Below are 92,571 nucleotides of genomic sequence, written 5' to 3' on the forward strand. Positions count from 1 at the left end.
TGTGCACCACTATTTTCCGAAACTGTGCATTGTTATTTGCCGAAGTTGTGCACTGCTGTTTGCCGAAATTGAGTATTGCTATTTTCCGAAACTGTGTACGCGTAGTTGCCGATTTCTGTGTATTGTTAATTGCCAATCACATTTATTGCTTTATAATAACTTTCCTCAAAGGTTTTTTCAAAATTTTGAAGAATATAGTTATTCGTCTGCTGATTTCTCAGAAACATCGAAGTTATCCATGCAATAATCCTATACCGATCAAAGTAGTTGATATTGCTCACTTTGTCCTGTACAAGCGCTTTGTAAATAACAGGATATTCTCTGTCGAAAGTTTTTGCAAATAAATGTTCAACCGCAGGGTTGTTTTTTTCGCCAGGCCTGGCAATTGAATATATTTCGTTTGTCAGACATATATTAGATAACCCCACTATTTTAATGGCACTAAAAAAATTACTCTTAGCTAGCATATGAATTTTATAAGTCCCTCTGTCAGAAAAGCCAAACTTTCTCAAATAAGCTCGGGGTACGAAATGCATCCTTCTGAAATCCCTCATACAGTATTTTATCTTAAAAATACTGAAGTTTCAGATGAAGAAAATGGCCAAGTCTGGCCGAAAGAGAATTTATCTTGAGTAGCCAAAAAATCAGCATGAAAAGTAGTTATAAGCATGAAAGATCTTGTGATAAACAAAATGGAATTGATGCGAGTAGCAAGACTGAACGAACGAACAAAGCTTAGTGTATTCTGTATCAGATTATTGCCGGTGACATGAAAAGCAGTTCACCTTTTTGTTCACGGGTAAATGATGAGCTGCGTAAGTAAATTTATTGAGTGCAAATTAGTCCTTTTTAAGATTTTGCATTACTCAGTTGTCATGTTTTTGCCCGAAAAAAATAAACACAAAAATTAAATTTAAACGTATCAGGAAATTATGGCCACTTCCCGCACACATACTTTAAGTTTATTTTCGAAATATATTTCTAGGGTAGTGTAGGGACTAAAAAAGGAAATTTCTTCGCGATAAAAAATATTTTGAGGCTGGCTTACAGGTTGAATTTCTTTTAAAATAAGCAATTCAAGCCGTAAAATCTTTGGGTCGAACTGTTCTTTTAGTTTGGCCAGAAACGCACGGGAAGTGTTATTTGTATTCACTTTTGTTGTGACATAGAAAGTCGAATTAACTTTTCCATTTAGTCGGTTGAGCTTGATCCAGGCAAAACATTTGGTTATTGAAATCTGCTCCATACCTGTTTTTGTTGAACAAATATGGTGATTTGCATTTGCCGCTACGATACCAAATAGTTTGTATTTATTCTTGACATAGTGCTATTAAAGCGCGGATACCGGGCATAAAAAAATATGCCCCTCCCTTTACTTTTACAAATTGCGGTAGACTGGAAGTCTTTTTGCGGTAAGGTTTATCCTGTACTGTAAACGTTCTTAGCTGGTATTTACTTTCCAGGAATGGAAACCCTACAAGAGGGTCAACATCATTTTCCAGTCCATCAAATTTCTTATTATTACACCAAGTGTTTTGAATAAATTCAAATTGACGGTTGATTTGGGCATTCAGGCAAATAAAGTAAAGTCCTCTCCTACTATCATTATTAACCTTGGGTAGATCAATACTTTCAGCATTGACAAACAAGTATTCTCCAAAGCTTCTGGCTCGTCGAAGTATCATATGCTTTTTAGTCATTTCCAGCGAAAGTGCCGGATCATCATCAATACTATCTCGGGGATTACTTCGCCTGATATGTGCACCGATTGGACATTTAAATCCATCCTTATCATCCTGAGCATAGAGAAAATTGGCTTTGGGATCGATGGCAGCGTCTGGATCGAGCGTCTTTGTTAGTGGCTTTCCATTTCGCCATCGTCCCACCATTTTTGATGCCATTAACTCAAGTGACATATTGCTAAAATAAACATTGGTTTGTTTTAATTCATTCATGTAGTTCCAGAAACCATGGACATCCTGTTGGAGTTCCCTGAAAACCATGTAGGTGCCGTTTTTGCCAATGTCTATCTCCGAACTATCTTTCATGAGTAGCCGGGGACTATCTGGCAGTTTGTTATATTCATTTTCGTATCCTAAAATAAATTCACCAGGCATGATGACATCGTGCTGATCAGAGGTGGAAGCGATATTTTTTCTTTCGGATTTCATGCCTTTTATTAAAGGATTTGTCAGACCATCTTCAAATCCAAAATGTTCTTTTGTTCCTGTATTGCCGGTGTCAAGTCTTATTACTTTTGTGACACCGGTGGCCGCCATCCTTTGCAGGAGAGCCTGGTATTTTGTTTCTAGAACATTGTCGGTGCTTGCAAATAACATTATAACGGCATCGACAAGCTTTTTTGTTGGTCCTCCCCAGTTCCAATCCGAAGGGTCATTGGTGTCAATATCGCCCAAGATGCGGCTACGGTTTTCATCACAAAGCCCTTCTGAAAATTCGCTGGAAAAAGGTTCCTTAATGTCTAAGTCTTCCGTTAATTTTTTTATTCCCAGATTGGTGAATGCTAATTGAACCGCTAGTTCAGTTGGCTTGCTGCTAGCGACAGTAATTTCTATTGTCAATTGTTTGAAAAATAATTTTGCCTCAGAAATATTAGTAAATTGAATCATTACATAACAAGCTTTTTCCAGGTTGTTGTAGGATCTTACAATAAATCCCTGTATGTCCTCAAGTTCTAATGTCATAAAATAGAAGTTTATAAAAGTTTAAACCAATTTGCGACAGCCTTTTCGTCCATTTTTTGAAATAATCCAACCGCAATGTGATAATTCCGCCAGATGTTTTTTACTGTTTGTTGCTCGTGAGCGCTATACCAAACCTGCGTTTTTATTTGATATTTCCTGACCCATTTTTTAAATTTCTCTTCATCGTTGGCACCATCGATAGCGAGGAAACGGGTAGGTGGGAAATTGACTGTGTTGCTCCAGACAGCCGTGAGGCCAGTGGCAGCTCTATCAACAAAATCACTCAGATAGTTTTCCCAACTACCATCAAAATTGCTCAGAAACAAAAGGCGATTACCCCGATCAATAATAGTCCAGCCAGCAAAATGAATCGAACTTATTCCGCCTAAATAACCCATCGTATAACTATACTTTGCTAAAGTCTGAACGTAAAACAGCACGCTATTGAGCAGGAAGGCTCTAAACGAACCTGGCGAAATTTCAACCAGGTGTGAAAGCTGGTTTTGAGGAAAGAGATCTTCCTGTACTGCTAATTGTTCAACATGGGTTCTGCTTACTTGATGAACAAAGGCCGATGCGGCTGGAAATGATTGATCCTGATCGTGAATCTCCAGGTAACGCAATCTGAACACTAATCCGATTAGCAACAATATTATGCCAATCAACAACAGCCAACTAATAAAACCCGCTACAATAAGTAATACTATGAAGGGTAATGCTAGTATTATCCGTATGATTTGCACATTGATTTGCGGTAGTTTGACGGCCACTATCTCTTCGCAGGGAATACTGTTTTTGACATGTGTCATTATCTTATCCTTTAATTCCAGCAGATCAATATCGTAACTAAAGTTGTCATTTAAGTACTGTTGAATACAATCGTATATTTTCTGCCCTATTATGATACTGGCAGCCGACTGTACCTGGTGTCCCCGGTAAAAGGCGTTGGTTTTTTTAGCATGATCCATTATGAAGTTTCTAACGGCTTCTTTTTTACCGATCGTTTTGTCAAAATCAGTGCAGCAGGAAAATATGTCAACAAACCATTGAAGAATTGGCGGATAGGTAATTTTCAACAAGTGATCTTCAAGTGATTCATCATGACTGCATGAATATAATAACTGATTCGGTATTGTTTTTTTTCCTGAAAATTCACGGCCAGGCAGGATAAGAAAACGTAAAAAATGTACACCCTTAACCAGCCTTAAGGGAGAATTAATCATCGTTATATTTTGCAATTGTTCAAGTAAACCTTCTAGCCTCTTGTATTCAATATCCAAAATTGCGGCAATAACGACTAAGCCATTTTGTTCAATTGGTTTTTCCATAATATTTTAAAGATTATGTTCAATGGCAAATTTTACTAGGGCCGCTGTTTTTTTAACTTCCAGTTTGGCCATAATATTTTTTCTGTGTGTTTCAACTGTATATATGCTTAAAAATAATTTATCGGCAATTTGTTGATTGGTTAAGTTTTGTTTGATGCAGCGAATAACTTCGAGTTCTCGTTTTGAAATTTTGTATCGTTGCAAAAACGCATCCTGTATATCCAAAGAAACCGGTTTTTTGTCTTGCTCTTCAATAAATACAGTGCCACCTCCATGAACAATTTTAATGGCGTTCAGCAAATCATCTTTACTACATGTTTTATGGAGATAACCCTTTGCCCCCAGGGATTTAACTTCATTAACCAAATGACCCTGGTCGTGGGAAGAAAGAACAATTATTTTGAAATTTCTATTCAACTGATAAATAAATTTCAATGTCTCAATGCCATTTATTTTAGGCATGTCAAGATCCATGAGGATAATATCGGGCGATTTTTTAGGGAGAATTTCGAGCAGTTCCTTTCCATTTTCAGCAGTTTCGACAATTCGAACCAACGGTTCCTCTTTCAATAAACTAACCAGGGAATTTAAAAAAATAACATGATCGTCGACAATGATGAGTTGAATGGGTTCCATACTATTCAGATTTAATAAACGGCAATGTAATGACGATTGAAGTGCCATATTGACCAGAATCGATGTTTATTGTCCCCTGCATAAAATTTACGCGCGATTGAATACTTCTTAATCCAAACCCACCTAAAGTGCCTGGGTCAAAGCCCTTGCCATCGTCTTCTGCAATAATTTGCAGATTGAATTCCGAATAAATAAGCTGGATGGTGGCTTCCTTTGCTTCGGCATGGCGGATGATATTATTGGTTATTTCCATGATAATTCGGTAAATAACTAACTCATCGTGCTTATTGAAGTACTCGCTTTTCCCGGAGACATAAAAATTAAATTTTAAATTGTTTTGACTATTCAAATGATCATAAAAGGAAGAGAGCAGCTGGGTAAGTTTCGTTGATTCAAATTCAGGAGGCATCAAATTATGTGCAATATTCCTCGTGCTAAGGGAAAGCCGGTCCATCATTTGCAATACTACTGGTCGTTTATCAGCTGTTAGCGGCAAAGTTCCTAGTGTTATTTTAATTGCCGCGATCATGCTGCCCACTTCATCGTGCAAGTCATGCGCGATTCTTTTTTGTTCGGATTCCTGAACGGAAAGAAGTTGATTGCTGAAGTCTCGCTGTTGTGTTGCGATTCTAAGCGTAAGTTCCTGATGTTTATTTTTGTAAAAATTACTGCTATATATCAATGCAAATGCCAGAATAACAATTTCCAATGCAAACCCAATCGGAACATAGAGATAGGATGGTATTAATGAACTGCCGACACCTAATGCATGGATAATATACAAAATGGCTGAAGCAAAAACGCTCAGCAACGCAATACCATATAAATATGCGGGGCGATACCCATCTGAGATACGGCGCAGTATTCCGGTAATCTGTAGCAACCAGGAACCGAGTACTGTTATCAATCCAAAATAATAGACAAATGTGCGGAGGCTGATATTGTCAGAATAATTAAAACCTACAATAATTAATGCTAATTCGATTAAAATAATTCCTAGCCAAATCTTCGATATCATGAAAATACGCGGATGACTTTTTTTGAGAAAGAGGAAATTTCCCATAAAAAGTAGCATGAAAAAATTAATCATTAAGCCATATACAATAGGGGTAATCGTTGCCAACGCAGGCCAGTGTGGATAAAACCATTCAAAATCCAGGTCTCCATCTGCAATAAAAAAAAGGCAATAGCTCAATACGTAGAGACTATACCATAAGTAAACACGTTCCCTGGTTAATACTAAAGTCAGTAAACCGAATAACACGACGAAAGAAAGCCAACCAGAAAAAAAAGCATAAAACAGGTAGATATTTTTTTCCTCTTGCCTGCTTATTGCTTCATCTGCCAGTCTAAAAGGAATGTAAAAACCTGTTCCTTTCATGTCTATACGGTAGAGAACGACTACTTTTTGAAAAGCTTTGAGATGAAGTGGTGCATAAAAATATCGGTGATGCATGGGTCTGCTGTAAAAATCAAAATGATCACCTGTTATAAAATGTTGCAAAGTTTTTCCGGTTGCAATATCAATGAACCAGCAAGAAAGAGTAAATATGCCACCATTGTTTATTCCAATTTCCAGTTTTCGTAACGAATCACGGGTGTTTTGTATCGGTAATGCCAACCAGTATACATCCCTGACTTGTCCGAGATTTACTTCATTGTTTGGACTAGTTATCGATTGAAACTCATTGGACAGAAATTTTTCATAGGCTTTTTCGGCAGACAATTGCATACTGTCTTCCTTCAAAATTTTCACATTGCCATCTACGGAGTATGTTGCTGCCCTGTTGATCATGACTTGAGCAAGGAGTTCTCCATGGATGCCTAGGCATATCACTAAAAGCAATGGCGCACATTTCATATGAAGTTACTCCCGAGATTAAATGGAAATACAAATTAGTTGGTATTGTTTTCACTAAGGGGATCTCCTCAACTTTAGTTAAGATGAAGGTATAAAGTCAAAAAATAAAGATGTTTCTCTTTCTAAATTAAACAATTCATGAGAATAATTAAAATTGATTAGATGAAACAAGGACGTTTGTAGGATGTTGAGTCTAAGGGGAAACTATTCTATAAGATTGCGAACAGGTCGGGCACCATCTTCTTTATAGCTGATGGAGCACTGAATTTGTCGGGTATATATCAGCGATGATGACACTAAAGAATGAATGAAACATTCCTATTAATTTATCTAAAGCTAATTGCGCGTAAGTCATGCAGATTCGCCCATTCTACTCTATATCGTCACAGCCACCACGCCTTTCCTGAATTTCCATTTGCATTTCTTTAAATGCCAGATTCCCAAAGGCTGTCGTGCTGCGATCGTATTGCTTCCCGTGTTGGAAAGCAGTAGTTAAAACACCCACTTCAATTTTGGAAATAATATCCGCGAAATGGCATGCCAAATATTTGCTTTAGATTTACATAACAAACATCTATCCATTTAAAAGCTATGGAACTAACTGAAAAGGAGACACGTTATGTTCGTCTTATAATAGAGGAATTTAAGGCGATGCTGGTTAAAAAGTATGGAGGAAAGAAAATGTTGCGTCCGCTACATCCCAAGATGCATGGATGTGTCAGCGCAAAGTTTATAGTTAATAATGATATAGACGAATCACTAAGATCCGGCATTTTCAACACTGCACGAACCTTTGAGGCCGTCATTAGGTTTTCAAATTCGAGCACATCAATCCAATCTGACAAAAAAAAAGATGTTCGTGGGATGGCCATTAAATTACTAGATGAGGAACACAACGAGAACTTTCAGGATTTTATTTTAATCAACCACAGCCGTTTCATTACAGCAGAACTTTGTCAATATTATAAAATTGTAAAAGCTATCGCGCGTGGAGGTTTATATTTTTTATTATTTGTCTTAAACCCGTTCAATTTTCGTGCATTATTGAGATTGATAAATTCAAGTATCAAATGCGAGAATGTTTTAGGCATTCCATATTTTAGTGCTTCACCATATATGCTCGGTGAAGAACACATTGCAAAGTATGCTGTTCGTCCAACAACCGTTTTCAAAAACGATGATAACAAATCACTGTCTGATTCTTATTTGAAGGAACGTCTTGCAAAACATCTAATGCAATATGATGCCAGCTATGATTTTCTTGTCCAGGTTTACACAAATAGTAAATTAACACCGGTAGAAGATGTCACTGTGGAGTGGGACGCTCCATTTGTCAAACTAGCTACTATTCTCATACCAAAACAGGATCTAAACATTCCGGAGGAGTCATCATGTGAACAGCTTTACACGTTTGCTCCCTGGCATTGCCTGCCTGAACATCAACCTCTTGGAAAAATTAACTTCGTCAGGAAAGTTATTTATGATGAATTGGCAAAATTCAGGCTTCGCTCCTGATAAGTTCACAATATGAATAGCCGTTTTAGTATTTTACCCCATCATTTAGTCATGCATTTATTTAATGTAAATCAACTGAATCAAATTAAAAACGGTTAAGTTGATTTTACGTATTGATGACATTTTATTCGCATGAAAAATATCAACGCGGATTAGTAATATTCTACACTTTATTTCAATGACAAGCACCCCAAGCGTATAGATTTATCAGCTTCAAAATCTTCGAATTTCAATGATCAGCAGCCGCTTTTAATATTGCGTCTAATGCGCCGTCAAAACGAATGATTGAGCGTATTCGGCGACAAGCGCCTTAAGTAATTACATGATGTACAAGATGGAAATTGATTTTCACCGATACCGGTCTGCAATCTTTACAAATACTCAATTTCTTATTTCTTAAAGGCTAAATACAAACAAATTGGTATTGGAAAAGTATGCGTATTCATAGCAAATTTGGTTATACAAGTAATTAAGAAAAAAGAAACCTACTTGACATCAACATTTTTTAACGCTTAAACTCAATTGACATGAACAGCAAACGTTCTACATTGATTCTCTCCCTTATTATTTGCTTGACTTCCTGTGTAAAAACTGACCCGGGTGCAAAAAAAAATACAGACAAAGGTGTCTATGAAGTCTGCATTGATTATGGTTGTGCCGATCCAAAAAAGACAACTAATTGCGAAGACGCAATTGGCTTCATTATGGACAACCCAGGTGTGGGTGCCAAGCAAATTCATGTGCAGGGAAAGTTTCCCGATAATTCTGCAATCAGTCTTGATCTTCTTTGGGACGGAAATCCATCTCAAACTACTTTTTCACTGAATGAAGATAAGGTTGGCATTGGTAATTGGGGAGCGGGAGCTTACTTTCCTGTTTTTGGCTCAGTACAACAATACAATACAGCTGATGGTGGCACGGGAACTGCTACAGTAACGTCATATGATGATGCCAATCAACGTATCAGTGGAACTTTTTCATTCAAGGGCAAATATTTTGATGGAACAAGCTTTCAGAATACGTACAAAGAATTCTCAGGTTCATTTATTAATATACCTATAATCGATCCAAACAATCCACAATCTCTCCCATGCGCAGGTGGCACTGGTATAGGAACCGGAACAGGCACTGGTACTGGCACCGGTACCGGCGGTGGTACTGGCGGTGGCGTAACAACAACATCGGTGATCTACAAGAATACGACATTCACTGATATCAATATTACGGTAGCTGGTACGCAAAAATTAATAACCCCGGGTAATAGTGCCAGTTTCTCCGGCAATGCCAATTTAAATTTCACAGGCAGTGCCAGCACCTCCGGTAAAACATCTAATGGCGCACAAGTCGGCGGTCTATTTACATGGAATCTTGATGGAAATTTTCCGGCAACCGGAAGCAAAAGCATCGACCTGAATATAGCAAAGGAATATTTCTTTTTAAAAATAATTAACCAGTCTAATAAGACCTTCAATAAAATATATACGAATTATGGGTTAACAGCACAGACAGCAGAAAATTTAAACATTCCCAGTGACGGAAAATTGTACAATTTGGGATATTATAAAGCATTCACCAACTCCAACGTCAGGGCTGAAAGTGGCACTAATTCCTGGTCATGGAATTCTCTTGCACTTCAATTTGTAGTTAACCAGGCAGTTACCGTGACAGCTAATCCCTAATTTTTACTAATCAGACATTGCTCATGCCTGAGATCGTCTTGAGTTTTAATGAATAGGATAAACTCTTTTTACAAAACCATCATTTTATGCACCCCAATTTTCTATAAAATCGGTAATTCTTCCGCCCGATAATTTGAATAGAAATATCTGGAAAGCAGAGCGAAATATGTCCCTTGAAACTTTTTTGAAGGAATTAATAACTAGTTCTAAAAATCCGTAGAAATGCTTGAATTTATTAGGAGTTTGTACGGCTGTGGAGTTGTTCCTATTACTCGATTATTATTCTAGAAATCAACGAAAGCATTTTTTCGCTATCCACTCCTTTTTCATTTGAGAATTCATCATAGCTATCGAACAATACAAACGAGAAATTCTGTAACCCCTTGATCAACTTAGAGCCCTACCGTTTCCTTCTCTTCATTTTTCTAATTTCTACAATTTTAATCGTACTCTTTCGGTACCAATCGAACTAGATACTAAATTCAATTTGCATTGTTGCTGAAAAGACTTTGGGTAGCCTTTATTAATCAATATTACTGTTAGGCCAATGATGGTCGTCAAAGTGTTGATAATGACAACTGCAAATAAAATTTATGCCTCTAATATTGCTCCTGACAAATTGCCGCCAGGGGCAAAGCATCTGCCTTTATTTTTTAACTCCCTAAACCTTTTTATCATGAGTTATTTAATAGATCAGCGTTTGTCATGTTGGATTTAACACTAACCAGCCAACAACCTTGCAACTTCTACTTAAACTTCCTCGGACAAAAATGATGTTCTGCCGATAATTCCAGATAGAACTTATTAGAGATTAATCTATGAACTAATAAATATTATATGTTTAATAATGTAGCGCTTGACGTTTTTATAGGGCTGGTTTTCGTTTTCTTACTATACAGCCTTCTTGCAACAATTATCCAAGAAATGATTGCTACACGACTTGCCTTAAGGGCAAAGGTTTTGGAAAAGGCAATCATACGAATGTTGGAAGATATCCAAACTGATAACCGGAGACCTTTTGGCGATCGGATAGATGGATCCCTCCATCTTCTCGGTTTAAAAAATCTACTTAAAAAAGGAAAAATAGCACCCTGGTTTTATGCGCACCCACTAATAAAATATTTTGGGGAAGATAATTATTATAGCAAGCCTGCCTACCTGGATGCCAGCAATTTTTCTAAAGTGATTATTGATTTGCTAAAAGATTTCAATTTGCCGGAGTCGCAGACAGTTCAATCTATCCATAATTCCATTATGAATGGCATTATCCATAAGCTTCCTATAAATATTTCAAATGTCAAATCAGACAAATTGAACCCGGCCATTAAAGTATTGCGTGATCAGAACGCAAGCCTACCTGGTCCAAATGTGTTGGCTACGGAAACAGTTTTATTAAATGCAAATACAGCCCTTTTTATAAGATCGCTTTGGCAGGATTCGGGGGCAGATCTAAATGTCTTCAGATCGAAACTCGAGAATTGGTTTAATGATACCATGGATCGTGCCACTGGATGGTATAAAAAGTATACACGGATGGTGCTCTTGATTATAGGAGTTATTGTGGCTTATGTCTTTAATGTGGATAGCATTGCTATTCACAGAATTTTGTCGACTAATAAAGTTGCGAGAGAACAATTGGTTCAGATGGCTATTGCCAATAAAGACAACCTGAATCCCGATAAGTTCAAAAGTAGTAATGATTCTATTTTGAACGTTACTTATAAAATGGTAGCTAAAGATGCCAGCGATGCCAATGATATTTTGGGGCTAGGCACCTCCTGGAAGGATTCCTGTAAAATATGTAAGATTAAACTGGGTTGTCAAGAGAAAAAAACGGCTGCAAAAATAAAATTGGATTCTTTAATAAAAGTAAAAACCCACCTGGGCGCCTTACTGCTGGAGGCGGATATCATCATTAAAGAAAAACAGTTTATTGATTCGTTGTTGATGGCAAATCATTTTGCAGATACTTCCCTGCCTGTGAAGTTACGCCTTAATATGTTGACTATAAAGTCACGGGTAAATGATAGTCTGATGAAATTATATCCCACACAAGGTTTAAGCGAAATAGACCCATTAAATACTCTTTTGACACGTTGCCCTTTGATACAAGACTCAAAAGTCTTTCAATACAGTCCCAATCAAAAAGGTGGTATGGAAACGCTCTTGGGATGGCTCATCACCGCACTCGCCATTACATTAGGTGCTCCATTCTGGTTTGACCTTTTAAGTAAAGTAATAAAGCTGAGAGGCACGGGCCCCGTTGCAACTCCTGGAGACGATAATACGCAGAAGACAAAATACACCACTACCTCACCCGCCTCTGCGATAAATGTTACTGTTAACCCTAATCCAGGCGAGGAGGCTGTAGGATGAATATGGCACAACTAAAAGTAATCGTAAACAAGCTAAACCGCCGTGGTGCTCCTATAGCAGACTTCGTTGATAAGTCCAATTTAAAAGGTACGGTGGCAAAGGGATACACTTTTGTCAGCGAAAAACAAATTATAAATAAGCTTGGCTCCTGGTATATGGACAGAGATGGATATTACTATTGGGGCGGCGGATTAATTGTGCTTGATCCTTCAATATTTGTAACTGAAAGTACTTCTTCCACAATAGTCACCCCTGGAAAAGCCACCATCCCTCTGCCTTCAAGTGCTCTCCAAGAGTTACCGCTAAGCCAGGTAAAGTGTAAACTCACAGCGGACTGGTTGGATAATCATTTTGGCGATAAATGCGAGGCAATAGTAGAAGGTTCGCCATTTACAAAAGAACTTTTATATGCGATAGCCTGCCAAGAAACAGCTATTTATTTTTATGATTGGACCAAAGACCATACCCCGGCGGAGGTATTAGCCCGCTGTGTTTTTGATGCATCAGGAGATGTAAATGGCACACGAAAAGCATTCCCAAAAAACACAGCTGCTTTTGTTGAAAAATACGGGCAGCAACTTGCAGACATGCTGATTGATGAAGCCAATAAAACAAGGGCTATGAGAGGCTTCGGGCCTAAAAGATGGGTATATGCGGGCTATGGAATTTTTCAATATGATATCCAGGCGATCAACAGAGATGAAGCATTTTTCACACAAAAACAGTGGTACAATATCGATGACTGCCTGACCAAAGTAATGCAAGAACTAAATACTAAATGGAAAGCACATCCTAATGATCTTTTCCAGACAATAAGGGCCTATAATGGTAGTGGTCCCAGGGCAGAAAACTATGCCAATAATGTTCTTCAGTTTCTCGCTTGGATAAACAACAAAACATAAAATCATAATTAAATTTCTTGAAATGGAACAATTAAAAGTAATAGCAAACAAGCTAAATATCCGGACAAGTCCTGTTTTGAATTTTACTGATAAGCATAATATAATAGGCGTATTACACAAGGATTCAGTATTTGAGAGCGTAAGTGAGATTACGAATGAATTGGGAATATGGCATGTGGATAGAGATGGGAATTGGGCCTCGGAGAAGTGGTTGGATAATTTGTCAAAAGCAGACATCTCGATTCCTGAGTGGATGACAACTCTAAAAATTCCTCAACTATGGGAATATGCCACAGGGAAAAATGTAGGCGTTGCCGTAATTGACACTGGAATTGATTTTGAAAACGCAGAACTGCCTTATGACAAGAGCAAAACCTTTGTCTTTAGCAATGTTGTATCCCTTCAAGACACACAAGGTCACGGCACCCACTGTTCAGGATTAATAGGTGCTAGAAATAGAAATAAAAAGATAATTGGTACAGCTCCTAGCTGTAATCTTTTCATATGTAAAATCGCTGGAGGCTCGAATTTAGAAGAATCCGAAACAATACGGTATGCTGATGCGATTAATTGGTGTGCAGATCAAGAGGAAATTCATGTTATATCTATCAGCTGGGGTTCCTTTATAAACCGGAAAGATATTCTCGAAAAAATTCAGCAAGCTATTGACAACGCCGTAAATAAAAAGAAAATAGTTGTTTGCGCTATTGGAGATGCTACTCAATTTAATGATCCAGGTCCCTTATATCCAGCTGCTTTACTAAATACTATAAGTATAGGGTCAGTTCCAATCAAAAATATCCTATATCCTTATATAAATTCAAGTTTACTAACAATTGTTGATGGACTAAATATACCCTCATATAGTATAAACGGAGAAATCCTGCAATTGACAGGTACTAGTCAATCAAATGCGATCGTTGCAGGTATTGTTGCCTTAATAATTGAAAAGAAAAATTTTAGTTATGACATAGGTGATATAAGAAGAATATTATTAGGCGCATCAGCATTACGACCCTTTGAAAATCTCCAGCTGCCTGTGCTAAACGGTGATTTATTATTAACCTATTTTAAAAACCCTTCTATATGAAAAATATATTTGTCATAGCGCTATGTCTATCATGTTTCGCGACCAAAATCGTTGGACAACGTATTGCATATTATGATGCTATTTATTTAAAATTTCTTGCCGATAGTAATCAAGGCAAGTTTAAAATATCAGCCGTAAACAGGAATATTTTTAATTATTACTTTGGGCCTAATCACAACGACTCTGAACTTACAGCCCTGATAAAAGCAAATCCTTTCCTCAAGGCTTACTTCGAGGGCCCTGGAATACAATCCATTCCTAAGGGATTTTCTGTTCCCAGTCTAGCACAATCTATTGGCGGTCTCGATGTTACCAATATTGCTGATGGTCTTGCAAAATTCCTAATCAAACGGGGCAAAGAAGAATTAAACATTGCCTTCTTTCAGCGCATGAAAGATTTTTTGAAAAAAAATGATGAAGCCAAAACCTTATTCCCGTCCACGGCTGCATTTCTCGACAAAATTGAATCTTATCGATATTCAGAATTGCTCCATTCGCTGCGAGAAGTTTTTTATAAGGATATCAGCAACCTAATCATCAATCTGAATTTATTAATCGATTTGCCCAAATACCAAAAACTATTAAAAGCCTTGCCCGAGATAAGAGTAGCCATTCGATCAGCTAAAATTATCAGCGAGCTTTCTCAAAGTGAGTCAACATCAACACACCCTGCTAACTTAATTTCCCGGTTTGCGGAACTTAAAGAATGGGGTGAAATGAATATCAATCTTCAAAGCTCCTGGGAGGTTTTAAATCGAATTTCGGAAAGTGTACGTGAAAAAGCGCCTGAAATATACGATACTACAGTGATAAAAATTTCAAGAGTTGTGAGCACGATTAGTCCGGGAGATTTCATCACAGATACAGTGAAATTGACGGCGGGATATTATAGTATAAAACGAGTAAATGTTGGTTCAGATACTGCTTTAAAATTTGAAACGATTGACTCATTAATAATAAAATCCAGGACTGATAAATTGGCTACTAAAAAGAAGGCATGGATAAAGTTTAGTGATTTCCACGATAATATTTTAGGTGACACTATTACTCTGCAGATTTTTCTTGGATTGCTTTACCAAAGAATGGATAGTGTCACTTTCAGAAATGCGAAAGGACAATATACCTCTGTTCAGGACTTCATGAGAGAAAATAAGGATGATATTTTAAAGATCGCTGATCTTGTAGAGAATTTTTTGGTTCTGGCAAACGATGTTGAGCAATCAATTAAAGAGATCAGGGAAAAAAAAGGAAGTCTTACAAACGATGATTACTACAGATACATACAAAAAGCGATTGATGTAACTGAGTATGGATTTAAGGTAGCAAATGTAATCAAGCCGGGTATTGCAGATGATCGGTATATATCTATGGCAAAAAATGCCAATGATCTGTATAAAAACATTTATACAAAAAGCTATAACGCTGCGGTGATGAATGCCTACCTAATTCTGGAAGAAGTATTGGTTAAAACCGATCAGGCCAGAAAAGATAAAAAGAAATTCTATGACTCTTTAAGAGTTGATTCCTTGTTCATCAAGTATACATCAACTCAAACAACAAAAATTATAGATAGCACCGCATTTCGGGCTAATGATAGCAATTTAACAAACACCAAATTACTAGAGCAGGATTCGTTGGAAGACCGCTCAACAACTGTTGAACGCATCCTGAGATATGGTAATATGATAGCAAGTATAGTTAAATCCGAAACTTCAGAAGAGGCCGAAGCTGCTATAGAAGCGGCAGTACTCCCGGCAGGAAGTTCTTCCATTAAGAAAAATAGTTGCTTTAATATTTCATTAAATGCTTACATAGGCGGCTATATCAATAATAACGCAAATAACACTGATAAAATTGATGGCAATAATTCAACGGTTGGAGTAACGTCACCGATAGGAATTGCCTTTAGTTGGGGACTAGGGCACTATCGCAATGGAAATAACATAGGGTCTTTGAGCATTTATGGGACCCTAATCGATGTTGGCGCAATTGTAGGATACCGGTTAAGTAACGACAGTACAGCATTAGAACAAAAAATAACTATTGATGACATATTCACGCCAGGTGGGTACTTGGTTTATGGACTTGGGTTACCATTTAGAGGACTTTCATACATACCATTGTCAGTAGGATATGGATTTCAATATGGTTCTAAATTATATCAAAAAAAGGACGACGGAAAACTCGCAGAATCAGAACACTCAAGATGGAGGAGCAATTGGTTTGTTGCCATTGATATTCCATTGGTTAACTTTTGGACAAAAAATTATAGAAAGAAAAAATAGAATATGTACCAACATAGAAGTGCAAAGTTGTAACTGCGATTATTGATCTCCGTTACTAATCCTAAAAGCGATCATTTTAATCCACCTGGACTTAAACAGCTGATACCAGCTACCAATGTAATTGATTGTATGCAGGTATCAATCCCTTAACACTCGAAAAAACTTCGAACAATGAATGCCATCAAAGATTTAACAGCCCGGGCAATTTCATTTATTACTGCGATTCAAACCACCCTATTAAAGGGAGCCATCGCCGATGGCAAAAAAGACCAATCTATTAGCATTTTGACGCTTTCACGGGAAGATCTAGAAGCAACACTGGTTTTGTACGCAACAAAAGAAGAAGCTGCACAAGCGATAGACCCCGATAAATCTCCAGGAAATAGCAGTTCCAAAAATCGGGAAAAAATTTACGCTATCCCTTTAAATAAAAGGGAGGAAGATGGATTTGCTGTAAAAGCCATTGAACTCATCTGGATGAGCAAGAAAAAAGTTGACCAGAAATACATGGTGAAATGGTCCGTTACCTATGCGATTTTTTTGGCTGGGAACCTGGTGAAATGGATAAATGACAACCGGAAATATTGGATTGCCAATATGCAGGAAATTAATGGCAATTATCCTTCGCCTTTTATGTGGCGGGAAGCCATTAGTAAAATATTATATGCTGATGCTGATCAACGCGTAGAATTGGCCAAGGCATTAGAATACTTACCGATGCAGGTAGTATTGGCGCTCGGTGCAGGAAGGTACACTGCATACCGTGAAAGAATTCTGCAATCATGGGATATGAAACCGGAAGTGCAAGCTACCCTGCTGGATCAAGAGGAAATGAAATGGATCAATCAATTTAAAGAAACATTTACACATGATGTAAATCCTGAAACGTTGCTCCGCAATACCAACGCATTGTACAACCAACTTATCCAAGCATTAGTACCTCTATCATTTGAACAGATTTTTGATATGGAGCTTAAAGAGATTCAGTTAAACCGTGAACGACGAATGAAGGAAGAGATAGTAGCAAAGCGCGATACCGAAGCACCAGGAAATGCGATTAAAGAGGTGAGCGCATATGATCCGTTTGAAAGAGCAGAACAAATGAGCGGCCTCACTGCACTGGCTTTTTCTGGGGGGGGCATTCGCTCTGCAACCTTTAATCTCGGGATACTACAAGGATTGGCTAGCAAGAACCTTATCAAGAAATTCGACTACCTGTCAACGGTATCCGGTGGAGGATACATAGGCAGCTGGCTCGCTGCTTGGATTAAAAGAGATGGCTCGTTGGTAAAAGTTACCAATCGGTTGTGTACAGACTTGTCACCAGATCCATCTGGTGAAGAATTGCGGCCTATAAAATGGTTGCGTATGTTCAGCAATTACTTTTCTCCCAATACCAGCATTATGTCCGCCGACGCCTGGACTGTAGGCGTAACCTGGCTAAGAAATACTTTACTCAACCAAACCATTATCTTCCTATCGCTACTGTCACTATTATTTTTAGGAAACCTGCTTTTTATAGGATGGTCTGACATCGCTCGTCAAACTATTTCTTCAAACACGTGGCAGGTCTTTTTTTATAGTTTGATAACACTAGCGCCTGTTTCATTACTGGCAGGCTTGGGTATGCAAGCCTACCACAGCCAGGGCATAAGATGGCTGAAAATAAGAAAACAGGATACCATAAGGATCAATAAAATACTCCTGTTAATTGCCTTTGTGAGTGCCTATGTTATCGCTGCATGGCTGTCCTCCGATTGGGCACATGATGATATCAAATGCTTAACCTTTAGGAGTAAAGTTTTAGCCTTATGGCCGGCAGCTCTTGTCAACTTCGGTTCATTAATGATAGTAGCGGTACTCGGAAAATATGCAGTTTTTATTCAGGACTTATTAAGGAAACTTAAGTTTAGCAAAATCCTGGCCTGGACGATGCTGATCATCACTGCTGCGATAACAGCGGCGGTGAGTTGGATATGTCTGGCTGCTGCCTGGGCATTGATGCAAAAGATTGACAACATAACTGTGACGTATTTCACCCGTTATCATATGGAATTAAAATTTATTTTGGGATTCCCCCTGGTGCTGGAAGTATTCAGCATTACCCTGGTTGCCAGGATGGGACTGCTGGGAAGGTATTTCCCGGATGAAAGAAGGGAGTGGTGGGGCAGAATGGGCGCTTATATACACCGTACATCTTTTTTGTGGTTATTGATTGCATCTGCGGCGCTGCTGGGAAAGGACTTTATCTTGTATGTATTTATGAAAAGTCCCTTTGCAAGTACTGCTGTGACTGGAGGATGGGCAGCTATGATCTTTTCTGCTGTAAAAGCTGCATTCAGCAGTAAAGTATCAGGAGAGAAGAAGTCAGCCTCCACCCTATCGTCATTGGTAAATGTTTTGGCATTGATTGGCCCATATCTTTTTGCACTCGGGTTGCTGATCTTTTTACCAGGACTAATCACACCTATCTATAACTTGGTATACTACAAAGTTTTTCATAACACTGTGATGTACGATAATTTCAATGAATTCTATATTATTTGCATCATTGCATTTTGTTTTGTAATAGCCCTGTTATTATCCATGCAGGTAGGTGTCAATGAATTCTCCATGCATCATTTTTACCGCAATCGGCTGGTACGTGCCTACCTGGGCGCAACAAGAAGGGCGACTGACCGTCAAAAGTCTTCCAATCCATTTACTGGTTTTGATCTGCGAGATGATGAGAAACTGGCGAACATGAAAAACAAGTATGGGTATTATGGTCCCTTCCCTATTCTAAATGCGACACTCAATGCCTCACAGGTGACTGACCTCGATCGTCAGGACCGTAAAGCAGAATCATTCGTTTTCACGCCGTACCATTGCGGCTTCGATTTTAGTATGTTGAAAGCGGGAGGCGATTTAAAGGTAAAGTCATATGATTATGCATACCGGCAAACAAAAGACTATGCTTTTAGCGATCGTGGACCAACCATTGGGACAGCCATGGCAATATCTGGGGCTTCTGTCAACCCTAACCAAGGCTATCATTCCTCGGCAGCAACGGCATTCTTACTGACTGTGTTTAATGTGCAAATGGGTTGGTGGATGGGAAATCCCCGCAAAAGTACTTGGCAAAGATCGGAACCGAGGTTTGGGCTGGGCTATATTTTCAACAACTTGGTCGGAAAGACCAATACCAGGAGCGATTATGTTGCACTCTCAGACGGGGGACATTTTGATAATATGGGTTTGTATGAATTAATAAGGCGCAAATGCAGGTACATTATTTTATGTGATGGAGAACAAGATGGTGAATTCACTTGTGAGGGATTTGCCAATGCGATCAGGAAATGCAGGATTGATTTTGGAGTTGATATCAGCATTGACATATCAAAGATAGTCACCCGGAAAGATGGTAAATTTTCTGAGTGCCACTACGCTCTGGGTGATATCAAGTATACCGGGAATGTCCAACCCGGAAAATTATTGTATATCAAATCTTCGATCGTAGAAAAGGATTTTCCTGTGGACGTAATGGAATATGCGAAAAAAAATAGTTCTTTTCCGCATCAGACAACTGCTGACCAATTCTTTAATGAAGAACAATTTGAGAGTTACAGAAAGTTGGGTTTGTGGATAGCCGATAAAGCCTTTAATGATAAGATACTTGCTCAGTTAAAATTATAATGATTGCTTACAATACACTAAATGTTGTTAGTTAAAGAACTCTGTAATAGAGTGAAGAAAAATGATATCATTTAATAAAGCCAGCTAAATAAATATTTCAATATCATGTATTGAAACATTTTGACAGTTGGAGTAAAGACATAAAATAACACCAAAATTCGGTACCCTTCAGACTAATAATGGACTTCAATCGGAAAAGTTGTCCTCTTTCTATTTATCATGGCTAAAAAATTAATAAAATGTGTAAAGCAACTTTGGATTACTTGGAAACGGCACTTAAAATTGTTGCGCTTGTTTCAGCTGCTGGTTTTTTTGGCTGGAAAATAATCGCAGGCTGGCTAATTGTAAACTTAGAAATTTCTATCGAAACAACCCGACAAGCCATAGACGATACAAACGACTTGTTAGCAATTAAGTTATTATTAAAAAAAGGAAATACAGATGCACTATGGTTAAAGGATATTGCCATAAAAGTTCAAGATACCGAGGGTAATATGGAAGTTAAACATATTATCAGATTTGATGAATACAAAAGCTTGTCCATTAATAAAGCATCGCAAATCGTTTGGGGTTCAAATATTAAAAGTAGAAAATTTACGATTGCGCCAGGTGAAGTATTTCATTTTGCAAAAATAGAGAAGGTGTCATTTGACAAGCCCCTTATTATTGAAGCCGCAGTTTTTGGTAAACGAGCCTTCTGGTGGAAGGGTTTTCAATGGCGTGCATCTGTTGCATCATTGCTTATAGAAAAAAGGTCAGTTCCCGAAAATACTCAAGGAAAATAACGTGTACATAGCTCAGATATTAGTGCATACAAAGTAATATGCAATGGTCATCAGCGATGGTATGGATAGCGGTGAAACGCAAAAACTATTTTTGGCGAGCTGTGATAGCGCTACATGAACATTAGAGGGATTGTCACACTGATATTTTACGCTGGTATGATAAAAAAGCGCCACCCGGAGATGACGCCGAACACACATATATTCTTATCTCGAAATCGAATTCGTAGCCTATTGGTTAATTAAATAAACATGTTATAAATACTTGCAGTTTCGAATATGATAATTAAATTAGTAATTAAACCTTATAATATGCAACCCATAAAAAACGAAAAGCTAATCAAGGATCTGACTTATAAAGCAGATTGCTGGTTAAGGATGAGCAACCGTTATGCAGCCATTCATTGGAGTGTTGGTTGTCTTGGAATTTTATCTTCGGCATTGGCAGCCAGCACCATTTTTCATCCAACGGTTACTACGGTATTCTCTATTATTTCTACAATATGTATTGGCATTATCGGTTTTGTAAATGCCCAGCAAAAAGGTGATCACTTCCTACGGGGTTTCCGAATCTTGGAGCCCGCGGTTAAAAAATATGAATTTTCCGACATGACAGAAGCGCAATTACTTGACATCAATGAAAAACTGGAAGGCAGTTTGAATGAAGCAACTTTCGATTCACCGAGAACCACTTCACCCAAACCCTCAACAGCTCCATAATATATCCTCATCGAAATTAAATACACATCTCGGAAACGTTCATAAACTTCCAAGAACTAAATAAAGCACCACCTGAAGATGACGCCGAACACACATGTATATTATTGGCCTAATGTAAAGATGGGTCGACCGTGCGATGATGCCGTGAGGTAAAAACGGTTAGGACCTGGTGTTTTTCTCATTGTTGATTATAGAATGTTATCCATGAACTTTTGCTGCTTATAACTTTTTGCGAGATACAAAAGAAAGTTGCGTTCTTTGTTGCCATTTGTTGTGTACAGCTTGTTGCCAAAAGTTCTGCACTCCTGCTTGCCAAAAACTCTGCGCTGTTGCTTACCGACTACACAAGACCTTCTTGAGCTAGCTTCAAATTGAAATAAACGATCCCGTAGCGGGATACAGCTGCCCTTTTTTATGGAATCAATCGCTTTAGTAACATAGAAAAGAGTCGGTTGGTCCTGCTTTAGGAGGACCCTTGATAATTTAATTTAGCGATGGAATCCGGCAACATGAGATTTTTGTAGATCCAGTTTAGACACGAATTTAAGTGGCAATTTTTATCAATTCGTACTCCAATAATCCGCCAACAATTCCGCCTGACTCAAAACCTTATTTACCGATACAGTGTACTCCCCGGTCACTGGATCGTCTGGGGGATATTTATACTTTCGCAGGATACGTTTGATCATCGACCGTATTTTCGCCTGTACACTTTCCTTCAATTGCCAATCAATGGATGTGTTTTTTCTTACGCTCTCAACAAGTTCATGAGCGATGGCTTTCAGGGTGGCATCTCCTAAAATGATTTCCGCAGTCGGATTTTCGGCTAATGCATCGTAGAAGGCTAATTCGTCTTCGCGTAGGTTCATTTTTTCGCCACGATTTGCAGCCTCACGAATGTCTTGTGCCATTTTGATGAGTTCATCGATTATCTGTGCTGCTTCTATCAGTCCGTTTTGATAACGCTTTACTGCCTCCTCGAGCATAATCGAGAACTTTTTGCTTTGGGAGATGTTGCTTCGTTCTTTACTTCTTACTTCATCTTCTAACAGACGTTTTAACAATTCCAAAGCCAGATTTTTTTGAGGCATATTTTTTACTTCTGCCAGAAACTTGTCGTCAAGAATGGAAATATCAGGCTTTTTGATTCCGGCGGCATAGAAGATATCAATCACCTCGTCAGATATAATGGCATCGTTGACTATCTGCCTTAACGCAGTCTCTATTTCCTGGTTGGTTCGCTTGCGCCTGTTTTCATCGAATTTGGCAATACGGGCTTTGATAGCCTGGAAAAAGGCAAGGTCATCACGGATCAGCATAGAATCAGGATGCGTTACTGATAGCGCAAATGCCTGAGACAAACGGGTAATTGTATCTTTGAATCTTTGTTTTCCGTTTCTTACTAGACTTCCTTTTTCATCTACTTCAGCGAGACCTAAAATATAATTGGCAGCGTCGAGAACAAATTGCATCTTTTGTCTCGGTGTTTGATTGAAATATGCCTTGTAATCAAATCCAGCAAACATATCTACTACCAATTCATATAACTCCAACATTTTCGCTGCAGCTTCGTCGATATTATGAGTAAGTTGTCCTTTGCCTTTACTTTCGGTATAGATCGCCAGTGCCTTTTTTAAGTCCTGCGCAATTCCGATATAGTCTACTACCAGGCCGCCCTGTTTATCACCAAACACACGATTGATCCGGGCAATGGCTTGCATTAAGTTGTGCCCGCTCATAGGCTTGTCTATGTATAAGGTATGAAGTACTGGTGCATCGAAGCCGGTTAGCCACATATCCCGAACAATGACAATTTTCAATTCGTCCTCAGGATCTTTCAAACGATCACCGATCTCTGTACGTTTCTTTTTATTACGGATATGTTCAGCCCATTCCGGACCGTCACTGCTGCTGCCAGTCATAATCACTTTAATCACACCTTTATCATCATCCTTGCTATACCACTCCGGACGAAGTTTTACAATTTCATTATGCAAGTCAACAGCTATCCGCCGACTCATGGAAACAAACATCGCTTTTCCTCTACTGGCCTTTATGCGCACTTCGAAATGGGTAACCATGTCTTTAGCTATTTGCCGCAAACGTTGGTCGCTGCCTACCACTGCTTCTTTACTGGCCCATTTGGCAAAGCGTCTTTGTTTATCAGTCAATTCCTCATCTTCTGTTATTTCTTCTACCTGCTGATCCATAACGGCTGCATCGGCCTCGCTTAATTTTACTTTAGCCAAACGGCTTTCGTAGTAAATGCGAACTGTCGCTCCATCTTTAACAGCCTGCTCTATATCATACACATCTATATAATCGCCAAACACAGCTTGTGTACTGGCATCCTGCTTTTCAATGGGAGTACCGGTAAAGCCTATAAAGGAGGCATTTGGCAATGCGTCTCTCATGTGACGGGCAAAGCCATCGATAAAATCATATTGACTGCGGTGCGCTTCATCGGCCACAACAACTACATTACGTCTGTCCGTAAGCTTGGGAAAACTGTCGCCCTTTTCTTCAGGTAAAAATTTTTGAATGGTGGTAAATACAATCCCACCGGATGCGACTGATAAAAGAGTCCTCAACGCTTTGCGATCAGTGGCTTGTTTAGGTTCCTGTCTGAGTAGTTGTGAGCAATTGCAGAAGGTGTCAAATAGCTGATCATCAAGATCGTTTCTATCAGTAAGCACAACAATTGTTGGATTGTTCATCGCTTCTGTCACCACCATTTTTCCGGTATAAAAAACCATACTTAAACTCTTGCCGCTTCCCTGCGTATGCCAGATAACCCCAGCTCGTTTATCTCCTTCTGTTGCTGAGGCGTTAACTGTTGTAGCGATAGCCTTGTTGACTGCATAGTATTGATGATAGGCTGCTATCTTTTTTATCGTTTTGTCTTTGCTCTTTTCGAACACAATAAAGTAGCGAATGATGTCTAGTACAGTCTTTTTATTCAGCATGCCCTTCAGCATAGGCTCCATTTCCGATTCGGTATCTGTATCGATAATGTTTTCGCCATCTGCCGTTTTCCACTCCATAAACCGGCTGTAGTCTGAACTGAGTGTACCGGCTTTTGAAAACCAGCCGTCCGAGGCAATCATAAAACAGTTGTATTGGAAAAGCGATGGAATGGCCTGTTTATACGTTTGCAATTGCTGGTATGCTGAATACATATCTGAGTTTTCATCTGTGGCATTCTTCAATTCAAGAACAACAATTGGAAGACCATTGATGAAAAGCACAACATCTGCCCTTTTATTAATGTTGTTTTCAATTACGGTGAACTGGTTAACGGCGAGAAAACAATTTTTCTCGGGATTGTTATAATCTACAAGCCACACTTTGTCGCTTCGGTTACCATTTTCGGTCCGAAACTTTACATCGATTCCATCCGTAAGCATCAGATGGAATGCTTCATTGTTTATCAGCATGTCAGGAGAAGATGCACGCATGGCTTTTTTAAATGCTTCATCTCTTGCTTCAGTCGGAATACCCGGATTTATTCGATCGATGGAATCTTTTAAACGACTGGTAAAAATTACGTCTGCATAGGTACGTTCAGGGAAGTCACTTTCTGCAATATCAGGCCCGAAAAGAATTTGATAACCAAGGTCATTGCTTAAAATTTCCAAAGCAATCTTTTCGATCTGATCCTCGGTAATGAAGTTTTTCATATAGCAGCGGTGCTTCGTTTTTCTCTTTGCGGCATCGAAACTTCTCCCGTCATCAATTTAGGTAACAAAGTATCACGAAGGTTGGCTAATGTTTCATTCTCATTTGCATTCAGTTCCTTCTTTTGATTCAAACTGTTAACAATTATAAAATATTTGTCCAGGATTTCGTTGGTTGGCAATACAATTTCGATACTTGTTAATTGTTTGGCATTAGCATTTGGTTGAGCAGAACCACTTAATATCGAACTTATAAAATTGAAATATTCACTGCCTCTGAGGAACTTGCCTACATAGCAGGCCAATGCTGGATTCTCAAACTGAACTCGTATTAAGTATGATGCAAATACAGCTGTTGGTGGGTTAACAACGTAGATGTTTTCCCCAGTTGACGCTCCAGTTCGTGCAATAAAGATATCATGTGCATTAATTTTATATTTTTTAAAATCCTTTTCCGTTGCAATGCAATTAGGCACCTTACTCCAGTTGACAATTCCTCCTTGAATATCCGTAATCCTTAAAAATTTAGGTCCAACGTTTTCAAGAGTAGAACTCTGAGTTAATCCATATTGTATATTACTAGAAATATCGCTGATTAAGATTTTTTTCCAGCCCTGAGGTAGGCCGTTTATTACCGTACCATCAAAGTCAGGAAAATTGAAATCAACAAACCATTCTTTAAAAAGTCCTTGGGCAATAGCTTCGAGGGTTTGGTTCATTTGGCGGTTGAGTTCTATTTTGTCATCTATGGACGAGAGAAGAAAAGCGATTTGGCGTTGAATGACAATCGGCGGAAGAGTTATTCTAAAATCCTCAATCATAACTTTAGTTAAGGCATTTCGAGTTCCTCCGACTGAAGATAGTGCTAACATATAATTTTTAAAAGAAGGATTCAGTAGATAATATTTTAAGTAATTATTGTCTAGTATATCTTTTTGCGGTCGAATTATAGCAACATGCTGGTTTACTCTAGCCTTTGAAATTTCTTTCGGAACTTGGCACACGCGTGCCACGCTGTCTCCGGTTATATTTAAAAGGATATCATCCCTCTCAACTATTACGTTATTTAATTTCGAAGCTTGCAATTGGTCTATAAACGCCAATCCATCATAGGAAAAGGAAAAGTCTAATACGTTTTGACTTCTTATCAAAGCAAATTCTCCTGTACCGGAATAGGATTCCTTCCCGCCCCTAGGAGTTGCACCCGAACCTATTTTTAGACATATGTCCCCTAATCTGAATTGTCCCCAATCTTTAGAACTCATAGCCAATACCTTTTAGATTCGCTCTAATTTCTGTTTCCAAAGAATGGCCTCTGCTTAATTGTTCTGCGAGTCTAGTTGTCAATGCAGATATTTTATCGCCGAATAAAACACCATCATCCTCGGCATCCTCAGTTCCAACATATCGCCCTGGCATCAGGACATGGTTATTACTTCTGACTTCTTCAATGGTTGCTGCTTTGCAAAAGCCGGCTACATCTTCATATTTCCCTTTTAGATTTCTCCATTTATGATATGTATCGGTAATCTTTCTGATCTCCCCCTCCTTCAATTCTTTATTCCGCCGGTTAATCATTACACCAAGCTTTCGTGCATCGATAAATAATATCTCATTGCTGCGGTCGCGGAATTTTCCATTTTTTTTATTCCTCGCGAGAAACCAAAGACAGGCCGGAATCATTGTGTTATAAAAAAGCTGTGCTGGCAAAGCGACCATGCAGTCGATCAATCCCGCTTCAATCATCGCCTTTCTAATTTCTCCTTCACTGCCGGTATTGCTGTTCATGCTTCCATTTGCAAGTACAATTCCAGCGGTTCCATTCGGGCTTAGCTTATGTGCAAAATGCTGCAGCCAGGCATAATTTGCATTACCAACCGGTGGGGTTCCGAATTTCCAACGCATATCGTCACGCAATTGCTCTCCACTCCAGTCGGAGATGTTGAAAGGGGGATTGGCTAGAATGAAATCGGCTTTGAGGTCTTTATGCCTGTCGTGTAAAAAACTGTCTCCCAGTTCTATTTTTGCATCAATTCCACGAATAGCGAGATTCATTTTTGCAAGACGCAAAGTGGTGGGATTACTTTCCTGTCCAAAGATAGAAAGATCCCCCAGGCGGCCACCATGCTCCTCTATAAACTTCTCACTTTGCACAAACATACCGCCACTACCACAGCACCCGTCGTATACACGACCTTTATAAGGTTCGAGCATTCCTACCAACAGTTTTACAATAGATGATGGTGTATAGAATTGTCCGCCACTCTTGCCTTCTGCATCGGCGAACTGCCCGAGAAAATATTCGTAAACCTGTCCCAGTAAATCTTTTGATTTGTGACCGGGTTGGTTAAAACCAATAGTACCAATCAGGTCAATGAGTTCACCCAATCGCTGCTTGTTCAAATCTGGATCAGCATAAATTTTCGGTAACACCCCTCTTAATACAGGGTTCACTTTTTCTATTTCATCCATTGCATCGTCGATCAACTTACCAATTTCGGGGAGCTTTGCTTTTGATTGCAGGTAAGTCCAACGTGCTTTTTCGGGAACATAAAAGATGTTATGGCTGGTGTATTCGTCTTTATCATTCAACGTTGCGTAACGAGCCTCTTCTTCCTGTACATACCAGTCACTCTTAGAATCTTCCAGTTCTTGTTTCAGCGCCTCATGCCTTTCACCAAAAGCATCAGATATATATTTGAGAAAGATCAGACCGAGAACTACGTGTTTGTATTCGGCAGCATCCATATTACTACGCATTTTATCTGCGGCTGCCCATAGGGTTTTTTCGAGATTCTTGATGTCGCTCATGATTTGGAAGGTATTTTTATTAGGATGGGGCAAAGTACAAAATTTTGAGGAGGCGGCAGCACATGATTCTAACACATCTGTGTAAACTCACGCTAAGCCATTTTTAGTTGGTTTAGCTAAAGTCAAAATACCTTTTTGAGACGCTAACATCCGCAATTGTTGACAGCAGTTAGGTTGAAGGATGACATTGCCAAAACAATACAGATTTGATAAGTAAGGCCCCTATATGATCTGCTTATCCTCATTGACTTTGGACTGGCAGCCTTAGATAACATTGAACGAATATTTTTACTGGAAATAATTGAAGCTGGCATGGTAGAAAGTCGACAATTACTAGTTCACAATTACCTGTGCCAAAATGGTATGAGTTCATTGGCGAAAGCACCATTGCGGAACCCATCCTCGACCGTATGGTACATACTGCTGCACCGGAATGAATTAAAAGGCGACTCTTTGAGAAAGAAAATAAATACGTTATTTTGTGATATCCAGCTATTTAAATTATTGCCTAACACTTCCCTGACGGACATCCTTCTTCAAAAAGGGGGTCGACATCACCGGAACAGTGGTCAACATCACAGGATTAAACACCAGTAAATATCATTGAAATGGAATTCGAAAGCTTTAAGAATTCAATTAAGAAATTTGTCCAGTTTGCCGATCTAGATTTAGAAAAGCTAACAGCTATTGCGGAAGAAAAAGTAGCGCAAGAAATTGAAGAATCACGAATGAATGGTATTTACATAGCACCTCCTCCGACAACCGACCCACACGGCAAAGGATATGAACCGGTCGAAATAATTGAAACACGTTGCACAATTCCCATATCGATGGTTTGTTTCTCTGTAATAGATTTTATAGGTTCATTATTAACGCGTGATAAAACTGATAATGAAAAGGACAGTTTCCTTTTACACTCTCGATTATTCTTTCAACAAGTTTTGGAAAGAAATGATTTAGACAACCCAGACTCTTTAAAGGAATTCCAAAATTTTTATCGTCATTCAATTATGCATAGCTACCTGCCCAAATCCAATATGGGTATTGGCTTTGCGGTTTCTTACACTTACTACCTACTTAGCGAAGCCTTATTTGAAAGAAGTTACCAAGGATTGACTATCTTAAATATAAGATATTTAGCAAAGTGCACTCGGCAAGGCCTTTCCATAATAAAATCAAGTATTGAAAACCGTAATGAGTTGGCCCAAAAACTCTTTGAACAATATGCAAAGATGATAGAGGACACTTAGAATTAGTAGACAGTCATCGCAAAGTAACCCTCCAAACATACTATCCACTTTTCGTTGAAACGCTAGAAACACTTAACCCTACCCTTCAATAGCCCACATTTTAATATTTCGACTTCTTCACATTAGGGCTGATCTTCCCTGAAGCGATTTCGCAACGCCTAGATGCATGTTGATTTTGCATAACTTGAGCAATGAGCCCAGATTTTTGACCACATAGACACTTATGCTCCAGAAAAAGGAATATACGGGCAGCTGGAAACTTTCCGGCACGGAATTATGGTATGCCGGGATTCTTCGGCATGACCCATACTCCGAAACAATTCTTGCGCTAATCGGCGACGAGAGCGTCAAGTTTGACCATGCTGTCCAACACTTGATAGTGGGCAAAACCATGACGGGCTTTTTAACTCTCTATGGCTGCTGGCTCAACAATTCCAGAACGAATTTCGATGTCAAGACAATTGATTTTTCTGTGGAGATCTTTTTTGTCGGCGCACAATACCAGGCTGAGGCAGACATTGTATTTAATAAAATTTACTTTGGTGTTCACAACTTAGCCTCCTGGGTAAAATTATACAGCCCTAACTTCCCTACTATTAAAGGGAATGATCTGGACCTGCAGCAGCAACTACCCAACAATGTCGACTTTGAAGTGCCGGATAATTTTGTCGGAAAAATTGAGTACGGATACTCATCCGAGACCTCAAACTACCCAGTGAGAACTGTGATTGAAAACCACGTGACCATGGTGCTTGAGTCGAAAGACAAAAAGAGTTTTGGGGATTGGTTGAAGCTGGCCGACATCTTTGCAGATTTCATTACATTCTGTACATTCAGCCAGAGCGATATACTGGAGATCACTTTCATAGACCATGATCTTGTTGCCAAATCGTCCTGCTACGGTGATATAAAATGGCCCGAGCCTGTGAGGTGCTATTATACCAGGACAGCCCGAAAGACCGGACTTAAAAACATCAATCCTCACGAATGTGCTGTTCTTTATCAAGATATTCAAACACACTTCCGACAAATAATAAGAGACTGGTACCAGGAATACTATACCTTGGTCGTTCCGCTTTACCTTGGCCTCCGATACTTTGAAGAAATGCATATCATTTCCATTGAGAAATTTATGGACGTCGCTAAGGCGCTTGAAGTGCTACACCGGAAAACGGAGATGGTTCCAAAATCAGAAAAGGATCGAGTGAAAATTCTGAAGAAAAAAGTTTATGACAATCCGGCGCTGACAGAATTCGAATTGCAGTGGTTGAAAGAAAAACTTAGTAGTGCTCATGAGCCAACGCTACGGGACCGGTTGATACATTTGATAACAAATTTTGATTGTGTATTTCTGAAGACATTGATCCCTGACGTTATCGCTTTCTCTAAAAGAATAGCGGACCTGCGAAATCTTCACACACATTATGATGACCATGACGGCCGCTATCAGGATGCAGATGGACCTGAACTGAGGGAACTTACAGATAAGATGATCATCGTTCTTTTAACGGTTTTACTACGCCGGCTTGATATTGACTCTTCAGTATATGCCAGAAACTTAAAGAAGAAATTCTGGCGCCTTTTTCCCCGGACTTGAGGCAGTTGTTTCTCGATGGAATAATTCCCAATTTTCTTATTTGCAAAAGCTTTCCCGGACTTTGTAAAGCGTTGAGTAATGTAGGAAATTAGTGTGCTAGTTGCAGTAGGACTAAGGCAGGTGTCTCCTACGACTGAATATCCACGTTCGTTTACAACCCCGTAGGCTAGATAGTCGGCTCCAATGAACAGTTACCACGATGCTCTCAATAAATCCACTATATCAGTTATTTGATCGGCATGGCCAGCGATGGTATCCTCCATGTTCGGAAATGTAAGATGGGCAAATTGGATACGTTTCCGAATCAGCGATCGGAATTCCAAATTTGCTGACATATACGAAAGTCGATGAAGATCAAAAACTTTTCTTTTGAAATCTTGACAGGGTATATTATAAAGTACCGCCCTCGATCGGATATCGATTTCCAATATGATATCCCTGAATACTGACAGAAGATATGTGACGCGAAGATCCAGAGCATGAACATTCGCTGCTCCTTCAAAAGTTTCATTTTTTAAATGATGAATAGAATACCCGGGGGTAAAAAGGAGCTCGACATTTTCCTTGTCGAATTCCTTAAATGGAATGTCAATGGTGGATGTCGGTGACAGTAACTGAAATTTCATACATAAGGTTTATCAGCCAAAATACATTTTTTAATATCAACCGGAATAGATATTTGCATCAGTTGGACTATGAATTTATTGAAATTTTGCCACAGACATCCGCGCAAAAATTTTCGGCTGATGAGTTTTTGGAGGATACTTCCAGAAACCTCGCAAATTCTTCGATACAACGAGAAGGACCCAAGAACAAATTAAGAAGAGAGCCTCTTAATGGGTCTCGACAGCCAGGATTAGTTGTCGAACATTTTCCCGAAAGCTAATAAGCGGCTCAGGATTCTGACGATCGTCAAGCAAATTATACGAGAGAACACGATAAATACCACATGATTCACGAGAGATTTTACGACAAACGCGTCGTGGTTCAAAGATGGACTTTTAGACAGATTTACATAGAACCACTAGGCAAACTTTCGAGCCTCTCCAGGGCAAATTGAAAAGTCACCAGGCGAACTTATTCCCGAGTGAATTTTCGGTCGTTGAAAACAAAAAAATCATTGAGCATCGCGCCGTATTCGTTAGATCGCTCCGTGGGTCTTTCGTGAAGCTCCAGCCATCTTTCATAACCACGTACTATGTCTATAATATACTCGCCGTTCCTTTGAATAGTGAATATTAATCCTTCGCCCTGGTAACGTTGATAAAGATAGATCATGTTAATTCCAGACATGTCAATGTCCCCGTGCTCCATATGTGAAATTTAAGGAAGTGACCGAAAAAAGAATTATTCAAATTGGAAAAATCGCCGCCGATTTTAGCTTATAAAGGTAAAAAACAGTAAAAAAAACCTGTAGTTACTTATTTTTTGATTTACGGCGGATATAATTTGCAGATCGAACATCCCCTAGGTCTATGACACTGAATTTTGTATTTGTACTATCAGTTAATATTACATATTTCGAATTGATGCTTAAAACCTTTTTCTGAGTAGAAATGTCTGCGATATGTCCATCACTCTTGAAAGTCAATGACGTTACTTCAAGAAAGTTTGACCCGGTCTTTATCGAATATGCTTCCTCTTTTGCTGTGTAAAAAACAAAAACCGGAACAACGACAAACATTATTAAAAACCAAACCTTCGAGGATCTGTCTGTTAAGTAAGCATCGTACGTGTTTGACAAAAATAAATTCATCGTCACAAGTAAGATGATTATTAGGCCGAGGATCAAATACAAAAATGCCTGCCCAGTTACAATCAGCACAAGACTTAGTATAAAAAAAATGATCGCTGCCGTCCCGTTTATTACGATAAAATTATACTGCGCAGCTTCTATTCCAGACTTAAGGCTTTCTTCATGCTTAAGACTGGCTTCACTCCGTGGAACGAAATGTTCCCAAATTTTCACAACAAGGGGCATTATCAAGTGCGAAATAATCACAGTCACCAGACCTGATAATACAATCGCATTCGGGTAAACGAATACTTTAGGAACCTCCCAGATATCCACCAACCCTGTGATATCAAAATCAAATGAAGACCAGTATGCAATTATATAGAGACAACCACAAAAGGATAGGTAAACTATCAAAGCAGTCGCAAAGCCAATTTTAGAGATTGTGTTGATCATCGGAGAATTAAATTAATATCATTCAGCCAACCAGACAGCCAACCAAGAAAAGAAAAATCCTCATAACCCACTATTAATCAGTGTATTATGAGGATATTAAAGTACCCGGGACGGGAGTTGAACCCGTACTTCCGTTGCGGGAAACTGGATTTTAAGTCCAGCGCGTCTACCAGTTCCGCCACCCAGGTAACTGTCCCCACCGAAAACGATCGGGACAAAATTCTTAATTGTTATTATCTGTCAAGCCCGATGCAATCGAAGCGCCATCATTCCCGAACGCACAAAAAAAATCCAAACACTAGGTTTGGATCATGGAGCGGAAGACCGGGCTCGAACCGGCCACCCCGACCTTGGCAAGGTCGTGCTCTACCAAATGAGCTACTTCCGCGTTGATTATTAAAGAACTTTTTATTCACGATCAATCTCAAATCCGGTTATCGCCGGGCCTGGTACCAATTCGTTTTTTTTATTGGACGGCAAAGATAGGGATCCTAAAACTCCTACAAAATTTTAAAGTAAATTTATTTATACTGGGGAGTATAATAAGTGTTTGTAGGAACATTCACCTTTGGCTTGCCTTTATAGCGGTGCGCATATAAACTATAGCAACCACCAAGCGTAAAGGCTATCATACAAAACACCTGCAGGTAAAACAGAAATACTGAAGAATTTACCCAGTTAAATTTTACGTCCTTTTCCCTGTAATCTTTTTCTTGTGCTTGATCCATAACGAGTTAATTGCAATGCAAAAATAATGTTTCAATTGAAAATATCAGATTTCTTTTCAACTATTTCCATAAACTTTTTCTTACCCTCAACAAAATGTGCCCACACGATACTCCTGCGCAGGTATCCATGCAATTTACCTTTGCGTGTTTCCGGAAACAAACTGTGTTTGCGCATAATAACCAGCCAGTAGAAAAATGCAAGATGAGCCTCGACTACCGCGAGAAAATAATTTACCTGGCCGGCAAACAGCGATTTCCAGGCAGAAATCGCATCCAGCCAGAACCGGCAGCCTATTTTTATAATAGCCTCCCCAACAGGGAGATTCTTAGCAAGCATTATCAGGTTGTTCCTGAAATTCAGAAATACCTTCCTTGAATTTCCTTTTGGCAATGTGCCACCTCCGACATGATAAACTACCGCCTGGGGACAGGCATAAACCTCAAAACCGGCTCTTTGTGCCCGCCAGCATAGATCTATTTCTTCCTGGTGCGCAAAAAAATATTCTTCAAACCCACCTAAACGGTGATAAAGTGAAGCCCTGATAAACATCGCTGCCCCACTTGCCCAGAATATTGGCTGTATTTCATCATACTGACCCATATCTTTTTCACAATAATCAAAGATTCTCCCCCTCGCAAATGGATAACCCAGCCGGTCTATCCACCCCCCGGCTGCGCCTGCATATTCAAACAGATCTTTATTTGTGTGTTGTAACAATTTCGGCTGACAGATACCGATCTTTTTATTGCTCTCAAGCAATTCAACCATTGGTTCTATCCAACCGGGAGAAACCTCGACATCAGTATTCAACAGTATATAATAATCTGCCTTTACTTCTTTCAAAGCTTCATTATAACCTTTTGTAAATCCGAAATTAGATGGAAGCTTAATAATCCGGATTGCCGGATATTTTGTGCGCACAAAATCGACGGAGTCATCGGTAGAATTGTTATCGGCCAATACAATCTCCTTATGCCCGTATGTAGAAGCCACTACCGATGGCAGAAAATCTTCCAGGAAGGAACGGCCGTTCCAGTTAAGTATAACTATTGAAACTAATGCTGACAAATAGGTTGTTCTAAGCTGACGAAAGTTTGTTCTAAATGTTGCCAAAAATACAGGTTGAAAGTTAATAACCAAACCTCCTATCTGTTAACTCAATGAATTATGACACTATCATTCGTAAATTGAGCGCATGATTCAGCTTTTTAACTGGCGTACCGGACTGGCGATAGTTGCCATAGCTATCGTAAGCGGAACAATATTTTACTCACAATTTCTTGCAAGAAAAATTGCAAAAGAGGAAAGACTCAGGGTTGAACAATGGGTGGAAGCGGGTAAACTACTTATGATTGATCAAACTGGTATAAGTGATAAACTTGCCGGGATCATCATCGCTGAAAACAAAACAATTCCAATTATCGTTACGGATGAAAAAGGTGCAATACTGGACCATGTAAATCTTGATTCAGCTTCAGTAAAAAATGATCCTGGTTATGTAGCTAAAAAAATGAAGGAATTTAAGTCTGAAAACGGTTCAGTAGAATGGAGCAATCCTTCAGACTCCTCCGAAAGAAACATCTACTACTATGGCCATACCAGCTTGTTGAACCAGGTGAAATATTATCCGCTGGTGCAGTTGTTAATCATCAGCTTATTTATCATTATCACTATAACCGCGCTTTCGAGCCGGTACCAATCAGTTCAAAACCAGGTATGGGCGGGTATGGCGAAAGAAACGGCACACCAGCTTGGCACACCGTTAAGCTCACTCCATGGTTGGGTCGAAATGTTGAAAGACAATCCGGATAATGAAATGATGGTCCAGGAGATGTCAAAAGATGTGGAAAGGCTAAGGCTGGTGTCGGATCGCTTTGGAAAGATCGGAAGCACGCCTCAACTCGAATCGCATGATATACTTTCGCAGGTGAACAGCATGGTCGAATACATCCGGAAACGTGCACCGGGTAAAGTTAAATTTTCGGTTGACAATCATGGTTCGAATGTGCTGATTGCGAGAATATCACCCCCGCTTTTTGACTGGGTAATTGAGAACCTGCTTAAAAATGCGCTTGACGCGATGGAAGGCAAGGGCGAAATAAAAGTAGACCTGCAAGAGGACAAAACCTATGTTGTGATTGATGTTACGGATACTGGAAAGGGTATTCCCAAGCAATTTGTGAAAGAAGTATTCAAACCTGGTTTTACAACAAAGAAACGCGGTTGGGGCCTCGGTCTCAGTTTGTCAAAAAGAATAGTGGAACAATATCATAGCGGGCAGATTTTTGTAAAAACTTCAGAACAGGGCAAAGGCACTACATTCAGGATAATTCTTAAAAAATAGATAAATGGCATTTTTTGAGTAGAATCAAAACATTGGTGGATGAATAAAACCATTACATCAGTGGATGTATAGAAATAGGTTGTTTATTGACCTTATTGACTATAATCAGCATTTTCCGGGAAGCTTGGATACCAGGGAAACAGTGCTTATCTTATCCCAAATCCCCCTGATGAAAACTATTTACATAGCTTCCTTTTGCCTCGCAGGAATGCTTTTTTCAAGATGTGCCACCATCGCGCACGGACCTTTACAAAAATTTGTAGTTACTGCTGAACCAAGAATCGCGTCGGTATATGTTGATGGCAAACATTATGGTCAGACACCGATTGTAATTCATATGAGTCGTAGAAAAAGTCATTACCTGGAACTTAAACTGGACGGTTATCAGCCCTATCAATTAAATCTTAAACGCAAACTGGATGGCTGGGCTTATGGAAATCTTTTTATTGGAGGAATACCCGGAATTGCAATAGATTTTCTTACAGGAAGCATATTCAGACTCACTCCTAAAGATATATATCCCACATTACAGGCAAGTAAACTTGTCACAGCCAATGAAAGTATTGCGGTTCTTGTTACCATGAAGCCTGGAACGAGCTGGGAAAAAATCGGCAAGTTAACGGCGGAAGTACGATAAAAAAATTACTGATCCTCACAGATACTTTCTAAATCTCAACAGCGCAGTCCAGCAGTGCAGCTCAAAAGTGCAGTCCAGCAGTGCAGCTCAAACGTGCAGCCCAGCAAAAAAGTGTTTGCATATTAGGCAGGAAAATCAGCAGAAAATATTAAATTGAAATAATTAACTCTGCCTTGAGTTATAGTTCTTCCAGATATTGATGGTCTTAGTTAAATAAAATCAATCCAAATGAGTAAACAGCATGGCCCCACATTTGGCAATGGTAAAATCTGTTACATCGAGATTCCCGCAGTGGATGTTGAGAAGTCAGCAGCATTTTACCATGATATCTTTGGCTGGGAAATCCGAAGACGCGAAGATGGAACCGTTTCGTTTGATGATTCGGTTTTCGAGGTAAGTGGCAGCTGGGTCACCGGGCGGGATCCGCAAACTCATCACGGTATTTGCATTAGTCTGATGGTAAGTGACATGGAAGCCACATTAAAGCTAATCAATGAAAAAGGCGGAAATATTATAAAACCAGCCGGCGGGGATCTGCCTGAAATTACGGCGCTGTTCAGCGATCCGGCCGGCAATATTTTCAGCCTCTACCAGCATCGTTTTTAAGCAGAAACTCCACCAGGATTAATCGGAAACCCCACCAGGATTAAGCAGAAACTCCACCAAAATAAAAACGAGACATCCCGTCTATAGGGAGTCTCGTTTTGTGCGGAAGAGGAGATTCGAACTCCCACGCCAGTTACGGCGCTACCACCTCAAAGTAGTGCGTCTACCAATTTCGCCACCTCCGCAGCCTAAAAATTGAAGTGGGTGCAAAAGTAATAGTTTTCAGGTTAAGGCGAAAATCAAGTTGAAGTTTTTTTCGACCCTCTTGTATGAAAGTTGTGAGATCGACCGCTCACTGAATAAATCGTATTTTGTGAAAAAGAGTTTTGATGACTACAGAGATAAAATGCCCTAAATGTGGAAACAGCTTTCCGATGGAGGATTCCATCCGGAAAGAGGTACAACATGAGTTCCAGGGCAAATGGATTGAAGCACAAAAAAAGAAAGATGAAGAATACCGGAAGAAGGAAAATGAAATTCGGCTCCAGTTAGAATTAACACAAAAGGAACTGGCTGACCAGGAAATCATAACCCGGCAGAAAATTGAACAGGCCACCCAGCTCAAAGAAGAGGAGCTCCGCAAAAAGATACTCCAGGAAAACGATAACCAGATCCGTATCCTGCAGGAAAAAATTACTGAATCTGAAAACCAGGTCAGGACGCTGAAAGTAAAAGAGCTGGATGTATTGCGCCTGGAAAGCCGGATGGAAGAGCTTCAACGCCATCATGAAAACGATAAGGAAAAATACCTGCTGGAAAACAAGAAAAAAATCCAGGAAGAAATCCTGGTCCAGGAGCGCGAGCGTTTCGAACTGATAAAAAAAGAATGGGAAGTGCAGATGGATCAGCAGAAAAAGCTGATCGAAGAGATGAAACGCAAAGCTGACCAGGGATCAACACAGTTGCAGGGTGAAGTATTGGAATTGCTTCTGGAGGACCTTCTCGCGAATGCTTTTCCTTTCGACAAGGTTACTGAGGTAGCCAAAGGAAAACGCGGAGGAGACTGCCTGCTGATTGTAAGGAACCGATTCGGAGCGGAATGCGGTAAAATACTCTTCGAAAGTAAAAGAGCTGCTACCTGGGGAAAAGAATGGGTGGATAAACTGAAGCAGGACATGGTGCGGGCCGGAGCGGATATCGGTGTTCTCGTGTCACAGGTGATGCCGGAAAAACTCGAAGATCGTTATGAGTTCCGTGACGGTGTGTGGATCTGCGGATTTAGTGATACCAAATTGTTGACGGCATCTTTGCGTGAAGGTCTGTTGCGGATCCATTCAATAGCCAAAGCGCAGGATGGCAAGGAAGATAAGATCCAGTTACTTTATGACTATATGACCAGCCAGGAATTTTCATCCAAATGGAAAAACATCCGGGAAGTGTTCCGCAACATGCAGCAATCCATGCAAAAGGAAAAAGAAGTGATGGAGAAACTCTGGAAAAACCGCGAAAAGCAACTCGACCGGGCCATGCTGAACTCAGACCATATCATCGGCTCAATAGAAGGAATCGCTGGTAAGGACTCCATAGACATGGAGCTGTTGAATGACGTAAGCGATAACCTTTTGACTGAGTGATGAGTGATGAGTTATGAGTTATGAGTGATGAGTGATGAGTGAGTTGTCAAGATATGAGTGAAATACAAAGTGATGAACTCATAATTTATTCATTCAACACTCACTCATAACTCATAACTCCTTTAAGTTACAACCCATGCTATAACTATTTCCCCAAACACTTTTGCCATGATTTTTACATGAACGTTTTCTTCCTTGTAAAATGTAAAAGGCAACTGGATCCATTCATTTGGCAGAAAAATAAGCGGGCCACTAAGTTGCATATGTTCTTTGAAGTCGACCTGGCCGAATCCATACCATTTAAACAATGCTTCCTTTGCACTCCATAGTATCGTTGTGAGTTCGAGATGCATTTGTGTTAGTGGTTCCCATTCTTCCAGGAATACTTTTTCTTTATCATTTACAAATTTGTGAACGATGTTGTACAGGCGGGTTGATATAATTTCTATATCTATCCCTACCCTGTTTGAATTACTCACGATAACACCCGCATAAGTTCCGCAATGCGAAATAGAGAAATGGTATTTTTCGTCTGCCAGGTAGGGTTTTTTCGTATCAGCAATTAAAATCTCTGATAAAGGAAAATCTTTGAACAAATGAGGCAACAGGAACCGCCCTGCCAGGTGTTGTAGTCTCTTGGCCGGATGCGAAACATCACGTTTCAATGGGACACCTTGCAGGTAGAATGACTCAGGTTCTTCAATCCGCCAGATTCCAACTTTTGTTCCCGCGTTGATATTATGTTGATAAAATAAGCTCATTTTAAATAAGTAAGACGCATCTTGCAGAAAAACAATTTTAACCTATTTAAGCACCACCACCAACTTTTAGACAATGATTTTAAGCGATTCGAGGATTCTTGAAGAAATAGAGAAAGGAACAATTAAAATAGTACCGTACGATCGCTCCTGCCTGGGTAGTAATTCTTATGATATTCATCTCGGCAAATGGCTTGCAAAATACAATGACGAAGTGCTGGATGCAAAAAAACATAATAAGATCACACATTTTGAAATCCCGGAGGAAGGTTTTATTCTCCAGCCACATGTATTTTATCTTGGCGTAACCGAAGAGTATACGGAGACCCATGCTCATGTTCCCTTCCTCGAAGGTAAGTCTTCAACGGGACGGCTTGGTATAGATATTCATGCAACCGCCGGAAAGGGTGATGTTGGTTTTTGTGGCAACTGGACACTTGAGATCTCGGTTAAGCAACCAGTTCGCATTTATGCGGGTATGCCTGTAGGTCAGTTGATATATTTCCCTGTGGATGGTGAGATCATTGTCAGCTACAATAATAAGAAAGATGCAAAGTACAGTGGTCAGCCGAACAAACCGGTTGAAAGCATGATGTGGAAGAATAAGTTTTAAGAAGGATAAGTTTTAAATTGCTTCTTTGCCATACTTCTTATAATAAGCAATCAGCCAGCTGATCACTTCGCTATAACTTAGTTTGCCTGAAGGTTGCTGATTAGCGCGTAGATATTGGCCATACACAACATCCACCAATCTCTCTACGGGGTTCTCGTATTTTTTCCAGAATGCCTTAAGCTCCAGGTAATCCGATTTAACTACTAAGCCAAGCCGGGCATCATAAGATTTCAGGAGATTGCTGTCCAGGTTATAGACGTATCTTCTTGAATACAGGTACATTTCAAAATAAACTGAATATTTGAAAACCGGATCAACTGATGATTTAGCAGAAAGAAAGCCAGCAAAGTTTGCTTCACTTTCTTTAGCATATCCAATCTGGTGGCCAATTTCGTGACAGGTAGTGAAAGGCTGTACAAAAAGTGGCACAGTGGTGTTGACCTGTGCTTCACCTGAAAACGGATTGTAATAACCCGTGAAGCCCAGATAGTTTCCGAGATAACTATAAAGAGATGGTTTTACAGCAGCAAAACGATACACAAATTGTTTCCTGTATTGGGCCAGTGTATCATAACCTTCTGTAGCGCCGAGAAACAGGTTTCTTTTAACGCCAAGATATCTCCGGTTAATGCGGCCTATCGTATCATATTCATTAAGCTTCTCCACAAGCTGATCAACTACGGCCAGCAGATCTTCCTTAACATAAATTTCCTCCTGCAGTTGCAATTGATCAGCAATTCCCTTGCGGTTATAATTCATTCCCCATAGAAGGTTAAACAAAACATAAACAGATAATGCAAAAAATCCGGCCTGTCTTAGTCCGTTGAACCAGAAAAAACGGTCGGCCTGTTTTTTGACAATGATCCGGAAAAAACGATACAGTTTAATGATTAGCCATAAAGCAGTAATTGCATAAAAAATATCACCGACACTAAATGGTATCCAACCAAATAATATGCGCTGTACAGCACTAATAACGGGATATATCATTCCCGAATAATATCTTTCGACCGAATCAGGGAAAAAAGAAAAGACTTTTATTGCCGCAAATAAGATGAGCAGGACAATCCATGGATACTTTTTTGAAGACATCGAAGCTTAAAAATAGCAAAATCTTGATTTAATATCTAATATTGAGACCATGAACCAGGATATCGAATTCAACAGGAACGAAGATGTGATGAAAACATCGCTCAGCAAATTGAAAAAACGTTTTTCTGAACTGAGCCTGGGTGGTGGAAAAAAGGCAATCGACAAACAGCACGAGAAAAACAAGCTAACCGCCCGCGAACGAATCGCTTACCTGTGTGATGTTGACAAACCTTTTGTGGAAATTGGTGCATTCGCCGGCTACGAAATGTATGCAGAACAGGGTGGATGCCCTTCCGGTGGCACGGTCGGCGGTCTCGGTTATATAAAAGGCAGGCAGGCAGTGATACTTGCAAACGATCAGACTGTAAAAGCCGGTGCCTGGTTCCCGATCACTGGTAAAAAAAATCTCCGGCTCCAGGAAATAGCCATGGAAAACAGGTTGCCGGTGGTTTATCTTGTAGACAGCGCGGGTGTTTTTTTGCCCATGCAAGATGAGATATTCCCTGACAAGGAACATTTCGGGAGAATATTCCGGAATAATGCCCGTATGAGTGCGATGGGAATTACGCAGATAGCTGCGGTGATGGGCCCCTGTGTAGCCGGGGGTGCTTATCTGCCGATCATGAGCGATGAAACATTGATGGTGGAAGGAAATGGCTCTATTTACCTCGCCGGCCCCTACCTGGTAAAAGCAGCGATCGGGGAAGATGTTGACTCGGAAACTTTGGGAGGTGCTGTAACCCATACAGAGATTTCAGGGATTGCAGACTACCGCTTTGCCAATGAGCAAGATTGCCTTGATCACGTAAAAAGCATATTTGATAAAATGGGTGCAAAACCAAAGGCTGGTTTCGATCGTATCGCCCCCGTTACACCCGTGGGCAAAGCTGAAGAGATTTATGGTCTTTTTCCACAGGATGCGACAAAGCCATATGACATGCTCGACATTATTTTGCGCATAGCCGATACCGGTAGCTTTGAAGAATATAAAAAAGATTATGGAAAAACAATTATCTGCGGCTATGGTCGCATAGATGGTTGGGCAGTTGGTATTGTAGCGAATCAGCGAAAGATCGTTAAGAGTCGTAAAGGCGAAATGCAGATGGGAGGAGTTATTTACAATGATAGTGCGGATAAATCTGCACGATTCATTATGAATTGTAACCAGAAAAAAATTCCGCTCGTATTTCTGCAGGATGTCACAGGCTTTATGGTAGGGTCAAGAAGCGAACATTCCGGTATCATTAAAGATGGTGCAAAAATGGTGAATGCAGTAGCTAACTCAGTGGTGCCTAAAATAACCATCATACTTGGAAACTCATATGGAGCTGGAAATTATGCTATGTGTGGTAAGGCATATGATCCAAGGTTTATTTTCGCCTGGCCTTCTGCAAAAATTGCCGTGATGGGTGGAGACCAGGCTGCGAAAACACTCTTGCAAATCCAGGTAGCAGGCATGAAATCAAAGGGAAAGGAAGTAACTGCAGAAGAAGAACAAAAACTGCTTGAAGATATCAAGGCAATGTATGAAAGACAAAATTCACCTTACTATGCCGCAGCAAGAATGTGGGTGGATGGAATCATCGATCCAGCTGAAACACGAAAGATGATTTCTGAATCAATAAATGCTGCCAATCATAACCCCGTCATGGAAAATTTCCAGATTGGTGTATTCCAGGTTTAAAGAACATCTATTCTCTAAGGTATCTCAACTCTTGAAACAGTAAAAGGTAGTATAGGTGGTGGAGTTCCGCCGCGACGATTTAACTGGCCATTTACAACCAATAAATATTTTCCTGCCTTTACCAGGGTTGTATTGAAATTAAGATTCTGCCCGAAACCGGCACCTACTGTACCCTGGCTAATTCCTCCATTCAATGTTACAGGAAATAAAAGGTTAGTAGCATTCCTTGAAACGTATAACGTCTTCCCATCCAGGTATAATCCGTCACCGGATGGAACCGGTGTATTCAAGATGATCTCAGAAATAGTTTTATCAGAAATTGCAATCCGGTATAATTTGCCAGAAGCCGAAATCACGACAATAAGATACTTTCCATCAGGTGTAACTTCTATTCCATTAGCGTTTGTTCCTGTTACATAAGGTATTTGTTGATTCGTAAACAGCATCCATTCCTCCAGTTCACCGGGCTGACCATCAGAAACTTTCGCCCTGTAAATTTTTTGAACCTGTGAATCCGTAAAGTAAATGTAGCCATCACTGATTACGCAGTCATTGATAAAACCGGCTCCAAATAATGTCCTGGCATCCCAACTCTTAATGATACTACCGTTCTTATCCAGCACTTGTATGATGCCGGTAGGTCCCCCACAAATCCATAGCCTGCCCTTTGAATCCAGTTTCATTCCCGTAACAAATGTCCTCCCGTTTTTTGCACCACCAGAAAACAAGTCTGCTGCACCCGTTTCAAGGTTTACCTGCACGATATCTCCCGAAATTGTACTCCCCGTGTAAAACAATCCCGCCCGGCTGTTAAGTGCAATTCCTTCAGGAAAAAAACGGTCACCAGGCAAAACATAGGAATCTTGTTTTACTTTTACCAGATCATCTTTTTTACAAGACAGGCAACAGGAAATAGCTAATACAGGCAGAAGCAATTTGAGTTTCATGACAGTAGATTTAAGAAGATTTAATAAGATTGGAACAATGGAAGATTTCTTTTTTGCCATGCAAATATTGGACCCAGTACACGGTTGTTTCAATTCGTTTCAATGAGGCCAAAACAAATTTTTCGATTTTTTTTATGACAGATATTAACAGCAGGTCGAACGAACTGATCATTTATACGGATGGTTCTTCGAGAGGAAATCCCGGTCGCGGAGGATACGGAGCAATATTGAACTGGAATGGCAAAATGAAAGAGCTATCCGGTGGTTTTAAGAAAACAACCAATAACAGGATGGAACTAATGGCTGTAATAGCCGCCCTTGAAGCTTTAACAAAAGAAGGAATTAATATCATAATCTATTCTGACAGCCAGTATGTTGTAAAGGCTGTTAAAGAAGGCTGGCTAAATAAATGGATCAAAACAAATTTTGCAGGCGGAAAAAAGAACAGCGATCTATGGCGACGTTTTTATGAGCTTTCTAAGAAAAATAACATCCGGTTCGAATGGGTTAGGGGGCATGCCGACAATCCCTATAACAACAGGTGTGATATCCTGGCTACTTCGGCGGCTGATGGGGGAAATCTTGCCATCGACTTCGGCTTCGAATCCGGAGCAGCAGGTATTTGAGGTCCATAAAAAAAGCCAGATAGTTTATCCGGCTTTTCAACTTTTATATAGAGAACAAACTCATGTGATCACATATATAGCGAACAGGATCATGTGATCAAAGATCAGTTTGCCAGGCCAATATGGGTCTGACGGGTAACGAACATTTTCCTGACCAGGTAATAGCCACCAAAAATCAGCCCTGTGAAAAACAGGTCTCCTATCAGAACGTTGCCATAGAAACCCGGAATTAAACCATAATCACGGTAAAACAATAACGCGTCGTTATAACAAAGCATTAATCCGTTGAAAGTTTTTGGCCGTTCAAAACCAAAACCGCCAATTAACACAAACAGATTTGAAAGCAAAAAGAAAAGAACCGATCCTGCAGTTCCAAACATGGCCACTTTCAGAAATGTGATCTTCTTCAATAAAAACCCAAAGAGAGTTATTGCCGCGAAACATAAATACATCGGTATCTGGTATGCATAAAGTCCCTGGCGGTCCGTCATGCCACTGATATAAAGAACCTGGTAAAGCAGATCTGAGATGAATAAAGAAAACAAGGGCAAAGCAAATGCCCATTTCTTATCTTTTATAATTGCACCTCCAAATAATGCAAGCGCCATTTGCGGAGCAAAACCTTCGGGTCTGTTTGGAATGATCCTGTAGATTGCCGAAACCGCCACGATTGCAATAAAAGTCCAGATTAATGATTTGTTCAGTTTCATATCTATAAAATAATAGCAAAAATATATTAAATGCGTGGTTAATTCTAAGCCTTAATCCACTTTGTTCAATTTTGCGGGTACTGTTGAACGAAAAATCACTGACCTTATGGGTGCAGCAATCGAAATATCAGCATCGTAGATGGCTATAAAACAATCCCCTGCATCCCTTCCGAGCTTGTTAGAGCCGTCTGTGACCTTTACGGCCCCGCTATGAACAATAAAAATGTCCGTAGTTGTCACTTTCAGCTGTGTTAGTTCACCAGAGTTCAACCTGATCACCCTTAACTCAAAATCTTCAGCGGGAGTTAGAAACACCTCTTCCCCCAGGTTCCCGGATGGGATACCAAGAATTACAGCGGGCACCAGTGGTTCGCATTTGACATGTTTCAACAACTCGGGCACATCGATGTGTTTTGGTGTAAGACCACCCCTTAAAACATTGTCGGAATTGGCCATGATCTCTACATTCTGTCCCTCAAGATAAGCATGGGGAAGACCGGCATCCTGGAATATCGCTTCACCCGGTTTCAGGTTCACGAGATTAAATATATAGATGGAAAAAATGCCCCTGTCGATTTTACCCGGTTCGTTAAAAGTTATTGCTGCACGAGCTGCCCAAAAACCTTCATCGTTTTTTTTAAGCATCCCTTTTTCATACAAAGGAATAATCCTGTCCAGTAATGGCTGAAGCACCTTATTTACGTCTTCCTGTTCAAGTTCCATTACATAACGATAAAGTCCATCATATCCTTTCTTCTGAAAAATGAATTGCAAAAACCCGAGTTCCGGTTGGTCAGCCAAAACTTTATGCAACTTTTCAGGTGTTTTAAACCCATGCAATAACCAGAAATCACTCAGCGCATACATCAACTCAGGCTTATGATTATCATCCTTATAATTCCTTTTTGTATCATTCAATGGTATCTCTCTTGCATTTTCTTCTTCGTAACCCCTTACCGCGTCTTTCTTTGAGGGATGCACCTGGATCGACAACATATCCTTTACATCGAGTATCTTAAACAGGTAGGGAAGCCTTCCGAAAACCTGTGCCACGGTCTCTCCCAGCATAGCTCCGGGCTCAGCTGCAATAAGCTCGTTAAGGGGCAATTTCTGATCATCTGAAATCGTGATCATTGATGGAGCGTTGACATGTGCACCCATCCAATATTCTGCAAATGGCTTTTTTGTGGGATTTGGAACCTGCAGAAGATCCGGCAAATACCCATAACCTCCCCATGCATAATGTTGAATCCTACCTTCCAGTTTAAAAATTTTCTTCGTATTTTCCATTTACCAAATTGAGAGGCAATATTACAACAATCTGTGATGAGGGATCATTTAGTGACCGGGAAAAAAGGAGAAGAGTTTGCTGCAATTTATATTGCAAATCTTGGATTTCAGATCCTGGAGCGGAACTGGAGATATCGTCGTTTTGAGATAGACATCATTGCTTCCAGATCAGATGTGCTTCATTTCATAGAAGTTAAAACGCGCACCTCTACTGTCTATGGTTATCCGGAGGAAGGTGTTTCAAATAAAAAGATCAGATCATTGATCAAAGGGGGCGCAAACTTTCTTTATAAAAACCCCGGTTGGCAACATATTCAGTATGATATTTTATCCATATTGCTTGTTGCTGATACGCCCCCTGATTTTCTTTTCATTCAGGACGTCTATCTGTAACGTATGACCGAAAATGTCCAGACTGACAATAGTACCCATTACCTCGCCCGAATTCAATAACAATAACCACCATGGATATTGCCACAATATTTCTTGAATCTGCCATCAAAAGAGTCAGCCTGTATCGTGACCTTGCTGAGACGGCGATGATACAGTTGAAAGAAGAAGATTTTCACTTCCGGCCAGATCCTGGAAGCAACAGTATTGCTATTATCATCCAGCACATGAGCGGGAACATGATAAGCCGGTGGACAAATTTTTTATCAGAAGATGGCGAAAAACCATGGCGCAGCCGGGACCTGGAGTTCAATGATCAGCATTTTTCCAGGGAACATCTTTTAAAAATATGGCAACAGGGCTGGGACTGCTTTCTTAAAAGTCTTCATTCACTTGAACCGCATGATCTGCTGAAAACCATTCAAATCAGAACCGAACCAATATTAGTAATTGATGCAATCAACAGGCAACTGAGCCACTATCCGAACCATGCCGGCCAGATCATTTATATAGCCAAAATGATTAAGGGAAAGGATTGGCAAAGTTTATCCATCCCACCAGGTGAGTCTGCAAATTTTAACCGGGCTAGTGGGCTTCGTTACAACTAGTGGGCTTCGTTACAATTTGTAAATCTGAATTACCATCTTGCCATCTTTATCAATATAACCGCGATACATACCCGCAGAGTTAAAAGGCATAGAAATATTACCGTTTTTATCGACTGCGACCAGGCCGCCATCTGCCACTTCCCCATCGGTTTTACCGAGTGCCGGCAGGCGCTTCATAATCATTTCTTCTGAAGCATTTTTTAAGCTGAACCGGCCAAACTCCATCATATCACTGATGGTTTTTGCCATACCGAGCCGGATAAAGTATTCGCCCCAACCGGTGCAACTGATGGCACAGGTCGCATTGTTGGCATAGGTGCCTATGCCTATGAGGGGGGCATCTCCTACCCGGCCGAATTTCTTATTGCTCATGCCACCCGTGCTTGTTGCTGCGGCCAGGTTTCCGCTTGCGTCAAGGGCCACAGCACCCACTGTCCCATATTTCCAGTTTCTATCTGCCGGATCAGTATATGAAATCCTTGGTTTGCTGGCAGTATCAGCATGATCAAGCTGCATCTTCAAAGAATCGTCCCTGCGCATTCTTTGCAAACTTTTCCACCGGCTTTCCGTGTAAAAATAGGAAGGCTCAACTATGGTGATACCGTTCAGGCGGGCGAATTTTTCAGCACCGGGGCCAACCATCATTACATGCCCGCTTTTTTCCATAACCGCACGGGCTGCTGTTATCGGATTACGGATCACCGTTACGCCGGCAACGGCTCCTGCCGCAAGGTTTTTGCCATTCATGATGGCAGCATCCAGTTCATTTTTGCCTTCATTGGTAAATACAGCCCCTTTGCCCGCATTGAACAGCGGATTATCTTCCATTACCATCACTGCCGCTTCAACTGCATCCAGTGAATTACCACCCTGTTGCAAGACAGCATAACCTTTTTTCAGCGCCTCTTCAAGGCCGGCAATATATTTTTTCTCCATTTCCGGGGTCATCTGCGATTTCAATATAGTGCCTGCGCCCCCATGGATAACAATAACCGGTTTCTGTTGTGCCGATACCGGTAAGCTTAAAAAGGTGTTAAGAAACAATATAATACCCACAATAGAGGTTAATCTCATAAGATTGCTTTTTAATGCACCGCAATTTAAACTTTTCTATAAGCCGCTGGTCTTATAACGAATAAATACTGGTGGTTTCGTTGTAAATGTTGTTTCAATTCATGATTGACTGCCCGCGTGGATAACAAACAGCCAAATGTGATCAAATTAAAGAATTTACAAATATTTAATGCACCAATGATTTGCTATTTTTACACCTAATAATCAGCAGCTGAGAAAGTTTTGGAAAATATTCCGCACCACGATACTGGTACTGATCGCATTGATCTTACTGGCATGGGTGTCTATTCAAACTACTCCCGTCCAAAACTGGCTGGTGAGGCAGGTCACGGGCAAGCTGTCCAAATCACTGGGAACCACCGTTGAGATCAAACACGTTGACTTTTCACTTTTTGATAAAATGTTGCTCGAAGGAACTTTGGTTAAAGATCTTCACCAGGATACATTGCTTTATGCAGGTACTGTAAAAGTGAACATCAACGACTGGTTTTTCTTAAAGGACAATATAGATCTCAGTTATATCGGCCTTGAAGATGCATTTGTAAACTTAAAACGCCGGGATTCGGTTTGGAACTATAAGTTTATTGCTGACTTCTTCAGTAGCCCTACCAAATCCGGGGACACTCAAACCATTGCACTGGGGCTTAAAAAAGTTGAGTTATCCAACATTCATCTTCTTCAACAGGATGGTTGGCGTGGCGAAGACATGGTGCTTAGCGTTGGATCATTCAATCTTGATGCAGACAAATTTGATTTGAGTAATAAAGAAATTCGGATCAGGAATATAAATATTGATGAACCGGTTTTCACGATCTATAATTACAAGGGTAACAGACCCGCTTCATTGAGGCCAAAAAAGCTGAAGATTCCCAACGACACAACGCGTTTAAGATGGAACCCGGCCGGATGGGATTTAGGTGTAACCAGGATAACGATCAAAAACGGAAACTTTCGAAGCGACCTCGAAGTTGATCGGGAGGTTTATACTTATTTCGATCCGGCTCATATCAATTTTGCAAAAATCAATGGAAGGTTTGATGATGTCAAATGGAACAAGGATACAATTATTGCAAAAGTAAATCTTACCACTAAGGAAAGAAGCGGGTTTGATGTCAGGAAACTGCAGGCAGATATGAAGATGCACCCGGAAGGAATGGAGTTTTATAACCTCGATCTTCGTACGCCCCAAAGCCGGTTGAAAAATTTCTATGCCATGCGTTATGATGCATTCGATGATATGCAGAATTATGTGTCCAAGGTAAGGATGGAGGCGAAGTTCCAGGAAGCAGTAATCCACAGTGATGATATCGCTTATTTCGCACCGGCTTTAAAAGACTGGAACAAGGATATCAGGGTTAAGGGTAATATCACTGGTTCAGTTGATAATCTAACTGCCCGCAATGTATTGATGGAGGCAGGAAAGGATAGTTATCTAAGTGGCAGTATTTCAATGAAAGGTCTGCCGGATCTTAACAAAACTTATATCGATTTTGAAGCAAAAGATTTTAAAACCACATACAGTGATGCGGTTTCATTGATTCCTTATTTGCGAAAAATTGATCAGCCCAGGCTGGACCTGCTCACCTTTCTCAAGTTTAAAGGAAGTTTTACCGGCTTTATTACAGATTTCGTTACCTATGGCACTATACAGACCAATCTTGGAACGATTGTAAGCGATGTTAACATGAAGTTTCCTGAAAATGCTTCTACTTCATATTCCGGTAATATCAACATTGATAATTTTCAGATCGGCCGGTTTCTTGATGTGCCACAGATTGGTAACCTGAGCTTTAAGGGCAAGGTAAATGGCAGCGGTATGAGTATGTCCAGGCTGAGTGCGCAACTGGACGGCACCATCCATTCATTCGAATTCAGGGGATATCAATATCAGAATGTACTTGTAAAAGGAAAAGTGGCTAAGAAACTTTTTAACGGGGAGATAATATCCAACGATCCAAACCTTGATGCGCGATTGAATGGTTTGATTGACTTCGGTAAAAACATTCCTGAGTTCGACTTTGATGCTACCGTTGCAAAGGCGGATCTCAAAAAACTTAACCTCACAAAAGACAATATCGATTTCAATGGAAAATTCCGTTTTGATTTCAGTGGTGATAACATAGATAACTTTCTTGGCACTGCAAGAATATTTGATGCCTCTGTTTTTAAAAACGGACGCAAGCTTTCTTTTGATTCCCTGCACCTGGAAAGCCAGATGATGGATAATAATAAAGTGATTACCGCAGTAAGCAATGAATTCGATGCAGCGCTGGTTGGCGAGTTTTCCATTAAAGATCTGCCTGAATCTTTCAGAATTTTTTTGAGTAAATATTATCCATCTTATATCCAGTCAAAAAGGGTTTTGGAGGCTAACGAAAATTTCAGTTTTGTTATCACTACCAAAAAAGTCGATGAATATCTGCAATTTGTAACCGATGAACTGCATGGTTTCAACTTTAGTACAATCACTGGTCGTATTAATACAAAGGAAAACCTGTTGGATCTGAATGTGGAGATACCACAGTTTAATTACAAAAATATCTCTTTCTATAACCTGATGCTGAAAGCAAATGGGGATCTCAACAAGCTGGGAATCGAAAGCGATATAGCCGACATATATTTTAGCGACTCACTGCATTTTCCGGGCACTGCAATAACAATAAATTCTGCGAATGATCAGTCTGAAATCAATATTAAAACCAGCGCTAACCAGACATTAAACTCTGCCAATGTTTCAGCGAATGTTCAGACATTACCAAGAGGTGTGAAAATACTATTTAATGAAAGCAAGTTTGATGTAAACGGCAAAAACTGGACAGTAGAAAAAAATGGAGAACTCGTGTTGAGTGAGTCGCTTATTTCGGCAGATGGAGTGAAAATATATAACGGCGACCAGGAAGTGAGAATAACAACGATACCATCGGATATCGGAAATACAAACGATATCAAGGTTGAACTTACAAAGATCAATATCGGCGACTTCACACCTTTTATTGTAAAATCCAACCGCCTCGAGGGGTTGTTAACCGGTTCAATTGATGTAGTTGATCCTTTCGGTAAACTACAGGTGGATCTGAAAGCAGATGCTGAACAATTCCTGCTCGATGATGATTCAATTGGTAAAGTGCAGCTTGAAGCGAACTTCATCAAAAAAAGTAATGAGGTCAACTTTAAAGCTTACTCAGATAATAAGAATTATTATTTTGATGTAAACGGTGCATATACATTAGCAGACAGTATCTCTGAGGAGCAGCTATATATCAACACAGACTTTTTTAAGGATACCCGCATCAATCTTTTAAAAAGGTATTTATCCGGTGTTTTCAGTGAAGTAGATGGTTATACAAAAGGCACGCTCCGGATAACCGGTCCACCTGATAAACTAAAATATCTTGGCAAACTTGACCTGCGTGATGGCCAGCTGCGTGTGGCATATACTAATGTGCTGTATCATATTCCTTCAGCCGCAGTAGATCTCCAGGACGGGCAGATTGATTTCGGAAGTTTTACGCTGACTGATGATTTCAACAATACCGGTCAGCTCACGCGGGGGGTTTTGAAACATGATAACTGGAAGGACATGTTTTTTGACTTTGCCGTAAATACCAACAAACTGGAAGTGCTGGCAACAAAAAATACAGGTAACGATCCGTTCTATGGAAGCGTGTTTGCAAAAGTGAACATGACCCTGAAAGGACCGCTTGAAAATATGGAGATGCGGATCAAAGGAGAACCTGCTGACAGTTCTAATCTCTATATTAACATGAATACAGGTAAAGAAAGCGGTACTGCTGATTTTCTTACCTGGAAGGTTTATGGTAAAGAGATGCAGCAAAAATACACAGGAGAAGAAAGTAACCTCAACGTAATGCTTGACGTGACTGCAAACAATTATGCGAACATGTATGTGATCCTGGATGAACTAACTGGTGATGTGATCAAAGCGAATGGTCATGGCAATCTCCAGATCACGGCGGGAACAACCAGTGACTTTACGATTTCCGGGCGCTATGAAATTGATCGTGGTAATTATGATTTCAATTTTCAGTCTTTTCTGCATAAACCTTTTAAACTGCGTGAAAACGTAGGCAATTTTATTTCATGGGCAGGTGATCCGGGAGATGCGACAATTAAGATAGAAGCCGAGTATGAAGCTGAGAACGTGCGGTTCAGTGACCTGCAACCTAGTTCAGCCACTAGTCAGACTTTGTTCATAAATGATAATGTAAGAAGATACAGGGGTAAGGTATTGGTTGTTGCAAACCTGACCGAGAAACTTATCAGACCAAAGATCGCATTCAGAATTGAATTGCCCCCCGGAAGCCCGTTGGCAAATGATGCCGGTGCTAACTTCGTTCTTCAAACCATTCAGAATGATGAAAACGAACTGAATAAGCAGGTTGCTTTTCTTATAGTGCTGAATAGTTTCGGCCCTATTTCAACTCAAAGCCAGGGAAGCCTCGCAAACACTGCATTTGAAGGAATAGTAGTGAATACCATTTCCGGTGTACTTTCCAATACGCTGAGTAACCAGTTTTCAAATGCTTTCCAAAAACTGTTTAATGATAAAAGTCTGCAGGTTAATTTTAATGCACAGCTTTACAGCGGCACTAATATCCTGAATGATATAAACCGCACCGGTTTGAACATTGATAGAACCAACCTGAATTTTTCCCTGGGATATTCTTTGTTAGATGAACGGGTGACTTTTACATTTGGCAGCGCTCTTGATTTTGGGTTAACTACCCAACAGGTGCAGGCGACACGCAACCTCCAGTTTCTTCCCGATATAACTGCGGAATGGAAGATCCGACCCGACGGCAAATTATTACTAACCTTTTTTTACCGCGATTCCTATAATTATCTCAGCGGTGTTGGAGCCAGACAAAACCGTACCGGGGCCAGTATCTCCTACAGGCGCGAATTTGACCGGGTTTCAGAATTATGGAAAGCTGGTAAAAAACGAAAAGCCAAACCGCCTATTGTCGCCCCTGACCAGGTACGTGCCGATTCAACGATTGGCGGTGCTAACTAGCAACAAGATAAGACGGAATTTACGATTGAAACTATCGGCTAAAAGCTTGTAAAAGTGAAAGCTTATTAAATAAACCCTTTCAGTATTTCGTGTCCTAATTTATCGCGTTTTGTAGTGAGATATTTTTGATTGTGAGAATTTGGACTGATCTCGATGGGAATGGATTCAACGATTTCAAGTCCATAACCCAGCAAGCCTGCCCTTTTCTTTGGATTGTTGCTCATCAGTCGCAGCTTGGTAATATTGAGGTAACGCAACATTTGCGCACCAATACCATAATCCCTTTTATCCATCGGAAAACCGAGGTGGAGATTTGCTTCAACAGTATCCATTCCTCCTTCCTGCAGTTTATAAGCTTTTAACTTATTAACCAGTCCAATTCCCCTGCCCTCCTGGTTCATATAAAGTATCGCACCTTTTCCTTCTTTTTCAACCATCTGCATCGCGGCATGGAGCTGGTCGCCACAATCACAACGCAGGGATCCCAGGATGTCACCGGTAAAACAGGATGAATGTACACGTACCAGTACTGGTTCATCTTTTTCCCATTCGCCTTTTATGAGTGCCAGGTGTTCATTCGCAGTATTTTTTTCGCTGAAAGCAATGAGTTTAAAATGCCCGTATTCTGTTGGCATGTCTACACGTACAATTTCCTCAATCAGCGAATCGCGTTTCAGGCGGTATTCTATAAGATCTTTTATTGAAATGAGACTAAGGTTAAATTTTTGAGCTATAACCTTCAGCTCAGGCAGCCTCGCCATAGATCCGTCTTCATTCATGATTTCCACAAGAACACCTGCAGGCGCAAATCCGGCAAGACGGGCAAGGTCAATCGTTGCTTCTGTATGTCCGGCGCGACGGAGAACACCTCCTTTTTTCGCTTTTAATGGAAAAATATGCCCCGGGCGTCCCAGGTCCGCGGGTTTGGTTTGCGGATCAACCAGTGCACGGATGGTTTTTGCACGGTCATGTGCCGAAATGCCGGTTGTGCAACCATGGCCAAGCAGATCTACCGAAACAGTAAATGCGGTTTCATGAAGTGCTGTATTATTATTAACCATCAGGTCAAGTTCCAATTCTTCGCAACGATCTTCAACCAGGGGAACACAAATCAGTCCACGGCCATGAATACTCATAAAATTGACCAATTCAGGTGTAATGTTAGAGGCGGCAGTAACAAAATCCCCTTCGTTTTCACGATCCTCATCATCCACAACTATAACCAGCTTACCGTTTTTAATATCTTCTATCGCGATCTCAATTGCGTCGAGCATATATCTTATTGTATAAAGTGCAAAAATAGCACATATTTCCGAGGTCTTTCATCCTTAAGGAATAGAGTAACAGTCAAACAGTCAGTATATAACGCAATTCACTATCAAAAGTTTGGATCACCGGGCCTGGCCTTGAATGTCCCAGGTTTTGTGGTTCTGCAGCCTTTTTTGAAAGCCGGTTTTACATTTATTTTTGTGCATAATCTGTGCACTGCTTTTGTGAAAAGAAGGATTGAAAATTTGTTTTTTAACATACTTTTGCCAGTCCTCCAAATATCCATTCAAAGCCACCCCATCAAAATCGTCTTGCCAGATGACTACCGGTCCGAAAGGGACCAGCAGATCGCTAAATCGTCCCGTTGACATCGGATGTTAATCGAGTAAATGTTAATCATTAGATAATAGAAAATACATAGAATCTTGCTTTTCTTTGCGAATTAATTGACCAAAACTCAACGAGAATTCAGAACCAACGCTGACTTATGTTTTATTCCCAACCAAAAACTCCAAAACTCATGCTTTTTTCAAAAGTTTTCAGGCTATTGCTGATACTTTGTCTGCCGTTAAGCTTAGCGGCGCAGGTAACAACAAGTAGTCTTTCGGGCACCGTAACAACCTCGACGGGCGAGGCATTGCAAGGTGCAACTGTTAAGTCCACGCATATTCCGACCGGAACAGTTTACACTACCCTTAGCCGGGCAAATGGATTGTATAACCTGGTGAATATGATTCCGGGTGGACCCTACACAGTTGAAGTGACCTTTGTAGGTTACTCTACATTTACTCAATCGGACCTTAACTTCGGTCTTGGTGAAAACACCCGGCTAGATGCAAAACTTGGCACAAGTGGTGAAACGCTCACAAATGTGGTTATAGTCGCCGGACGCGGTGCAGCAAACGCCAGGAGAAAAACAGGAGCTTCCACAAGTATCGGTAAAGAACAAATCGCTGCATTGCCTACGCTCAGCAGAAGCATCCAGGATTTTACCCGTTTAGTGCCTCAGGCCAACGGCAACTCTTTTGGAGGCGCGAGCAACAAGTTCAATAATATCACTGTTGACGGAGCTGTTAATAACGATGTGTTCGGATTATCAGGAACCGGAACCCCAGGCGGTTCCACAACAACCCCAATTTCCTTGGATGCCATCCAGGAGATCCAGGTGGTTCTTGCTCCATATGACATTACCTATGGGAATTTCACCGGAGCTGGTATAAATGCAGTTACCCGTTCAGGTACAAACAACCTGGAAGGTTCTGCTTATTATTTCGTTCGTAACCAGGAAACAATCGGCAAAGATCCGGTTTCAAAGGTCAAATCAACAAAGTTCAGCGATAAGCAATATGGATTCAGAATCGGTGGTCCGATTGTGAAGAATAAATTGTTTTTCTTCCTCAACGGTGAACTCGCACGCAGAACCGCACCAACGACTTTCAATGCAGGTGAAACCAATGCACTGTTAACTACTGCGGAAGCGCAGGGAATTGCCAGTTTACTTCAAACCAAGTACGGTTATGATGCTGGAACAATTACCCCTTTTGATGCAGAAACACAGAGCGACAAAGTTTTTGCCCGCATTGACTGGAACATCAGTAACAAACACCGACTCACCTTAAGGCATAATTATATTGAGGCCTATGATGATAACATTGCAAGATCACGTACTTTGTTCAGGTATGGCAACAATACTTACCGTTTTAACAACAAGCAGAACATTACTGTATTGGAATTAAGAAGCCAGTTCAGCAATACCGTATCAAACAACCTGATTCTCGGCCGGCATCGAATCCGTGATTTTCGTTCAACTTATGGATCATTGTTTCCATCTATCGAAATCACTCACAACTCCGGTACAATTCAACTCGGTTCTGAAAGAAGTTCTACCGCAAACGAGCTTGATCAGAATATATTCGAGATCACTGATAACGTGAAAGTTTTCAAAGGAAAACACACGTTTACCTTTGGAACGCACAACGAATTTTTCCATTTCAGAAATCTTTTCATCAACAACTTAAATGGGCGCTGGAGATTCGGTACACTGGCTGAATTCAACAATGATTTTCCAAGGCAGTTCGATGTAACATTTTCTGCTAATAAGGCAGCTAATGAAAGACCAGCAGCTGAGTTTGATGCAGCTCAACTTGGGTTTTATGCCCAGGATGAAATCCAGGTTACATCAAAACTTCGTTTAAGCGCAGGTCTTAGGGTTGATGTTCCCATCATCAGTACCGAACCAGGCTATAATAAAGCGGTTGATTCAACATTTGGACCAGACTATAGTACCACAAACACACCAAGCGGACGGCTTCTTTGGGCACCACGTGTTGGCTTTAACTATGATGTTGCAGGAAACAGAAACGTGATCATTCGTGGTGGTGCAGGTATCTTTACCGGACGGGTTCCATTTGTCTGGATCTCTAACCAATATGGTAATACCGGTCTGTTGTTAAAAACAACCAGCCAGATAGACAATTCACCTACATCTGCACCATTTGATGTAAACGGTGGAAATTTTGAGCCAAATGTTGCCCTTCAAAGCAATATCGGGGCTGCCGGCAATTCTTATGAAGTGAACCTGATGGATAAAGACTTTAAACTTCCGCAGGTTTTCAGGGTTAACCTTGGTGCTGATATTAAATTACCAGCCGGGATCAACCTGACAGTTGACGGAATCTATTCCAAAACATTGAATAACGTGTTCTACCAGGACATCAATCTTACTGCACCGGTAGGTATCGTTGACCAGGCCTATAACAACGGGGCTGATAAACGCATAGCTTATGCTGGTTCTACCAATGCAAGAAGAAAAAATGTAGCGATGACAAACGTGATTTATCTCACAAATACCAATGACGGTTATACCTACAATCTTGGTTTCACATTAGATAAAACATTTAAAAACCTTTTTACACGGGTATCATATAACTACAACCGTTCAGAAGATGTAAACAGCGGAGCCAGCTCTACTGCACTTTCTAACTGGGAGTTTGTACAGGTTGTAGGAAATCCTAATGATGCCCAACGTTCAATATCAAATTTTGAACTGAGACACCGTGTCACAGGCCTGGTTTCTTATGGTATTGACTATGCAAAACACCTGAGAACATCTTTCTCATTATTCTACCAGGGTTCTTCCGGAACACCCTTTACTTATGTTATCAACGGAGATCTTAACAGTGATGGTAGATTTGGTAATGACTTAATGTATGTGCCTGCTGATGCAAGCCAGATAAAATTTGTTGATCAACTCAACTCCGCAGGTAATGCAGTAGTAACAACTGCGGCACAACAATCTGCTGCATTCATGGACTTCGTAAACAACGACAAATATCTTTCATCAAGGAAGGGTCAGTATGTTGAAAGAAACGGAAGAAGCACACCATGGGAGCATGTTATTGATGCAAGAATTGCCCAGGACATTTATATAATGACCGGGACAAAAAAACATACTTTGCAAATCACTTTTGATGTATTCAACCTGACTAATCTTTTGAACAGGGAATGGGGTCGTCAGTGGGCAGTTACAAACCAGGCCTTTAATATACTCTCAACCGTAAACAGGACTGGCACATTTGCAGCTAAAGGCTACATCTACACACCTGGTTCAGTTCCATGGAGTATGAACTTTGGTTCAAGATTCCAGGGTCAGCTTGGTTTGAGATATAGCTTTAATTAATCGCAGAATAACCATAAAAAGGGCCGCCCCGGGATCGTAGGGGGCGGCCTTTTTATTTTGTTAAGTATTCAAATTTATTTTGTTACCTATTCAGACTTTTTCCCCAACCCCAGTTTAAGAATACAGGTAAGGCCCGGGCCCAGGTTGCTACATCATGACGGCCATCAGGTAACTGGAGATATTTTATATCAGCCCCTTCCCGGTAACCCTTCCGTACCAGTATCTTCATCAGGTCAAAGGTGTCATCAATCGAATCAATTACACCGTTTTTATTCCGGTCCTCCGTCTCATCAAGTTCACCACACTCAAAAAAAAATTTCATTCCCGGATAATAATTACCCTGGCTCATTTGCCTGTGCATGAGCCGGTCCTGGTCCGGGTTGTAATCCTTTGCCTTCTGGCTTTTGCTTCGCCACCACAATGAGCCGGAAAAAACGCCGACCTTCGAGAACAATTCCGGATGATTCCATGCTATGTCAATTGCGCTTAGGGCTCCCAGTGAGAAACCGGCATAAGCATATTCTGCAAAACGATCTACAGCCAGATGTCTATGTAAAGTGGGAAGCAGTTCTTCTAAAACAAACTGTTGGTATAAAGCACCTTTTGAACCACGTCCCTTATAATCCGGACCCGAAGTCATGCCATATTCGTTCATCCGGTCATCGCCACAATGTATGCCAACAATGATGATAGGCTTCAGTGTTCCGGTTTCAAATAAGTGCTTCACAATATCTCCAAAATTCATGCTCACCAGGTCCTGTCCGTCATTACATAACAGGATTGTGCCTGAACTGTTAGCCGTAAATGCGGATGGGGTATAAATATCAAACTTCACAGTTCTTGCCAGTGGTACGGATTCGAGGCTTAAAGGCTCAATCATTAAGATGTGGATTTTAGTTTTGGGTTAACGGCAAAAATACAAATTCTAATACTTGTTAAGCGGGTAGATAAGTTTGTTTTTTAAGAACCGTTCCGATAAATTTGGAAAGGACTTGAATTTTCACAAAAATTATTGATTATGAAAAAGATTGGCGTGTTATTCGGCAAAGAAAGGAGTTTTCCAATGGCACTGATAGAAAAAGTAAACAGCCGGGGAATCGAAGGTATTGTAGCCGAGCCAGTACGTATTGATAAGGTGATCCAGGGGGCAGCCGATGAGTACGCAGTCATCTTTGACCGGATCTCTCAGGACGTACCCTTTTACAGGGCTTTTCTTAAGAATGCAGCCATATCTGGCACTGCCGTAATCAATAATCCATTCTGGTGGAGCGCAGACGAAAAGTTTTTTAATAATGCACTTGCCGTGAAGATCGGTGTTCCCGTTCCAAAAACCGTTATTCTCCCATCATATGAACTGCCGTCGGATACCAGTGATCAATCATTCAGCAACCTGGCTTACCCGATGGATTGGGAAGCCATTTTTAATTATGTGGGTTTCCCTGCATATATGAAACCCTTTGCTGGTGGAGGCTGGAAAAATGTGTACAGGCTTGATTCTATAGATGATTTTTTTCAGAAGCATCGTGAAACGGGTCAGCTGGTAATGATGTTACAGGAAGAGATCGTCTTTGATGAATACTATCGTTGTTATTGTATAGGTGGCAAAGATGTACGTATTATGCCATATGAGCCACGGAATCCACATCATCTCCGGTACTCAAGTGATTTCATACCGACACCGGAAAGACTTAAACAAATGGAAGAGCTCGTGCTTCACATTAATCATTACCTGGGTTATGATTTTAATACGGTTGAACTCGCCATCCGGGATGGAGTGCCATATGCAATCGACTTCTGTAATCCGGCTCCCGATGCGGATCTTGCAAGTGTTGGTGCCGATAATTTCGGCTGGGTAGTGGAAACGGCTGCAAATTTTGCGATCGAAAGAGCGATAGCCCATGAACCTGGCCAGGATAACCTTACCTGGGGTAAGTATCTCCAGCACGGAGTGATGAGAAAACCGTTGATCTGAATTAAGCACTTAAATTAACTAAATGTCAAGCATCAATTACAAAAATTTCACCCTTGGAATTGAAGAGGAATATATGGTGGTGGATCCTGAAACAAAGGAATTAAAGAGCCACCAGCAGAAGATTGTAACGGAAGGGCAAAAAGTGATAAAAGATAAGGTGAAAGCTGAAATGCACCAGGCTGTAGTTGAAGTCGGCACTGATATCTGTCAGAATATCGATGAAGCTTATAACGATGTATCGATACTTCGTAAAACCATCTCAGGTATTGCCGGAGATCTCGGTTTATGGGTTGGAGCTTCCGGTACCCATCCCTTCAGTCATTGGGAAAGCCAGCTGATCACAGACCATGTACGTTATAATGAAATCGTAAATGAATTACAGGAAGCGGCCCGTAGCAACCTGATTTTTGGTTTGCATGTGCATGTTGGAATGGAGACCCGTGAAATGGCTAATCATATTGCAAACTCAACCCGTTATTTTCTTCCCCATATCTATGCTCTAAGTACTAATTCTCCATTCTGGGAGGGAAGGAGTACCGGGTACAAATCTTTCCGCACCAAGGTATTTGATAAGTTTCCAAGAACAGGCATACCAGAAACTTTTGAGACTATTGAAGCCTATGACAATTATATCAAACTGCTGGTAAAAACAAATTGTATTGATAACGCCAAAAAGATCTGGTGGGATCTGCGCGTGCATCCGTTTTTTAACACGGTTGAATTCCGCATCTGTGATGTGCCTATGACCGTGCAGGAAACAATTGCTATTGCAGCCCTGTTCCAGGGTATCTGCGCGAAAATATATAAACTTCGTTCACAGAATCTAAACTTCATTCAGTACTCACGGGCACTGATAAACGAAAATAAATGGCGCGCGAGTCGTTATGGCATCGACGGCCGCATGATAGATTTTGGAAAGGAAGAAGAATCTAATACACGGGTGCTGATTTATGAGTTGCTGGATTTTGTTGATGACGTGGTTGATCACCTGGGCAGCCGTCATGCCGTTAACTATGTGATTAAGATGATGGAGGATGGAACCGGTGCAGACAGGCAGTTAAAAGTATTTGAAGAAACAAAAAGTCTTCGCAGTGTCGTCGATTATATACATTCGCAGTTTTTATATGGGATCTGATTAAAACCAAAACAACTTTAATGAAAAAATGCCAGTTCATTTTTTGTTCTCTGATATTGTCTCTCAGTTCATTGGCTCAACAAGGCGATAGCCTGCAAGCCGGTATCGCGGTGAAACTTATAGGACTTGAATTTATACCATCCGAGCTCGATTCCATGCAGGATGAGCTGAAACAAAGCAAAAGAAATTTCGAAAAAATGCGGGCACTGCCAGTCCCAAATTCACTGGCCTACCCTTTTGCCTTCAAACCTGCACCTAATGGTTTCATAGTTCCAACAAAGCAGGAAAATATTGTTTTTCCTATACCAGTTAATGTCAATCTGCCTGCTGATAAAAATGAACTCGCTTTTTATTCTTTGCCACAGCTTGCATCTTTAATTAAAAATAAAAAGATTAGTTCCGAAGCACTTACCACATTTTTTCTTGATCGACTACGCAAATGGGGCGATACGTTGGAATGTGTTATTACTTTAACAGACAGCCTTGCCATGGCCCAGGCGAGGCAGGCTGATGCTGAAATCAAAAAAGGTATTTATAAGGGCCCGCTTCATGGTATTCCTTATGGCCTCAAGGATCTGTTTGCAGTAAAAGGTTATAAAACAACCTGGGGCGCTGTTCCTTATAAAGAACAATATATAGATGAAGATGCATTTGTTTATCAGCAGCTTCGCAAAGCCGGTGCTGTATTATGCGCCAAACTTACCCTGGGCGAACTGGCATACAATGATCTCTGGTTTAATGGTCGCACGCGTAATCCATGGAATACAAAACTTGGTTCAAGCGGCTCTTCGGCCGGTTCGGCTTCTGCCACGGCTGCCGGTCTGCTTCCATTCGCAATAGGAACCGAAACCCATGGTTCGATAGTTTCACCCTCACATACCTGTGGTACAACAGGCCTAAGACCTACATTTGGTTCAGTAAGCCGCTCTGGTGCAATGGTGCTTAGCTGGAGCCTTGATAAAGCCGGGCCAATCTGCAGATCAGCTGAAGATGCGGCCATCGTTTTTTATTATATCAAAGGCACCGATGGGAAAGATGCGTCAGCAGTTGAGCGTGCATTTAATTATAAGCCGGTTACCGATCTTAAAAAACTAAGAATTGCTTACCCGGTAAATTATTTCCGCAATCTTCCAAAGACCTCACCGCAATGGGCAGTTATCGAAAAGTTCCGGGAGTTAGGAGCCACTGTAAACGAAATGACTTTTCCTGATTCCCTGATTTATCCTTTTAATATCATGGATGTGGTTATCAGTGCCGAATCTGCTGCTGCATTTGATGAACTTACCAGGTCAAACAGGGATGATCTTATACGTCGGCAGGATAAGAACTTCTGGCCAAACGGTTTTCGTTCTTCGAGGCTGATACCTGCAGTAGAGTACATTAATGCCAACCGGCACCGTTCAAACCTGATATTGGCAATGAATGAGCTGATGAAAAATTATGATGTGATCATAACACCATCTTTCGCTGGCAGTCAGCTTGGGATCACCAATCTTACCGGTCACCCGGTGGTAGTCATGCCTGTCGGTTTTACAACCAATGGATTACCAACCAGCATTACACTACTTGGAAACTTGTATGACGATGCAACTATACTTAGTGTGGCAAATGCATATCAACAGGCAACAACATTTAATAAACAACATCCTGAAAAATTTAAGAAATAATTGAAAAAGTTATCTGCATCAATATTCAACCTGGCCTTCATTGTTCCCATCAGGCCTGCCTTAACCGCATTGTTTATCACTTTGCTTTTTTCTTCATGTAAAAACAAGACTGAAGCCGATCTGATTGTTAAGAATGCCATGATTTATACCGTAGACTCCGCTTTCACAATTGTTCAGGCGATGGCTATAAAGGATGGAAAAATTATCGCCACCGGTACTAATGAAAGCATATTAACAGATTTTGATTCCAGGACAATTGATGACCTGGATGGCAAATCCGTTTATCCCGGCTTCATCGATGCACATGCACATTTCATGGGTTATGGACTTAGCCTGAATACTGTAAACCTGGTTGAGACCACAAGCTGGCAGGATGTACTTGACAGAGTTTCGAAGTTTGCTCAAAACAATAAAGAAGGTTGGCTTATAGGACGTGGCTGGGATCAGAACGACTGGCAACTAAAACAATTTCCAACAAATGAATCACTTGATAGTCTTTTCCCTGACCGGCCCGTTTTACTGACCCGGATCGACGGACATGCCGCAATAGCAAACAAAGCTGCATTAAACCTTGCCGGTGTTCAGAATGGTATGCGGATAAGCGGTGGAGATATTGTATCTATAAATGGGAAACTGAGTGGTTTGCTTGTTGACAATGCCGTTGACCTTGTATCATCTAAAATTCCTGCTCCAGGTGCACAACAAATAAAAACCGCATTGCTTGGGGCTCAACAGAACTGTTTTGCGTTTGGACTAACAACTGTTGATGACTGCGGTATCAGTGCAACCGATACACAAATACTCGATAGCCTTCATAAAACCGGTGACCTGAAAATGAAGGTTTATGCTATGTTGAGTGATGATAAAAGAAACTTTGATTATCTTTTTGCTAAAGGAAAAATAAAGACTGACAGGCTTAATGTGAGATCATTCAAAGTATATGCTGACGGTGCCCTCGGCTCACGGGGAGCAAGTTTATTGGCAGATTATACCGACCGGCCGGGTTGGAAAGGATTCTTATTGAGCAACCCTGCGCATTTTGATTCAGTAGCAGCAATTCTTTCACAGAAAGGATTTCAGATGTGTACGCATGCAATCGGTGATAGTGGAAATCGAACCATTCTTAATACTTATGCGAAATACCTGGAACCTGAAAATGACTTGAGATGGAGAATCGAACACGCACAGGTAGTTAACCCCGCAGATTTTGAAATCTTTGGAAGATATAATATCATTCCTTCTGTACAACCAACCCATGCAACCTCTGATATGTATTGGGCAGAAGAAAGATTAGGTCCACAGAGAGTGAAAGGCGCTTATGCATTTAAGGATCTGTTAAAACAAAATGGATGGATCCCACTTGGTACAGATTTCCCGGTTGAAGACATTTCGACTTTCAAGACATTTTATGCAGCAGTGGTAAGAAAAGATGCGAAGGGATGGCCGGCAGAAGGTTACCAGGTTGAGAATGCATTAACCCGCGAAGAAGCATTGCGTGGTATGACCATCTGGGCTGCTAAAAGTAATTTTGAAGAAAACGAAAAAGGCAGTCTTGAAAAAAATAAGTCTGCAGATTTCATTATACTGGACCAGGACCTTATGAATGCGGCACCTGGAGATCTTTTGAAACTCAAAGTGTTAAAAACATATATCAACGGAGAAAAGGTTTATTCAAACTAAAAAATTAGTAAAGCAGTCATGAGAAAATTATTATTATTTGCCGTCCTGGTTATTGCTGCAAGTTTTTCAACCATGCAACAAAAAAAGAAGATTGTTTTTTTCGGTGATTCAATAACGCAGGCTGGGGTTGGCCCAAAGGGATACATAACAAAAATTGGTGAAAAGCTCGCGCAGAAAGGTCAGAAGGATCAGTATGAATTGATAGGCGCGGGCATTGGTGGTAACAAGGCTTATGATCTTTACCTGAGAATGGAAGATGATGTACTGGGTAAAAATCCTGATATAGTTGTGATCTGGGTTGGCGTAAATGATGTATGGCATAAAAGGACATCCGGTACCGGTACCGATGCTGATAAGTTTGAGAAATTTTATGTTGCCATCATAAAAAAATTACAGGCAAAGAATATAAAGGTTTATGTCTGCACCCCGGCTGCTATAGGCGAGAAAACTGACTTTTCAAACGAACTTGATGGTGACCTGAATCAGTATTCAAAACTTATTCGCTCCATCGCACAAAAAAATAACTGCGAATTAATTGATCTTCGCGATGCATTTCTAAAATACAATCTTGCAAATAACAAGGAAAATAAGGAATCTGGTATACTGACTACTGACCGCGTGCATCTGAACGACAAAGGCAATGATTTTGTAGCTGATGAAATGCTTAAGGTGCTGATAAAATAGATTTAAATGCGCACATCATGAGAATATTGGCAATCCTTTTAATATTTGCTTGTTCCGGTTGTGTGGCTCAACCCAGCCCTATTCAGAAAATAGCTGAACAGGTGTCAGGAGAAAATATCAAAAGCAATCTTTATTACCTGGCGAGCGACAAGCTGGAAGGCAGACTGATGGCAAGCCGTGGTGACACGCTCGCATCCAATCATGTTGCCGATTGGTTCAGGAAACAAGGGCTGAATGCACCATACGAGAATGGCAAATCATATTTCCAGGCTATTGAAGCAACCAGGTTTACAGAAATAAATACCATATCCTTTAATGGCATCACTTACATAGAACCTGATGGATTGACCTTATATGCCGGTGAATCTTTCAGGGCGGATTCGATTCCTGTTTTACTTGCAGACTTTGCAAATTATGATGACTGGCGAATCAACATTCCGTCCATGCCATTGAATGGAGCCGCCGTAATCATCAATTCCAATTTGTTTTCCGTAGCAGGAGAACTTGACAACCTGGAAGAAGTATTGAAGCTTAAAGGTGTTAAACTGATCATCTGGAGCGGACCTGATGCAGTTAATTCCGTTAAGAGAAAAAAAGAGAATTATTTTCTTCCGAATTATGTTTTGCCCGAAGTGTTTAGTGCAAGATCCCCTCTGCCCGAATTAAGTATAGTTCCTGAATTGCTCCAAAAGCTACTTACCACAGAACAGGTAACAATCAATAAAGACGGCACCTATTCAAAACCAGGCACCAGGCCATATTATCTACTCTCTCAAAAGATATCAATACTGCATAACAAACAAATGGAAAAGGTGAAAGCACCTAATGTGATCGGTTTGATAAAAGGTACTGACCCGGATGCAAATTGTATAATTTTTTCAGCACACCATGATCATGATGGGAGAAATGGTGATTCTATCTATTATGGTGCGGTGGATAATGCAAGCGGCACCGCAGCTATTATGGAGGTTGCAGCGTTGATGAACCTTGCTGCAAAACAGGGTTTCAGGCCAAAGCGAAACATCGTTTTTGCATCCTTTACCGGTGAAGAAAGAGGTTTACTTGGTTCATTCTATTTTGTTGCCAATCCGTTGTTTCCGATCAGCAAAACGCATGCAGTATTGAATATTGACATGCTTGGCCGGATAGACACACTACATGCCGACGGACGTAATCCTGATACTAACTATGCTTATATTCTTGTAAAGGACAAGCTGAATCGCGGCTTGCGTAAATCGCTGATCCAGGCTAATGAGTCCGTCAAATTGACGTTGGATACCCATTATGAGCTACCACAATATGAACAGCGTCGTATCTACGGCAGTGATCAGTACCCGTTTTATGAAAAAGGTGTGCCTTTTATCAGGATTGACTGTGGATTTGCAAAAGAATACCACAAACCCCAGGACACCCCGGATAAGATAAACTACGAACTCCTGGAAAAGCAGACAAAACTGGTATTTTTAACACTTTGGAACCTGGCAAATAATTAAATAACCAATCATGTAGTTAATAATTAATCATGTAGTTAACAACTATAACAACTAATCATATAGTTAAATAATCAGTTTGCGGCCTCTAATAAACCGGGCCCTTCCTGGGGGTAGAGCAGTGGTCATCAATAACCTCATTATCAACGGCCAACAGCTTTGGAGCTCAATGTCGATCGACCACGGCTGGTTTCCTTGCGAAATTTGATTATTTTTGCATTATGTTACTGAAGGAAAAGAAGCAGATCCGTGTCGCTATTTTAGATCTATATGAAGGCCAGCCTAACCAGGGCATGAGGTGCCTTAGGAACATCTTGAATTCCTATGCTTCGGCAAACCAATTGAACCTTCATTTCGATGAATTTGAGGTGAGGCTTGAACACCAGGTACCTGATCTTTCCTATGACATATATATTTCGACTGGTGGGCCAGGTAGCCCGTTGGACAGTGTTGGATCTACCTGGGAGAAAGAGTATTTTGAGTGGTTGTCAAGGGTCGAAGCCTGGAACGATAACCCGGATAAAACAGATAAAAAATACGTGTTTTTTATCTGTCACTCTTACCAGCTTGCATGCAGACACTGGAATATTGGAAATGTAAATAAACGCAGGTCTACTGCATTTGGTGTTTTCCCGATTCACCCGGTTGCCGAAGGCGAAACAGAACCCGTTTTCGAAGGCTTACCCGATCCGTTTTATTCAGTAGATAGCCGGGATTACCAGGTCACTCAACCCAATCTGGCCGTTCTGGAAGCAATGGGTGGACATGTACTCGCCATCGAAAAAGAAAGACCTCATGTACCACTTGAAAGAGCGATAATGGCGGTGAGGTTCAATGACTATATGATTGGAACACAGTTTCATCCCGAAGCTGATGCCATTGGTATGAGTATGTACCTTCAGAGGGAAGATAAAAAGTCGACCATTATTGCAGAACATGGTGAAGAAAAATGGAAGAGCATGATTGAACACCTGGAGGATCCGGACAAGATTCTTTCCACTTATTCATTGTTACTTCCTAATTTCCTGGACCAGGCAACCGAACAAAAAAGAGAACCCGCTTTGTAAATTAATATCAGATTCAAATCTCAGGCTGAAGATTAGATTCTAACTTCTTATATAAATTGATAGAGTATATAAAACTTTTTATTGATCCTGCTCAATAACTCAAAAGATCCCGGCTACCTAAGGTAACCGGGATCTTTTTTAGTTTGATGACTTGTTGATATCGGCTATGCTTTGAAGTAAAATAACTAAATTAAGGCCCAAGAACATCATAGCTATGGTACCGACACTCCGAAAGGCGTTTAATGAAAGTTTTACTGAAGAGCAGTATCAAAAATTCCTGGGGGCACTTAACGAACCCTATCCCGGGGCTATTGAATTCAGGATTGCCGAAACACCGGTATTTGTTCCGGCAGGTTTCACCAGGAAAATGATCGAAGCCTGCGAGCATATAGTAGATGTTATTAATGACCCGCGTTTTAAAGAACTTACGGAAAGAAGTATTCCTGCAAGCGAAAGGGTGCCAGCTGAAAACGATCATGCTCATATGATTGCCTTTGATTTCGGAGTTTGCATAAACGAAGAAGGTGAACTTGAGCCGCAGCTGATAGAAATGCAGGGCTTCCCTACCCTCTTCGGTTTCCAGGTTTTGTACCCGGAGTTACTCAGGGAATATTTTCCCGTTCCTTCCAATTACACTCATTACCTGGGCGGATATAATAAGGAATCCTATATAAATGCACTCAAAGAAGTTATACTCGGCAATCATAAGCCGGAAAATGTAATTCTGCTGGAAATAAAACCACACGAACAGAAAACCAGGATAGACTTTTACAGTACCGCAGATTACCTGGGAATAAAAATCGTTTGCTTAACAGATCTTATCCAGGAAGGAAAAAAACTTTATTACCTGGACAATGAGGTACGAATACCTATTGAGCGCATATACAACCGCGTTATATTCGACGATCTCAATGCTCAGCGCAAAAATCTTGGGAACTTTGTGGATATAACACAGGAACTGGAGGTTGAGTGGATCACGCATCCCAACTGGTTTTACCGGATCAGCAAGTTTACCCTTCCCCTCATCAGGCATCCATACGTGCCACCAACTTTTTATCTTAACGAGATAAAACAGCTGCCAGCTGATCTTGAAAATTATGTATTGAAGCCCCTGTTTTCATTTGCAGGTCAGGGTGTGGTTATTGATCTGACCAGCGATGATATAGAAAAGGTGAAGGATCCTGAAAACTGGATATTGCAGCGCAAGGTAAAATATGCAGATGTGATATCAACTCCTGATATACCCGCTAAAGTGGAAATCCGGATTATGTATTTATGGAAAGACAAAGCAAGCCGGCCTGAACCGGTAATAAATCTGGCGCGGATCAGCAAAGGAAAAATGATCGGTGTCCGGTATAATATGGATAAAACCTGGGTCGGAGGAAGTGTTTGTTATTTCGAACAACCTGTCTCCATATAGACTCTGTTCAGGATGATCTGATAAAGCAATTGATTCAATAAAAAATAAATACGAATTCCGGTTAATGCAGTTTATGACTCGCAGGAATTCAATACTTACTCAAGTTTATATATACCCAATTATGCAATATTTGAATGACATTTCCCCCCGTGAATTTTTACCTGGATTTTTAGGCCGCTTTGTTCATGGGGAATCAAGTACTCTATCTTTTGTAACCATCAAACAAGGAAGTCGCTTACCGACTCATCAGCATATGCATGAACAAATCACACATATTGTTGAAGGCGAACTGGAAATGATGATTGGTGGTGATCAATACCTGTTAACTGCCGGTTCAGTCCACGTGATCCCTGGTAATGTGCCACATTCGGCCCATGCGATTACTGATTGCAAGGTGCTTGACTTTTTTGCCCCTGCGCGTGATGACTACAGATAAGAGAATTATGAATTATGAGTTATGAGTTATGAAAGAAGTTATGAATGAAGGCCAAATCTATAGTTAACATTTACACCAGCACTACTTCTTCACTGGGCTGATGTCGATACCAGCGCAATAGACACCACGGGCTGGTGGAGAACTTAGCGCTACAGTCTGGCGGGCGCTGCAGGTGCGGTTCGAACACTAACTTTTGGAACCACGGGTAAACTCTCATTGCCATGTTCGTTGACAGACTGTACCGCAAAAAAATAATTGTCTTTTGTGTATGGGAGTTTTAAAGTTGTTTCTGCCGTAAAAAATTTCCTCTGCCAGACGGAACTCGAAGATTCCCGTACCAACACATAATAGCCGGAAGGTTTTCCGCTTAAGGGAGCGTTCCATTTGATAGTTGTGGCATTGCCTAATCCTCCCATAACATAAACAACCTCCTGAGGCATTGCCGGCGCTTTCGCAAGATTGGCAAGACTTACCAGGTTGGCACCTGTGTTTTTTCGAAGATATTCGAAATCCATAAATTCGATGAGGTCCCCATATTGAATGCCTTTTTCTGTTCTGAGATCCTGGTGCTGATGATAAAAATTTTCATTCATTTCAGTAACCCGGACCGCAGCAAAACCATTTTCAACGAACGGCGTATGATCGCCACCTCGACCGAATCGGTCATTGCGGTAAATCAGTTTTATCTCCATGTTGTCGATATACCTTTCACCGGTTTCTTTAAAATACCGGGCGAGCTGTCTCGCCTTACCGTCATTTTCCAGGCCCATAGAACGGATATTTTTGCTCACCGAATCCAATTCGTAAAAAGGCAGGCCTTCGCTGAATACTCTTAATTGCGTATTATTAATAATATTGGTTTCGTTACTGTTATTGCTACCTACAATATCATTGTTTAATACTGCCTCTATATTAAGGCCTAGTTTTTTTGACTTTTCCGCCATAAATCTCGCCCCAAGAAGTCCCTGTTCCTCACCGCTGACTGTCATAAAAATGATAGTAGCCGGAAAAGCTGTTTTACTCATGATCCTCGCACATTCAATAACTGCAGCGCATCCGCTTGCATCGTCGTTTGCTCCGGGTGCGACACTTGTTCTGTCCTCGATTTTTGTTACCCGGCTGTCCAGGTGACCGGTTATCAGGAAAATACGTTTGTCGTTTACATCTGTTCCTTTCAATGTAGCAACCACATTACCAAGATTGATGTCAACATCTACTCTTCTCTTATCGGCTTTATAGATAACACTATCTATTACAGCTGTCATCCGGCCGCCAGATTCTTTGGCAAACTGATTGAATTTGCCCAGCACCCACAACCTCGCTGCACCAATGCCTTTTTTAGCATCAGTCTGTGTACTGACTGTGTGCCTGGTACTGAAGGAAACCATCGAGCTAACATAAGATCTGAGAGAGTCTGCATTTAACTGTTCAACCATTTTCGCTATTGCCGGGTCGCGTTGTATAATGGATGTTGACTGTGAAAAAACTGTCATGTAAAAACAAATCGTGAAAGCAGTCAATAAAATATTCTTCATGTTTAAGATTTACATTAAGGCAAATAGGGTGTTAATTAATATTGTTTCTAAGTTTGAAAAGCTTTTGTTAGTTATCAAACTTATAACAAGGTGCAATAAAAACTATGCGTAATAAACTTACTTTTTATCAAAAGAACAGAATATATCTCATAAAAAAGTGATAGCATCAGGAATCATTACTCATATTTTAATAAATACATATCTGTATTAAAGGAGCTTCTAATCTGTATAGCAGGAGTTTCTAATCGCCGGTATTCTTCATTTTGGATAAGATTGAATAGGCATTTTTAACGATGATTGGTTTTTGCGAAAATGTATTTGCTGAATCAATTAACTGAACATGCCCATTTTGCCTTAAACCCGTTTGGACAGGCACCAGTTTAAAATCAGTTTTACTTTGTTCCTGAAAAACATATTCTTTATTACCGTATCGTACCACAGCTTCCTCGGGGACTGTCAATGCGTTTGTAACTGTCAAATGAATTTTTGCATTAAGAAACATGCCGGGCAGCAATGTCTTTGGCATTTGTTCAAAATGGCAATGTACAATACCGGTCCTGTTTTCACTCACGTTGCGGGTAACCAGGATAACTTCGCACAAATATTCTTTACCCGGTTCATCAACTAAAGAAACTTTTACCTGCTGACCTTTCTGAACCTTCGCAATATCTTTTTCGAAAACAACAAGAGCCGCATGCATATCCTCCGGATTGATCAGTTCAAACAGGACATCTGTCGGATTTACAAACTTGCCTATGTTAACGTTTACACCGGAAACAAATCCATTGATAGGGGAATAGATAGGTACGGTGCTTGATATGTTTGATTCGTTTAAGGATGAGGGATTTACATGTATCATCTTTAACTTTTGTGCAAGTCCGCTCACTAATACTTTCTGGCTGGCATATTCCGATTCCACCTGCTGGAAAGTTTTAGCGGAATTGACATTGTTCTCCTGCAACGTTTTCTGCCTTTCATAATCCTGTTTCAGGTAATTCTGTCTTGCCACAGCCATCAGGTAATCCTGCTGGATTTGAACCAGACTCTGGTCCTCCATTAACCCAATCACCTCCCCCTTTGACACGCGCATCCCCGGTAATAACTGGGTATTCTTAAGATATCCCCCGAATGGAAAACTTATTGAAACGATGTTCTGTGGCGGCACATCAATCGATCCGTTAACCGACAACTCAGTACTCAGTTTTTGGGATAAAGGTACAGCCGTCACAATACCACCATTGGTGATCTGCTGAGACGTTAAGGTTACTATTTCGGGACTAGTTGTATCTTCTTCTGTCGGCTCCTGCTTGTCCACTGGTTCAGTACAGGCAAAAAGTCCGAATATTAAAAACGATAAAATGATTCTGTAAGGCATATTACTATATTTCAAATGAGCTTATTAATGTATTGATTGGTTATACTGATTTGTACTACTGATTGGTTCTACTGTTTTGTTGTATTGTTTCGTTGTGTTGTTTCGTTGTATTGTTATTTTGTATTGTTGTGTTGTATTGTTGTGTTATATGTTTTCTTGTATGTTTTGTTGTAATGATATGTTGTATTGGCTTGATCTTCACAGAAGCTTATTTCGCCATTAGGTATTGAATTTCTATAACTGAATTATTGAAAGCCCTCACAGCATCAAGATACCCAATTCTGAGGTTGACAGCATTGTTCATTAGCACTGTCCATTCAACATAGCCAATGTCTCCATTGCGAAAACTCAAACTGGCATTTTTCATAATCTGCTCTGCCTGTTTCAGACCGGTAGTCTCATAATAACTCAGCCTTCTCAACAGTTTTTGCTGATCATGCGTGGCTGCCGTTAGTTGGTTTTGTAACTGCATTGAACCCGCAGCCAACTCAAGCTTCATCGCCTCCTCTTTTGATTGCATGGCTTTTATCCTTGATTTCGCGGATTTTGCAAACAACGGCAATCCAACACTTAGCTGGTAAAAACTAAAACGGTCGGCACCGCTATAAAAAGATTGATTAATCCCGTCTTTGGTCTGGTAACCACGAATCGATAGATTGTTATAACCAACTGTAAAATCCGGCACCAGGCGGTTTCTCTCCACGGCTGTCTGCGCATTCGTCACCTGAAGCTGCCTTTCGTAAAAACCCAACAAGGGATTCCCAGTTATATTTATGCTGTCTGAGATAAGTATTGCCTGCATTTTTAACTGCTCATAGGCAGGCATTACATCGGCAGTGGTGTTAAGCAAAGTTTTGAGTTGCGCCTGGTATATATGCAAATCCTCTTCAAGTTCCTCAGCCTGTAAGGCAAGTTGTTCAACCAATGATAAAGCGGTAGTTGTTTCCAGCACATTTGTTTCACCGGCTTTTAACCTGATGTCCGCTGCATTGGCAAAGCCCTTATATACTGAATCAAGTTCAGCCAGCAGCTGCTGCCTCTCAAGTAATACTGTCATTTCATAATAATACATTTTTACCTGCCGCACCAGGTCATTTTCCTTAACAGCCACAGACTGTTCCTGCAATCCGGTTTCTGCTCTGAAAAGGGATTTTTGGCGTTTATATATCACCGGTAGGCCAATGTTTTGCGAAACAAACAGGCGGGTATCATTGAAAGTACTGTTGATATTTCCATACTCACCACCAACTACCGTTTTTGGCGGATCGAAAGATGATCCTTCCAGTTGCCTGGAATAATCGACGTTTTTGCGGGCGGCACTGATTGAAAGATTGTTATTTCGCGCCATGGCAATCATAGCGTCTAAAGACATTCGAATACCTGCAGAATCAGTTTGCAACATACCTTGACGATGTTTAACCTGACTAGTCGGTTTCCCGGTAACACCTGGCTGCTGTGCGCTTAATGCTGCGGGTAGCAGCAAACCCATAATACAGGTAATTGTCAAGACCGGCTTTAACCCTTTTCTGCTGCTGTTTTCAAGCCAGGCATACAAAACGGGCAAGACAACAAGCGTTAGAATAGTGGCCGTAATCAGACCACCGATAACTACTGTGGCCAGCGGGCGTTGTACCTCAGCACCTGAACCCTGGCTCAATGCCATTGGCAGAAAACCAAGTGATGCTACGGAGGCGGTCATTAATACCGGTCGCAACCGAAGTTTAGTTCCTTCCATGATGATGTTTTTAATATCAGTCATACCTTCTTTCTTAAGCCTGTTAAATTCAGTGATCAATACGATACCATTTAACACTGCTACTCCAAATAAGGCAATAAAACCAATGCCTGCGGATATACTGAAAGGCATCCCGCGGATGATCAACGCAAAAATGCCACCAATGGCTGACAAGGGAATAGCTGTAAAAATCAGGATACCATATTTCATTGAACCGAATGCGAAATACAGCATCATAAGAATTAATAATAGTGCAGCGGGCACAGCGATGAATAATCGGTCCTTTGCTTTGCTGAGATTTTCAAACTGACCACCATATTTTATTGAATAACCCGCAGGCAGCTTGATTTGACTTTCAATCCTGGATTCCAGCTCCTGGACAACAGACTGCACATCACGGCCACGTACATTAAAAGCAGCGATGATTCGTCTTCTCGCATCTTCACGTTGTATCTGGTTGGGGCCGTCTTTGATTTGTATATCCGCCAGCTGTGCTAGCGGCACCTGCAACCCACCAGGTGTGTTGATTAGTAATTGTTGAATATCAGAAATGTCCTGGCGCGAACTTTCTTTCATGCGCACTACCAGATCGTACCTTCTTTCATTTTCATAAATAGTCCCAGCCACTTCACCTGCAAAAGCACTACGCAGTACCTGGTTCACATCAGCAATATTCAATTGGTACAATGCAATTGCCTCACGGTGATATTTGATAACTATTTGTGGCAGTCCGGTTACTGATTCAAGATAGAGATCAGTAGCACCATCCACCGACTGTATGACCTTGCCAATTTTAGATGCATAGGCAGTTAATGTATCCAGATTTTCACCAAACAACTTACAAACCACATCCTGCCTTGCCCCGGAAAGTAGCTCATTAAAGCGCATCTGCACCGGGTACTGGAAGCCTGCTGAAAGACCAGGTATCTCATCAAGTGTTTTACTCATTTTTGTAGCGAGCTCATCAAAGCTTTCTGCAGAAACCCATTCATTCTTAGGCTTAAGTGAAATAATGATATCCGTCATTTCAATCGGCATCGGATCAGTTGGGATTTCGCTGGCGCCAATACGTGTTACAATTTTTTCAACCTCGGGATACTTGTTTTGTAAGAGTCTTACAGCCTGCTGGGTGACTTCAATTGTTTTTGTTAATGATGATCCGGGTAATAATCTTGCATCAATTGCAAAATCACCTTCTTCCAGTTCAGGTATAAATTCACCACCCAGCCTGGAAAGTCCGAGGATAGCAGCTGAAAACAATAACAAAGTTGATAACAAAACAATGGCAGGCTTGCGCAATGATTGTCTTAACAAAGGTCCATAAAATTTTTGCAGCCAATTCATCACCTTGTCGGCCCGGCTATTTTTATGACTTAACTTCTTACTAAGAAAAAGGGAAGAAATCATGGGCACATAAGTCAGTGAAAGGATAAAAGCACCAACCAGAGCAAATGAAACAGTCTGAGCCATCGGACTGAACATTTTACCTTCAATGCCAACAAGCGTAAGAATCGGAAGATAAACGATCAATATAATGACCTGTCCAAATACAGCCGGGCTCATCATTCGTGAAGCAGCGCCTGTAACCTCTTCATCCATTTCGGCCTGGCCAATGCGGTTTTTTCTTAAAACATGGGATAAACGATGAACAAGTGCCTCTACAATAATTACCGCACCGTCAACAATCAATCCGAAATCAAGCGCCCCGAGGCTCATCAGGTTGCCCGACACACCAAACATGTTCATCATGATCACTGCAAATAACATGGACAGCGGAATTACACTTGCCACTATCAATCCGGCTCTGAAATTTCCGAGAAAAAATACCAGGACAAAAACAACTATAAGTGCTCCTTCAATAAGATTTTTTGAGACTGTACCAATAGCGTTATCAACCATTTTTGTTCTTTCCAGGAAGGTTTCCACAATAACACCTTCAGGCAGGGTTTTACGAATCTCATCCATTTTTTTACGAAGGTCTTTGACTACCGCTGAAGCATTGGCGCCTTTCAACATCAGCACCACGGCACCCGAAACTTCACCCTGGTCCCTATAAGTCATAGCACCGTATCTAACAGCATTGCCTATGCGCACATCAGCAACATCTTTTATAAATACAGGTGTGCCACCAGAATTTTGTTTTACAAAAATATTTCCGATTTCAGCTGTATTTGCAGCAAGACCTTCCGTTCGGATAAAAAGTGTATTGGGTCCCTTTTCGATATAGGAAGCTCCGGAGTTTTCATTATTTTTTTGCAAAGCATTGAACACATCAGTTACTGTTATGCCCAGGCTTTTTAATTTTGAAGGCTGCACCCCTACTTCGTATTGTTTGAGGATACCACCAAAACTGCTGACATCTGCCACACCGGGTGTGCCAAGCAACTGGCGCCTGATGATCCAGTCCTGTATCGATCTCAGTTCAGCGAGATCATATTTACCTTCATAGCCTTTCGCCGGGCGTACTACATATTGATATATTTCACCAAGACCGGTGGTGACGGGTGCAAGTTCGGGGGAGCCCGCATGCGCCGGGATCTGCTCACGCACCTGGATCAACCTTTCCGATACCTGTTGCCTCGCCCAATAAACATCTACTTCATCTGTGAATACCAGGGTAATGACCGATAATCCAAAACGCGAAACAGATCGCATTTCTGTAAGTCCCGGAATACTTGCATTCACCTGTTCAATGGGAAAGGTGATCAATTGCTCAACTTCGGATGCGGCAAGTGACGGAGAAACAGTAATAACCTGCACCTGGTTACTGGTGATATCAGGCAGCGCATCTATAGGTAAACGTGAGACATGGTAAGCTCCTGCCACCACTAATACGAGCGTGAACAACCCGATGATCAGTTTGTTCTTAACAGAAAACTGAATTATTTTTTGCAACAACAAATTCAAGAGAATTATGAGTTATGAATTATGAATTATGAAAGGAGTTATGAAAGGTTATACGAAATGAATTACCCGACTTTGGGTGATTTTTCATTTTTTCATGGTTACCCCGGTCATGCCAACATGGTGGGCATACGTTGAGATATCCGTCATGTATGGAAACTTTACATGCTCGTTTCAGAATTCATATTAATGGAAACTGTCTTGTAGTTTGATTCTCCGGGGGATCAAAGATTATAGGATTGCATGCCTTGCATCCAGACTACCGACATAAGATAATTGATAGCTAATTTGATTTTCCGCCAGCTGATTTATTATTTAATTTGACTGATGAACATCTATGTAGTTGATTTACATAAATACAAATGATTAACACTAATAGAATTAATGAATACCATAGAACTATCAACATCATAACACATTCAACAACATAGTACTTTCAACATCATAGTACTATCAAAATCATAGAACTATCAAAGTCATAGAACTATTAGGCATCAGATAACGAATCAAAATCAAAAGAACTATTAAAATTCATGGCTTGTCTGTAGCAAGGACGGGCAAAGCTATCCCAGGCAGTTAGTGTTGCATTGAGTTTACCAATGCATACATCCTGGTGTTATTCGCCTGTATCCGGATTTGCAATTAAGCCCTTGGAGGTTGGAAAATATCGTGAAGAGAAGAGATGGGATTATCGCTATCGTCAAACAATTTGAACTCCTTTTTATAAGTTCCGACAGACTCGGGTAATTCGATGCCGACAGGTGGGGCAAAGATTACAGTAGTGTTGATTTCAAAATTTGCAGTTCTGAAAGGCAATTGGTTATCTCTTTTGTAATCTTCATCCATCACAAACTTGCCCTGGTAATGTTCTTTTATAAAACCCCAAACGGTGGTTTGCTGATCGATTTGTTTGTGTTCATGAAAATGCGCAATAAATACAGGTATTTTCAGCAGTTGTGGAAGCTCTGAAAATGATAACATGTAAAGAGATAAGAATATTGCTGCGATTGCCCTTTTCAAGCGGCTAAGATAGGGCAACGGGAGTGACTAAACAAGACTGTATTTTGAATTTTAATAGCGCTTTAAACTACTTCTGATCAATAACGGTCACTATAGAAACCACAAACTATAGGGACCATCTTAAACCCAGGAAGCCTCTCATTCCCTGGTTGGGTGCATATACATAGTTGGGATCGAAGGTGAGCGCGTATGGATTTTCTGCTGTAACCCGGGGCTGGCCGTCTGCATTGAATTCAACTTTTTTATCAAAGGGATCATGTGCGCGCGCTATGAGCAAGGCATTTTTTTTAGCGGGAGTCCAGTTGAGTAAGTTTTTGATACCACCATAAACTTCAAAATTATTACCGAACCTTTTGGTCACCTGTATATTTTGTAAACTCCAGAGCGGGGAATAAGCAGGTCTCGGATCCAGGGCAGACAACAAGGGTAATTTCATCGATCCGTAAATATTACCAGTATAATCGATCGACAACTTTGATTTTCTGAAGCTGTAACTCAAAGCCCAGGTGCCGGTAAATCTTTCTGTGAGCAATTGTCTTTCAGTAATTTTTTTGCCATCCGGCATTTTGTTAATTGTTGATACATCCATAAATGTAACACCGATATTTCCACGCAGTGAATTTGTAAAGCCCATCTCAGTATTTAAACTGATCCCTTTTGACACTGCATATCCGCTAAGATTATCATAAATGATCTGGTTACTGTTTGTTGTATAGTCAGGTAAAATCCTGTTTGTAAAGTGAGTGTACCAGGCTGAGAAGTCGAGGTTTAGCCACCAGGACGTTGTATAGATTTTTTTGATGTAGTTAAAATTTACATTATAGCTCCGCTCAGGTTTTAATGAACTTTTTGTAACCACATCACGGGCGCCCGTAAGAGCTGCATGATCTTCCGTAAACAGGTTCACCACCCGGAAACCGGTACCTGCATTTATCCTTATAATATCGTTTGGTGTTAACGATAACTTGTAGGCGGCACGAGGGGTAAAAATGTTACCATGCCTTTTGTCATAATCATAGCGTAAACCCAGCAACAACGATTGCTGACCGTTTAATTTTATTTCATCCTGTAAAAAAATACCAGGAAGAAAAATATTGTCTGAACGGTTTTTACCGGTCGTAGTGTCGAAGGTGGCTGTGGTGTTGTCGTCGTAGTAAGTATATCGTGTAACAAGTCCAACCAATGCTTCGTGACTAACTCCAATCTGTTTGTTCCAGGTTAACTGACCGAAAACAATGCGTTGATCGGCATCAAAGATCGTTTTGCCATAGGCGGAACGCTGACGATGATCATTCACTGAATAAGCAAATACAATTTTTTCTTTTAGAGGCAACTGGTAGTTACCAATTAACTCAGCCCGGGAAGTTTCTACGTTTTCACCATACACACTATCCCCGCCGCGATACGATTTGTTCCAGTTCATTTCACCACCCCATCGATCCTCATTGATATAACGGATTGCCAGGTTTGCGACGCGGTTCTCTTTTCTTTCCCAGCTGAATTTGTTAAACAGTGAAATCCTGTTTTGCAGTGTGATATCAGTGAAATTGTCATTGTTCCTGTCAACCCGGTTATTGAAATTGAAATAGTTCATTCCAAACAGGCCTTTCGACTTCCTCCCCGATTTATACCTCAAACCAAGATCTGCATTTAATTCACCCCAGGTGGTTCCGGAAACATCAGCAGACAGTCTCGGTGCTTTTGAAGGAATTTTGGTGATGACATTGATCAGACCGCCGATAGCTTCGGATCCGTAAAGGGATGAAGCCGGACCTTTTACAATTTCTATCCTTTCGACCAGGGAGTTTGGAATACCTGATAATCCATAAACAGAGGCTAGCGAACTCATGATCGGCATTCCATCTATCAGCACCATAGTATATGGTCCTTCCAGGCCATTCATATGGATATCACCTGTGTTACACACGTTGCAGTTCAGTTGTGGCCTTACGCCATTTACCATTTGTAAGGCATCGAAAATTGTGGGAGTAGGATTCTTAAGAAAAAACTTAGGAGTATATACTTCTACAGGCACCGGGCTCGCAGTTTTTTGTACTGTTCGCATGGTACCTGTAACCACCACCTCGCTCATAGAAGACAGTGAAGGAAGCAAAAAGATATCGTTCTTCTCTGATTTGTAAATGTATAGTGATGATTTTTCGTATCCCGTTGCTGTTACAACTACTAATAATGAATCGAGAGAAGATTTAATCCGGAACCTTCCGTTTTTATCTGCCATAACAGTTTTGGTGGAATCGCCAGTCATAACGGTTGCACCAGGTATCGTTTCAAAGTTTTTTTTATCCATGATCGTGGCAGTCACTATATGCTCCTGCGCGCTCAATTTTGTGAGCAGGAAAAATGCCAGGAAAAATGTTGTCAGCCTCATCATATTTTTAGCCTGTTTAAAATAATATTTAGACATGTCTAAAATTATATTTAGCCAAATATATACATTTTTTTTACATAAGCAAAAAAATCACTCCGTTCGAAGGCGGTAGTCCGGTACGGCACTGATTTCCTTCCCACTAAGTGTGGGACCGGCGCCGTTTGACAGTCCCGCACCTGCGGAATTGGCTACTATCGGCTTGTTATGACTTGATTGGGCTTTTTATGAGCTGTTTATGCTCCGGTTGCCTACACGTCCTGATCAGCTTTGGGAACACGGACCAGGGAAATAGGTGCCTTGACCGACCTACCGCTGGTGACCGACTCACACGAAATCGACAAGAAGTTATAATCCAGAAGATGCTTGCAGATCAGGCGATTGATACCCAGTTCTTCACTATTTATTGATCTGGCTTTTCCTTCCCTTTTCGTTTTAAGACATTCAGAAAAACGGTTTCAAAGGCGATGTTGAAACTGTTAGGGGACATCCTGAGCATGTTAGTGTTTAACTGGAAACGATATCCCAGGTTCAGCTTGTAGGTGCTGTTAAAAATAAGTTGAATGGCAGGCGCAAGGTCAACATAATATTTTTTCCTGTCAAGGGCCTGCTGGCCAAGTAGTTCAACATAAATATTCAGATTGGTTTGATTGTAACTGGTGTATTCAACTGGCAATACCAGCAAGCCGGCAGACAGTGAATAATTAAATGCCTGGTAAGGATGATCTTCAGGATGATGTTTTGGTTTTTCTTTCGTGACCTGAATAAAGCTTACAGTAGAAGATACGGCAAGTTTGTTCCATAACTGGGTAGCAATCAGACCAGCCTGTACTCCACTCTGATCTCCTTCGAGTGAAATTTCATCAAACATCAATTCGTTCCGGCTATGTGAAGCCTCACCAAAGGCTGCCATCCTGAAATGTTTATGGACCTGGTCATTTGAAAGAAACCGGTATTTTGCATAGACCCTACCCGATTCAAAGCGCATCTGATCAGTATACATATCAGAAAAGGTAGTGGCCCCATGTATCATCCAGTTCTTGTTGAGTCCAAACATGACTTCAGCCGTATGCCTTTGCTCTATACGGGTTTCATGCATGATTGTTTTTACAAACTTGCCTGAATATTTAGCGCTCAATGACTTTGCAGGCATATTGGACGCCGGTTCAGTAAACACATATAATTCCTGGCCCCTGGCTTCTTCTGGCAATATGGCTATAGCAAAGAGGAGAATAGGAAAAAACAAAAATATTTTGAACTGAGATTTTATTCCGGATAATGACAGATCCGATCTATATGATGTTGAGCTAATATCATCTAATAACAAGTTCAGTTTAGGTGTTGATGACATAATCTCATAAACTGATGTGTTAGATCTATATAATATTGCTTTCAATTTATATGAAACTGATTTCATTTCAGATGTTTTTTGAGGTATGATCTTAGTTGTCTAACTGAAGGATTAACGGCAACAATTTTCCCTTCCTTGTTCAACAAAAAAGAAGTAGGGATATACCTGATTTGCCAGGCTGCAGTACCTTCTTCATTGGGGTTACCTTTATCATTCACCTGTACCCAGTTGATTTTATCAGCATTTATGGCATGTTTCCAGGCCATTGTTGACTCATCCAGGCTTACGCCATAGATTTCGAAGTCCCTGGACTGGTATTCATCATATATTTTCACCAGGGCTGGGTTCGATTTACGACAAGGTCCGCACCAGGAAGCCCAGAAATCTATCAGGACTACCTTTCCAAGCAGATTTGACAACCTACGCACGGAACCGGCGGTATCCGGCAAAGCAATCTCCGGGACAATTGTTCCAACCCGGGAATTCTTCGGTTGCGCATTAACGTTAATACTTGCCGATGCAGTCATTACCATTAAGAAAAGTAAAGCAGTCTTACGGAACTGTTTTATAAAAGGCCTGACAGGGTCATAGCATATCATATAAGATCCAATCAGATGGTAACATGATAAATCCGGGTTCCTGCCTGTATCCCTGAACCGGTACAACAGCTTTCAGCTTTACCGGTGTGAACACAGGCCATGCTTGTTGCTGCCGCATATTTTTTATACTCTTTCGCACTGAGAAAATCTTTGTCAACTATGACAACAGACTTTTCACCATTCAAAGTAGAAGCGGAAACCTTCAGGAAGTGAAATGTTTTATCCCCCAGTTTAATATGCGAATCATTTTTGACCGTTACATTTTTGAATTCTGCATTAACTGCAAGCCTTGCAATCGAAAATCCGGCACCTTCAACAGCCTTTTTCATAGCGTCGAAGTTAACAGCTGCACCGGGCCTGAAGCTGATATCAAAAGAGGATGTTTTTATATTGGGTTTTACCGACTCAATAAATGGAAGTTTATCGAGTGCAATATTGATGGCTTTTGTGCACATTGCGCAGGTCAAACCTGCAGCTGTAAGGCTGGCAGATTTAAATTGTGCAGATGCTGAGAATGAAATAAAAATTGCTACAATTATGATAATATTTTTCATACAATGATTTTTTAAAATTGATCAGGACCGGCTAGACTTTTAATAAATATCCTCGCGTTATCGGTTTCATTGGATTAATAAAACATAGCCAATAATCGAGTCAGACCGAAACAGAATAGAAAATTAATAAAGCCGGGATGTTGAATCAGGTAAAACGCAACGGACTGTTACAACTAGTAACTAACTGTTACAACCAGGGATGGATTGTTAAAAAGTGATGTATTGACAAAAGTAAAAGGCATCTCTTTAAAACAACCGGGCTGAAGATCAAATCCTAAAAACGCAGTTTTTTATATAAATTGGAAGATGTGAACCTGGTGGTGGACCTTTCGCAGGTTGATCGATGATAGACTTACTGTGGTATACGAAGGAACTCTGAAAATCAGGTGATATTGCTAGTTCAGCTACAGGTACCTGGAAAGCCCAACTCAGTTGAGATGACTGGTGTGAATCCTGGATCTTAAGAAATGTTGTCTCATCTTCACAACATCCTTTTTTGGATTCCATTCCACATTTACCGCAACGCCCTTTTTCAGATTTACCATATTCAACAGAAGCAATTTCGCCCATGCAATAATGGATATTCATTTCAACCCCACTAGCAACGGCCAGGTACAAAACAGCTAATATGGCGACAAACGCTTTTTTCACAACAATGCAAAGATAACAAATTCCCCCGGCATATATAATCGGCTATTGCGACAGCGATCCAGAAGCTGTTTTCAACGCCGGCAACAAATGCCGGCAGCAAATCCGGCAACAAATCATGCAGCAAATCCGGCAGCAAATCCGGCAGCAAATGCCAGCAACTAATGCCAGCAACTAATGCCCGTCAGCAAATACCCAAACCGTTTGAATTTCCCAATCTCATGAAAGTACAAGTTATTAGAATGAGGATGTCACCCGATCATTCATCCCTCATAATTTCATCACTGGTTTCATAACTCATAACTCATAATTCATATCTCTCTTTAAGTTAGTTGATAAAACTCCAATGTATCCCTAAACGAATCTGGAGACCCGGGGTTGGATAATCAGGAATCAGGATATTGTTATTATGAAACCCTCCGGTGGACAAACTAAAAGAATTGAGATTTTCTACATGCAGATAGGCCATAAAGCTTCGGATCCTGAAATGGAGATAGGCCGTGATCTCCGGCATACGCATGGCCACCGTGTTTGTATCCTGGTAGGTGAATTGTCCCATCATCGGAGAATATCCATTTGACTTGTATGGAGTGAAATACCTGAATTCAAGTCCAAAACTGGTAGAAAGGTTTTTGAAGCCCAGGTTTCCATCATATCCGACCTGGTTGCGGGTGAGAATAAGAGGCAGGTTAACAGGTCCATTACCAGCTCTTTGTTGCAGCACTATCCAGGTTCGCAGGTTCCATTTTCCGGCGATTTTTATTTGTTTCTGTGCAGTAATAGCTAAAACGTTGAACAAAGTGGATGCCTGGGCCGGTTCATAATAACTCTTATAATAAGTATAGTTACTCACCAGGTAATAACTACCGGTTAACTTCAGCTTTGATCGTGGTTCTTCCAGGGAAGCAAAAATATTTGTCGTGTTCTCCTTGTTAAAAGACTGTGTTTGTACGTATGGCAGATAAAAGCTGCTGATGGGGTCGAAGTTAAAAGAAGGAGTTCGGTTTACATTTTGAAAACCCACTGCAAAATAGCCGATCTTCCTTGAAACAAATCTCTTTAGACTGACATAAGCACTGTAATCGCCTGCGTTAAGACCGCGCAGATAGAAATTTCCATTGCCCTCAAGATCCCATTTTTGGTTCCGCGTTTTATTCCGGTATTCACCATGAATAAAGAAATTGTAATATTTCTCTTTCACAAGGCCGGTGTCGAAATCCCCGCTAAGATTTTGAAGGGAAGCGCCCACCTTAATGAATTGCTGGGAATTTTTGGCATCAGGAAAAGAATAAATGGAAAAGTCATTTATCATTTCTTTCCAAAAGTCTCTTAGAAAAATGCGGGATGTGTCACGTATGAGGTCCGGGTATTTGTAATAGTTCTCATAATATGCTTTGTCAGTACTGTCAATAAGTTTGTCTTCATACCGGTATTTGTAAGTATTATAAGTGATGGTATGTTCAAGCCTTAAACGGGGATAGAATAAGGGAATAACGCTGGTATCAGTAACAATAGAATCTTTCTGACCGATATCATACTGTTGCCGCATCATATAGGTAGCATTCGTAAAACGGGAAGCTACATTCAAAACCGGGTTGAAGGGGTTGGAATTACCAATATTATCTCCACCAAGTTTTGTAGGTATGGTCAGTCTTTGGGTGTAGCCGACACTGTCAAGATAATTGCCATCTGTTCTTATACCACCATTTTCACCTGACTGCAGTTTATTCCCGACCACGACCACAAAGTTCTGATATCGTTTATTACGGGATTGATACCAGGATCCTAACCGGTAGTTATTATGATTCGTTGCCTGGTTCTGAAAAAAGCCTGGAGCACTTGTCAGCCGGTACTGAAAACTAACACTCCAGTTGGGCGTTATATTTCGCGTGTGTAACAGGTGGATCATTTGTTCCTGCTGGCTTCCCAGCAGATAACCGAGTTCGGAATATGGGTTAGTCGAATTGTAAAACCTGATATCGGTTGGCTTAAAATTGTAAATATCGAAGGAATGAAAACCGTGATCCCATCCTGATTGCATTTTGGGAGAGTAAATCATTGATTCGGCGGCATTTCCGAGGTTACCAAGGGTTTTAAACTGCCAGGGAACGGGAAAAAAGCGTGTAAAATCTGTAATTACCGTATCAAATTTCTGTGAGCGGCTGGAATCAAGGTAGCGGAATGTGATAGTGATAGAGTCATCAACCCGTTTTAGTAAACTGTCTCCGGCTCCGCCAGAACCGCCACCGAAGCGACTACCCATTCCCTGTAGTCGGTTCATTGCCCCACTCTGTGCATTGAGCTGCCCGGTAATTAAAAATACCAGCAATACAAAAAATAAAAATTTGAGATTCCTTTTCAACACTTATCAGTAAGATTTGTAGCTGTTCATTTTTATTGAGAACGTATTCCTTTTTATTGCGAACGTATTCCTGAAGTTGGTTATTGAAACCAATTTGTTGGAACCGATTCGTTGAAATGGCTTATCTAAACCGTCTTCATTAACAATTCATTGAACCTTTCCCTATCAGATCTTTTCAATTAAACGTTGAAAAATCAGGGTCAGCTTGGGTTCTGCTTCGTTAGCTGCCCGCAAAACCTCTTCATGGGTAATCACATTATCTTCCTCGCGTATACCAATATCCGTAATAACGCTCATTGCAAATACTTTCATACCCATATGAACCGCTGCGATTACTTCCTGAACCGTGCTCATTCCTACCGCATCACCACCCAGGATACGGATCATCTGGTATTCTGCACGGGTTTCAAATGTCGGGCCTGTTACTCCAAAGTAAACCCCTGAACGAAGTGGAATATCAAGATCATCACTGATTTTTTCCGCTTTTTTTATCAATTGTTTATTGTATGGCTCGCTCATGTCCGGAAACCTTGGTCCCAATGCTTCAAAATTTTTGCCCAATAACGGGTTCGCGGTGGCAAGACTGATATGATCAGTGATAACCATCAGGTCCCCAACCCGGAAAGATGGGTCAACGCCTCCTGCAGCATTTGATATTAATAAAGTTTCAACTCCCAGGGATTTCATCACCCGTATTGGGAAAACCACATCCTGCCCACTGTACCCTTCATAATAATGGAAACGACCAGCCATGGCAATGATTGTTTTGCCACCCAGCTCTCCAAAAATCAGCTTCCCATGATGGCCCTCTACCGTCGAAACCGGAAAATTCGGGATATCATTATAGTCGATTTCCATTTCAACCTTTATACCCTCAGCAAAATTACCGAGACCGCTACCCAGTACAACCCCTACAAGTGGTTTGCCACGATAAACGGAATTTATATATGAGGTGGTCTCCTGGAGTTGCTCAATTACACCGGCCATAAACAGAAGTCTGATTTAATAATGCGTTTAAAAGAAACGGCTGCAAAGTAATTGAATCTTGAACATTTAAGATTGAATATTGGATTTTTAGATCATGAATCCTTCATATTTAACTGCAAAACAACAATTTGCCACCTGTCTCTATCAATTGAAAATCATCAATTGACAATACTTTCCTATTTTCGTCAAAATTTTTTTTCATGAACCTTCACGAATATCAATCAAAGGAGTTATTAAAAAAATATAACGTCCCGATCCAGGAAGGCATTCCGGTAGAAAGTGCCGGCGCCGCAGAGGAAGCTTATAAGAACCTTAAAGTACAGTACGGTAATGCGTTTGCTGTAGTTAAGGCCCAGATCCATGCCGGCGGACGTGGAAAAGGTAAGATTGTGGGAACTGATCAGCGGGGAGTTGCAGTAGGCAAAAGCTCAGAAGATGTGAAGCAGATAGCTTCGAGGTTACTTGGGGGTACGCTGGTGACCATCCAGACCGGGGAAGCCGGTAAGGTGGTTAACAAAGTACTGGTTGCACAGGATGTTTATTATCCTGGTGCTAACCCGGTTAAGGAATTTTATTTATCCATTCTTCTTGATCGCACAAAGGGTCAGAATGTTGTTATGTATAGTACAGAAGGCGGGATGGATATTGAAGAAGTTGCCCACAACACACCGGAAAAAATATTTAAAGAATGGGTTCATGCAAGCGGCGGGCTGCTCGGTTTCCAGGCAAGGAAGATCGCCTTCAACCTTGGCCTGAAAGGTGAAGCTTTCAAAAACTGTGTAAGGTTTGTTACAAATCTTTACAACGCCTATGTTGGCCTCGATTGCAGCATGCTTGAGATCAATCCTTTATTTAAAACAGCTGATGAAAAGATAATCGCGGTTGATTGTAAAATGAACCTGGATGATAATGCATTGATGCGGCACCCGGACCTGGAAGCAATGCGTGATATCAGTGAAGAAGATCCTACAGAAGTAGAAGCCGGAAAGTACAACCTGAACTTTGTAAAACTGGACGGTAATGTAGGCTGTATGGTTAATGGTGCAGGTCTGGCCATGGCTACAATGGATATGATTAAGCTGAGTGGTGGTGAACCTGCCAACTTCCTGGATGTAGGTGGTACAGCAAATGCGCAGACAGTTGAAGCAGGATTCAGGATTATCCTGAAGGATCCTAAAGTAAAAGCGATACTCATTAATATATTCGGTGGTATCGTACGTTGCGATCGTGTGGCACAAGGAGTAATTGATGCTTACAAATCAATTGGGAATATCGAAGTTCCGATCATTGTACGTTTGCAGGGAACAAATGCCGCTGAAGCTAAAAAGCTGATCGAAGAAAGTGGATTGAAAGTGCAGTCAGCAATAGAATTGAGTGAAGCAGCTGCTTTGGTTGCTAAGGCGCTATCGCTATCATAGATAAATCATCGCTATAAAAAATCCCCCCAGTTTGTATTGGGGGGATTTTTATTGCCGTGAAGTTTATGAGTCTGGTAATTTACGAAACTCAGAAGTAGTGACACAAGCATTTAAAGGGTATGATTGCAATTCTAAGTCAGGGTCGGGTCATTTGCACAGGGTGTAGTACTTGAATGGATAATGGATCAAAACGGGCCATTGTTATTCTCGGCTAACAATTACTCGCCTGTTATTCTTATAACTGGTCGCAAAAATAAGGGTACAACCCTATACATAATTCACGTAAAATTACGAAGTAAATACACCAGCAGCCTGGCCGGGACCTTCGGTCGGCATTATACACGCTTCAAAATCCATTTCACTGATACGATAACTTTGTCTCCCCCACATCATCTACCTTCCACTAACATGATAACCGCGGTACCAGTCCAGGACATTACCTGGCAGGTATCCGGGCTGCAAAAACTGTACTGTGGATTTCTACAATATTTTGAGGTGGCAAAATATTTGCATCCCGTTTTTCGTTATTGCTTTCCCCGAACCCTTTTAAAACCTTTAGATCAGATTTTATGAAACACGCTACTAAAATATTTTATGGAATGATCGTCGTCTCTTACGTCATTCTTTATACCATCATGGCCTTCTTAAGTTAAGGAACCATCATCAGTTTTGATGCAGAGAAATTATCTTTGCGTAAAACACGATTTGAAAGATATTAATATCAGGCCCATACAGGCTGCAGATAATTCACATCTCGCTAAGATCATCAGAGATACTTTAACTGAATTTAAAGCAAACCATCCTGGTACGGTTTATTATGACTCCAGTACGGATCATTTGTATGAATTATTCCAGGAACCCGGCAGCATTTATTATGTGGCTGAAATAGATGGTACCATTGCAGGTGGCGTGGGTATCTTTCCTACTCCCGGCCTGCCAGAAGGCACCTGCGAACTCGTAAAAATGTACCTTGTTCCCCCGGCCAGGGGAATCGGTCTTGGAAAATCACTTATTGAAAAGGCACTTGCTTTTGCTACCAATTCCAGCTTCCGTCATGTTTATATCGAAACCATGCCGGAACTGAGCCAGGCAATGAAGGTGTATGAAAAATTTGGTTTTAATTATCTTGATAAACAGCTTGGCAACAGCGGCCATTTCGGTTGTGCAATCTGGATGCTCAAATCGCTGTAATGTACTGACTCAATAATTTTCCTTTTTCAATAATGCTCCTGCATAACCTTGTTGAACAACTATCCTTGTTCAACAATTGTCTTGTTGAATTACCATTCTTATTCAATAGCTTTTTATGGTACGAACTTCCCTGCCCAGTAAATGAACCTGGAATCCAAAACGGAATACAAATCCACCTTCAGAATCCTGGTTTTCATACTTGCTGCGGTTATACCCTGCGAGCGCTTCCAGTGCTACATTTTCATTAATAAAATACGCAGCACCGCCAAGAATATATATACTGGTTACCGTATTTGTGCTTTCAGTACCATTTTCATTTGTGTTTACTGATTCGAATGTCACCGTTGAATGAACCAATGGCTTGAATGAAGAATTATTAAGATTGAAATAATACCTGGCAAAGGGACCAACGCCAATTGACCTGCTTTTTTCAGCTCCGAATTTTGAATAACTCAGTTTAAACTCGGAACCAGCCGCAAAACTTTTTGCAAAAAAATATCCCGCAATCGGCTGAATAGTGACTTCATTATTTGATTTCGCTGTATTCACCCGGATATTACCCCCTATCATCCAGTCGCCTTTGTTGGTTTGAGCAAATACAAAAACAACAGTCATGACTAATGAAAGACTAAGTAAAACTTTCTTCATATGATCAGTTTTGTGGAAGGTTATGATGCAATCTCCGTTACTTCGTAGACGGGACTAAACAAATACAATTTACCGGTTTTGATTTCAACACATTGATATCTTTTTCTCAACTTTTTTCCTTTCCGGAATATCCGTCCCTCCCCGGTGTCAAAAAGTTTACCTTCCGGTACCTGCTCTACCAGCAACTGCCCATCCTTCCGGTCATCATAGTTCCTTAATACCCGCATCAGCGGTTCATCAGCACAACTACTGGCAGGTAAGTCATGCAGGGAGCTGGCAAGCGCCTGCCTGATATCAGGCGGAAAAACAGGCAACTGCATAAAATCAATCAACATTTCACCATATACCCTTTTCCATTCCTTGCCATGGGCCTGGATCCTGTTTCCAAATCTCAAAAAGGTAACAAGGTGCGCGAGTTCATGGATAAGGGTAATGAGAAAAGCATATTTGTTCATGTTACCGTTGACACTTATGCGATGTGTTTTAGTCATCGTTGCATGACGATAATCTCCCAGCACAGTTTTTCGCTCGCGCGTAATCGTTAGGTGCACCTTATAGTGCACCAGGTAATCCAAAGTTTTCTGTGCAGATTCTGCGGGTATAAAACGACGCAGATAATCGAGCGGGGCTTCTTTTTTAGGCATTCTTTTTTTCCTTGCTGAGTTTCAGAACCACCGTCAGTTCAACAAACGTATATACAAAATACAAAAACATACAAGCGAAGATTGCTCCCTTGCTTACGTTTTTTTTGTAGGTCACGATGTAAATGAAAGCACTGACCATACATATAATCATCTTCGCAAACATCGCTGAATAAATCATACGCATAAAAAATGGCGCGTGATTATTGGTAAGCGACTTTCGGTAGAACATAAATGAGACAAGCGTGGCGATAAATAGAATGATATTACCTACGAGCAGCACATTAGCATCGATACTCCATCCTGTTAATGGCTGGGGAAGAAACAGGCAGATTATAGAAACGATTACAAAAATTACAAAGACCGGCATCAGGGGTCTGATCATAGAATTGGTATTCATGGATGCAAAGATATTGCAAGCATTCGCTAAATAATCTCCAGGGTCGTCGGGTTGTTAAAAAATTTGTATCAGCACTATTATGCAACAGTTTTTGGTCGCTTCTTCGCACCGTTGGGAGCAGGATTGTGCCTTTTTGCGGCTGTGTCCCGTGGTTAATACCTTTGTTCATGTCCCGCACGTGCGGGATTGTCTCCGATCGGCTTTTTTGCCCTGATCAGCTTCAGTAACTCCGACCACGGTACGACATGCTGGTTTGCTTTCTTTGTTTACCAGCATTATTATGCAAGAGTTTTTGGCCGCTTCTTCGCACCGTTGGGAGCGGGATTGTGCCTTTTTGCGGCTGTGTCCCGTGGTTAATACCTTTGCTCATGCTGGGAGTGGTTGTTGTCTCCGATCGGCTTTTTTGCCCTGATCAGCTTTGTTAGGGTTTCTTCAAGTGCTGGTGCTTGTTCTCCCCTGATCGGCTTCAGTAACTCCGAACACGGTACGAAGGCCGCGCAAAGGCACAATCCCGCTCCCAA

At 40.8% G+C, this 92,571-nt stretch carries 70 protein-coding genes, 3 tRNA genes and 2 pseudogenes; 34 read left to right on the forward strand and 41 right to left on the reverse strand.

What is annotated here, in order from left to right:
• Positions 1-125: 125 nt before the first annotated feature.
• The 7 genes and pseudogenes from VK664_RS20645 to VK664_RS20675 all read right to left on the reverse strand — a co-directional run.
• Complete coding sequence (locus VK664_RS20645) at positions 126-554, reverse strand: DUF4238 domain-containing protein (RefSeq protein ID WP_461400598.1); 429 nt, start codon at positions 552-554, stop codon at positions 126-128.
• A gap of 368 nt (positions 555-922) precedes the next feature.
• Entirely contained in the window at positions 923-1,246 is a 324-nt protein-coding gene (locus tag VK664_RS20650) for a hypothetical protein (protein WP_461400599.1), read from the reverse strand.
• A 64-nt stretch (positions 1,247-1,310) separates the two neighbouring features.
• Positions 1,311-2,705 (reverse strand): Dyp-type peroxidase, encoded by a 1,395-nt coding sequence (locus VK664_RS20655; RefSeq protein ID WP_461400600.1) that lies wholly within the window; start codon positions 2,703-2,705, stop codon positions 1,311-1,313.
• An 11-nt stretch (positions 2,706-2,716) separates the two neighbouring features.
• Positions 2,717-4,033: a hypothetical protein gene (locus VK664_RS20660; RefSeq protein ID WP_461400601.1), complete on the reverse strand. Its 1,317-nt coding sequence runs from the start codon at positions 4,031-4,033 to the stop codon at positions 2,717-2,719.
• Positions 4,034-4,039: 6 nt separating this feature from the next.
• Positions 4,040-4,717, reverse strand: a complete 678-nt coding sequence (locus VK664_RS20665) for a response regulator (protein WP_461400602.1) — start codon at positions 4,715-4,717, stop codon at positions 4,040-4,042.
• Positions 4,671-6,050: a sensor histidine kinase gene (locus VK664_RS20670; protein WP_461400667.1), complete on the reverse strand. Its 1,380-nt coding sequence runs from the start codon at positions 6,048-6,050 to the stop codon at positions 4,671-4,673. Before VK664_RS20670 ends, VK664_RS20665 begins: the two co-directional genes overlap by 47 nt.
• A 3-nt stretch (positions 6,051-6,053) precedes the next feature.
• Positions 6,054-6,530 (reverse strand): annotated as a pseudogene (locus VK664_RS20675) (7TMR-DISMED2 domain-containing protein); the annotation flags it as partial.
• Between the two features lie 591 nt (positions 6,531-7,121).
• On the opposite strand from VK664_RS20675, the gene VK664_RS20680 reads away from it, so the two are divergent.
• The 9 genes from VK664_RS20680 (at position 7,122) to VK664_RS20720 (ending at position 21,554) form a co-directional block, all read left to right on the forward strand.
• Positions 7,122-8,045 (forward strand): catalase family protein, encoded by a 924-nt coding sequence (locus tag VK664_RS20680; RefSeq protein WP_461400603.1) that lies wholly within the window; start codon positions 7,122-7,124, stop codon positions 8,043-8,045.
• 527 nt (positions 8,046-8,572) lie between these two features.
• Positions 8,573-9,724: a hypothetical protein gene (locus tag VK664_RS20685; RefSeq protein WP_461400604.1), complete on the forward strand. Its 1,152-nt coding sequence runs from the start codon at positions 8,573-8,575 to the stop codon at positions 9,722-9,724.
• 837 nt (positions 9,725-10,561) lie between these two features.
• Positions 10,562-12,100, forward strand: a complete 1,539-nt coding sequence (locus tag VK664_RS20690; RefSeq protein ID WP_461400605.1) for a hypothetical protein — start codon at positions 10,562-10,564, stop codon at positions 12,098-12,100.
• A 2-nt stretch (positions 12,101-12,102) separates the two neighbouring features.
• A complete protein-coding gene (locus VK664_RS20695; protein ID WP_461400606.1) occupies positions 12,103-13,002 on the forward strand; it encodes a hypothetical protein in 900 nt (299 codons plus the stop codon).
• Between the two features lie 22 nt (positions 13,003-13,024).
• On the forward strand, positions 13,025-14,092 hold the full coding sequence (locus VK664_RS20700) for a S8 family peptidase (protein WP_461400607.1): 1,068 nt from the start codon (positions 13,025-13,027) through the stop codon (positions 14,090-14,092).
• Positions 14,089-16,377, forward strand: a complete 2,289-nt coding sequence (locus VK664_RS20705) for a hypothetical protein (RefSeq protein WP_461400608.1) — start codon at positions 14,089-14,091, stop codon at positions 16,375-16,377. The genes VK664_RS20700 and VK664_RS20705 overlap by 4 nt, the downstream gene beginning before the upstream one ends.
• A 171-nt stretch (positions 16,378-16,548) precedes the next feature.
• Complete coding sequence (locus VK664_RS20710) at positions 16,549-20,052, forward strand: patatin-like phospholipase family protein (protein ID WP_461400609.1); 3,504 nt, start codon at positions 16,549-16,551, stop codon at positions 20,050-20,052.
• Positions 20,053-20,291: 239 nt separating this feature from the next.
• On the forward strand, positions 20,292-20,837 hold the full coding sequence (locus VK664_RS20715) for a hypothetical protein (RefSeq protein WP_461400610.1): 546 nt from the start codon (positions 20,292-20,294) through the stop codon (positions 20,835-20,837).
• Positions 20,838-21,146: 309 nt separating this feature from the next.
• Positions 21,147-21,554, forward strand: coding sequence for a hypothetical protein (locus VK664_RS20720; protein WP_461400611.1), 408 nt, complete (start codon positions 21,147-21,149; stop codon positions 21,552-21,554).
• Between the two features lie 560 nt (positions 21,555-22,114).
• On the opposite strand, the gene VK664_RS20725 is transcribed toward VK664_RS20720, so the two are convergent.
• The 3 genes from VK664_RS20725 to VK664_RS20735 are packed head-to-tail and all read right to left on the reverse strand — an operon-like array spanning position 22,115 to position 28,042.
• The gene (locus tag VK664_RS20725; RefSeq protein ID WP_461400612.1) at positions 22,115-25,234 is read right to left on the reverse strand and encodes a type I restriction endonuclease subunit R; all 3,120 of its coding nucleotides are present in this window, start codon (positions 25,232-25,234) and stop codon (positions 22,115-22,117) included.
• Positions 25,231-26,496: a restriction endonuclease subunit S gene (locus tag VK664_RS20730; protein ID WP_461400613.1), complete on the reverse strand. Its 1,266-nt coding sequence runs from the start codon at positions 26,494-26,496 to the stop codon at positions 25,231-25,233. Before VK664_RS20730 ends, VK664_RS20725 begins: the two co-directional genes overlap by 4 nt.
• Complete coding sequence (locus VK664_RS20735; RefSeq protein WP_461400614.1) at positions 26,486-28,042, reverse strand: class I SAM-dependent DNA methyltransferase; 1,557 nt, start codon at positions 28,040-28,042, stop codon at positions 26,486-26,488. Before VK664_RS20735 ends, VK664_RS20730 begins: the two co-directional genes overlap by 11 nt.
• 326 nt (positions 28,043-28,368) lie before the next feature.
• Here VK664_RS20735 and VK664_RS20740 point away from each other — a divergent pair.
• The 3 genes and pseudogenes from VK664_RS20740 to VK664_RS20750 all read left to right on the forward strand — a co-directional run.
• Positions 28,369-28,479, forward strand: a pseudogene (locus VK664_RS20740) (ATP-binding protein); the annotation flags it as partial.
• A gap of 171 nt (positions 28,480-28,650) precedes the next feature.
• Positions 28,651-29,292, forward strand: a complete 642-nt coding sequence (locus VK664_RS20745; protein ID WP_461400615.1) for a hypothetical protein — start codon at positions 28,651-28,653, stop codon at positions 29,290-29,292.
• A 223-nt stretch (positions 29,293-29,515) separates the two neighbouring features.
• Positions 29,516-30,889 carry an ApeA N-terminal domain 1-containing protein gene (locus VK664_RS20750; RefSeq protein ID WP_461400616.1) on the forward strand — a complete coding sequence of 458 codons (1,374 nt, stop codon included), beginning with the start codon at positions 29,516-29,518 and terminating at the stop codon, positions 30,887-30,889.
• 191 nt (positions 30,890-31,080) lie between these two features.
• On the opposite strand, the gene VK664_RS20755 is transcribed toward VK664_RS20750, so the two are convergent.
• From VK664_RS20755 to VK664_RS20785, 7 genes are all read right to left on the reverse strand, one after another.
• Positions 31,081-31,515 carry a hypothetical protein gene (locus VK664_RS20755; protein ID WP_461400617.1) on the reverse strand — a complete coding sequence of 145 codons (435 nt, stop codon included), beginning with the start codon at positions 31,513-31,515 and terminating at the stop codon, positions 31,081-31,083.
• Between the two features lie 451 nt (positions 31,516-31,966).
• Positions 31,967-32,203 (reverse strand): hypothetical protein, encoded by a 237-nt coding sequence (locus VK664_RS20760; RefSeq protein WP_461400618.1) that lies wholly within the window; start codon positions 32,201-32,203, stop codon positions 31,967-31,969.
• Positions 32,204-32,306: 103 nt separating this feature from the next.
• The gene (locus VK664_RS20765) at positions 32,307-33,080 is read right to left on the reverse strand and encodes a hypothetical protein (RefSeq protein WP_461400619.1); all 774 of its coding nucleotides are present in this window, start codon (positions 33,078-33,080) and stop codon (positions 32,307-32,309) included.
• A 102-nt stretch (positions 33,081-33,182) separates the two neighbouring features.
• Positions 33,183-33,268, reverse strand: a tRNA-Leu gene (locus VK664_RS20770).
• Positions 33,269-33,392: 124 nt separating this feature from the next.
• Positions 33,393-33,468: transfer RNA gene (locus VK664_RS20775), tRNA-Gly, on the reverse strand.
• 133 nt (positions 33,469-33,601) lie between these two features.
• A complete protein-coding gene (locus tag VK664_RS20780) occupies positions 33,602-33,808 on the reverse strand; it encodes a hypothetical protein (RefSeq protein ID WP_461400620.1) in 207 nt (68 codons plus the stop codon).
• Between the two features lie 31 nt (positions 33,809-33,839).
• A complete protein-coding gene (locus VK664_RS20785) occupies positions 33,840-34,922 on the reverse strand; it encodes a glycosyltransferase family 2 protein (protein ID WP_461400621.1) in 1,083 nt (360 codons plus the stop codon).
• Between the two features lie 82 nt (positions 34,923-35,004).
• On the opposite strand from VK664_RS20785, the gene VK664_RS20790 reads away from it, so the two are divergent.
• From VK664_RS20790 to VK664_RS20800, 3 genes are all read left to right on the forward strand, one after another.
• A complete protein-coding gene (locus tag VK664_RS20790; RefSeq protein ID WP_461400622.1) occupies positions 35,005-36,153 on the forward strand; it encodes a sensor histidine kinase in 1,149 nt (382 codons plus the stop codon).
• A gap of 169 nt (positions 36,154-36,322) precedes the next feature.
• The gene (locus tag VK664_RS20795; RefSeq protein WP_461400623.1) at positions 36,323-36,790 is read left to right on the forward strand and encodes a PEGA domain-containing protein; all 468 of its coding nucleotides are present in this window, start codon (positions 36,323-36,325) and stop codon (positions 36,788-36,790) included.
• A gap of 228 nt (positions 36,791-37,018) precedes the next feature.
• Complete coding sequence (locus tag VK664_RS20800; protein WP_461400624.1) at positions 37,019-37,396, forward strand: VOC family protein; 378 nt, start codon at positions 37,019-37,021, stop codon at positions 37,394-37,396.
• Between the two features lie 101 nt (positions 37,397-37,497).
• Here VK664_RS20800 and VK664_RS20805 read toward each other — a convergent pair.
• Positions 37,498-37,581: transfer RNA gene (locus VK664_RS20805), tRNA-Leu, on the reverse strand.
• Positions 37,582-37,725: 144 nt separating this feature from the next.
• Between VK664_RS20805 and VK664_RS20810 the strand changes: the two genes are divergently transcribed.
• Positions 37,726-38,970, forward strand: coding sequence for a DUF2130 domain-containing protein (locus VK664_RS20810; protein ID WP_461400625.1), 1,245 nt, complete (start codon positions 37,726-37,728; stop codon positions 38,968-38,970).
• A 122-nt stretch (positions 38,971-39,092) separates the two neighbouring features.
• Here the strand turns inward: VK664_RS20810 and VK664_RS20815 are convergent, their stop codons facing one another.
• Positions 39,093-39,731 (reverse strand): 4'-phosphopantetheinyl transferase family protein, encoded by a 639-nt coding sequence (locus VK664_RS20815; RefSeq protein ID WP_461400626.1) that lies wholly within the window; start codon positions 39,729-39,731, stop codon positions 39,093-39,095.
• Positions 39,732-39,804: 73 nt separating this feature from the next.
• On the opposite strand from VK664_RS20815, the gene dcd reads away from it, so the two are divergent.
• On the forward strand, positions 39,805-40,341 hold the full coding sequence (gene dcd / locus VK664_RS20820) for a dCTP deaminase (protein ID WP_461400627.1): 537 nt from the start codon (positions 39,805-39,807) through the stop codon (positions 40,339-40,341).
• Between the two features lie 12 nt (positions 40,342-40,353).
• Here dcd and VK664_RS20825 read toward each other — a convergent pair whose 3' ends face one another.
• Positions 40,354-41,433, reverse strand: a complete 1,080-nt coding sequence (locus VK664_RS20825; RefSeq protein WP_461400628.1) for a DUF3810 domain-containing protein — start codon at positions 41,431-41,433, stop codon at positions 40,354-40,356.
• A gap of 49 nt (positions 41,434-41,482) precedes the next feature.
• On the opposite strand from VK664_RS20825, the gene VK664_RS20830 reads away from it, so the two are divergent.
• Positions 41,483-43,117: an acyl-CoA carboxylase subunit beta gene (locus VK664_RS20830; RefSeq protein WP_461400629.1), complete on the forward strand. Its 1,635-nt coding sequence runs from the start codon at positions 41,483-41,485 to the stop codon at positions 43,115-43,117.
• A 14-nt stretch (positions 43,118-43,131) separates the two neighbouring features.
• Here the strand turns inward: VK664_RS20830 and VK664_RS20835 are convergent, their stop codons facing one another.
• A complete protein-coding gene (locus VK664_RS20835) occupies positions 43,132-44,064 on the reverse strand; it encodes an NHL repeat-containing protein (protein ID WP_461400630.1) in 933 nt (310 codons plus the stop codon).
• 134 nt (positions 44,065-44,198) lie between these two features.
• Here VK664_RS20835 and rnhA point away from each other — a divergent pair, with 134 nt between their 5' ends.
• Positions 44,199-44,690 (forward strand): ribonuclease HI, encoded by a 492-nt coding sequence (gene rnhA / locus VK664_RS20840; RefSeq protein ID WP_461400631.1) that lies wholly within the window; start codon positions 44,199-44,201, stop codon positions 44,688-44,690.
• Positions 44,691-44,794: 104 nt separating this feature from the next.
• Here the strand turns inward: rnhA and VK664_RS20845 are convergent, their stop codons facing one another.
• Positions 44,795-45,400, reverse strand: coding sequence for a DUF6580 family putative transport protein (locus VK664_RS20845; RefSeq protein WP_461400632.1), 606 nt, complete (start codon positions 45,398-45,400; stop codon positions 44,795-44,797).
• Between the two features lie 51 nt (positions 45,401-45,451).
• Positions 45,452-46,690 (reverse strand): mannose-6-phosphate isomerase, class I, encoded by a 1,239-nt coding sequence (manA, locus tag VK664_RS20850; protein ID WP_461400633.1) that lies wholly within the window; start codon positions 46,688-46,690, stop codon positions 45,452-45,454.
• Positions 46,691-46,726: 36 nt separating this feature from the next.
• On the opposite strand from manA, the gene VK664_RS20855 reads away from it, so the two are divergent.
• Together VK664_RS20855 and VK664_RS20860 are read left to right on the forward strand one after the other, a co-directional pair.
• Positions 46,727-47,083, forward strand: a complete 357-nt coding sequence (locus tag VK664_RS20855) for a YraN family protein (protein ID WP_461400634.1) — start codon at positions 46,727-46,729, stop codon at positions 47,081-47,083.
• 71 nt (positions 47,084-47,154) lie between these two features.
• Complete coding sequence (locus VK664_RS20860; protein WP_461400635.1) at positions 47,155-47,688, forward strand: DUF1572 family protein; 534 nt, start codon at positions 47,155-47,157, stop codon at positions 47,686-47,688.
• 9 nt (positions 47,689-47,697) lie between these two features.
• On the opposite strand, the gene VK664_RS20865 is transcribed toward VK664_RS20860, so the two are convergent.
• Positions 47,698-48,762: an isoaspartyl peptidase/L-asparaginase family protein gene (locus tag VK664_RS20865; RefSeq protein ID WP_461400636.1), complete on the reverse strand. Its 1,065-nt coding sequence runs from the start codon at positions 48,760-48,762 to the stop codon at positions 47,698-47,700.
• Positions 48,763-49,042: 280 nt separating this feature from the next.
• Here VK664_RS20865 and VK664_RS20870 point away from each other — a divergent pair, with 280 nt between their 5' ends.
• On the forward strand, positions 49,043-53,797 hold the full coding sequence (locus tag VK664_RS20870; RefSeq protein ID WP_461400637.1) for a translocation/assembly module TamB domain-containing protein: 4,755 nt from the start codon (positions 49,043-49,045) through the stop codon (positions 53,795-53,797).
• A 65-nt stretch (positions 53,798-53,862) separates the two neighbouring features.
• Here the strand turns inward: VK664_RS20870 and VK664_RS20875 are convergent, their stop codons facing one another.
• Together VK664_RS20875 and VK664_RS20880 are read right to left on the reverse strand one after the other, a co-directional pair.
• Complete coding sequence (locus VK664_RS20875) at positions 53,863-55,071, reverse strand: bifunctional 3,4-dihydroxy-2-butanone-4-phosphate synthase/GTP cyclohydrolase II (protein WP_461400638.1); 1,209 nt, start codon at positions 55,069-55,071, stop codon at positions 53,863-53,865.
• A gap of 117 nt (positions 55,072-55,188) precedes the next feature.
• Entirely contained in the window at positions 55,189-55,437 is a 249-nt protein-coding gene (locus VK664_RS20880; protein WP_461400639.1) for a hypothetical protein, read from the reverse strand.
• A 149-nt stretch (positions 55,438-55,586) separates the two neighbouring features.
• On the opposite strand from VK664_RS20880, the gene VK664_RS20885 reads away from it, so the two are divergent.
• Positions 55,587-58,745 carry a TonB-dependent receptor gene (locus tag VK664_RS20885; protein WP_461400640.1) on the forward strand — a complete coding sequence of 1,053 codons (3,159 nt, stop codon included), beginning with the start codon at positions 55,587-55,589 and terminating at the stop codon, positions 58,743-58,745.
• A gap of 82 nt (positions 58,746-58,827) precedes the next feature.
• Here VK664_RS20885 and VK664_RS20890 read toward each other — a convergent pair whose 3' ends face one another.
• The gene (locus VK664_RS20890; RefSeq protein ID WP_461400641.1) at positions 58,828-59,625 is read right to left on the reverse strand and encodes an alpha/beta hydrolase; all 798 of its coding nucleotides are present in this window, start codon (positions 59,623-59,625) and stop codon (positions 58,828-58,830) included.
• Positions 59,626-59,763: 138 nt separating this feature from the next.
• Between VK664_RS20890 and VK664_RS20895 the strand changes: the two genes are divergently transcribed.
• From VK664_RS20895 to VK664_RS20935, 9 genes are all read left to right on the forward strand, one after another.
• Positions 59,764-60,717, forward strand: coding sequence for an ATP-grasp domain-containing protein (locus VK664_RS20895; RefSeq protein WP_461400642.1), 954 nt, complete (start codon positions 59,764-59,766; stop codon positions 60,715-60,717).
• Positions 60,718-60,739: 22 nt separating this feature from the next.
• Positions 60,740-61,852: a carboxylate-amine ligase gene (locus VK664_RS20900; protein ID WP_461400643.1), complete on the forward strand. Its 1,113-nt coding sequence runs from the start codon at positions 60,740-60,742 to the stop codon at positions 61,850-61,852.
• 20 nt (positions 61,853-61,872) lie between these two features.
• A complete protein-coding gene (locus VK664_RS20905) occupies positions 61,873-63,519 on the forward strand; it encodes an amidase (protein WP_461400644.1) in 1,647 nt (548 codons plus the stop codon).
• Complete coding sequence (locus VK664_RS20910; protein ID WP_461400645.1) at positions 63,520-65,199, forward strand: amidohydrolase; 1,680 nt, start codon at positions 63,520-63,522, stop codon at positions 65,197-65,199.
• A gap of 18 nt (positions 65,200-65,217) precedes the next feature.
• Positions 65,218-65,883: an SGNH/GDSL hydrolase family protein gene (locus VK664_RS20915; protein ID WP_461400646.1), complete on the forward strand. Its 666-nt coding sequence runs from the start codon at positions 65,218-65,220 to the stop codon at positions 65,881-65,883.
• Between the two features lie 17 nt (positions 65,884-65,900).
• Entirely contained in the window at positions 65,901-67,376 is a 1,476-nt protein-coding gene (locus VK664_RS20920; protein ID WP_461400647.1) for a M28 family metallopeptidase, read from the forward strand.
• A 218-nt stretch (positions 67,377-67,594) separates the two neighbouring features.
• Positions 67,595-68,440: a type 1 glutamine amidotransferase gene (locus tag VK664_RS20925; RefSeq protein WP_461400648.1), complete on the forward strand. Its 846-nt coding sequence runs from the start codon at positions 67,595-67,597 to the stop codon at positions 68,438-68,440.
• 214 nt (positions 68,441-68,654) lie between these two features.
• A complete protein-coding gene (locus VK664_RS20930) occupies positions 68,655-69,860 on the forward strand; it encodes a hypothetical protein (protein WP_461400649.1) in 1,206 nt (401 codons plus the stop codon).
• Between the two features lie 121 nt (positions 69,861-69,981).
• Positions 69,982-70,296, forward strand: coding sequence for a cupin domain-containing protein (locus VK664_RS20935; protein ID WP_461400650.1), 315 nt, complete (start codon positions 69,982-69,984; stop codon positions 70,294-70,296).
• A gap of 149 nt (positions 70,297-70,445) precedes the next feature.
• Here VK664_RS20935 and VK664_RS20940 read toward each other — a convergent pair whose 3' ends face one another.
• The 11 genes from VK664_RS20940 to VK664_RS20990 form a co-directional block, all read right to left on the reverse strand.
• Positions 70,446-71,831, reverse strand: a complete 1,386-nt coding sequence (locus tag VK664_RS20940; RefSeq protein ID WP_461400651.1) for a M20/M25/M40 family metallo-hydrolase — start codon at positions 71,829-71,831, stop codon at positions 70,446-70,448.
• A 241-nt stretch (positions 71,832-72,072) separates the two neighbouring features.
• A complete protein-coding gene (locus VK664_RS20945) occupies positions 72,073-73,206 on the reverse strand; it encodes an efflux RND transporter periplasmic adaptor subunit (protein ID WP_461400652.1) in 1,134 nt (377 codons plus the stop codon).
• A gap of 208 nt (positions 73,207-73,414) precedes the next feature.
• Positions 73,415-77,836 (reverse strand): CusA/CzcA family heavy metal efflux RND transporter, encoded by a 4,422-nt coding sequence (locus tag VK664_RS20950; protein WP_461400653.1) that lies wholly within the window; start codon positions 77,834-77,836, stop codon positions 73,415-73,417.
• A 651-nt stretch (positions 77,837-78,487) separates the two neighbouring features.
• Positions 78,488-78,826: a hypothetical protein gene (locus VK664_RS20955; RefSeq protein WP_461400654.1), complete on the reverse strand. Its 339-nt coding sequence runs from the start codon at positions 78,824-78,826 to the stop codon at positions 78,488-78,490.
• A gap of 145 nt (positions 78,827-78,971) precedes the next feature.
• Positions 78,972-81,290, reverse strand: a complete 2,319-nt coding sequence (locus VK664_RS20960) for a TonB-dependent receptor (protein WP_461400655.1) — start codon at positions 81,288-81,290, stop codon at positions 78,972-78,974.
• Positions 81,291-81,654: 364 nt separating this feature from the next.
• Positions 81,655-82,497 carry a hypothetical protein gene (locus tag VK664_RS20965; protein ID WP_461400656.1) on the reverse strand — a complete coding sequence of 281 codons (843 nt, stop codon included), beginning with the start codon at positions 82,495-82,497 and terminating at the stop codon, positions 81,655-81,657.
• 167 nt (positions 82,498-82,664) lie between these two features.
• Positions 82,665-83,135 (reverse strand): TlpA family protein disulfide reductase, encoded by a 471-nt coding sequence (locus VK664_RS20970; protein WP_461400657.1) that lies wholly within the window; start codon positions 83,133-83,135, stop codon positions 82,665-82,667.
• A gap of 77 nt (positions 83,136-83,212) precedes the next feature.
• A complete protein-coding gene (locus VK664_RS20975) occupies positions 83,213-83,755 on the reverse strand; it encodes a heavy-metal-associated domain-containing protein (protein WP_461400658.1) in 543 nt (180 codons plus the stop codon).
• Positions 83,756-84,022: 267 nt separating this feature from the next.
• Entirely contained in the window at positions 84,023-84,406 is a 384-nt protein-coding gene (locus VK664_RS20980; protein ID WP_461400659.1) for an HYC_CC_PP family protein, read from the reverse strand.
• Between the two features lie 325 nt (positions 84,407-84,731).
• Complete coding sequence (locus VK664_RS20985; RefSeq protein WP_461400660.1) at positions 84,732-86,765, reverse strand: putative porin; 2,034 nt, start codon at positions 86,763-86,765, stop codon at positions 84,732-84,734.
• Between the two features lie 165 nt (positions 86,766-86,930).
• Positions 86,931-87,752, reverse strand: a complete 822-nt coding sequence (locus VK664_RS20990) for a purine-nucleoside phosphorylase (protein ID WP_461400661.1) — start codon at positions 87,750-87,752, stop codon at positions 86,931-86,933.
• Positions 87,753-87,952: 200 nt separating this feature from the next.
• Here VK664_RS20990 and sucC point away from each other — a divergent pair, with 200 nt between their 5' ends.
• Positions 87,953-89,170 carry an ADP-forming succinate--CoA ligase subunit beta gene (sucC, locus tag VK664_RS20995; RefSeq protein ID WP_461400662.1) on the forward strand — a complete coding sequence of 406 codons (1,218 nt, stop codon included), beginning with the start codon at positions 87,953-87,955 and terminating at the stop codon, positions 89,168-89,170.
• 672 nt (positions 89,171-89,842) lie between these two features.
• Positions 89,843-90,361 carry a GNAT family N-acetyltransferase gene (locus VK664_RS21000; protein WP_461400663.1) on the forward strand — a complete coding sequence of 173 codons (519 nt, stop codon included), beginning with the start codon at positions 89,843-89,845 and terminating at the stop codon, positions 90,359-90,361.
• 102 nt (positions 90,362-90,463) lie between these two features.
• On the opposite strand, the gene VK664_RS21005 is transcribed toward VK664_RS21000, so the two are convergent.
• Genes VK664_RS21005 through VK664_RS21015 form a run of 3 tightly spaced genes read right to left on the reverse strand, consistent with a single transcriptional unit; the run spans position 90,464 to position 92,035 of the window.
• Positions 90,464-91,009: an outer membrane beta-barrel protein gene (locus VK664_RS21005; protein ID WP_461400664.1), complete on the reverse strand. Its 546-nt coding sequence runs from the start codon at positions 91,007-91,009 to the stop codon at positions 90,464-90,466.
• Positions 91,010-91,029: 20 nt separating this feature from the next.
• Positions 91,030-91,653 (reverse strand): SprT-like domain-containing protein, encoded by a 624-nt coding sequence (locus VK664_RS21010; RefSeq protein ID WP_461400665.1) that lies wholly within the window; start codon positions 91,651-91,653, stop codon positions 91,030-91,032.
• Entirely contained in the window at positions 91,646-92,035 is a 390-nt protein-coding gene (locus VK664_RS21015) for a hypothetical protein (protein ID WP_461400666.1), read from the reverse strand. The genes VK664_RS21010 and VK664_RS21015 overlap by 8 nt, the downstream gene beginning before the upstream one ends.
• Positions 92,036-92,571: the final 536 nt, after the last annotated feature.

This window comes from Flavitalea sp. (assembly GCF_035489435.1).
Taxonomy (GTDB): domain Bacteria; phylum Bacteroidota; class Bacteroidia; order Chitinophagales; family Chitinophagaceae; genus DATHKG01.

Bases quoted from the DNA above. Each gene is read 5' to 3' on its own strand.
- VK664_RS20795 (WP_461400623.1), top strand. From the start codon at position 36,323: ATGAAAACTATTTACATAGCTTCCTTTTGCCTCGCAGGAATGCTTTTT.
- VK664_RS21005 (WP_461400664.1), bottom strand. From the start codon at position 91,009: ATGAAGAAAGTTTTACTTAGTCTTTCATTAGTCATGACTGTTGTTTTT.
- manA (WP_461400633.1), bottom strand. From the start codon at position 46,690: ATGGAAAATACGAAGAAAATTTTTAAACTGGAAGGTAGGATTCAACAT.
- VK664_RS20925 (WP_461400648.1), top strand. From the start codon at position 67,595: ATGTTACTGAAGGAAAAGAAGCAGATCCGTGTCGCTATTTTAGATCTA.
- VK664_RS20650 (WP_461400599.1), bottom strand. From the start codon at position 1,246: ATGGAGCAGATTTCAATAACCAAATGTTTTGCCTGGATCAAGCTCAAC.
- VK664_RS20705 (WP_461400608.1), top strand. From the start codon at position 14,089: ATGAAAAATATATTTGTCATAGCGCTATGTCTATCATGTTTCGCGACC.
- rnhA (WP_461400631.1), top strand. From the start codon at position 44,199: ATGACAGATATTAACAGCAGGTCGAACGAACTGATCATTTATACGGAT.
- VK664_RS20710 (WP_461400609.1), top strand. From the start codon at position 16,549: ATGAATGCCATCAAAGATTTAACAGCCCGGGCAATTTCATTTATTACT.
- VK664_RS20715 (WP_461400610.1), top strand. From the start codon at position 20,292: ATGTGTAAAGCAACTTTGGATTACTTGGAAACGGCACTTAAAATTGTT.
- VK664_RS20835 (WP_461400630.1), bottom strand. From the start codon at position 44,064: ATGAAACTCAAATTGCTTCTGCCTGTATTAGCTATTTCCTGTTGCCTG.
- VK664_RS20810 (WP_461400625.1), top strand. From the start codon at position 37,726: ATGACTACAGAGATAAAATGCCCTAAATGTGGAAACAGCTTTCCGATG.
- VK664_RS20750 (WP_461400616.1), top strand. From the start codon at position 29,516: ATGCTCCAGAAAAAGGAATATACGGGCAGCTGGAAACTTTCCGGCACG.
- VK664_RS20790 (WP_461400622.1), top strand. From the start codon at position 35,005: ATGATTCAGCTTTTTAACTGGCGTACCGGACTGGCGATAGTTGCCATA.
- VK664_RS20690 (WP_461400605.1), top strand. From the start codon at position 10,562: ATGTTTAATAATGTAGCGCTTGACGTTTTTATAGGGCTGGTTTTCGTT.
- VK664_RS20780 (WP_461400620.1), bottom strand. From the start codon at position 33,808: ATGGATCAAGCACAAGAAAAAGATTACAGGGAAAAGGACGTAAAATTT.
- dcd (WP_461400627.1), top strand. From the start codon at position 39,805: ATGATTTTAAGCGATTCGAGGATTCTTGAAGAAATAGAGAAAGGAACA.
- VK664_RS20755 (WP_461400617.1), bottom strand. From the start codon at position 31,515: ATGAAATTTCAGTTACTGTCACCGACATCCACCATTGACATTCCATTT.
- VK664_RS20915 (WP_461400646.1), top strand. From the start codon at position 65,218: ATGAGAAAATTATTATTATTTGCCGTCCTGGTTATTGCTGCAAGTTTT.
- VK664_RS20745 (WP_461400615.1), top strand. From the start codon at position 28,651: ATGGAATTCGAAAGCTTTAAGAATTCAATTAAGAAATTTGTCCAGTTT.
- VK664_RS20855 (WP_461400634.1), top strand. From the start codon at position 46,727: ATGAGGGATCATTTAGTGACCGGGAAAAAAGGAGAAGAGTTTGCTGCA.
- VK664_RS20970 (WP_461400657.1), bottom strand. From the start codon at position 83,135: ATGGTAATGACTGCATCGGCAAGTATTAACGTTAATGCGCAACCGAAG.
- VK664_RS20895 (WP_461400642.1), top strand. From the start codon at position 59,764: ATGAAAAAGATTGGCGTGTTATTCGGCAAAGAAAGGAGTTTTCCAATG.
- VK664_RS20700 (WP_461400607.1), top strand. From the start codon at position 13,025: ATGGAACAATTAAAAGTAATAGCAAACAAGCTAAATATCCGGACAAGT.
- VK664_RS20695 (WP_461400606.1), top strand. From the start codon at position 12,103: ATGGCACAACTAAAAGTAATCGTAAACAAGCTAAACCGCCGTGGTGCT.
- VK664_RS20825 (WP_461400628.1), bottom strand. From the start codon at position 41,433: ATGTCTTCAAAAAAGTATCCATGGATTGTCCTGCTCATCTTATTTGCG.
- VK664_RS20940 (WP_461400651.1), bottom strand. From the start codon at position 71,831: ATGAAGAATATTTTATTGACTGCTTTCACGATTTGTTTTTACATGACA.
- VK664_RS20735 (WP_461400614.1), bottom strand. From the start codon at position 28,042: ATGAGCGACATCAAGAATCTCGAAAAAACCCTATGGGCAGCCGCAGAT.
- VK664_RS20975 (WP_461400658.1), bottom strand. From the start codon at position 83,755: ATGAAAAATATTATCATAATTGTAGCAATTTTTATTTCATTCTCAGCA.
- VK664_RS20900 (WP_461400643.1), top strand. From the start codon at position 60,740: ATGTCAAGCATCAATTACAAAAATTTCACCCTTGGAATTGAAGAGGAA.
- VK664_RS21000 (WP_461400663.1), top strand. From the start codon at position 89,843: ATGCAGAGAAATTATCTTTGCGTAAAACACGATTTGAAAGATATTAAT.
- VK664_RS20815 (WP_461400626.1), bottom strand. From the start codon at position 39,731: ATGAGCTTATTTTATCAACATAATATCAACGCGGGAACAAAAGTTGGA.
- VK664_RS20725 (WP_461400612.1), bottom strand. From the start codon at position 25,234: ATGAAAAACTTCATTACCGAGGATCAGATCGAAAAGATTGCTTTGGAA.
- VK664_RS20655 (WP_461400600.1), bottom strand. From the start codon at position 2,705: ATGACATTAGAACTTGAGGACATACAGGGATTTATTGTAAGATCCTAC.
- VK664_RS21010 (WP_461400665.1), bottom strand. From the start codon at position 91,653: ATGCCTAAAAAAGAAGCCCCGCTCGATTATCTGCGTCGTTTTATACCC.
- VK664_RS20955 (WP_461400654.1), bottom strand. From the start codon at position 78,826: ATGTTATCATTTTCAGAGCTTCCACAACTGCTGAAAATACCTGTATTT.
- VK664_RS20960 (WP_461400655.1), bottom strand. From the start codon at position 81,290: ATGTCTAAATATTATTTTAAACAGGCTAAAAATATGATGAGGCTGACA.
- VK664_RS21015 (WP_461400666.1), bottom strand. From the start codon at position 92,035: ATGATCAGACCCCTGATGCCGGTCTTTGTAATTTTTGTAATCGTTTCT.
- VK664_RS20935 (WP_461400650.1), top strand. From the start codon at position 69,982: ATGCAATATTTGAATGACATTTCCCCCCGTGAATTTTTACCTGGATTT.
- VK664_RS20720 (WP_461400611.1), top strand. From the start codon at position 21,147: ATGCAACCCATAAAAAACGAAAAGCTAATCAAGGATCTGACTTATAAA.
- VK664_RS20920 (WP_461400647.1), top strand. From the start codon at position 65,901: ATGAGAATATTGGCAATCCTTTTAATATTTGCTTGTTCCGGTTGTGTG.
- VK664_RS20990 (WP_461400661.1), bottom strand. From the start codon at position 87,752: ATGGCCGGTGTAATTGAGCAACTCCAGGAGACCACCTCATATATAAAT.
- VK664_RS20865 (WP_461400636.1), bottom strand. From the start codon at position 48,762: ATGAGATTAACCTCTATTGTGGGTATTATATTGTTTCTTAACACCTTT.
- VK664_RS20660 (WP_461400601.1), bottom strand. From the start codon at position 4,033: ATGGAAAAACCAATTGAACAAAATGGCTTAGTCGTTATTGCCGCAATT.
- sucC (WP_461400662.1), top strand. From the start codon at position 87,953: ATGAACCTTCACGAATATCAATCAAAGGAGTTATTAAAAAAATATAAC.
- VK664_RS20930 (WP_461400649.1), top strand. From the start codon at position 68,655: ATGGTACCGACACTCCGAAAGGCGTTTAATGAAAGTTTTACTGAAGAG.
- VK664_RS20665 (WP_461400602.1), bottom strand. From the start codon at position 4,717: ATGGCACTTCAATCGTCATTACATTGCCGTTTATTAAATCTGAATAGT.
- VK664_RS20760 (WP_461400618.1), bottom strand. From the start codon at position 32,203: ATGGAGCACGGGGACATTGACATGTCTGGAATTAACATGATCTATCTT.
- VK664_RS20905 (WP_461400644.1), top strand. From the start codon at position 61,873: ATGAAAAAATGCCAGTTCATTTTTTGTTCTCTGATATTGTCTCTCAGT.
- VK664_RS20685 (WP_461400604.1), top strand. From the start codon at position 8,573: ATGAACAGCAAACGTTCTACATTGATTCTCTCCCTTATTATTTGCTTG.
- VK664_RS20860 (WP_461400635.1), top strand. From the start codon at position 47,155: ATGGATATTGCCACAATATTTCTTGAATCTGCCATCAAAAGAGTCAGC.
- VK664_RS20875 (WP_461400638.1), bottom strand. From the start codon at position 55,071: ATGCTCGACGCAATTGAGATCGCGATAGAAGATATTAAAAACGGTAAG.
- VK664_RS20730 (WP_461400613.1), bottom strand. From the start codon at position 26,496: ATGAGTTCTAAAGATTGGGGACAATTCAGATTAGGGGACATATGTCTA.
- VK664_RS20800 (WP_461400624.1), top strand. From the start codon at position 37,019: ATGAGTAAACAGCATGGCCCCACATTTGGCAATGGTAAAATCTGTTAC.
- VK664_RS20645 (WP_461400598.1), bottom strand. From the start codon at position 554: ATGAGGGATTTCAGAAGGATGCATTTCGTACCCCGAGCTTATTTGAGA.
- VK664_RS20765 (WP_461400619.1), bottom strand. From the start codon at position 33,080: ATGATCAACACAATCTCTAAAATTGGCTTTGCGACTGCTTTGATAGTT.
- VK664_RS20670 (WP_461400667.1), bottom strand. From the start codon at position 6,050: ATGAAAGGAACAGGTTTTTACATTCCTTTTAGACTGGCAGATGAAGCA.
- VK664_RS20830 (WP_461400629.1), top strand. From the start codon at position 41,483: ATGAACCAGGATATCGAATTCAACAGGAACGAAGATGTGATGAAAACA.
- VK664_RS20680 (WP_461400603.1), top strand. From the start codon at position 7,122: ATGGAACTAACTGAAAAGGAGACACGTTATGTTCGTCTTATAATAGAG.
- VK664_RS20890 (WP_461400641.1), bottom strand. From the start codon at position 59,625: ATGATTGAGCCTTTAAGCCTCGAATCCGTACCACTGGCAAGAACTGTG.
- VK664_RS20945 (WP_461400652.1), bottom strand. From the start codon at position 73,206: ATGCCTTACAGAATCATTTTATCGTTTTTAATATTCGGACTTTTTGCC.
- VK664_RS20885 (WP_461400640.1), top strand. From the start codon at position 55,587: ATGCTTTTTTCAAAAGTTTTCAGGCTATTGCTGATACTTTGTCTGCCG.
- VK664_RS20845 (WP_461400632.1), bottom strand. From the start codon at position 45,400: ATGAAACTGAACAAATCATTAATCTGGACTTTTATTGCAATCGTGGCG.
- VK664_RS20880 (WP_461400639.1), bottom strand. From the start codon at position 55,437: ATGTCAACGGGACGATTTAGCGATCTGCTGGTCCCTTTCGGACCGGTA.